Annotated in this window: 100 protein-coding genes, 1 tRNA gene and 7 pseudogenes (2 of these 108 cut by a window edge); 37 read left to right on the forward strand and 71 right to left on the reverse strand. The window is 61.5% G+C overall.

Annotated features, from left to right (window positions below; genetic code table 11):
* The 6 genes from RAD04_RS09275 to RAD04_RS09300 all read right to left on the reverse strand — a co-directional run.
* Positions 1-722, reverse strand: partial view of a peptidoglycan-binding protein gene (locus RAD04_RS09275; RefSeq protein ID WP_152102391.1) — the 5' portion only. 172 nt of this gene lie to the left of the window's left edge; 722 of the gene's 894 nt are visible here — the first part of the coding sequence; the start codon lies at positions 720-722; its stop codon lies beyond the left edge, outside the window.
* Positions 723-1,124: 402 nt separating this feature from the next.
* The gene (locus RAD04_RS09280) at positions 1,125-1,616 is read right to left on the reverse strand and encodes a DUF2852 domain-containing protein (protein ID WP_028140327.1); all 492 of its coding nucleotides are present in this window, start codon (positions 1,614-1,616) and stop codon (positions 1,125-1,127) included.
* 121 nt (positions 1,617-1,737) lie between these two features.
* Positions 1,738-2,490 carry a TetR/AcrR family transcriptional regulator gene (locus RAD04_RS09285; protein WP_461623512.1) on the reverse strand — a complete coding sequence of 251 codons (753 nt, stop codon included), beginning with the start codon at positions 2,488-2,490 and terminating at the stop codon, positions 1,738-1,740.
* 129 nt (positions 2,491-2,619) lie between these two features.
* Positions 2,620-2,985, reverse strand: a complete 366-nt coding sequence (locus RAD04_RS09290) for a YciI family protein (RefSeq protein WP_091956421.1) — start codon at positions 2,983-2,985, stop codon at positions 2,620-2,622.
* A gap of 58 nt (positions 2,986-3,043) precedes the next feature.
* On the reverse strand, positions 3,044-3,448 hold the full coding sequence (locus RAD04_RS09295) for a YciI family protein (protein ID WP_091956420.1): 405 nt from the start codon (positions 3,446-3,448) through the stop codon (positions 3,044-3,046).
* Between the two features lie 127 nt (positions 3,449-3,575).
* Positions 3,576-3,941: a nuclear transport factor 2 family protein gene (locus tag RAD04_RS09300; protein WP_461623513.1), complete on the reverse strand. Its 366-nt coding sequence runs from the start codon at positions 3,939-3,941 to the stop codon at positions 3,576-3,578.
* A 323-nt stretch (positions 3,942-4,264) separates the two neighbouring features.
* Here RAD04_RS09300 and RAD04_RS09305 point away from each other — a divergent pair, with 323 nt between their 5' ends.
* From RAD04_RS09305 to RAD04_RS09320, 4 genes are all read left to right on the forward strand, one after another.
* Positions 4,265-5,929 (forward strand): methyl-accepting chemotaxis protein, encoded by a 1,665-nt coding sequence (locus RAD04_RS09305; protein ID WP_461623514.1) that lies wholly within the window; start codon positions 4,265-4,267, stop codon positions 5,927-5,929.
* A 172-nt stretch (positions 5,930-6,101) separates the two neighbouring features.
* Positions 6,102-6,890 (forward strand): SDR family NAD(P)-dependent oxidoreductase, encoded by a 789-nt coding sequence (locus tag RAD04_RS09310; RefSeq protein WP_461623515.1) that lies wholly within the window; start codon positions 6,102-6,104, stop codon positions 6,888-6,890.
* 128 nt (positions 6,891-7,018) lie between these two features.
* The gene (locus RAD04_RS09315; protein WP_461623516.1) at positions 7,019-7,456 is read left to right on the forward strand and encodes a hypothetical protein; all 438 of its coding nucleotides are present in this window, start codon (positions 7,019-7,021) and stop codon (positions 7,454-7,456) included.
* A gap of 545 nt (positions 7,457-8,001) precedes the next feature.
* Positions 8,002-8,364: a hypothetical protein gene (locus RAD04_RS09320; RefSeq protein ID WP_461623670.1), complete on the forward strand. Its 363-nt coding sequence runs from the start codon at positions 8,002-8,004 to the stop codon at positions 8,362-8,364.
* 109 nt (positions 8,365-8,473) lie between these two features.
* Here RAD04_RS09320 and RAD04_RS09325 read toward each other — a convergent pair whose 3' ends face one another.
* The 4 genes from RAD04_RS09325 to RAD04_RS09340 all read right to left on the reverse strand — a co-directional run bounded on the left by RAD04_RS09325 (position 8,474) and on the right by RAD04_RS09340 (position 11,322).
* Positions 8,474-8,887, reverse strand: a complete 414-nt coding sequence (locus RAD04_RS09325) for a VOC family protein (protein ID WP_461623517.1) — start codon at positions 8,885-8,887, stop codon at positions 8,474-8,476.
* Between the two features lie 30 nt (positions 8,888-8,917).
* Entirely contained in the window at positions 8,918-9,457 is a 540-nt protein-coding gene (locus RAD04_RS09330; RefSeq protein WP_461623518.1) for an SRPBCC family protein, read from the reverse strand.
* 207 nt (positions 9,458-9,664) lie between these two features.
* The gene (locus tag RAD04_RS09335; RefSeq protein WP_461623519.1) at positions 9,665-10,957 is read right to left on the reverse strand and encodes an RNA polymerase sigma factor; all 1,293 of its coding nucleotides are present in this window, start codon (positions 10,955-10,957) and stop codon (positions 9,665-9,667) included.
* Entirely contained in the window at positions 10,954-11,322 is a 369-nt protein-coding gene (locus RAD04_RS09340) for a YciI family protein (protein ID WP_028140339.1), read from the reverse strand. The genes RAD04_RS09335 and RAD04_RS09340 overlap by 4 nt, the downstream gene beginning before the upstream one ends.
* A gap of 140 nt (positions 11,323-11,462) precedes the next feature.
* Here RAD04_RS09340 and RAD04_RS09345 point away from each other — a divergent pair, with 140 nt between their 5' ends.
* Both RAD04_RS09345 and RAD04_RS09350 read left to right on the forward strand, forming a co-directional pair.
* On the forward strand, positions 11,463-12,428 hold the full coding sequence (locus RAD04_RS09345) for a 2-hydroxyacid dehydrogenase (RefSeq protein ID WP_461623520.1): 966 nt from the start codon (positions 11,463-11,465) through the stop codon (positions 12,426-12,428).
* 312 nt (positions 12,429-12,740) lie between these two features.
* On the forward strand, positions 12,741-14,708 hold the full coding sequence (locus RAD04_RS09350; protein WP_461623521.1) for a methyl-accepting chemotaxis protein: 1,968 nt from the start codon (positions 12,741-12,743) through the stop codon (positions 14,706-14,708).
* Positions 14,709-14,897: 189 nt separating this feature from the next.
* On the opposite strand, the gene RAD04_RS09355 is transcribed toward RAD04_RS09350, so the two are convergent.
* A complete protein-coding gene (locus tag RAD04_RS09355) occupies positions 14,898-15,560 on the reverse strand; it encodes a TetR/AcrR family transcriptional regulator (protein ID WP_461623522.1) in 663 nt (220 codons plus the stop codon).
* A 103-nt stretch (positions 15,561-15,663) separates the two neighbouring features.
* Here RAD04_RS09355 and RAD04_RS09360 point away from each other — a divergent pair, with 103 nt between their 5' ends.
* The gene (locus RAD04_RS09360) at positions 15,664-16,308 is read left to right on the forward strand and encodes a glutathione binding-like protein (RefSeq protein ID WP_461623523.1); all 645 of its coding nucleotides are present in this window, start codon (positions 15,664-15,666) and stop codon (positions 16,306-16,308) included.
* 959 nt (positions 16,309-17,267) lie between these two features.
* Here the strand turns inward: RAD04_RS09360 and RAD04_RS09365 are convergent.
* From RAD04_RS09365 to RAD04_RS09405, 9 genes are all read right to left on the reverse strand, one after another.
* On the reverse strand, positions 17,268-18,572 hold the full coding sequence (locus RAD04_RS09365) for a TRAP transporter large permease (RefSeq protein WP_461623524.1): 1,305 nt from the start codon (positions 18,570-18,572) through the stop codon (positions 17,268-17,270).
* 31 nt (positions 18,573-18,603) lie between these two features.
* Positions 18,604-19,197, reverse strand: coding sequence for a TRAP transporter small permease subunit (locus tag RAD04_RS09370; protein WP_461623525.1), 594 nt, complete (start codon positions 19,195-19,197; stop codon positions 18,604-18,606).
* Positions 19,198-19,207: 10 nt separating this feature from the next.
* Positions 19,208-20,209: a TRAP transporter substrate-binding protein gene (locus tag RAD04_RS09375; RefSeq protein WP_461623526.1), complete on the reverse strand. Its 1,002-nt coding sequence runs from the start codon at positions 20,207-20,209 to the stop codon at positions 19,208-19,210.
* Positions 20,210-20,242: 33 nt separating this feature from the next.
* The gene (locus tag RAD04_RS09380; RefSeq protein WP_461623527.1) at positions 20,243-21,901 is read right to left on the reverse strand and encodes a hydantoinase B/oxoprolinase family protein; all 1,659 of its coding nucleotides are present in this window, start codon (positions 21,899-21,901) and stop codon (positions 20,243-20,245) included.
* Between the two features lie 2 nt (positions 21,902-21,903).
* Positions 21,904-23,988, reverse strand: a complete 2,085-nt coding sequence (locus RAD04_RS09385) for a hydantoinase/oxoprolinase family protein (RefSeq protein ID WP_461623528.1) — start codon at positions 23,986-23,988, stop codon at positions 21,904-21,906.
* 141 nt (positions 23,989-24,129) lie between these two features.
* Positions 24,130-24,951, reverse strand: coding sequence for an NAD-dependent protein deacetylase (locus tag RAD04_RS09390; protein ID WP_461623529.1), 822 nt, complete (start codon positions 24,949-24,951; stop codon positions 24,130-24,132).
* 76 nt (positions 24,952-25,027) lie between these two features.
* Positions 25,028-26,827, reverse strand: a complete 1,800-nt coding sequence (locus tag RAD04_RS09395; protein ID WP_461623530.1) for a cation:proton antiporter domain-containing protein — start codon at positions 26,825-26,827, stop codon at positions 25,028-25,030.
* A 116-nt stretch (positions 26,828-26,943) separates the two neighbouring features.
* Positions 26,944-27,780 carry an SDR family oxidoreductase gene (locus tag RAD04_RS09400; protein ID WP_461623531.1) on the reverse strand — a complete coding sequence of 279 codons (837 nt, stop codon included), beginning with the start codon at positions 27,778-27,780 and terminating at the stop codon, positions 26,944-26,946.
* A gap of 73 nt (positions 27,781-27,853) precedes the next feature.
* Entirely contained in the window at positions 27,854-29,173 is a 1,320-nt protein-coding gene (locus RAD04_RS09405) for a solute carrier family 23 protein (RefSeq protein ID WP_461623532.1), read from the reverse strand.
* A 141-nt stretch (positions 29,174-29,314) separates the two neighbouring features.
* Between RAD04_RS09405 and RAD04_RS09410 the strand changes: the two genes are divergently transcribed.
* On the forward strand, positions 29,315-30,649 hold the full coding sequence (locus RAD04_RS09410) for a dicarboxylate/amino acid:cation symporter (RefSeq protein ID WP_461623533.1): 1,335 nt from the start codon (positions 29,315-29,317) through the stop codon (positions 30,647-30,649).
* Between the two features lie 186 nt (positions 30,650-30,835).
* Here the strand turns inward: RAD04_RS09410 and RAD04_RS09415 are convergent, their stop codons facing one another.
* The 10 genes from RAD04_RS09415 to RAD04_RS09460 all read right to left on the reverse strand — a co-directional run bounded on the left by RAD04_RS09415 (position 30,836) and on the right by RAD04_RS09460 (position 40,753).
* Positions 30,836-32,449, reverse strand: a complete 1,614-nt coding sequence (locus tag RAD04_RS09415; protein ID WP_461623534.1) for an ABC-F family ATP-binding cassette domain-containing protein — start codon at positions 32,447-32,449, stop codon at positions 30,836-30,838.
* A 168-nt stretch (positions 32,450-32,617) separates the two neighbouring features.
* The gene (locus RAD04_RS09420) at positions 32,618-32,965 is read right to left on the reverse strand and encodes a RidA family protein (protein WP_461623535.1); all 348 of its coding nucleotides are present in this window, start codon (positions 32,963-32,965) and stop codon (positions 32,618-32,620) included.
* 15 nt (positions 32,966-32,980) lie between these two features.
* On the reverse strand, positions 32,981-34,102 hold the full coding sequence (locus RAD04_RS09425) for an NAD(P)/FAD-dependent oxidoreductase (RefSeq protein WP_461623536.1): 1,122 nt from the start codon (positions 34,100-34,102) through the stop codon (positions 32,981-32,983).
* Positions 34,099-35,517, reverse strand: coding sequence for an FAD/NAD(P)-dependent oxidoreductase (locus tag RAD04_RS09430; protein ID WP_461623537.1), 1,419 nt, complete (start codon positions 35,515-35,517; stop codon positions 34,099-34,101). Before RAD04_RS09430 ends, RAD04_RS09425 begins: the two co-directional genes overlap by 4 nt.
* A complete protein-coding gene (locus tag RAD04_RS09435; RefSeq protein WP_028140357.1) occupies positions 35,514-35,810 on the reverse strand; it encodes a (2Fe-2S)-binding protein in 297 nt (98 codons plus the stop codon). Before RAD04_RS09435 ends, RAD04_RS09430 begins: the two co-directional genes overlap by 4 nt.
* Before the next feature lie 18 nt (positions 35,811-35,828).
* Positions 35,829-36,965, reverse strand: coding sequence for an NAD(P)/FAD-dependent oxidoreductase (locus RAD04_RS09440; RefSeq protein WP_461623538.1), 1,137 nt, complete (start codon positions 36,963-36,965; stop codon positions 35,829-35,831).
* 8 nt (positions 36,966-36,973) lie between these two features.
* Complete coding sequence (locus RAD04_RS09445) at positions 36,974-37,783, reverse strand: ABC transporter permease (RefSeq protein WP_018317729.1); 810 nt, start codon at positions 37,781-37,783, stop codon at positions 36,974-36,976.
* Positions 37,780-38,655: an ABC transporter permease gene (locus RAD04_RS09450; protein WP_461623539.1), complete on the reverse strand. Its 876-nt coding sequence runs from the start codon at positions 38,653-38,655 to the stop codon at positions 37,780-37,782. The genes RAD04_RS09445 and RAD04_RS09450 overlap by 4 nt, the downstream gene beginning before the upstream one ends.
* The gene (locus RAD04_RS09455) at positions 38,652-39,692 is read right to left on the reverse strand and encodes an ABC transporter ATP-binding protein (RefSeq protein ID WP_461623540.1); all 1,041 of its coding nucleotides are present in this window, start codon (positions 39,690-39,692) and stop codon (positions 38,652-38,654) included. Before RAD04_RS09455 ends, RAD04_RS09450 begins: the two co-directional genes overlap by 4 nt.
* A gap of 26 nt (positions 39,693-39,718) precedes the next feature.
* Complete coding sequence (locus tag RAD04_RS09460) at positions 39,719-40,753, reverse strand: ABC transporter substrate-binding protein (RefSeq protein ID WP_461623541.1); 1,035 nt, start codon at positions 40,751-40,753, stop codon at positions 39,719-39,721.
* Between the two features lie 272 nt (positions 40,754-41,025).
* Here RAD04_RS09460 and RAD04_RS09465 point away from each other — a divergent pair, with 272 nt between their 5' ends.
* The gene (locus tag RAD04_RS09465; RefSeq protein WP_461623542.1) at positions 41,026-41,925 is read left to right on the forward strand and encodes a LysR substrate-binding domain-containing protein; all 900 of its coding nucleotides are present in this window, start codon (positions 41,026-41,028) and stop codon (positions 41,923-41,925) included.
* Positions 41,926-42,170: 245 nt separating this feature from the next.
* Here RAD04_RS09465 and RAD04_RS09470 read toward each other — a convergent pair whose 3' ends face one another.
* The 9 genes and pseudogenes from RAD04_RS09470 to RAD04_RS09510 form a co-directional block, all read right to left on the reverse strand.
* Positions 42,171-43,544 carry an amidohydrolase family protein gene (locus tag RAD04_RS09470; RefSeq protein ID WP_461623543.1) on the reverse strand — a complete coding sequence of 458 codons (1,374 nt, stop codon included), beginning with the start codon at positions 43,542-43,544 and terminating at the stop codon, positions 42,171-42,173.
* A complete protein-coding gene (locus RAD04_RS09475; RefSeq protein ID WP_461623544.1) occupies positions 43,541-45,124 on the reverse strand; it encodes an ABC transporter substrate-binding protein in 1,584 nt (527 codons plus the stop codon). Before RAD04_RS09475 ends, RAD04_RS09470 begins: the two co-directional genes overlap by 4 nt.
* A 225-nt stretch (positions 45,125-45,349) precedes the next feature.
* Positions 45,350-46,000, reverse strand: coding sequence for an aspartate/glutamate racemase family protein (locus tag RAD04_RS09480; protein ID WP_461623545.1), 651 nt, complete (start codon positions 45,998-46,000; stop codon positions 45,350-45,352).
* Between the two features lie 8 nt (positions 46,001-46,008).
* Positions 46,009-46,893 carry a polysaccharide deacetylase family protein gene (locus RAD04_RS09485; RefSeq protein WP_461623546.1) on the reverse strand — a complete coding sequence of 295 codons (885 nt, stop codon included), beginning with the start codon at positions 46,891-46,893 and terminating at the stop codon, positions 46,009-46,011.
* Entirely contained in the window at positions 46,880-47,695 is an 816-nt protein-coding gene (locus RAD04_RS09490; protein WP_461623547.1) for an ABC transporter substrate-binding protein, read from the reverse strand. Before RAD04_RS09490 ends, RAD04_RS09485 begins: the two co-directional genes overlap by 14 nt.
* Before the next feature lie 14 nt (positions 47,696-47,709).
* Complete coding sequence (locus tag RAD04_RS09495) at positions 47,710-48,474, reverse strand: amino acid ABC transporter ATP-binding protein (RefSeq protein WP_461623548.1); 765 nt, start codon at positions 48,472-48,474, stop codon at positions 47,710-47,712.
* Positions 48,471-49,333 (reverse strand): annotated as a pseudogene (locus tag RAD04_RS09500) (amino acid ABC transporter permease). Before RAD04_RS09500 ends, RAD04_RS09495 begins: the two are co-directional and overlap by 4 nt.
* A complete protein-coding gene (locus tag RAD04_RS09505) occupies positions 49,330-50,157 on the reverse strand; it encodes an ABC transporter substrate-binding protein (protein ID WP_461623549.1) in 828 nt (275 codons plus the stop codon). Before RAD04_RS09505 ends, RAD04_RS09500 begins: the two are co-directional and overlap by 4 nt.
* Before the next feature lie 40 nt (positions 50,158-50,197).
* A complete protein-coding gene (locus tag RAD04_RS09510; protein WP_461623550.1) occupies positions 50,198-51,154 on the reverse strand; it encodes an N-carbamoyl-D-amino-acid hydrolase in 957 nt (318 codons plus the stop codon).
* A 151-nt stretch (positions 51,155-51,305) separates the two neighbouring features.
* Between RAD04_RS09510 and RAD04_RS09515 the strand changes: the two genes are divergently transcribed.
* Entirely contained in the window at positions 51,306-52,232 is a 927-nt protein-coding gene (locus RAD04_RS09515; RefSeq protein ID WP_461623551.1) for a LysR family transcriptional regulator, read from the forward strand.
* Positions 52,233-52,256: 24 nt separating this feature from the next.
* Positions 52,257-52,961, forward strand: coding sequence for a type 1 glutamine amidotransferase (locus RAD04_RS09520; protein ID WP_461623552.1), 705 nt, complete (start codon positions 52,257-52,259; stop codon positions 52,959-52,961).
* Positions 52,962-53,122: 161 nt separating this feature from the next.
* Here RAD04_RS09520 and RAD04_RS09525 read toward each other — a convergent pair whose 3' ends face one another.
* From RAD04_RS09525 to RAD04_RS09535, 3 genes are all read right to left on the reverse strand, one after another.
* Entirely contained in the window at positions 53,123-53,590 is a 468-nt protein-coding gene (locus tag RAD04_RS09525; protein ID WP_461623553.1) for a nuclear transport factor 2 family protein, read from the reverse strand.
* Positions 53,591-53,683: 93 nt separating this feature from the next.
* Positions 53,684-54,097, reverse strand: a complete 414-nt coding sequence (locus tag RAD04_RS09530; RefSeq protein WP_461623671.1) for a YbgC/FadM family acyl-CoA thioesterase — start codon at positions 54,095-54,097, stop codon at positions 53,684-53,686.
* Positions 54,098-54,144: 47 nt separating this feature from the next.
* A complete protein-coding gene (locus RAD04_RS09535) occupies positions 54,145-54,585 on the reverse strand; it encodes a YbgC/FadM family acyl-CoA thioesterase (protein WP_461623554.1) in 441 nt (146 codons plus the stop codon).
* Positions 54,586-55,152: 567 nt separating this feature from the next.
* Between RAD04_RS09535 and RAD04_RS09540 the strand changes: the two genes are divergently transcribed.
* A complete protein-coding gene (locus RAD04_RS09540) occupies positions 55,153-56,412 on the forward strand; it encodes a glycosyltransferase (RefSeq protein WP_461623555.1) in 1,260 nt (419 codons plus the stop codon).
* A gap of 200 nt (positions 56,413-56,612) precedes the next feature.
* Here RAD04_RS09540 and RAD04_RS09545 read toward each other — a convergent pair whose 3' ends face one another.
* Positions 56,613-56,933, reverse strand: a complete 321-nt coding sequence (locus RAD04_RS09545; RefSeq protein WP_461623556.1) for a hypothetical protein — start codon at positions 56,931-56,933, stop codon at positions 56,613-56,615.
* Positions 56,934-56,994: 61 nt separating this feature from the next.
* Here RAD04_RS09545 and RAD04_RS09550 point away from each other — a divergent pair, with 61 nt between their 5' ends.
* Positions 56,995-57,855 (forward strand): alpha/beta fold hydrolase, encoded by an 861-nt coding sequence (locus RAD04_RS09550; protein ID WP_270162887.1) that lies wholly within the window; start codon positions 56,995-56,997, stop codon positions 57,853-57,855.
* 685 nt (positions 57,856-58,540) lie between these two features.
* Here the strand turns inward: RAD04_RS09550 and RAD04_RS09555 are convergent.
* Together RAD04_RS09555 and RAD04_RS09560 are read right to left on the reverse strand one after the other, a co-directional pair.
* Positions 58,541-58,783, reverse strand: coding sequence for a hypothetical protein (locus tag RAD04_RS09555; protein ID WP_461623557.1), 243 nt, complete (start codon positions 58,781-58,783; stop codon positions 58,541-58,543).
* 249 nt (positions 58,784-59,032) lie between these two features.
* Positions 59,033-59,356 (reverse strand): annotated as a pseudogene (locus tag RAD04_RS09560) (IS66 family transposase); the annotation flags it as partial.
* A 521-nt stretch (positions 59,357-59,877) separates the two neighbouring features.
* Between RAD04_RS09560 and RAD04_RS09565 the strand changes: the two are divergent.
* Complete coding sequence (locus RAD04_RS09565) at positions 59,878-60,063, forward strand: hypothetical protein (RefSeq protein ID WP_461623558.1); 186 nt, start codon at positions 59,878-59,880, stop codon at positions 60,061-60,063.
* An 82-nt stretch (positions 60,064-60,145) separates the two neighbouring features.
* On the opposite strand, the gene RAD04_RS09570 is transcribed toward RAD04_RS09565, so the two are convergent.
* Entirely contained in the window at positions 60,146-60,373 is a 228-nt protein-coding gene (locus RAD04_RS09570; protein WP_461623559.1) for a hypothetical protein, read from the reverse strand.
* A 772-nt stretch (positions 60,374-61,145) separates the two neighbouring features.
* Here RAD04_RS09570 and RAD04_RS09575 point away from each other — a divergent pair.
* Positions 61,146-61,499, forward strand: a complete 354-nt coding sequence (locus RAD04_RS09575) for a hypothetical protein (RefSeq protein ID WP_461623560.1) — start codon at positions 61,146-61,148, stop codon at positions 61,497-61,499.
* A 100-nt stretch (positions 61,500-61,599) separates the two neighbouring features.
* On the opposite strand, the gene ybgC is transcribed toward RAD04_RS09575, so the two are convergent.
* The 3 genes and pseudogenes from ybgC to RAD04_RS09590 form a co-directional block, all read right to left on the reverse strand.
* The gene (gene ybgC, locus RAD04_RS09580) at positions 61,600-62,043 is read right to left on the reverse strand and encodes a tol-pal system-associated acyl-CoA thioesterase (protein ID WP_375861201.1); all 444 of its coding nucleotides are present in this window, start codon (positions 62,041-62,043) and stop codon (positions 61,600-61,602) included.
* A 155-nt stretch (positions 62,044-62,198) separates the two neighbouring features.
* A pseudogene (locus tag RAD04_RS09585) lies at positions 62,199-62,340 on the reverse strand (DUF7146 domain-containing protein); the annotation flags it as partial.
* 27 nt (positions 62,341-62,367) lie between these two features.
* Positions 62,368-62,556: pseudogene (locus tag RAD04_RS09590) on the reverse strand (transposase); the annotation flags it as partial.
* A 1,145-nt stretch (positions 62,557-63,701) separates the two neighbouring features.
* Here RAD04_RS09590 and RAD04_RS09595 point away from each other — a divergent pair.
* Together RAD04_RS09595 and RAD04_RS09600 are read left to right on the forward strand one after the other, a co-directional pair.
* On the forward strand, positions 63,702-65,192 hold the full coding sequence (locus tag RAD04_RS09595; protein ID WP_461623561.1) for a Fic family protein: 1,491 nt from the start codon (positions 63,702-63,704) through the stop codon (positions 65,190-65,192).
* A 48-nt stretch (positions 65,193-65,240) separates the two neighbouring features.
* Positions 65,241-67,574 (forward strand): hypothetical protein, encoded by a 2,334-nt coding sequence (locus RAD04_RS09600; protein WP_461623562.1) that lies wholly within the window; start codon positions 65,241-65,243, stop codon positions 67,572-67,574.
* Between the two features lie 28 nt (positions 67,575-67,602).
* Here RAD04_RS09600 and RAD04_RS09605 read toward each other — a convergent pair whose 3' ends face one another.
* From RAD04_RS09605 to RAD04_RS09635, 7 genes and pseudogenes are all read right to left on the reverse strand, one after another.
* On the reverse strand, positions 67,603-67,854 hold the full coding sequence (locus tag RAD04_RS09605; protein ID WP_461623563.1) for a hypothetical protein: 252 nt from the start codon (positions 67,852-67,854) through the stop codon (positions 67,603-67,605).
* A gap of 144 nt (positions 67,855-67,998) precedes the next feature.
* Entirely contained in the window at positions 67,999-68,619 is a 621-nt protein-coding gene (locus tag RAD04_RS09610) for a matrixin family metalloprotease (protein ID WP_461623564.1), read from the reverse strand.
* 51 nt (positions 68,620-68,670) lie between these two features.
* Complete coding sequence (locus tag RAD04_RS09615) at positions 68,671-69,360, reverse strand: DUF3238 domain-containing protein (protein ID WP_461623565.1); 690 nt, start codon at positions 69,358-69,360, stop codon at positions 68,671-68,673.
* Between the two features lie 63 nt (positions 69,361-69,423).
* Complete coding sequence (locus RAD04_RS09620) at positions 69,424-75,426, reverse strand: hypothetical protein (RefSeq protein WP_461623566.1); 6,003 nt, start codon at positions 75,424-75,426, stop codon at positions 69,424-69,426.
* Positions 75,423-84,677 (reverse strand): hypothetical protein, encoded by a 9,255-nt coding sequence (locus RAD04_RS09625; RefSeq protein WP_461623567.1) that lies wholly within the window; start codon positions 84,675-84,677, stop codon positions 75,423-75,425. The genes RAD04_RS09620 and RAD04_RS09625 overlap by 4 nt, the downstream gene beginning before the upstream one ends.
* A gap of 1,364 nt (positions 84,678-86,041) precedes the next feature.
* Positions 86,042-86,386 (reverse strand): hypothetical protein, encoded by a 345-nt coding sequence (locus tag RAD04_RS09630; RefSeq protein WP_461623568.1) that lies wholly within the window; start codon positions 86,384-86,386, stop codon positions 86,042-86,044.
* Positions 86,386-87,476, reverse strand: a pseudogene (locus tag RAD04_RS09635) (IS5 family transposase). The gene RAD04_RS09630 and the pseudogene RAD04_RS09635 overlap by 1 nt, the downstream one beginning before the upstream one ends.
* 396 nt (positions 87,477-87,872) lie before the next feature.
* Here RAD04_RS09635 and RAD04_RS09640 point away from each other — a divergent pair.
* The 5 genes from RAD04_RS09640 (at position 87,873) to RAD04_RS09660 (ending at position 90,573) form a co-directional block, all read left to right on the forward strand.
* A complete protein-coding gene (locus RAD04_RS09640) occupies positions 87,873-88,265 on the forward strand; it encodes an avidin/streptavidin family protein (RefSeq protein WP_461623569.1) in 393 nt (130 codons plus the stop codon).
* Positions 88,266-88,474: 209 nt separating this feature from the next.
* Positions 88,475-88,678, forward strand: a complete 204-nt coding sequence (locus RAD04_RS09645; RefSeq protein ID WP_461623570.1) for a DUF6894 family protein — start codon at positions 88,475-88,477, stop codon at positions 88,676-88,678.
* 299 nt (positions 88,679-88,977) lie between these two features.
* Positions 88,978-89,352: a hypothetical protein gene (locus RAD04_RS09650; RefSeq protein WP_461623571.1), complete on the forward strand. Its 375-nt coding sequence runs from the start codon at positions 88,978-88,980 to the stop codon at positions 89,350-89,352.
* Positions 89,349-89,876: a hypothetical protein gene (locus tag RAD04_RS09655; protein ID WP_461623572.1), complete on the forward strand. Its 528-nt coding sequence runs from the start codon at positions 89,349-89,351 to the stop codon at positions 89,874-89,876. Before RAD04_RS09650 ends, RAD04_RS09655 begins: the two co-directional genes overlap by 4 nt.
* Positions 89,877-89,967: 91 nt before the next feature.
* On the forward strand, positions 89,968-90,573 hold the full coding sequence (locus RAD04_RS09660; RefSeq protein WP_461623573.1) for a hypothetical protein: 606 nt from the start codon (positions 89,968-89,970) through the stop codon (positions 90,571-90,573).
* Positions 90,574-91,042: 469 nt separating this feature from the next.
* On the opposite strand, the gene RAD04_RS09665 is transcribed toward RAD04_RS09660, so the two are convergent.
* Complete coding sequence (locus tag RAD04_RS09665) at positions 91,043-92,287, reverse strand: phospholipase effector Tle1 domain-containing protein (RefSeq protein ID WP_461623574.1); 1,245 nt, start codon at positions 92,285-92,287, stop codon at positions 91,043-91,045.
* Positions 92,247-93,467 carry a hypothetical protein gene (locus RAD04_RS09670; protein ID WP_461623575.1) on the reverse strand — a complete coding sequence of 407 codons (1,221 nt, stop codon included), beginning with the start codon at positions 93,465-93,467 and terminating at the stop codon, positions 92,247-92,249. The genes RAD04_RS09665 and RAD04_RS09670 overlap by 41 nt, the downstream gene beginning before the upstream one ends.
* Positions 93,468-94,528: 1,061 nt before the next feature.
* Here RAD04_RS09670 and RAD04_RS09675 point away from each other — a divergent pair.
* The 4 genes from RAD04_RS09675 to RAD04_RS09690 all read left to right on the forward strand — a co-directional run bounded on the left by RAD04_RS09675 (position 94,529) and on the right by RAD04_RS09690 (position 99,287).
* The gene (locus tag RAD04_RS09675) at positions 94,529-94,816 is read left to right on the forward strand and encodes a DUF3892 domain-containing protein (RefSeq protein ID WP_461623576.1); all 288 of its coding nucleotides are present in this window, start codon (positions 94,529-94,531) and stop codon (positions 94,814-94,816) included.
* 47 nt (positions 94,817-94,863) lie between these two features.
* Entirely contained in the window at positions 94,864-95,130 is a 267-nt protein-coding gene (locus RAD04_RS09680) for a hypothetical protein (RefSeq protein ID WP_461623577.1), read from the forward strand.
* Between the two features lie 93 nt (positions 95,131-95,223).
* Complete coding sequence (locus RAD04_RS09685) at positions 95,224-96,081, forward strand: hypothetical protein (protein WP_461623578.1); 858 nt, start codon at positions 95,224-95,226, stop codon at positions 96,079-96,081.
* A complete protein-coding gene (locus RAD04_RS09690) occupies positions 96,081-99,287 on the forward strand; it encodes a DEAD/DEAH box helicase (protein WP_461623579.1) in 3,207 nt (1,068 codons plus the stop codon). Before RAD04_RS09685 ends, RAD04_RS09690 begins: the two co-directional genes overlap by 1 nt.
* A gap of 543 nt (positions 99,288-99,830) precedes the next feature.
* Here the strand turns inward: RAD04_RS09690 and RAD04_RS09695 are convergent.
* The 5 genes from RAD04_RS09695 to RAD04_RS09715 all read right to left on the reverse strand — a co-directional run bounded on the left by RAD04_RS09695 (position 99,831) and on the right by RAD04_RS09715 (position 102,497).
* Positions 99,831-100,073, reverse strand: a complete 243-nt coding sequence (locus tag RAD04_RS09695) for a hypothetical protein (protein ID WP_461623580.1) — start codon at positions 100,071-100,073, stop codon at positions 99,831-99,833.
* A gap of 71 nt (positions 100,074-100,144) precedes the next feature.
* Entirely contained in the window at positions 100,145-100,444 is a 300-nt protein-coding gene (locus RAD04_RS09700) for a hypothetical protein (protein WP_461623581.1), read from the reverse strand.
* Between the two features lie 36 nt (positions 100,445-100,480).
* The gene (locus tag RAD04_RS09705; RefSeq protein ID WP_461623582.1) at positions 100,481-101,554 is read right to left on the reverse strand and encodes a helix-turn-helix domain-containing protein; all 1,074 of its coding nucleotides are present in this window, start codon (positions 101,552-101,554) and stop codon (positions 100,481-100,483) included.
* Positions 101,555-101,563: 9 nt separating this feature from the next.
* Positions 101,564-102,208 carry a hypothetical protein gene (locus tag RAD04_RS09710; RefSeq protein ID WP_461623583.1) on the reverse strand — a complete coding sequence of 215 codons (645 nt, stop codon included), beginning with the start codon at positions 102,206-102,208 and terminating at the stop codon, positions 101,564-101,566.
* Between the two features lies 1 nt (position 102,209).
* Complete coding sequence (locus RAD04_RS09715; RefSeq protein ID WP_461623584.1) at positions 102,210-102,497, reverse strand: hypothetical protein; 288 nt, start codon at positions 102,495-102,497, stop codon at positions 102,210-102,212.
* Between the two features lie 196 nt (positions 102,498-102,693).
* Here RAD04_RS09715 and RAD04_RS09720 point away from each other — a divergent pair, with 196 nt between their 5' ends.
* Complete coding sequence (locus tag RAD04_RS09720) at positions 102,694-103,749, forward strand: beta family protein (protein WP_461623585.1); 1,056 nt, start codon at positions 102,694-102,696, stop codon at positions 103,747-103,749.
* On the opposite strand, the gene RAD04_RS09725 is transcribed toward RAD04_RS09720, so the two are convergent.
* Positions 103,640-104,272 carry a sce7726 family protein gene (locus RAD04_RS09725; protein ID WP_461623586.1) on the reverse strand — a complete coding sequence of 211 codons (633 nt, stop codon included), beginning with the start codon at positions 104,270-104,272 and terminating at the stop codon, positions 103,640-103,642. The genes RAD04_RS09720 and RAD04_RS09725 overlap by 110 nt on opposite strands.
* Positions 104,273-104,532: 260 nt before the next feature.
* Between RAD04_RS09725 and RAD04_RS09730 the strand changes: the two genes are divergently transcribed.
* A complete protein-coding gene (locus RAD04_RS09730; RefSeq protein ID WP_461623587.1) occupies positions 104,533-104,727 on the forward strand; it encodes a ribbon-helix-helix protein, CopG family in 195 nt (64 codons plus the stop codon).
* Between the two features lie 261 nt (positions 104,728-104,988).
* Here the strand turns inward: RAD04_RS09730 and RAD04_RS09735 are convergent, their stop codons facing one another.
* The gene (locus RAD04_RS09735) at positions 104,989-105,111 is read right to left on the reverse strand and encodes a hypothetical protein (protein ID WP_461623588.1); all 123 of its coding nucleotides are present in this window, start codon (positions 105,109-105,111) and stop codon (positions 104,989-104,991) included.
* Positions 105,108-105,710 (reverse strand): recombinase family protein, encoded by a 603-nt coding sequence (locus RAD04_RS09740; RefSeq protein WP_461623589.1) that lies wholly within the window; start codon positions 105,708-105,710, stop codon positions 105,108-105,110. Before RAD04_RS09740 ends, RAD04_RS09735 begins: the two co-directional genes overlap by 4 nt.
* Before the next feature lie 367 nt (positions 105,711-106,077).
* Here RAD04_RS09740 and RAD04_RS09745 point away from each other — a divergent pair, with 367 nt between their 5' ends.
* The 3 genes and pseudogenes from RAD04_RS09745 to RAD04_RS09755 form a co-directional block, all read left to right on the forward strand.
* Positions 106,078-106,425, forward strand: a complete 348-nt coding sequence (locus RAD04_RS09745; RefSeq protein WP_461623590.1) for a DUF2441 domain-containing protein — start codon at positions 106,078-106,080, stop codon at positions 106,423-106,425.
* Positions 106,426-106,469: 44 nt separating this feature from the next.
* A tRNA-Thr gene (locus RAD04_RS09750) sits at positions 106,470-106,541 on the forward strand.
* Between the two features lie 335 nt (positions 106,542-106,876).
* A pseudogene (locus tag RAD04_RS09755) lies at positions 106,877-107,293 on the forward strand (TIR domain-containing protein); the annotation flags it as partial.
* Positions 107,294-107,327: 34 nt separating this feature from the next.
* Here RAD04_RS09755 and RAD04_RS09760 read toward each other — a convergent pair.
* Positions 107,328-107,528 (reverse strand): annotated as a pseudogene (locus tag RAD04_RS09760) (tRNA uridine-5-carboxymethylaminomethyl(34) synthesis GTPase MnmE); the annotation flags it as partial.
* A gap of 1 nt (position 107,529) precedes the next feature.
* Here RAD04_RS09760 and RAD04_RS09765 point away from each other — a divergent pair.
* Both RAD04_RS09765 and RAD04_RS09770 read left to right on the forward strand, forming a co-directional pair.
* The gene (locus RAD04_RS09765; protein WP_461623591.1) at positions 107,530-107,727 is read left to right on the forward strand and encodes a TIR domain-containing protein; all 198 of its coding nucleotides are present in this window, start codon (positions 107,530-107,532) and stop codon (positions 107,725-107,727) included.
* Between the two features lie 43 nt (positions 107,728-107,770).
* Positions 107,771-108,109, forward strand: a complete 339-nt coding sequence (locus RAD04_RS09770) for a hypothetical protein (RefSeq protein ID WP_461623592.1) — start codon at positions 107,771-107,773, stop codon at positions 108,107-108,109.
* A gap of 253 nt (positions 108,110-108,362) precedes the next feature.
* Here the strand turns inward: RAD04_RS09770 and RAD04_RS09775 are convergent, their stop codons facing one another.
* Positions 108,363-108,815, reverse strand: a complete 453-nt coding sequence (locus RAD04_RS09775; protein ID WP_461623593.1) for a hypothetical protein — start codon at positions 108,813-108,815, stop codon at positions 108,363-108,365.
* A 242-nt stretch (positions 108,816-109,057) separates the two neighbouring features.
* Positions 109,058-109,240, reverse strand: coding sequence for a hypothetical protein (locus RAD04_RS09780; protein ID WP_461623672.1), 183 nt, complete (start codon positions 109,238-109,240; stop codon positions 109,058-109,060).
* 66 nt (positions 109,241-109,306) lie between these two features.
* Here RAD04_RS09780 and RAD04_RS09785 point away from each other — a divergent pair, with 66 nt between their 5' ends.
* Positions 109,307-109,804, forward strand: a complete 498-nt coding sequence (locus tag RAD04_RS09785; protein WP_461623594.1) for a hypothetical protein — start codon at positions 109,307-109,309, stop codon at positions 109,802-109,804.
* A gap of 13 nt (positions 109,805-109,817) precedes the next feature.
* On the opposite strand, the gene ligD is transcribed toward RAD04_RS09785, so the two are convergent.
* On the reverse strand, positions 109,818-110,693 hold the full coding sequence (gene ligD / locus RAD04_RS09790; RefSeq protein ID WP_461623595.1) for a non-homologous end-joining DNA ligase: 876 nt from the start codon (positions 110,691-110,693) through the stop codon (positions 109,818-109,820).
* A gap of 349 nt (positions 110,694-111,042) precedes the next feature.
* On the opposite strand from ligD, the gene RAD04_RS09795 reads away from it, so the two are divergent.
* Together RAD04_RS09795 and RAD04_RS09800 are read left to right on the forward strand one after the other, a co-directional pair.
* Positions 111,043-111,813, forward strand: a complete 771-nt coding sequence (locus RAD04_RS09795; RefSeq protein ID WP_461623596.1) for a hypothetical protein — start codon at positions 111,043-111,045, stop codon at positions 111,811-111,813.
* A gap of 192 nt (positions 111,814-112,005) precedes the next feature.
* On the forward strand, positions 112,006-112,374 hold the full coding sequence (locus tag RAD04_RS09800) for a hypothetical protein (protein WP_461623597.1): 369 nt from the start codon (positions 112,006-112,008) through the stop codon (positions 112,372-112,374).
* Here RAD04_RS09800 and RAD04_RS09805 read toward each other — a convergent pair.
* The gene (locus tag RAD04_RS09805) at positions 112,319-113,650 is read right to left on the reverse strand and encodes a tyrosine-type recombinase/integrase (RefSeq protein ID WP_461623673.1); all 1,332 of its coding nucleotides are present in this window, start codon (positions 113,648-113,650) and stop codon (positions 112,319-112,321) included. The genes RAD04_RS09800 and RAD04_RS09805 overlap by 56 nt on opposite strands.
* Before the next feature lie 770 nt (positions 113,651-114,420).
* Here RAD04_RS09805 and RAD04_RS09810 point away from each other — a divergent pair.
* Positions 114,421-115,041, forward strand: partial view of a helix-turn-helix transcriptional regulator gene (locus RAD04_RS09810; RefSeq protein ID WP_461623598.1) — the 5' portion only. 84 nt of this gene lie beyond the right edge of the window; 621 of the gene's 705 nt are visible here — the first part of the coding sequence; it begins with the start codon at positions 114,421-114,423; the stop codon falls past the right edge of the window.

Consider the following 115,041-nt stretch of genomic DNA (forward strand, 5'->3'; position numbering starts at 1 on the left):
AGATCGTTCAGGGCCTCCTGAAGCTCGCGCGTTTCATCCGACGTGGTTGCGGCTTTCCAGGCCACCTGGTTCGCGCCGCTCTTGCCTATTGCGCTCCACACGACCTCGAAGAGCTCCGTGCGACCGCTCAGGCCGTTGTAGCCACCGTTGATGAGCCGCGTGATTGTGCGGATATCGTTCCGATCCGCATACGCGTTCAGGCCTCCCTCATTCCATTCGTGCAGCGCGGGAAGCAGAGCCGCTTCGGGTGAGACAATCAGATCCGGGTTATTGTAGAAGTCCACGCCGGCGAGCTTGCCCATGCGCAGGTAGTTGGCGCCGCCCGTCGTCTGCAACAGGCCGCCGCCGCGATATTTGTATCCGTCTCCTTGCTTGGTATTGCCGAGCTCCTTCGCCTTCTTCGGATTACCCAGTCCATAGACGCGCTCGGCCAAGGCACGATCATTGTTGAGATATTGATCGACCTCGTCGGGCCGGATGGCCGCGCTATGATGGCCGATGCCGAAAATCTCGAGAAGTCGCGCCGTGGTTTTGTATTTGAGGCTCTCGAACAGAACCGTACCGCGGCCGGTTTCATATAGCGCCTGAGCGAGGAAGTGCGCGATGCGAAGCGGAGTGTTGATCTTGAAGCGGTCGAAGATTTCGTCGCCGTCTTCAAAAGCCTTGAGGTAATTGGGATAGCAGCGAGGGGCTACTTTCCGAACGATCGTTACGATCCGCACGAAAATACTCCCTAATATTCAGCCAAATATCATCGATTGAAAAACGTCCCCAAGATTATGCACAACACCCTTTGGTTGCAAGAGGAGATTCGATTTTCCGGACAGGCCACATCGCCGCAATCTGGCGGCATTCGCAGCAACGTCCGGTCTAGTGATTATCAGTTGCTACGTCGATAAATTGCAACCTGCACCTCGCGACAGGGCTAGGCGCGGCACGACGAGCAATGCGAGCAACGATGGCGGCCGAAGCCGGCCGATGCCTGCTCTCGCGCACGCGAGAGAATCGAAGCAGATCCCAAAAACCAAACCGCCCGCCTGCGGGTTGCGCAGACGGGCGGCTCGGGGCCATCAGGACTTTGGGGGCATGGGCCTGAAGGCTTTGAGAGGTGTCAGCCTTGAAGGTCAGCCCTGCTGCTGGTCGGTCGGCGGCGGGGTCGGACGCGTCTTGTGCTGCGCCATGAACTGGTCGAACTCTTCCTTGTCCTTGGCGTGACGCAGACGGTCGAGGAAGTTCTTGAACTCGACCTGCTCCTCCTCGAGCCGCTGCAGCGTTTCAGAGCGGTACTCGTCGAAGGCGCGGTTGCCGGAGGACGGGGGGCCGAAGCCAAAGCCGAAGCCGCGGCGCTCCATGCGGCCGCGCATGCGGTCCATCTTGTACTGCATCTTTTCCATCTTGTTCTGCCAGCGATCTTGGTGGCTCCAGCACGACATTCTTCTGCTCCCGAGTGTGAAAAAGAGAAGGGCAAGTCCGATCGGCCACCAGATGATGAAGCCGAGGATGGTCACGGCGATCCAGCCGGGATGCCAGGGCGTATCGAGCATGCGGGGACGTTCGTACTGTTGATATTGGTCCGAAGGGCCGCGCCAGCGATTAACGTCAGCGGTGTAGGCCATTTCCCATCTCCATCACGGCACCAGCGCCGTTGTGAATGTAAATAACATTTACATAGCTAGACCATCCCGCGATTTTGTCAAGCTGGCCGCCAGACACGCCCGCGTGATTATCTGCGTAATTTTATTTCGGCTTGCCCCAAGGACCACTTGGAGTGCCGCCGGGCGGCACGCCTGAACCGGAGGACGCCTCCGGCGGCACCGGCGGCGGCTCGGCGCCCTTGCCTGCAGGACGGCGGTCGGTCGGGAAGCCGAGACCGCGCAGATAGATCAGCACCTCGGCCTCGAGCAGTTCGTCCGGCGACATCGGCAGTTTTCGTCGCGCGGCGTCGCCACGGGAGAAGAGCGAGGCCACGCCGTGCGCCATCGACCAGATGTGCAGCGCCATCATCATCGCCGGCGGCCGCGGCGTACCCGGCGGCGTCAGCGCCGCGAGCCGCTCGGCTGCAGCGCGAATGATGTTGAAGGCGCGTTCGCTGGCGGCCTGAAGTGCGGGATTGGCATCGACCGGCACGCCCGATTCGAACATCGCGTTGTAGAACGCGGGCTCCTCACGGGCGAAGGCGAGATAGGCTTTGCCGACGCGCTCGAACGCGGTGACCGTGTCGGGACGCCCGTCGTCCCAGGCCGCGGTCAGGCGCTGCTCGAACTGCTCGAAGCCGCGCTGGGCAATCGAGGACAACAGCTCGTCACGGTCCCGGAAATGCCGATAAGGCGCCGCTGCGCTGACGCCGGCCATGCGTGCGGCATCGGCGAAGGTGAAGCCGGCCGCGCCCTTCTCGGCGATCAGCCCGAGAGCGGCCTGCAACAGGGCTTCCTTCAGATTTCCGTGGTGATAGCCGCGCTCGGCGCGGCGCTGCTCCTTGCGCCAGCTCATGTGAACGATCTTTACATGAGCCGGCGAGGAAGGTCACTAGCAGGAATCGGGCGTGATTAACCCCGTACTTTCACGGTCGATGCCGGGCCGGAGCGACGGCATCGCACCCGGAATTGGCCTCGTCCGCAGCTACATCTGCGGTATCGGCAGCACGGGCATGACCTCGATCGCCTCGCCCGGGAAGATCGCAAAATGCGGATGGTTCTCGAACAGTTTTGCAGCTTCCTCCTGTGAGGCGGCCCGTACCACCGTGAAGCCGGTCAGCGCATTGCTGATCTCGGCAATGCCGCGTCCGTCGATCCGGCGGGTCTTGCCGAGCGGGCCGCCCATCTCGACGATGACGTCCTTGTGCTTCTCGACCCAGCCGTGCCAGGCGGCCATGCCCTCGCGCTCTTTTGCCTTCCGTTCCGCCTCCGGCATCGCATGCCAGGCCTTCATCTTTTCGCCGCTCATGCTGCCGAGATAGACGGCGAGGAATTTATGTTCGGTGCTCATCGGTTCTCTCCTTGCTGATTGAATGATGACAGACGCGATTTCATCGCGATCGCTGTGGCTACCTCTTCAGGTCGCCGAAACCGGCCGCGGCCTCCTGCACGTCGGGCGGAAAGTCGCTCATCTCCTGGACTTGCCGGATCTCGATGATCTCATTGGCCGAAGCCGGACACTTCTTCGCCCAGGCAATCGCCTCGGCGCGCGAGGCGACCTCGATCATCCAATAGCCGCCAAGGACTTCCTTGGCTTCGGTGAATGGGCCGTCGGTCACGACAGGCTCGCCGGTCGCAAACGAAACCCGCGCGCCCATCGACGGCGGATGCAGGCCATCGAGCGTAATCAGCACGCCCGCGTCCTTCAGCGCCTCGTTGTAGCGCATCATCGCCGCGACGCGCTCGGGATCGAGCTGGACGTCCGGCGGCGCGGCCTCGTAGCCGAGCGGGATCATCAACATCATGAATCGCATGGGTCCGTATCCTGGCTTCTGCGGTGGTTCCGGGATGCGCCGTGAGGCGCAGGCCCGCTCGCCTTCAAGACGAACGAACCCTCACGGAACCGACACGCCCGCGGAAATAATCTGGAGGGGCCCGGCCCTAGCGCGGCTGGGGCAGGAAACGACCGTCCTGGCGGGCTGCTCCGAAATAGACCTCGATCCGGCGAACCTTGCCCCCGGCCAGGGTGAAGAACTCGGTGTTACGGAAGCTCCTGCCGTCCGTTGCCTGGCAGCGATAGGTGACGAAGGCCTCGTCGCCACGGACGAAGATGCGCTCGATCTCGTGACGCGCGATCCAGCCGGTATCCTTCCAGCAGCGTTCGAAATAGGTCGGCTTGTCGAGTTCGTCGTCGAACGGGCTGGTGAAACGGAAATCGTCGGCGAGCGCATCGCTCACTTGTTGCCGGTCGTTGGCGAGGTAGGCGGCGAACAGGCTCCGAATCATGCGCTCATTGTCGTCAGGCATCGATCGTCTCCGTGGCGGCATCCCGATGAAAGACGGTTCGCGATTGTCCAAGCCGACAACGAACAGACCCGGCCTGCGGCAACACGCCGCGAAAATGATGCCTGCGCAGTTCCGTAAAAATACCGCCCGTCTATGAACGGCTCCGTGCACATGAAGCCAGAACGCTCGCAAGTTGAAATAGATGATCCACGCAAGCGAGAACGCCGAACCCGTCACGGTTTTCGTCAAAGTTTACAGATGCTCAAGAAGAGCATGCAACTTTTTGTCTCAGAGGGGCACGACGACCATGCTCCCGATTATCACCAGAATATTGCGGGGCTCACGTGTTCAATTTCCAAAGCAAGAAAGTCAGGCACGCCATCGCGGAGGTCGAAGCGCTCGATCGCTCGCAGGCCGTGATCGAATTCGATCTCGACGGCACCATCCTCGATGCCAATGAGAACCTGCTCAAGATGAGCGGCTACACGCTTGCCGAGATCAAGGGGAAGCACCACAGCATCTTCGTCAGCCCGGCCGAGCGCGAGAGCGCTCGCTACCGCGATTTTTGGGCCAGTCTGAACCGCGGGGAGTTCCAGACCACGCAATACCGGCGCTACGGCAAGAACGGCAAGGAGGTCTGGGTCCACGCCTCCTACGCGCCGCTGCGCGACGAGAGCGGCAAGGTGGTCAGCTTCATCAAGTTCGCCACCGACATCACGGCCTACAAGATGAGGGCCATGGAGGAGGCCGGCAAGCTCGCCGCGATCGGCCGTGCGCAGGCCGTGATCGAGTTCAACATGGACGGCACCATCGTCACCGCCAATGAGAACTTCCTCAATGCGATGGGCTACTCGCTCGACGAGATCAAGGGCAAGCACCACAGCATGTTCGTGACGCCGGAGGATCGCGCGAGCTCGGCCTATTCCGATTTCTGGGCGCGGCTGAACCGCGGCCAGTTCGAGGCGGCCGAATACAAGCGGCTCGGCAAGGGGGCTAAGGAAATCTGGATCCTCGCGACCTACAACCCGATCCTCGACGAGATGGGCAGGCCGCTCAAGGTGGTGAAGTTCGCCACCGACGTCACCGCGCAGAAGATGAAGGCGGCCGACAATGACGGCCAGCTCGCCGCGATCCAGAAGTCGCAGGCGGTGATCGAGTTCAACATGGACGGCACGATCCGCACCGCCAACGAGAATTTCCTGAAGGCGATGGGCTATGCGCTGGCCGAGATCAAGGGCCAGCACCATTCCATGTTCGTCGAGCCGAACGAGAAGAATTCGGCCGCCTACCGCCAGTTCTGGGAAGCGCTCAATCGCGGCGAATACCAGGCCGCCGAATACAAGCGCATCGCCAAGGGGGGCCGCGAGATCTGGATCCAGGCGTCCTACAACCCGATCTTCGATCTCAACGGCAAGCCGTACAAGGTGGTGAAATACGCCACCGACATCACCGCGCAGGCGATCGGCCGCAAGAAGGCCGACAACGCGCGCGGGATGATCGAGGCGGTCGCCGCCGGCAGCGAGCAGATGAGCGCATCGATCCGCGAAATCTCCGAGACCATGACGAAGTCGCGCGAGACGTCCAAGGTCGCGACCACAAGGGTCGAGTCCGCCGACGGCCAGGCCCAGAAGCTGACGGCCGCCGCACAGGCCATGAGCGGCATCGTCGAGATGATCTCGGGCATCACCAGCCAGATCAATCTGCTCGCGCTCAACGCCACGATTGAATCGGCCCGCGCCGGCGAAGCGGGACGCGGCTTTGCGGTGGTCGCGTCCGAGGTGAAGAACCTCGCGAGCCAGGCCAAGCAGGCGACCGACACGATCACGTCCGAAATCGACGCGCTGAACACCATCTCCGGCGACGTCGCGAACTCCCTGACCGCGATCAAGGCCGCGATCGCAGGCGTCAACGAGTTCATCGCCTCCACCGCAGCCGCGGTCGAGGAGCAGAGCATCGTGACCGCGGACATGTCGGCCAACATGCAGCGTGCCTCGGCGGAGCTGGCGTAAGGACGACTTCCCCGCCATGTTCGTCATCCTTCGAGGCGGCCGCCTCAGGTGACGGATTTGGCATTTTTCCAGCTGCACGCAGCCCTCGCCTGCCCCTTCCTCGTCAGCACAAAAGCGCAGTAAAAGGAGCCTGCACTCCTGCGCCCATATGCTACTCGAGGACAAATCTCCCATGCCGCAAGCCCCGCAAAAAATCGCTGTCGTCACCGGAGCCGCCCGCGGCATCGGGCTTGCGACCGCGAAGAAGTTCCTGGCCGAGGGTTGGCGCGTGGCGCTGCTCGATATCGAGGGCGAGTTGCTCGGCCGCGCCGTCACGGAGATCGGTCAGGACGAGGCGACGCTGGCGCTGACCTGCGACGTCTCGGACGCCGCCGCGGTGAGCGATGCAATGGAGGCGGTCGAGCGCCGGTTCGGCCGACTGGATGCACTGGTCAACAATGCCGGCATCGCGGTGTTCGCGCCGCTGATGGAGACGTCCGAGACCGATTGGCGCCGCGTGCTCGAGGTCAATCTCACCGGCCCGTTCCTCTGCACCAAGGCCGCGGTTCCCTTGATGCGCGAGGGCCATGGCGGCGCCATCGTCAACATCACCTCGATCTCGGCGGTGCGCGCCTCGACGCTGCGCTCGGCCTACGGCACCAGCAAGGCCGGACTCGCACACCTGACCAAGCAGCTCGCTGTCGAACTCGCCTCCCTCAACATCCGCGTCAACGCAGTCGCGCCGGGACCGGTCGACACCGCGATGGCGAAGCAGGTGCACACCAAGGAGATCCGCGCCGACTATCACGACGCCATTCCGCTCAACCGCTACGGCCTGGAGGAGGAGCTTGCGGAAGCGATCTACTTCCTGTGCTCGGCAAATGCGAGCTACATCACCGGCCAAATTTTGGCCGTGGATGGCGGCTTCGATGCTGCAGGTATCGGCCTGCCCACGCTGCGCGGCCAGCGCCGCAACGGGTAGGTCCAGAAATTGTAGCGTGGGCAAAGGCGCGCAAGCGCTGTGCCCGCCACATCTCCGGAATTTGCGGTTCCAATGGTGGGCCCGCTACGCTTTGCCCACCCTTCGGAATCGAGTTTGTGGAGTGGTTCATGCGACGCATCTCTTTGCTCAACGCCCTGATGCTAGCATTCGCGATGCTCGCCACCGCGCCCGCGTCCGCTGAAATCCGCATCATCCAGTCTCCGGGCGGACAGGTGGGGCCGTTCCTCGATTTGTTCGAGAAGGTGCGCGAGAGCGGCGAGCGCGTGGTGATCGATGGTCCCTGCCTGTCTGCCTGCACCCTGGTGCTGAGCATCGTGCCGGGCGAGCGCATCTGCGTCACCAAGCGCGCCGTGCTCGGCTTCCATGCGGCACGTTCGGTCGACCGGCGCGGGCGCTTTTATGCCGAGCCGGAAGCATCGGTCGCGGTGCTTGCCGCCTATCCCGGCCCAGTGCGCGACTGGATCAGCCGCCGTGGCGGCCTCACCTCGCGGCTGCTCTTGCTCAAGGGGCGCGATCTCGCCGCGATCTATCCGCGCTGCCGCTGACGAATGTGGCAGCCGCCACGCATGTGACGTGAATGAGTTCTGTGAACCGCGTTGCGTCACATCAAAGGCATTTGGCTTGGCCGGCCCGAGGCCACACGGCAGGTTCCCTGTGCTCGCACCCAATGTGCGCACCGGCGTCTCCACGCCATCACGCTTTGGCTGCCGTCAGTAAAGAGTCTGGATCACCGGCCCCAGCTTCATGCTGACGCAGATAAGCATCCCCCACAGGGCAAAATTGATCTGTAGCGCCGCCGCCATCGGTCGCTCCCCTTCCAAGTGACGTCCACCCCAGCTTTTTAGATTTTGTGAGTCACCAATAGCGATTCTGACGTGCAGATTACAGCCCAATATTGCGTCAATTGTTGTGCGATGCAGTCCGCATGGTTTCACGAAGCGGCCTCACTGCTCCCGCAAAGTGATGCGAATCGTGCGTTCATTCCTCGGCCACGCCGGCCAATCGTTTGCCTTAAGTTCCATTTGACTGATGCGATGCAAGTTTCCCGTGCGGAAGCTTGCGCATTTGCGCATCGAACTTTGGGTCCGGCATGATACGACGCGGCTTCATTTTGCTTACTTTCTGCACAGCGCTGCTTGGATGTGCAGTCGCATCGGCGCAGGAGCGTCGCCCGATCGCATGGGATGGCCTTGGCCAGGACCCCAACAAAGGCTCGAACCGCCCGCATGTCGCGAAACGGCGCGCGACGAACCCCGCGCCCGCGGCAAGTGATCCCAATCAGGAACGGGAACGAGTGCTCGGCACCTTGCGGCCATACTCGGAGGCGTGGTGGGCGATCCATGACGAGATCGAAGCCGAGAACGACAAGCAGCTCGGCACCAAGCTCGTGATCTGCCCTCGCTGCGTTCAGTCGCCGCAACAAAGCGAGGACGCGACCGGATCGATCCGTTGAGCGAGCTCACGACCGATCCGGGTATGACGCGATAAATCCAGGCGTCCCCTCTCCCGCGACAGTGCAGAGAGGGGATTGCGACTCAACAGATCATGCAGGCTCGCGCCTGTCACATCCCTTCGGCCGGACAGTTCACCATCCAGGGAATGCCGAACTTGTCGACGCACATGCCAAAGCCCTTGGCCCAGAACGTCTTGCTGAACGGCATGGTGACGCTGCCGCCATCGGCGAGCGCGTTGAACTTACGCTCGCCATCTGCAGGGTCCTTGACCGTGAGTGAGATCGAAAAGCCTTGCGGCTTGGCGAAATGCTCCGGCGGCGCGTCGGAAGCCATCAGCACGCTGCCGTCGGGCAATGACATCCGCGCATGCATGATCATCTTCTCGCGGCCGGGCGCGGCGGGCATGTCCGGCGGCGCCTCCGATGACCGCATCATGGCGTCGATCTTGCCGCCAAGGACCTTGGCGTAGAAGTTGAACGCAGCTTCGCAGGTGTCCTGATAGAACAGATAAGCGTTGAGCATCGTTTCTCTCCTCTTCGTTTGCAGTGAGGCTTATTGCTTCTCGGTGAGCTTCTTCAGGCTGATGAGGCCGGCATCGAAATCCTTGCCGATCATGCTGTCCATGTTGATGAACACTTGCATGATCTTGGACATGAACGGAGCCGGACCGTACATCGCCCATGTGACCAGAGTGGCATCGCCTTGCGGCACAAAGGTGAACTCGGCGGTGTTGTGACCTTCGAACGGCCGCTCGAAATCGAGCTTGATGCGAAGCTTGGACGGCCCGGTCGCCTCGAGGATCTCCATGCGGCCGGCGCCGACATTGTTGTTGCCGTCCCAGGCATAGGTCGCGCCCTTGCCTCCCTCAGATCCACCGAAGGTACGCTTCATGGCGGGATCGCGGGTCTCATAGGGGGACCAGTTGGTCCAGCGGCGGAAATCGGCGACCTGCGGATAGATCGCACCGGCCGGCGCCTTCACCGCGAGGCTCCGCTCGACGCGGAAGGTGTCAGGTTTTGTCAGGGCAAAGGCAAGGACGCCCGCAAGTCCGGCGGCGAGCAGGATGGCGATAATGGCAACGGCTTTCAGCATGAGGAGCTCCGTGGATACGGGCTTAGGACGAACGGAAACGGCGGAGGCCGACAATTGAAGACGAAATTATTCTGCCGTCATTCCGGGGCACCCGAAGGGTGAACTATGGTGCGCTATTGCGCACCTGAGAATCTCGAGATTCCCCGGTGCGCAAGTGCGCACCTGAGGTCTGGTCCTTCGGACCATCCCGGAATGACGCGTACGCCGTCACTTCACTTTCGCGCTCTGCCGCGCGCCGGACTTCGGCTGGCTGTCCCGGATCAGGCGATCGATGTGCATGCGGATGTGGGCCGCCTCTGCGGATGTGTTGGCAAGCGCGATGGCGCGGTCGAAGGCGACACGCGCCTCGTCGTTGCGGCCGAGCTGCATCAGGAAGGCGCCGCGCACGCCGTAGAAATGGAAGTAGTTGGCGAGCTTCGGCGCAAGCGGCTCGATCAGATCGAGCGCGGCTTGCGGCCCTTGCACCTTCGAGACCGCGACCGCGCGGTTGAGCGTCACCACCGGAGACGGTTGCACGAGCTCGAGTGCGCCATAGAGCAGGTCGATCTGCGCCCAGTCGGTCTCCTCCGGCGTCGGCGCGCGGGCATGCAATGCAGCGATCGCGGCCTGGATCTGATAGGGCCCGCTGCGGCGATGCCGCATCGCCTTGTCGATCAGCGCCAGCCCTTCCGCAATCATGGTGCTGTTCCAAAGCGAACGGTCCTGGTCGTCCAGCAGGATCAGCGAGCCGTCGGCGGCAAAGCGCGCGGCACTGCGTGCATGCTGCAGCAAGATGAGCGCCGTGAGCCCCATGATCTCCGGCTCGCTCGGAAACAGCCTGAGCAGCAGGCGCCCCAGCCGGATCGCCTCCTCGCAGAGTGGCTTGCGGATCTCCGCGGTGTCGCCGCTCGCCGAATAGCCCTCGTTGAAGATCAGATAGATCATCGCCGCGACACCGGCGAGCCGCTCGGAGCGCTCGATTGCGCCGGGCGCTTCGAACGGCGTTCCGGCTTCGGCGACCTTCGCCTTGGCGCGGGTGATGCGCTGCTCCATCGCCGCTTCCGAAACCAGGAAGGCGCGCGCGATCTGCTTCACGGTGAGGCCCGAGACGATGCGCAGCGCCAGCGCGATCTGCTGCGTCGCCGGCAATTGCGGATGGCAGCAGATGAACATCAACCGCAAGATGTCGTCGCGGTAGTGCGAGCCGTCCAGCCGCTCGGCCAGCGCGCCTTCGGCGTCGTCGAGATCGGAGATCGCCTGATCGTCCTCCGGCAGCGGCTGCTGCTTGCGGGTTCGGCGCACCTCGTCGATGGCGGCATTGCGGCCGACCATGATCAGCCAGGCCGCGGGATCGCGCGGCGGCCCGTTCTGCGGCCAGGACTTGAGCGCGCGCAGGGAGGCGTTCTGGAACGCCTCCTCGGCGGTGTCGAGATCGCGGAAATAACGCAGCAACGCGCCGACCGCCTGGGGTCGCGCCGAGGTCAGCGCGGTCTCGATCCAGGAGGTATCGGTCTCGCTCACGTCAGGTTTCCTCCGGGCCGGAACACGCCGACGGGACGCACCTCATATGCGCCGCCGGGATTGGCAGCGCCAAGGTCGCGGGCGACGTCGAGCGCCTCATCGAGATTCTTGCAGTCGACGATGTAGAAGCCGAGCAGCTGCTCCTTGGTCTCGGCATAAGGGCCGTCCAGCACCAGCGGCGGATCTTCCTTGCGCAAGGTCGCAGCTGCCGTGGTCGGCAGCAGCCGCGCGACCGGCCCGAGCCGGCCCTGCTGGGTGAGCTTCTCCTGCACCACGGCGAGCTTCTTCATCACGGCCTCGTCCTGCTCCTTGCTCCAGGAGCCGACGAAGTCCTCATCGTGATAGCAAAGGATGGCATAAAGCATAGGCGACACTTTCCTCGTCTGTTCTAAAGACGCGCCAATATGCCCCGCCCCGACAGGACTGCGCAAAAAATTTGCGAGAAAAATCCGGCAGATCGTGCCAAGGAGGGCCTTCGTAAGCGGAACCCGACGAGGCACTTCGAATGACCAAGGGCACACTGGCCGTCCTGATCAACAGCACGCAGCAGAACTGGTTGCCGGAGCGCTGGAAGGCCCGGTTTGATGCTGTCTGCGGCGGCCGCCGTGTGGTGCTGCTGCCGGATTCCACGCTCGATCCCGCCGAGGTGCACTATGCCACGGTGTGGAAGCCGGTGCCCGGCGATCTCGGCGCCTTCCCCAATCTGCGGGCGATCTTCAATCTCGGCGCCGGCGTCGATGCGCTGATGGCGGACAAGAGCCTGCCCGATGTGCCGCTGGTCCGGGTCGCCGTACCCGACCTGACCGGCCGCATGACTGAATATGTCGTGCTGCACGTGCTGATGCATCACCGCCAGGAGCTCTATTTGCGGGACTCGCAGCGGGCAAAACGCTGGGAGCCGAAATATCAATGGCCTGCGAGCGCGGTCACGGTTGGCGTCATGGGGCTTGGCACGTTAGGAGCGGATGCGGCCGACGTGCTGCGCCGGCTCGGCTTCCGCGTCGCCGGCTGGAGCCGCAGCCCGCGCACGATCGACGGCGTCGAATGCTTCCATGGCACCGCCGGCATGGATGCCTTCCTGCGCAAGACCGACATCCTGGTCTGCCTGCTGCCGCTGACGCCCGACACGCACGGCATCCTCAACCGCGACGTCTTCACCAAGCTCAACCGCAACAGCCCGCTCGGCGCGCCGGTGCTGATCAATGCCGGCCGCGGGGGCTTGCAGAACGAGGCCGACATCCTCGCCTGCCTCGACGACGGCACGCTGGGCGCCGCCTCGCTCGACGTCTTCGTGCAGGAGCCGCAGCCGGCGGACAGCCGGTTCTGGACCCATCCCAAGGTGGTGCTGACGCCCCACAACGCAGCCGACACCGACGCGGACGCGATCTCGGCCTATGTCGCCGAGCAGATCGCACGGTTCGAGGCCGGCGGCGCGTTGGAGAACGTGGTGGACCGGACCAGGGGGTATTGAGGCTCGGCTGTCCGGGGAGGCGCCCGCGCGCCTTATACTCGCCGTCGTCCCCGCCTAGTGCGCAATTGCGCACGGGCGCGGGGACCCATACCGCGTGATCTATCGATCGCGCACAATTGCAGTACCGAGCGACCAGTCTTCGCCAAACTTCTCCCTGTGGTTATGGGTCCCCGCGTGCGCGGGGACGACAGCTGTGCTCTTGGCCGCATCCCGCTCCCCCACAACCACAGCGCTCCGCCGGTATCCCGTTCACCCTCTCTTAGCGAGAAGTTGATAAGCGTTGTTAACCAACGCTCAAACAACGAGTCGAACATGCGCGCGAGCCTCGGCCTCAGGATGCGGATCACGGTTGCCCTCGCGGTGACGGCGGCGGCAACCGCCCTGTTTGCGGTGCTCGGGGCGATGTGGATCATCGCGGGGATCATCGACCGCGCCGACCAGCGCGAGCTGCAGAGCCATTATGATGCCCTTCAGTCGCGCATCGCCGAGGAATCGCACCGGGCCGCCGCCATGAGCACGGTCGTGGCCGCGATGCCGGCGACGCAGGATGCGATGGCCAAGCAGGACCGCAACGCCCTGATAGCCCTGTTCGGGCCGGTCTTTGCCGCGACCAAATCGGAATACGGTGTCGAGCAGTTCCAGTTCCATGTGGCGCCAGCGACCTCGTTCCTGCGCGTGCACCAGCCCGCCAAGTTCGGCGACGACCTCAGTGGATTCCGCAAGACCGTCGTCGTCGCCAACCAGGATCGCAAGGTCGTGGTCGGCCTCGAAGGCGGCGTCGCCGGGCTCGGTATCCGCGGCGTGGTGCCGATCGCGCAAGGGGCTAAGCATCTCGGCTCGGTCGAATTCGGCCTGACCTTCGGCCAGTCCTTCCTCGACGATTTCAAGACCAACCGCCATGTCGACGTCGCCTTCCACCTCGCCGACGGCTCGGGCTTCAAGCTGTTCGGCGGCACGCTGAAGGGCAAGAGCTTCTTCGACGCGGCCGATTACGGCCGCGCTACCACAGGCAGCTTCACGGTGAAGCGGGCCAAGCTCGACAACACGCCGGTGGCAGCGCTGCTCGGACCGATCAAGGATTTTTCCGGAAAGCCGCTCGGCGCCGTCGAGCTGGTGATGGACAATGCCGATTACGAGGCCTCGGCCGACCGCGCCTGGATGCTCGCGATCGCGATCGCCGCGATCGGGCTCGTACTTGCCGCCATCGTCGGCTATCTCATCGCCCGCAGCATCTCGCGTCCGATCCTCTCCATCACGTCCGTCATGCGCGAGCTCGCAGACGGCCGGACCGACGTCACCATCCCCGCCAGCAAGGCGAATGACGAGGTCGGGGCGATGGTGAAGGCGGTCGCGGTGTTCCGCGACAACGCCGTCAGCTTTGGCAAGCTTCAGGCCGAGCAGCTGGAGGCCAAGGCGCAGTCCGAAGCGGAGAAGCGGCGCGCCTTCGCTGCGCTTGCCGACAATTTCGAGGCCAGCATCCGCGACGTCGTCACCACGGTGTCCTCGGCTGCGGTCGAGATGGAGCATACGGCGCGGTCGATGTCGGCCATCGTCGAGCAGTCCCGACAGCAGACGCGCGCGGTGTCGTCGGCCTCGACACTGGCCTCGGAGAATGTGCAGACCGTCGCGGCGGCGGCGGAGGAGCTGTCCTCGTCGATGACCGAGATCAGCCGGCGCCTCGCCCACGCGACCGAAGTGGTGGGCAAGGCCGCGAGCGACGGACGGCGCTCGAACGAGCGCGTGCAGAGCCTGGCGGACGCGGCGCAAAAGATCGGTGACGTCGTCTCCTTCATCAACGGCATCGCGGGCCAGACCAACCTGCTGGCGCTGAACGCGACGATCGAAGCGGCGCGCGCGGGCGAAGCCGGCCGCGGCTTTGCCGTGGTCGCCTCCGAGGTCAAGGCACTGGCGACGCAGACGGCGAAGGCGACCGAAGAGATCGGGGCACAGGTCAACGCGGTGCAGGGCGAGACATCAGGCGCTGTGGACGGCATCCAGTCGATCTGCGCGACGATCCAGCAGGTCGACGAAATCTCCGCCGCGATCGCCGCAGCCGTCGGCCAGCAGGGCACGGCGACGCAGGAGATCGCACAGAACGTCCAGCAGGCGGCTGCCCGCACCGGCGAGGTCTCGCAGAACATCTCCGGTGTCACTGCCGGCATCGCCGCAACGGGCACGGCGGCCGAGGAGGTGCTGGGTTCGGCGATCGAGCTGTCGAAGCAGTCGCAGCGACTGCGGGACGAGGTGGATCGCTTCCTCGCGCAGATCCGCGCGGCGTAGCTGGACGCAGGATCGCGCAGCATACTCACTGTCGTCCCCGCGAAGGCGGGGACCCAAACCGCGTGATCTACCAATAGCGCGCGGTGTTCGTCTCGAAGACTCTTCAACTGCGAATCTTCGCCAAACCGCTCCCTGGGGCTATGGGTCCCGGATCTGCGCGCGCTTTGGGCGCATTGTCCGGGACGACGTCTACTGCTTGGCCCCCACCATCACATCGATCGCGCCCTTCACGATCGCCTCCAGCTCCTTGCGCGCCACGCGCGCGCGCGAGCGGATGGCGATGGTGTGGACGGTGGCTGATGCGATCTGCGCCAGCACGACCGGATCGGCGCTCTCCGGCAACTCGCCGTTCTCCTTGGCGCGGCGGAAGCAGTTTGCAAAGGCCTTGTCGAGCTCGGTCAGACCATCGAGCACCATGGCGCGGATCTCGGGATCGCCTACGGCTTCTGACGCCGCGGTCACCACCGTAAAACAGCCGCGCGGACCGGTCTCGCCGGAGAGATAGATGTTGAGCGCGGAGGCGAAGATGCGTTCCAGCCGCTGACGCACCGGCATCTCCTCGCGGAAGATCGCGGCCATGGAAGCCCGCGCGTCCTCGCGGTAGCGCTGATAGCTCTTGATGTAGAGCTCCCGCTTGTCGCCAAAGGCGCCGTAGAGGCTCGGGCGGTTCATTCCGGTCGCTTCGCTCAAATCATCGAGCGAGGTCGCGGCAAAACCCTGCCTGCGGAACAGGTCGAGCGCCTTGCCGAGTGCAACGTCGGGCTCGTAGGCGCGTGGACGGCCGCGGCGCTTGGGTTGGCCGCGGCGCTCGGGTTCACTGGCAGCAGCTGGCGGCTTCGATTTTTGTACCATTTCGCAATTTAATCCTTGACCGATCCTATATTATGCAAGATGGTACAAAAATCAATCTGGCCAGGTTGAGCGAAATCTCAGGAATTGCCCAAGGAGGCTACAGATGGATCTCTATTTCTCGCCGCTCGCCTGTTCGATGGCGACCCGCGTCGCGCTGTATGAAGCCGGTGCCGAGGCCAACTATCTCGAGGTCGACCCGCCGACCAAGACCGTGCTGAACGACGGCTCCGACTTCCGCGCCGTCAATCCGATCGGCCTGGTGCCGACGCTGCGCACCGACGAGGGCGTGGTTCTGACCGAGAACGCGGCAATCCTGCAATATGTTGCCGACCGCTTCCCGCAATCCGGGCTCGGCGCCGCGGCAGGCATCGATCGCACGCGTCTGCATCAATGGCTCTGCTTCATCGGCACCGAACTTCATAAGGGCCTCTTCATCCCGCTGCTCGACCGCAAGGCGCCGCAGGAGGCCAAGGCCTATGCCCTCGAGAAGAACCTGTCGCGGCTCGACTATCTCGACAACTACCTGAAGGGGCGCGACTACCTGCTCGACCATTTCAGCGTCGCCGACGCTTACCTGGTCACGGTCATCAACTGGACCATGGCGACGCCGCCGATCGAGCTCGCGAAATGGCCGAACGTGAAGGCCTATTACGAGCGCCTGCGCCATCGGCCGTCAGTTGCGAAGGCGGTTGCTGAAGAGTTCGAGCTGTACAAGGCCGAGCTCGCGCGCAAGAAGGCGGCGGCGTAAGCCGAACTGAACACCCCTTCGCTGCTCCTCGCGCAAGACGTCGTCCCTGCCGACAAGGCCGGGACAGCGTTTTGCGCGCCTCTCTCGTGTCCCGGACGCGCTGCAGCGTTCTCACGCTGCTGCGCAGAGCCGGGACCCAGATGGCCGCACATTCCGCTGATGCATGGGCCCCGGCTCTGCAGCGCACCACGCCGCGAAGACGCGGCGCGTTGCGCTGCGTCCGGGCACGAGACCGTTGTTTAGCGATGGACATGACTGCTTATTCTCGCGGCCTGACTTGCCCGAGCTTTGCTGATCTCTTCCGCCCTAATAATAGCAAGGGCGCAGGGAAGGCCGGGCGCCGGCTGGCACCCGAAGTCCCGCGTGTGCTAAAGAAGCGCGCACGGGGTGGACGACAGGTGTGCCGGTCGCCCGGCCTTCCCTGCGCGATGGTTTTCACGGTGTCCTTCGTGCTCTCCTCGGGGAGCGATGCACTATTGCCCCCGTCGCCTTGCGGATGTGTGATGCGCGCGCCGGTTGGCCGCCACATCACCGCAGGACTTGACGCACAGACCCCGGGCGTCAGGACCACACGACTTCTCCGTCCGCGCACATCTTCGCTGGGTTCTCCATGGCTGGCGTGCGCTCGCCGTCGAGGCCATTCGAAGACGCTGTCAGCGCCGTGTCGTACCGCGCCTGCCGCTGCTCACGGTTTCCCGCCCTGCAGCTACCACGCGCGCCGACGCCGTCGCGGCCACCGCATCCCGGCCCGCGTCCCGTGACGATCGCGAAACGCCCCTTGTGGCGGGCGGGATGTTTCGGCTTGTACGGCAAAACCGAACTTCTGTAAATTCGAATATTTTGTGTAGGGATATCGACCCAGCGCTGGCGTGTTTTGCCCGTCGGGCAACACAACGGATGGTAGGCGGGGCGGACGGCCTGGCCGGGAGCTGTCGAAAGTGCCGGCGTCGAGATGTTGACTACCCGTACAGCACCCGCGGTAGAATCGTGACGATGCCGGGCCAGAGCGTCAGCAGCAGCACGAAGCCGATCATGATCATCAGGTAGGGCATCGTGACGCGCGCGATGTAGCCGAGGCCGTCCTCGGTGAGACCCTGGATGACGAACAGGTTGAAGCCGACGGGCGGCGTAATCTGCGCCATCTCGACCGCGAGCACGAGGAAGATGCCGAACCAGATCTCGTCGAATCCCGCCCCCTTCACGATGGGCAGCACGATCGGCAAAGTCATCACGATCATCGAGAACCCGTCGAGGAAGCAGCCGAGGATCAGGTAGAAGACGACCAGCACCACGATCAGCATGAAGGGCGACAATCCCAAGCCCTTCACGAAGGCGGCGACCGCCTGCGGGATGCCGAGAAAGGCCGCGGCATTGCCGAGGATCGAGGCGCCGAGCACGATCAGCGCGATCATCGAGCAGGTCACGACCGAGCCGATCAGCACGTCGCGCATCACCTGCTGCGACATCGAGCCCTGCGCCCAGGCGACCAGCGCCGCGCCGAGCACGCCGACGGCGGCGGCTTCCGACGGCGTCGCGAGCCCGCCATACATAGAGCCGAGCACGCAGGCGATCAGGAACAGCGCCGGCGCGAGGTCCTTCAGCGCGGCGAAGCGCTCGCTCCAGGGCACCTGCGAAAGCTTCGCTTCCGTCTCCGGCACCATCGCGGGCTTGAGGCTGGTATGCAGCATCACCCAGCCCATGAAGGTTGCAGCGAGCAGCAGGCCGGGCAGCACGCCGGCGGTGAACAGCTTCAGGATCGAGACGTCGCCGAGCACGCCGTAGATGATCATGATGTTGGACGGCGGGATCAGGAAGCCGAGCGTGCCGGCGCCGGCGAGCGAGCCGATCGCGATGTCGCGCGAATAGCCGCGGCGCAGCAGCTCGTTGAGCGACATGCGGCCGATCACCTGCGTGGTCGCGGCCGACGAGCCCGAGATCGCCGCAAAGATGGTGCAGCCTATCACGTTGACATGCAGAAGGCGGCCCGGCAGAAGACCCGCCCAGGGCGCCAGCCCCTGAAACAGCGAGCGCGACAGGCGGGTGCGAAACAGCAGCTCGCCCATCAGGATGAACAGCGGCAGCGCCAACAGCTCCTGCGTGGTCAGGATGTTCCAGGCGTATTGCGGCAACAGCTTGTCGAGTGGGATCGAGCGGAACATCGCGAGCAGAAGCGTCGCGGTGAGCGCGAGAGTGAGGCCAATCCACACGCCGCAGGCCAGCAGCGCAAACAGGATCGCGAACAGGGCGACGACTTCGATGGTCATGCGATCTTGAATCCGGGTGCGGGCGTGGCGGTCATTCGACGGGAGAGGCCTTCATGCGGTGATCCTCCAGCGGCAGACCGAGCACGGCCTGGATCGCGCGTGCCAGGAATTGCAGCGTGAGCAGCAGCATGCCGAAGGTGACGACGGCCTCCGGAAACCACAGCGGCGTATCGCTGGAGGTCGAGACCTGGCCGCGCGTATACGCGGCAAAGGCGAACTTCGCCATGGCGGAGGTCAGGAACGCCATGAAGGCGAAGCCGGCGGCCGCCGAGAGAATCTCGAGCGCGCGCTGCACCGGCACTGGTGCATTCTTGAGCAGCAGCACGACGCGGATGTGGCCGCCGACGCGCAGGGTCATGGCGGCGCCGAAGGTGAAGGACGCCGCCATCAGGTAAGACGAGTACTCCCAGGCAATCGAGATCGTCGGCGGGAAGAACGACAGTAAATTCGAGAGGAAGCGAGTTGCGACCTCGCACAGCATCAGCAGCGTCAGCATCAACAGGCATCCGCCGCCGATCCAGCCGTCGAGACGGCCGAGCCGATCGATGCCATCGAGCAGGATGCGCAGCGGCGCGGGCGCCGCTGCATTGAGGCTTTGCGGTGCTTCGGGCGAAAAGCTCACCAAGATCCCGCCCTCAGCCGCGCTTCATGTCGGCGAGATAGGCCCGCACCGGTTTGTCGGCCGCCGGCACGCGCTTGAGGAAGGCATCCAGCTGCGGTGCGGTCTTGGCCCGGATATCCGTCATCATCGCGTCCGAGACCGGCACAACCTCCATGCCGCCCTCCTTGAGGCGGTTGAGGCTGTCGACGTCGGCCTTGAGCGAGTTCGCCCAGAAGCCCGGCTCCATCTTAGCGGCGATATCCGCCACGAGCTTCTGCTGATCGGCGCCGAGCGCCTTCCAGGAATCCAGATTGACGGTGAGCATCTGCGACGACCAGACGTGGTTGGTCGGGTAGACATATTTCAGGAATTCCCAGAACTTGCCGTCGACGCCCGACACCGACGAAGTGGAGACGCCGGCCACCGCGCCGGAGGCGAGCGCGGGAATCGTTTCGCCCCAGGGGATCATCACGGCGGCCATGCCGATCGCATTCAGCATATCGACCGCATTCTTGTCGGGCACGCGGATCTTGATGTTCTTCAGACCCTCGACGTCGCCGACCTTTGCCTTGAGATGCAGATACTGCGTCGGCCACGGCACGATGTAGAGGATCTTCTGGTTGTTGCGTGCGGCGATCTTCTCGTATTCGGGCCGCACATATTTGTGCAGCACCTTCAGCTCGTCCACCGAGCCGCAGAGAAACGGGATGCTCTCGACGCCCATGAAGGGCTCGTCGCCGACCTGCTGGATGTTGAGGACGTCGGCGAGCGGCACCAGGCCGTCGCGCACGGCGCGCAAATGCTCGGGTCCCTTGAAGCCGAGCTGGCCACCGGCCTTCACGGTGATCGCGACCGAGCCGCCGGTCTGCTTCTTCACCTCCTCGGCGAAGGCCATCGCATTCTGAGTGTGGAAATTGCCGTCGGGCCAGACCGTCGACATGTCCCAATTCGTCGTCGCCGCCCGGGCGCGGGTCGAGATGTGACCTGCGGCAAGCAGCGTCGCTGCGCCCGCGGTGAAATTCCTTCGCGTGATCATTGAGCCCCTCCGTTTACCAAGCGCTTCGACGCGTCACCGCGTGTACCCATAAACCTCGACCGCGTTGTCTGAAGATACGAGGCCGCTTTCGATGTCGTCCCTGACCGCCGCGCGATCGCGCGTCGTGGGGGCACCGATGCCGGCGCCGCCGGGCGTCAGCACCACCAGCCGGTCATCCGGCGGCACCTGCTGAAAGCCTTTTCCACGCAGCTTCTTCCCGGACTTGAGGCCGACATAGCCGGCCTCGCCGTTCTGGCCGCCATCGCGCCCGCGCGGCGGATGATCGATGCGGTCGAACGCCGCCAGGATGTCGAACGGCGCATCGACGCCGCTGCCGACCTCGATGATCTGCCCGAGGCCGCCGCGGGTGCGCCCTGCCCCGCCGGAATCCGGACGCAGCTCCTTGCGCCAGAAGATCAGCGGCGTCTGCGTCTCCGCGATCTCGACCGGCGTGCCGCGCACGCCGCTGGGATAGGCGGTGGCCGACAGCCCGTCCTTGCCGAAGCGCGCACCGGTGCCGCCATTGGAGGTCACCGCCATCGAGAATCCGTAATTGCCGCCGACGCCGCTTCGGGTCTGGCCGCGGACGTTGAGATTCCACAGGCAGGAGGTGCCTTCGGCCGGAACGCGCTCGGGAATGATCTGGCGCAGGCAGCCGAACACCACGTCAGGCAGCATCTGGCCGATGATGTGGCGCGAGGCGACCGGCGCGGGTTTGGGCGCATTCAGGATCGCGCCTGCGGGTGCCGACACCGTCAGCGGCGACAGCGAGCCGGCATTGTTCGGGATCTGCGACGCCACGACACAGCCGAGGCCGAACACGGTGTAGGCGGTGGTGTAGGACAAGGGCACGTTGATGCCGAACTTCGAGGCCGCGGAAGTGCCGTCGAAATCGACATGGATGCCCGCATCCGAGATCGTCAGCGTCGCCGCCAGCGTGACCGGGGCATCATAGCCGTCGACCACCATGGTGTTGCGCCAGCTGCCCTTCGGCAGCTTGGCGATCTCGGCGAGCACGGCCTCGCGCGAGCGGTCGCAGATGTAATCGCCGAGCTCATCGAGCGTGTCGATGCCGAACTCGGTCATCATCTCGACCAGCCGCTCGCAGCCGACGTCGTTGCAGCCGGCCAGCGAATAGGTGTCGCCTTCGGTATCGATCGGCAGCCGCGTGTTGGTGCGGATCATCGCCATCAGCGTCTCGTTGACGACGCCCTGATCGATCAGCTTCAGCATGGGAATGTAGAGCCCCTCCATGAACACGTCGGTGGCGTCAGGCCCGAAGCCGATGCCGCCGATGTCCATGAGATGGCTGGTGCAGGAGAACAGCGCGACGACCTTGCCGTCCTTGAAGCAGGGGGTGGTGACGACGAAGTCGTTGAGATGACCGGTGCCCATCCAGGGATCGTTGGTGATGTAGGCGTCACCTTCCTTCATCGTATCCAGTGGGAAGTGATTGATGAAATGCTTGACCGATTCCGCCATCGAATTGACGTGACCGGGCGTGCCGGTCACGGCCTGCGCCAGCATGCGCCCCTTGAGGTCGAACACGCCGGCCGAGAGGTCACCGCATTCGCGCACGATCGGGCTGAAGGCGGTGCGGAGCAGCACCTGGGCCTGCTCCTCGACCACGGCGATCAGCCGGTGCCACATGATCTGAAGGTCGATCAGGCTCGCGCCATTTGCCTTGCTCATGATCAGGCCGCCTTTCGTTCCATGACGATGCTGCCGGCACCGTCGATATGGGCGTCAAAACTGGTGGAGACGAAGGTCGAGGTTTCGTCCTCGGCGATCACGGCCGGGCCTGCGATGGTCGCGCCCGGCGCCATGTCCTCGCGGCGATAGAGCGGGATCTCGATCACCTCGCCGGCGCGGCCGTCGAAGAATTTGCGGCTACCGATAGCCTTGCCGGCAGGCTTGCGCGTGACGGCGGCAACGGCGGACGGATTGCGCGCCTCGGTGGTCGCAAGCACCGACCAGCTCAACACCTCGATGGCAGCGCCCGGAATCGGCCGCTCGAACATCGCGGAATAGTCCGCCTCGAACTTCTGGCGCAGGCCGGCGAGATCGGCCCCCGTCAGCCGCCGGTTCGGAAGCTCGACCGAGATCTCATGGCCCTGGCCGACATAGCGCATGAAAGCGGCACGTCGCTCGCGCACCGGCGCACCGGCAGCGCCAGGCTCGACCAGCGCGCGCGCCTCGGTCACCATCTCCTGCAGGAGATCCGACACAACTTCAGTGTCGAAATCATCGAGCCGGACATGTCGGCTACGCACGAGCTCATAGGCGATCGGTGCCGCGAGGAAACCGACGGCCGAGCCGACACCGGCATTGGAGGGCACGATCACGCGGGAAACGCCGATCTTCTCGGCAACGCGCGCCGCATGCAGCGGTGCCGCGCCGCCAAAGGCGATCAGCGTGTGCTGGCCGACAATCTCGCCGCGCTCGACCGCATGGACACGCGCCGCACTTGCCATGTTCTCGCAGACGACCTCGTGCACGGCATAGGCCGCAGTCTCTGCCGACATGCCGAGCGGCTCGCCGACGTCGCGCAGCAGCGCCTGCTTCGACAGCTCCGGGTCGAGCTTGATCGTCCCGGCCGCAAAAGCATCGGGATCGATCATGCCGAGCGCGACGTCAGCATCGGTCACGGCCGGACGCTGGCCGCCGCGGCCGTAACAGGCGGGGCCCGGCTCTGACGAGGCGCTCTCCGGGCCGACGGTGACGCGCTTCATCGCATCGACATGGGCGATCGAGCCGCCGCCGGCACCGATCTCGACCATCTCGATCACGGGAATGCGCACCGGCAGGCCGGAGCCTTTAAGGAAACGCGCGGCGCGATCGACCTCGAACACGCGCGAGGTCTCGGGCTGATACTTTTCGATCAGGCAAATCTTTGCCGTGGTGCCGCCCATATCGAAGGACAGCACCTTGCTCTCGCCAAGACGCGCCGCGATCTGCGCCGCGAAGATCGCGCCGCCGGCAGGCCCGGATTCGACGAGACGCACCGGAAAGCGCCGTGCCGTCTCGATCGAGGTGACGCCGCCACCGGACGTGACGAGGTAAATGGCGCCGCGGAACTGCTCGACCTGCAAGGCGTCGGCCATGCGGGCGAGATAGCCGTCGATCAGGGGTTGCACATAGGCGTTGGCGACCGCTGTCGATGTGCGCTCATACTCGCGAATCTCCGGGCAAACGGCCGAGGACACGGTCACGGAGATATCAGGCATCTCCTCGGCCAGGATCGCGGCCGCACGTCGCTCGTGCTCGGGATTGGCATAGGAGTGCAGGAAGGCGATCGCGACGCTCGCGACGCCCAGCTCGCGCAATTTCGGCGCGAGTGCCCGCACCGACGCTTCGTCGAGCGGGAGACGGACGGCGCCGTGGGCGTCGACGCGCTCGGGCACGGTGAAACGCAGGCTGCGCGGCGCCAGCGGCCTCGGCTTGTCGATTCCGAGATCATATTGATCGTAGCGGCTTTCGGTGCCGATATCGAGCACGTCGCGAAAGCCTTCGGTCGCAATCAGGGCCGTCTTGGCACCGCGGCGCTCGATGATGGCGTTGGTCGCCAGCGTGGTTCCGTGAATGAAGACGTCGATGTCGCTGATATGCGCGCGCGCATCGGCGAGAATGAGACGCATCCCGTCCAGCACGGCCTGTTCGGGACGCTGCGGCGTCGTCAGCAGCTTGCGCGTCTTGCGATCCTGCCCCACGTCCAGCACGATGTCGGTGAACGTGCCACCGATATCAACGGCAAGCCGCACCTCGGCTCCCTCAAGCATTCCAAATTCTCCGCGCTGATCGTCAAGACTGGGGTCGAAAGCGCAGCAATTTCCATGCCATGGACGACGAGGACAAAGCCGCGCCCGGCCATTCTGCTTGGCACCTATGCAATAGGCAAGACGTGTTCGGCGCCCGCGCGATCAGAGCAGGAATGCAAGCGCCGCCTCGCAGCGCTCCTCGACCTTCAGTGTCAGGAGATCGTCGGCGCGGGTGCGTCCGAGATTGACCGCCGCAATCGGAATGTTGCGCTGCGCGGCAGCCTGTACGAAGCGGAATCCGGAATAGACCATCAGCGACGAGCCGACGACGAGCATGGCGTCGGCCTGCGCCAGATGATCCTGCGCGGTGGCAACGATGTCGCGCGGGACGTTCTCGCCGAAGAACACGACGTCGGGCTTGAGGATGCCGCCGCAGGCTTCGCAAGGAGGCACCTGGAAGGACGAAAAATCCTCGTGCTCCAGATCAGCGTCGCCATCGGGTGCATCGGCCGCATCGAGCGTCAGCCACGCCGCATTCGCGCGACCAAGCGCGTGCTGAAACTCATCGCGCGGCGTCTTGCGGCCGCAGCCCATGCAGCGAACCAGGTCGAGCCGGCCGTGCAGGTCGATCACCTGGCGGTAGCCGGCCGATTGATGCAGCCGGTCGACGTTCTGGGTCAGCAGCATCCCGCACCGGCCGTTCGCCTCGAGCCGGGCCAGCGCACGATGCGCATCGTTCGGGCGAGCCTGGCCGAACCGCCGCCAGCCGATCAGGCTGCGCGCCCAATAGCGCCGCCGCGTATGCTCGTCCGAGATGAAGGATTGGAAGTTGACCGGTTGGGTCCGCTTCCAGTTGCCATTGCTGTCGCGATAATCGGGAATGCCCGAATTGGTGCTGCAGCCGGCGCCGGTCAGCACGAACAGTTTTTCGTGCCGGTCGACGAAATCCTGGAGCGGGGAGCTTGCCAATGGAGCGTTTGCCATGGCGCAGATGTAGTCTGCGCGGGCGGGTTTTGCCAGATCATCGCAGTCCGCAGCGCGTAGCGACCCGGATGGGCGGCTATCGCGGGGACCGGCGCCCCGTGAGATCGAGCGGGCGCACTTTCTCTTGTCCGGCAATGCGGGCGGCTTGCTGCAGCGTCAGTCGGAATTCATCCCGCTTCTCGTGCACCGAGGCTATCGCATTCCCGACCGCAACTCCGAGGCCGACCAGTGCCGCTTCGGAAAGCTGCAGGCTTGCCTCGATGGTTTCCGGCACCGCATCGGTTGCGCCGATCGCATAGAGGTGGCGGGCATGGTCGGCGTCCCGCGCACGTGAAACGATCAGCACATCCGGCCGCACCGCCCGGATCCGCTCGACGACAGCATCGATCGCCGGCCGCGACTGGATGGTAATGATCACACCGGTCGTCTGCATCAGGCCGCAAGCTTCGAGGAAACCGAGCTCTGTCGCGTCACCAAAATAGACCTTGTGACCGTCGCGGCGGTCGCGCGCCACGGCGACGGCCTCGTGATCGACCGCGATGTAGTTCAGGCCATGGCTGGTCAGCAGCGAACAGACGACTTTTCCAACGCGGCCGTAGCCGACCACGATGGCCTGCGCCCGGTCGCCGGGCGGCCGAACCGCCAGTTCGGGATCGGGCGAGCGCTCAGGACCCAGCTTCGCGGCCAATCGGCGTCCGAGCGCGCCCAAAAGCGGCGTCAATGCCATCGTCACGGCGGTGATGGCGACGGCAAAGCTCGAAACGCGAGGCTCGATCAGACCGCCGGCCGCCGCCATTCCGATGCTGACGAAAGCGAATTCACCGACGGGACCGAGCAGGAAGCCGATCTCGACCGCCGCCGGCCAGGAAAGCCTGAAGAGACGACCCAGGATGATGAGCACGATCGCCTTGCCGACGAGAATGCCGATGACCGCGGCCAGCAGCCAACCAGGCTCGCGCATGAACACGCGGAAGTCGATGGCCATGCCGACGGTGAAGAAGAAGATGCCCAGCAGCAGGCCCTTGAATGGCTCGACGGTGGCCTCGATAGCCTTGCCATACTCGGTCTCCGCCAGCATCAGTCCCGCAACGAATGCTCCGAGCGCCATCGACAGGCCGGCCTGGTGCGCGGCAATCCCTGCGCCGACGATGACGAACAAGGTCGCGGCAACAAACAGCTCCGTCGAGTGGGTGCCCGCAACCATCTGGAACAGCGGACGCATCAGCAGCCGTCCGAGCAGAGTGAGGACAGCGACGGCCAGCGCGGCCTTCAGGATCGCGCCGGAGATGTGCGTCAAGACGGAGTCGCCGCTGCCGGCGCCGAGCACCGAGACAAAAACCAGAATGGGAACGACTGCGAGGTCCTGGGCCAGCAGCACCGAGAAGCTGGCGCGACCGGCAGTGGTCGCAAGTCGTCTCTCGGCGGACAGAAGCTCGAGCACGATCGCCGTCGAGGACAGCGCAAGGCTCGCGCCGAGGATAACGGCCGTATCGGAGTTCTGCCCGGCGAGAAGCGCCGCGCCAAAGATCATGGCGGACGTCGCCAGCACCTGCAGGCCGCCGAGCCCGAACACCAGGCGTCGCATCGTGACGAGCCGCCTGAAAGACAGCTCCAGCCCGATCAGGAACAGCAGGAATACGATGCCGAGATTGGCGATACCCTCGACGTTCTGCGCGTCCGCGACGGTGAACCAGTACAGGAACGGAAGGTCCTTGACGAGCGAACCGAGCCCGAGCGGGCCGAGAATGGCGCCGGCGCCGAGATAACCCAGCACGGGATTGATGCCCCAATGGCGGACGATCGGCACCACGACACCGGCCGTGCCGAGGACCACCAGCGCGTCGCTGTAGGCATTGATGTTGATGCTTGTGGTCACGAGCCCTTCATGTGTCGACGCTTGCCAATAGCGGCAGCGTCGTCCACGGTCGATAGCACACGGCGCCGCAGACCCCTACCCGGCCCGACCGCCATCCTCACAGTCCCAAACTGAGGTCAGCTCGCCCAGTTCTCGCGAAACTCGGGGAATAGCGTCAGGCCTCCGCAAGCGTAGAGGGTCTGCCCCGTGATGTAGCTCGCATCATCGGAAGCGAGGAAGGCGAACACGGCGGCGATCTCCTCCGGCGTGCCGACACGCCCCATCGGAATGTGGCTGGTGACGACGCCGCGCTTCTCGGGATCGCCGGTCCAGGCCGCGTTGATCGGCGTGTCGATCGCGCCGGGACCAACCGCATTGACGCGGATGCCCCGGCCAGCGAACTCCAGCGCCAGCGTGCGCGTCAGATTGGCCATGCCGCCCTTGCTGATCGAATAAGCGAGATAGCCAGGCTTCGGGATGATCTGGTGCACGCTGGAGCAATTGATGATGCTGCCGCCTGCCCCGCGCGCGACGAAATGCGCGAGCGCCTTCTGGGCGCAGAGCACGGCACCGTTGAGATTGACGTCGATGATGCGCCGGTAAGTTTCGACGTCGAGCGCCTCGCTCGGCGATTCCTTCTGGAAGCCGGCGTTGTTGACGAGACAATCGAGACGCTTCCAGCGCGAAAGGATCGCCTCGAACATCGCAGCAATCTCTTGCCCGTCGCCGACATTGGCCTTGACGATGCGATGATCGGGCGCACCGTGGCCGCGATCGCTCGAAGCGGCCCGCGCGAGCGCGAGCGTCTCCTCCGCCCGCTCATCGTGCTCGAAATAATTGATGGCGACGGTTGCGCCTTCCTGGGCGAGCCGGATGGCGACGGCGCGACCGATGCCTTGCGAGGCGCCAGTCACCAGGGCGTATTGGCCGACGAGGCGCGAGGGAAAGGAGGTCGAGCGATCGGTTTGCGGCATGAGTTCTCTCCGGGATGTCTCATCATCGACGGACGGCGCGTTTTGTTCCATCCCTTTCGTGCATCCCTGGGATTCATTCCGCGCGCCGCGCCAGCGGCGAGGTCAGGATCTGGTAGAGGATGATGGCGCCAAAAGTTGCGGTGCCGATGCCGCCGATCGTGAACGCGCCGAATTTGAGCGTGAGGTCGCCCGCACCGGCGGTCAGCGCCACGGCGACGGTGATCAGGTTTGCAGGATTGGCGAAGTCGACCTTGTTCTCGACCCAGATCCGGCCGGCCATCGCCGCAATCAACCCGAACAGCACGATCGAGAGGCCGCCGATGACGGGCCCCGGGATCGACAGGATCAGCGCGCCGAACTTCGGCGAGAAGCCGAGCAGGATCGATACGATGGCGGCGAAGGCGAACAGCAATGTCGAATAGACCTTCGTCGCCGCCATCACGCCGATATTCTCGGCATAGGTCGTGACGCCGGTGCCGCCGCCGCAGGCCGCCACGATGGTAGCCAAGCTGTCGGCAAACAGGGCGCGGCCGAGATAGGCATCGAGACTCCGGCCCGTCATGGCGCCGACGGCCTTGATGTGACCGAGGTTCTCTGCAACGAGAATGATCGCAACCGGCGCGATCAGGAAGATCGCATCGGCCTGGAATGTCGGCGTGGTGAAGCTCGGCATGCCGAGCCACGGCGCGGCCGAAAGCTGAGTGAAGTCGATCGGCTTGCCGAAACCGAGGCCGTTGGCGAACAGCAGGTATAAAAGATATCCGCCGATCGCGCCGAGGATGATCGGCAGGCGGCGCCACAAGCCTGGCGCCGCAACGGCGACCACGCCGATGATCAGGACGGTCCCAAGCCCGATTCCCGTATCGAACGTGCCGGCGCTCACCGCCTTGACCGCCACGGGCGCGAGGTTGAGGCCGATCGCCGCGACCACGGCGCCGGTGACGGCAGGCGGCAGCAGCCGCTCGATCCAGCCGACCCCCGACCACATCACGATGAGCGCGATCACGCCATAGAGCACCCCGGCGCCAACGATGCCGCCGAGCGCAACCGACAAGTTCGGGTTCGACCCCTGCCCGGCATAGCCGGTGGCGGCGATGACGACGGCGATGAACGCGAAGCTCGAGCCGAGATAGCTCGGCACGCGCCCGGCGACGATGACGAAGAAGATCAGCGTGCCGATGCCGGAGAACAGGACGGCGACATTGGGATCGAACCCCATCAGCAGCGGCGCGATGATCGTCGAGCCCGACATTGCGACGCAATGCTGGAGACCGGAGACGATCGTCTGTCCCCATGACAGCCGCTCCTCCGGCATGATCACGCCTGAGGTCTTCAACGTCCAACGCGGGAAATAGGTTTGCTGTTGCCGGCCGGCGCCTGATGAAGTCGACATGTTCCCCCCAGTTGCGGTGCAGCGACCGATCTTTCGTGCGAACAGACAAAAATGTGATTGTCGCTTCTGCAGCGACCATCACATGATGCAAGCCATGCAAGATCGAGATCACGCAAAATCAATGCGTTCCGGGGCCACTCTATGACACAAGTCGCGATCCAGCCAGCCATCCATCGCCGGCAACAGCCCTGGTACAAGATCCTCTACGTGCAGGTGCTGATCGCGATCGCGCTCGGCGTGCTCATCGGCTATTTCTACCCCGATCTCGGCAAGGCCTTGAAGCCGCTCGGCGACAGCTTCATCGCGCTGATCAAGATGATGATCGCGCCGGTGATCTTCTGCACCGTCGTGCACGGCATCTCCTCGATGGGCGATCTCAAGCGCGTCGGCCGGGTCGGGCTGAAGTCGCTGATCTATTTCGAGACGGTCTCGACGGTCGCGCTCGCGGTCGGCCTCCTGGTCGGTGAGATCCTGCAGCCCGGGCGCGGCTTCAATATCGATCCCGCCACGATCGATCCGAACTCGGTAGCCAACTACGTCACCAAAGCCAAGGAAGAAGGCATCGTCGCCCATCTGATGGCGATCATCCCCGACAGCTATTTGGGCGCGATCGCGCGCGGCGACCTTTTGCAGGTGCTGCTGATCTCGATCCTGTCCGGCTTCGCCATCGCCTTCCTCGGCAAAGCCGGCGAGCCCATTGCGGACGCAATCGACAAGGCCGCGAAGATGTTCTTCGGCATCATCCGCATCATCGTGCGCGTCGCCCCGATCGGCGCCTTTGGCGCGATGGCGTTCACGGTCGGCGCCTACGGCCTCGGCTCGCTGATCAATCTCGCCGCCCTGATCGGCACGTTCTATCTCACCAGCATGCTGTTCGTGCTCGTGGTGTTAGGTGCGATCGCGCGGCTCGCCGGCTTCTCGATCCTCCGCTTCATCGCCTACATCAAGGACGAGCTGCTGATCGTGCTCGGCACGTCGTCCTCCGAGACGGTGCTGCCGCAGATGATCCAGAAGATGGAGCATCTCGGCGCCTCGCGGTCCGTGGTCGGCCTCGTGATTCCGACCGGCTACAGCTTCAACCTCGACGGCACCAACATCTACATGACGCTGGCGACGCTGTTTCTGGCCCAGGCGACCAACACGCATCTGACCATCTGGCAGGAGCTCGGCATTTTGGGCATCGCCATGATCACCTCGAAGGGCGCCTCTGGCGTGACCGGCGCGGGCTTCATCACGCTCGCCGCGACGCTCTCGATCGTGCCTGACATCCCGATCCAGTCGATCGCGATCCTGGTCGGCATCGACAAGTTCATGAGCGAATGCCGCGCGCTGACCAATCTGATCGGCAACGGCGTCGCCTGCGTCGTCATCAGCATCTCCGAAGGCGAGCTCGACCGCGAGGCGCTGCACGAGACCATGGCCCATCCGCTCGAGATCGGCGAAGCGATGGAGCCGGGCGGGAGTGCAGCATCGTAGGTTGCAAACCAGCCGGCTCAGCGCGATTCCGACGCGGTAGTTTCCCGGAGTGGTCAATTGCTGCGGGACGCGTCACAACAGTTGCGTTGGGATCACGGATTGATACTCATTTTTTCTACCCGACGCGCTGGGGGCAGGGCGTCGGGTTTTTGAAAATCACTGCCATATCAGGACCGCCGGGCGGGATCAGACGATCCCGCCGTGAGTGCGCAGCACCTTGGCGGCGAGGTCGAGCCGTCGCGTGACCCCGATCGCCTGCAAGAACGCTTCATCATGACTGACGACGAGCAGCGCGCCGTCATAGGCCCTCAAGCCTGCTTCGACCGCTTCGATCGACTCGATGTCGAGATGATTGGTCGGCTCATCCAGGATCAGCAGCGCCGGCGGCGATGACCCGCCCAGCACGCAGGCGAGGCCCGCGCGAAACATTTGCCCGCCGCTGAGGCTTCCGGCTGCCTGCAAGGCGGCATCGGCGCGAAACATGAACCGCGCCAACGCGGCATGGCACTCATTCGCACCCGCCCTCGGATTGAGGCGCCGAAAATTGTCCAGGATGGAGATCGCGGGATCGAGCAGGCTGACCTTCTGGTCGAACAGCGCGAAATCCGGCCTGACCCGCACGATGCCCGAGAGCGGAGGCAGCTCGCCGGCGATGAGCTTCAGCAGCGTCGTCTTGCCGGAGCCATTGGGCCCGACCAGCGCGACGCGCTCCGGACCGACGACGGCGAATGAGAGATCGCGCAAGACCGGCTGCTCCGGCCGATAGCCGGCGCTGACGCCGTCGAGCCAAAGCACCTCCCTGCCCGCCGGCAGGCCGCTCGCCGGCAGCTTGACCGAGAGTGGCTGAAGAATTTCGATGCGCCGGCGCGCCTCGTCGACGGCTTGAAACGCTTCCGCGCGCAGCCGCTCGGCGATTTGTGCGGACTTGCCGCCGGTATCCTCGCTGCGATCCTTGCGCGCCCCCGCCAGGATGCGCGGCATGTCGCCCTTGGCGCGCTTCTTCCTGCCGCCGCTGTCCTTGCGCGCTTTCTTCTCCACGGCTTCCTGCGCCTTGCCGCCGATCTCGGACAGACGCCTCTCGGCATGCGCGAGGTCGTGCCTGACGGCAGCGAGCTCGACGGCCTTCTGTTCGCGAAACCTGCTCCAGTTGCCACCGTATCGCGCGGCTCCGAGCGACGTCAGCTCGACAATCACATCCATCGTGTCGAGCAGGCGCCGATCGTGGCTGACGATGATCGCACCGCCGCGCCAGGCGGCGAGGAGATCGATCACGGCCTTGCGGCCGTCGCTGTCCAGATTGTTGGTGGGCTCGTCCAGCAGCAGGAAGTCCGACTCGGCAAAGACCAATGCGGCGAGGCGAACTCGCGTGATCTGGCCGCCGGACAGGCGTGACAGCTCGGTATCGGGAGCGAGATCAAACCCGAGACGCGCAAGCGCAGCCTGTAAGCGTGCCTCGAGAGTCCAGTCGACCTCGGCGAGGTCGTCGGCCGAGGCTTCTCCCCGCTCGGCCCGGCGAAGCAGCGCGAGCTGACGTCGCGCGTCAAACAGATCGGCCACCGTCGCACCCGCAAGGAGCTGGACATCCTGGCGCAGCAACCCCACGGTTCCGTTGACGACGACGCGCCCCGCCTGGGGAAGATGCTCCCCGGAGATCGACGCGAGCAGTGTCGTCTTCCCGACGCCATTGCGGCCGACCAGGCCGATCCGCTCGGCGCCGAACGTCAGATCGATGTTTGAGAGAAGAGGACGGCCGTCAGGCGTGGACAGCGACAGATTCGACAGGATGATTGAAGCAGGCATGGAATTCCCCGTGAGCAAGGCGGATGGGCTTTGCGGTCGGGGTAAAATCCATGGCTGCGAAGTTCCTGGCTGATGAACTCTCTAAGTAATTCCATCGAAGGCCGAGATCAAGGCGGCCGAGAGACGACAGCGCGGCCGGCTCCGACGTCCCTCCTCGGCCTGCCGCGATCAGCCCTTCAGCGCGGTGACCACCACCTCGATCAGCGCGCTGCCGCCGAGATCGGCGACGCCGACCGTGGCGCGGGTCGGCAGATTGTCACCGAAGAATTCGGTCCAGGCCGCGTCCATCTCCGTCTTCTTGGAGAGATCCGTGACGAAGATCGAGGCGCTGACGACGCGGCTCTTGTCGGTGCCGGCTTCCTTCAGATAGCCGGCGATCTTGCCGAGGATGTTGCGAGTCTGGTCACCCATCGAGACCGAGGTGTCGTCGGCAATGGTGCCGCCGAGGAAGACGAAGCCATTGGCCTCGACGGCGCGGTGCATGATGGGCGTGCGGATGCTGCGGGTGATGCTCATGATGTCCTCTTGTTGCTAGAGCGTGGTGGGATGGAAACGGTCGATGCCGAGATCGCCGATGCGGGTCTGGGTGCCGCCGTTGACGATCAGCTCCGCCATGACGGCACCGGCGCCGGGGCCGAGCTGAAAGCCGTGGAGCGAGAAGCCGAACTGGTGATAGAGGCCCCTGTGACGGCTGCTCGGCCCGAACACGGGAATATCGTCCTTCATCTTCGCTTCGATCCCGGCCCAGGCACGGACGATGGTGGCGCTGCGCATCACCGGAAACAGCTCGAACACGGTGCGGGCGCTGATGGCGAGGCTCTTCCAGTCCAGCACCGTCTCGTTGCGATCCTGATGGGGCGTCGCCAGATGGCCGCCGCCGATCAGCACGGTGCCGTTGGAGAATTGCTTGAAGGATAGTTTACGCCCACGCAGGATCACGACGGGGTCGATGAAGTGCGGCACGCGCGAGGTGATCATCAGCATCGGCGCCACGGTCTCGACCGGCACGGGCTCGCCGAGTGCGGCCGCGATCTTGCCGGCCCAGGCGCCGGCAGCGTTGACCAGCACCGGCGCGGCAAAGGTTTCAGTGCCGACGTCGACATGCCAGAGCCCATCACTGTACCGGATGTTGCTGGCGGCCACGCCTTCACGCACTGTGGCGCCGAGTCGCTCGGCCTTGCGCCGAAACGCCGTCGTCGTCTGCGCCGGATTGGCCGCGCCGTCACGGCGCGAAACCACGCCGCCGGGACACGTCTCGGCAACCGCCGGCACCAGCCGGCGCAATTCAGTCGCGTCGATCAGCTCTTCGTGGGTGAAGCCGAGCGCATTGAGTTCGGCCACACGCGCGCGGCAGACCGCGAGCTCCTCCTCGTTCTCGGCGACCAGCACCTGGCCGTGGCTCTCGAAGCTGCAATCGTCATCGAGGAGATCCTTGATCTTCTCCCAGATTCCCATCGAGCGGATCGAGAGCGGAATCTCGGGGATGTGCCGCGCGAGCTGGCGGACGCCGCCGGCATTGACGCCGGAGGCGTGGCGTCCGGCATAATCCTTCTCGATCAACACCGGTTGAAGGCCGGCGAGGCACAGATGCAACGCGGTAGAGCATCCGTGGATGCCGCCGCCGACGACGATCGCATCCACGCACCTCGTCATCCGCGCACCACCGCCTTGATATCGGCCTCGCTCTTCGGAACGGCCGCAAGCTCGGCAAGCGTGATCGGCTTCACTGGCGCGCGCAGCCGGTAATAGCCGATCTCCTGCGGAGTCTTGCCGCGCGCCTGCGCCATCAGTTCGGTGACGGTGAGGCCGCAGAGCCGGCCCTGGCACGGGCCCATGCCGGTGCGGCGATAGGCTTTCAGCTGATTGGGGCCGGTTGCACCGATGGCGACCGCGTCGAGAATGTCCTTTGCCGAGACCTCTTCGCAGCGGCAGACGATGGTGTCGCCGGAGGGAATACGGAACTGCGGCGCGGGTCGGAACAGCGTATCGAGGAAGACGCGGCCACGCTCGGCCTTGGCAAGATCAGTACGCAACGCTGCCATCGACGGCAGTTTTGCGGCAGCCGCGGGTGCCAACGCATCGACCGCTGCGCGCGCCGCAATGCGGCCACGCACCACGGCGGCATTGGCACCACCGATGCCGGCGCCATCACCGGCGATCGCAATGCCGGCGACCGACGAACTGCCGCCGGCATCCAGCACCGGCGACCAGCACAGTTGCAGATCGTCCCAGCGATGCTCGACACCTGCGGACATTGCGAGATTAACGTTGGGTACGACGCCCTGATGCAGCAGCAGCAAATCCGCGGCAATGGTCTCGCGCTTGCCGCCCGTAACATAGCTCACGCTGGCGAGCTGGCCGTCGCCGGACGCCGCTAGCTCGGTGACGCCGGAGACGACCTGCACCTTCGCCTTCACCTCGCGCATCATCGCAAGGCCCTTGGTGAAATAGGGTGAGGTCAGGAATGCGAAGGCGTGCGGCAGCGACGCGAAGTAATTGCCGCGCTCGGTGGTGTCGAGGATGCGGTCGATGCGGCCGCCGAGGCGCACGATCTGCGTGGCGAGCAGCCACAGCAGCGGCCCCTGCCCTGCGATCACTGTACGACCATCCGGCACCAGCGCCGATGATTTCAGCATCGTCTGCGCCGCGCCCGCGGTCATCACGCCCGGCAGCGTCCAGCCGGGAATCGGAAACGGCCGCTCCAGTGCGCCAGTCGCAAGGATCACACGCTGCGCCTTGACGAAGGCGGACGCGCCGCCGACCGAGACGGCGATCTCGAGGTTGCGGTCGAGGCTCCAGACTGTGGCACGATGGATGACCTCGGCGCTGGTCGCACGCAGCGTCTGCACGAGATCGGCACCGACCCAATAATCGGCGCCGAGCTGATTGCGATCGGTCACCGGTGTGGACGAAATTGCGCGGAACACCTGGCCGCCCGGGCCGATGTTCTCGTCGAGCAGCAGCGTGGACAGGCCGGCTTCGGCCGATGTCGCAGCGGCGGCAAGGCCCGCGGGTCCGGCGCCGATCACCACGACGTCATAGGCTTCGCGCTTGGGAGCCACAGTCATTTTCCGATCTCCCGCTTGCCCTTCTGAATTTCGATCTGCATGCCCTCGGCGACGGGCACGAGGCAACCCTGCCTGTTGCCGACCCCGTCGATGGTGACGAGGCAGTCGAAGCACACGCCCATCATGCAATAGGGCAGACGCGGCGCGCCGCTCACAGCGGTCGAACGCCGTGCGTCGCGGCCGGAGGCCAAGAGCGCAGCCGAGACGGTGTCACCCTGGCGCGCCGCGACGGCAACGCCGTCGACGAAGATCTCGACCTGCGGTCGCTTGTCCTGTTCGGATCGTCTAAACATGGGATGCCTCGTGGCTCCTTAAAATTCTCTAGTGTTCGCAGCGCCTGCCTCGCCGAACCTGCTGGCGGAGAACGCACCGACCAGCTCCGGCTCGAGCGCGCCAGCCGCGACCATGCGCGCGATCTCGAAGGCGTGGTTGGAGGCCAGCGTCACGCCGGAATGGCAGCAGGCGACGAACGCGCCGGGATGCGTCTTCGACTGGTCGTAGATCGGAAAGCCGTCCTGCGGCATGACGCGGATGCCGGCCCAGCTCCTGACCACATTGAGCCGCGACAGATGCGGGAACATGCGCTGGGCGCGATCGGTCATCACGGCACTGATCGAATGCTTCAGCGCGCGATCATCGAGCTCGTCTTCCTTGCTGTCGCCGATCATCACCGTGCCTTCGTCGGTCTGACGGATCGTGGTGAGGGGATGCGGCAGGAACGGCATGGTGCGCTCAGTCACCACGATCTGGCCGCGGGTCGGGCCCATCGGCGCGTAGAGGCCGACCATCGGCGCCAGCGTCTGATTGGTATTGCCGGCGGCAAGCACGATCTTGGCCGCGCGCAGCTCGCCCTTCGGCGTGGTCAGGCGGAATTCGCCGCCGCTCTTGCTGATCGCGGAGACCGGTCGCTCCGGAAAATAATCGATGCCGAACGCCTTGAAGCCGGTGTGGAAGGCGCGGAACGTGCGCAGCGAATTGACGTGGCCGTCGAGCGGGCAATAGCTGCCGCCGGAAACCTCCGGTCCGATCAGCGGCAGCGACTTCTTCACCTCGGATGCGGAGAGCATCTCCATCTTGTAGTCGGCAGCACCGGCCTGATTGTGCATGCGCTTGACCAGCTCGGTACGCTGGCCGAACTCGTCCTCGCCGAGCGTGAGGTGGAAGCCGCCATTCTGCTGGAGCGAGACATCGAGGCCGGTCTGTTGCTTCAGCTCGGAAGCAAGCCGGCCCCAAGCCTGCGACGCCTGCACCGTCCACACCGTATAGGCGGGCATGCCGAGCCCCTTGCTCTGGACCCAGACCAGCGCAAAGTTCGCACGCGAGGCGCGCTTGGTGATGTCGCCTTCGTCGAGCACGGCAACGGACTTGCCAAGCCGGCCGAGGCCCCAGGCAATCGCGGAGCCGAGCAACCCGCCGCCGACGACGGCGACGTCGTAATCCGTTCGCATAAGTTCTCCTATCGCCCCGTATCGCCGCCCTTGCCGGCGAGCACGCGGTCGAGCCCGTAGAAGCGGTCGAGCAGAATGAGGGCGGTCATGGTAACAGCGATCACGCAGGCCGAGACCGACGTCACCAGCGGATCGATGTTGTCCTGGATATAAAGGAACATGCGCACCGGCAGCGTCTCGGTGCCGGGTGCTGCAAGGAAGACGGTCATGGTGAGATCGTCGAAGGACTGGATGAAAGCGAGCGCCCAGCCGCTGATGACGCCGGGCAGGATCAACGGCAAGGTCACGCGGCGAAACAGCGTCCAACCGCCGGCGCCGAGCGAGACCGCCGCTATCTCGACGGTGCGGTCCATGCCTGTCGCGGCCGCAAGCGTCAGCCGCAGCGCGAACGGAAACACGATAATCACATGCGCGATGATCAGCGCGGCAAAACTGCCGCCGAGGCCGGCCGAGGTGAAGAAGCGCAAGAAGGCGATGCCGAGCACGACATGCGGGATCATCAGCGGCGAAAGGAACAGCGCGGCCAGCGCATCACGGCCGCGGAATCGATAGCGCGCGATCGCCAGTGCCGCCGGCACCGCGAACAGGAGCGCCACGAAGGATGACAGCGCGCCGAGGCCGAGGCTGACCCAGAAGGCATGGATGAACTCGGGATAGTTCGCGATCGTCCTGAACCAGCGCAGCGAAAAGCCGTTGGTCGGCAGCGACAGGAAGCCCTCGGGCGTGAACGCGACGAGACAGACCACCAGGATCGGCGCCACCATGACGATGACGAAGAAGGTATGGAAGATCAGCGCCAGCGGGCCGTTCCGTCTCATCGGAACACCTCCGCGTAGCGCCGCTCGATCAGCGCATTGCTGCCGACGACGATCAGCACCAGCGCGACCAGTAGCAGCGTCGCGACCGCCGCGCCTAGCGGCCAGTTCAACGTGTTGAGGAACTCGTCATAGGCGAGCGTCGCTGCGACCTTGAGCCGGCGGCCGCCGATGATCGCAGGCGTCGCAAACGCGCTGGCCGAGAGCGAAAACACGATGATCGCACCCGACAGCACGCCCGGCATGATCTGCGGCATGATGATGCGGCGAATGATGGTCGCGGGGCCGGCGCCCAGCGACATCGCGGCATTCTCGATCTGCGGATCGAGCCGCTGCAGCGCAGCCCACACCGACAGCACCATGAACGGCATCATCACATGGGCGAGCGCGATGATCATGCCCGTCTCGGTAAACATGAAGGGAATGGGGGAACGCATCACCCCGAGCGACATCAAGAGCTTGTTGACGAGGCCGTTGTTACCGCCAAACAGCAGCGCCCAGCCAAGCGTGCGAGCCACCACGGAGATCAGGAGCGGCCCGAGGATGACGAGCAGGAAGAAGCTTTTCCAACGCCCGCTCATGCGATTGAGGATGTAGGCTTCTGGCGCACCGAGCAGCGCGGTGAGCAGCGTGGTCAGGATCGCGATGCGAAAGGTGCGCCAGAACATCTCGGCGTAATAGGGATCGGTCGCGATCTCGTGCCAGTTCTTGAGGATGAAGACCGGCTCGATGCCCTTGTACTGGCCCCAATCGTGGAACGACAGCATCACCGTCATCGCCAGCGGAATCAGCAGCACGCCGACGAACAGCATCAGGGCAGGCGCCGTCAGCGCCCAGGGCGCACGCGCGCTGCGCTCCTCGGCGGCCGCGCTCATGCGACGGCCCTCGCGCGCACGCTCATGTCCTCGGCTCGCCAGGTCAGGCGAACCGTCTCGCCCTCGGCCGGCTGCGCCTTGCCGTCATTCTGGCGGATCACGATCGCCGGGCCGCATTCGCTGTCGCACTGGAACAGCCAGTGATTGCCCTGGAAGATGCGCGTGACGATTTTTGCGCTGAGGCCGGCATCGCCGAAGCCGATTCTTTCAGGGCGAATGCTGACAGTGACGGCGCCGCTGAAGCCCGCCGGAGCCGGCGCGCTCCAGGAGCCCGCCGTCACCCGCGCTGGCGTGGCGGACCAATCGACCGCCGCGGCAAAATCGTTGGTCTTGCCCAGGAACTGCGAGACGAAGGCCGAGGCCGGCTTCTCGTAGGTCTCCTGCGGCGTCCCGATCTGCTCGATCTTGCCCTGGCTCATCACCACGATGCGATCGGACAGCGACATCGCCTCGTTCTGGTCATGGGTGACGAGGATCGTGGTGGTGCCGATGGTGCGCTGGATCTGGCGCAGCTCGATCTGCATCTCCTCGCGCAGTTTTGCGTCGAGATTGGACAGCGGCTCGTCGAGCAGCAGCACGCTCGGCTTGATCACCAGCGCGCGGGCGAGTGCCACGCGCTGCTGCTGGCCGCCGGACATGCGGCGGGGATGGCGGTCCTCAAAGCCGGCAAGGCCGACCATCGCGAGCGCGGCACGAACGCGCTCGGCTCGTTCAGCGCGCGCCACGTTGCGCATCTCGAGACCGAAGGCGACATTCTCCGCCGCCGTCATGTGCGGAAACAGCGCGTAGCTCTGGAACACGATACCGAGCCCGCGCTTGGCCGGATGGATCGCGGTCAGGTCCTTGCCCTCGAGGCGGATGGCGCCGCGGGTGGGATCGAGGAAGCCCGCGATCATCTGCAGGGTCGTGGTCTTGCCGCAGCCGGAGGGGCCGAGGAAGGAGATGAACTCCCCCTTCCCCACCGACAGACTGAAGTCGTCGACCACAGTCTGCGCCCCGAATTGCTTGGCGACCCGATCGAGCTCGAGATAGGCCATACGCTGTCTCCGCTGCGACGATCAGATCAACGCTCGACCTCGCGATTCCAGCGCTTGGTCCACTCCTCGCGCTTCTCGTTGATGACGGTCCAGTCCGGATTATAGAGCTTGGCCGCACGCTCGCCGATCGGCGCCATCTTGCCGAGCTCCGGCGGGATCACCAGCGACTTCAGCACCGGGCCGTAGCCGTAATCCTTCAGCATCACGAGCTGGATCTTGGGGTCGAGCAGCATCTTGACGAAGCTTGATGCCAGCGGCGAAGCGTTGGGCTTGGTGATCGGACAGGCCGTGGTCAGCAGAGTCGCAGCGCCTTCCTTCGGATAGACGAAGTCGACGGGGAAGCCGGTGTTGGCGAAGCTCTGCACGCGACCGGTGCCCCACACTGCGATCACGGCCTGGCCCGACTGGAACAGCTCGGTCATCTTGCCCGGCGACGGCTCGTAAGCGAGCACGTTCGGATTGATCTGTTCCTTGAAGATCTTGAAGCCGGAATCGACATTGGTTTCGCCGCCGCCGTTCATCTTCGACAGCATCACCAGGGCTTCGAGACCGTAGGTGTTGTTGATCGGCGGGATCACCAGCTGTTTTGCGTATTTCGTGTCCTTCAGGTCATTCCACGAGGTCGGCGGCGCCCAGCCTTTCTCCTTGAACACCTTGGTGTTGTACATCAGCCCTGTCGCGACGATGCCGATCGCAACCGCACGATCGTCCTTGAAGCGCGCGGTGTCGTAGAGATCGGCGGGCAGGCCATCGAGCTTGCCGCAAAAGCCGAGCTGGATCGCCTGGTACATCGGGCCGTCATCGACGATGGCGACGTCGATCTGCTGGTTGCCCTTCTGCGCCTGGAGTTTTGCCAGCGTGTCGGTGGAGTTGCCGGCGACGTATTCGACCTTGACACCGTTCTCCTTCTCGAAGGCCGGTATCACCTCGTCGCGGATCGTCTTCTCGAACGAGCCGCCATAGCCGGCGACGTAGAGCGTCTTTTGCTGGGCCGAAGCGACTGAGGGGGCGGCAATGAGCGCTGCGATGCTGACCGCGGTCAGAAGGCGAAAAGTCTTCATGTGGACCGATCTCCATACCGGAATGAGGTGACGTGCCGACGAGTCTCGCTGGCTGAAGCCTCTTCCGCATTTCCTTCCGCGCAATCCCGTCTCCAAGCAGGCTCCGGCGCCCATTCGGCGGGTTTTGGCGCGATCTGGAGGCTTGAACCCCTCCAATCTGCCGAAAAAGCGGGCTGTCTCCAGTCCTGATGAAAAAGATCGCAACCTATACTTCCATCGTCCAATGAATAATGGCAACCTCTGTATGCCTAAATGTTATGGATGGGTTTGGAATGGCGCGGATCAATTCGCGGCAGGTGGAGGCCTTCCGCGCGATGATGTTGACCGGCAGCGTCACCGAGGCCGCGAAGCTGATGGTGGTGACGCAGCCTGCTGTCAGCCGGTTGCTGCGCGACCTTCAGGCGCTGTTGAAGATGGAGCTGTTCGAGCGGCGCGGCACCGGCCTCGTGCCGACCGCCGCGGCAATGGCGCTCTACACCGAGGTCGAACGGTCCTTCGTCGGTCTCGAACGCATCACGGCTGCGGCCGAAGAAATCCGTGGCCGCCGCACCGGCTCGCTGCGCATCGCCGCGCTGCCGGCGCTGGCGAACGGCTATCTGCCCCGACTTGCCGGGCATTTCCTGATGGAACGGCCCAACCTCAACCTGGCCTTCTTCGGCGTGATCTCGCCGATCGTGGTCGACTGGGTCTTGAACAATCAATGCGACATCGGCTTTGCCGAGGTGCCGATTGCCCATTCCGGCCTGCCGAGCCTGCGGCTGCCGGCGCTGGCACGCGTCGCAGTCGTGCCGACCGGACATCGCCTCGCGGAGAAGGAAGTGCTGGAGCCGCGCGATTTCGAGGGCGAGACGTTCATCTCGCTGTCGGCGGGATCGTCGAGCCGGCACCTCGTCGACCAGGTCTTTCACCGCAGCGACGTCCGCCGCGTGCTCAGGGTCGAGACCACGCTGTCGGAAATCATGTGCGGGATGGTGTCATCAGGGCTCGGCGTCTCGATCTGCGATCCCTTCACCGCACAGGAATTTGCGACGCGCGGCGTCGTCGTGCGGCGCTTCCTGCCGCGCATCGACTTCGAATTCTCGGCCGTCTTCCCGGCGCAGCGCAGTCCGTCGCCGGTGGCGCTGGATCTGGTGGAGACCATGCGCAAGAAATTGATGGAGTTCGAGGGCTAGGGCATGGGTCGGAACGATGCAGCCACAGACTCGCTGGCAACCTCTCCCGCTTGCGGGGGAGGCGTAGGCCGCCTATGGCGGCCGTCTCTTAGGAGACGCCGAGGCGAAGCCTCGGCTTTGGCGAAGCGCCGGGTGGGGGCTCTCTCCGCATCGGGAGTGTCCCCGCATGGAGAGAGCCCCCACCCCGGCCCTCCCCCGCAAGCGGGAGAGGGAGCGCACCTTTTTTGTGGCTCTGGAAGCGGCCGTCAGCCGTTGAACGCCGCCTGCGCTTCCGGCAGATCCCAGATCTTGCCGATCGCGGCGCTGCCTGCTGCGGTGATCGTGGCCTCGTCGGCGCCGAGATAGCGGCCGGCATCGATCAGCACGCGGCCATCGACGACGACCTGATCGATACTGGCGCGGTTGGCGAGCGCGATCAGCGCGCGGCGGGGATCGAACAGCGGCTGGAGATGCGGATGGGTGAGATCGACGACGGTGAGATCGGCGGTCGCGCCCGGCTCGATCCGGCCGAGATCGGGCCGCTTGATGACGTCGGCGGCGACAGTCGTGTTCGCTTCGATCAACTCGGGCGAATTGGCGACATCGGCGCGCTGCGATGTGATCTTGGAGATCAGTGACGCCGCATTGAGCTCACCGAGCAGATCCATGTTGTAGCCGTCGGTGCCGACCACGGTGCGCACGCCATGCTCGGCGAATCGGCTGAAGGCCGCGGTGACGCCGGCGCGCGCGAACACGCGCGGGCAGTTCAGAACGGTCATGCCGCGCGCGGCCATCAGCTTGAGATCGTCGTCGCTGCTGAACATGCAATGCGCGGCCATCAGGTCGGGCGCGAGCAGGCCGAGCCAGTCCAGATACTCCGCCGGCGTGCGGCCGCCATAACGCTTGCCGATGGTCTCGACCTCGGCGCGGCTCTGCGCCATATGAGTCGTGATGGGCACGCCGAGCTCGCGCGCCCGCGCGGCGCAAGCTTTCAGGAGATCGGGGCCGCAGGTGTCGGTGGCGTGCGGGCTCATGGCGAGGCCGATGCGGCCGTCGCCCCGATTGTTCCAGCGCTGGTAGAGCGCATCCCACGTCGCCATGTCGGCTGCACCGTCATCGCCGGAATAACGCACCACGCCGTCGGGGCCGGCCTTGGCGTCGGACGTCGAGAACAGATAGGGCGCGCCATAAAAGCGAATGCCCATCTCCTCGGCGGCGTCGAACATTTCAGGGATCGAATTGCGGAACGGCTCCATCACCGTGGTAGCACCACCCTTGAGAAGCTGGAGGATGCCGAGCCGTGCCACCGCCATGCGTTCTTCCGCCGACAGCAGATCGGCGCCGCGCTTGGTCAGCGGCAGCAGCACCGTGTAGACGATGCTCTGGTTGTTCTTGCGGCCGTTGCCGTCCTCGGTATGGCTGCGCGCCACCGCCTCGCTGAAGCAGTGATTGTGCAGGTTGAGCAGGCCCGGCAGCACGAAGCGGCCGGGCCGATCGTAAACCTGATCTGCACGCGGCTTATCGCGCGTGACAGCGGCAATCTTCTTGCCCTCGACCAGGACCCAATGATCGCGCAGCACGTCTTGCGCGCCGTCCTTCCGTGACAGCACAAAGCTGCCGAAGATTGCTGTGGTGCTCATGCGGGGCGTACGTTCCAGAAGACGGCGGTGCCGTCGAGAATGCCGGTGATGGCCTTGCGATAGGCGGTCGGCTGCTTGTACAGGCCGATCGGGATGTAGGGAATCTCCTCGAACGCGACCGCCTGGACCTGGCGGCAGATACGCTGCTGCTCGGCGAGCTCGGACGCGGCCAGCCACTGGCTGCGTAAGGCCCCCATCTTCTCGCTCGCATACCAGCCGGCGACCTTGCCCTCGCCGCGGATGTTGGTGTTGGCGGCCGGGTTGAGCCAGTCGATGCCCTGCCAGTTGCCGACCGCCGCGCTCCAGCCGCCCTGCCCGATTGGATCCTTCTTGAGCTGGCGCTGCAACACGACGGCGAAGTCGAGCCCGGCATATTCGACGTTCATGCCGGCCTTGCGCAAGCTATCGACCGCGATCTCGCCAAGCGGCTTCTGCGCCAGCGAATTGGTGGGCACGAGCACCACGATCTTCTCGCCATTATAGCCGGCCGCCTTCAGGTCGGCCTTGACCTTGGCGTAGTCGCGGGGCCCGCGGAACACATCGAGCCCGACCTCGCTCGCCATCGGCGTGCCGGGGGCAAAGTAGCCGATCGGCGAGACCTGGAAAGCGGGATCGACACCGGCGACCGCCGTCATGAACGCGGATTGGTCGATTGCACCGAGCAGCGCGCGGCGGATGGCGGGATTGTCGAACGGCGGCTGCAGTTGATTGAGCCGCAGCATGCAGGCATAACCTCTGGGATCGAGGATGCGCGCCTCGATGTCACCGGCGGCCTTGATCACCGGCAACAGATCGTGCGGCGTGGTCTCCTGCCAGTCCTGCTCGCCGGTCTGCAGCGCGGCGACGCCGGTGCCGGCATCGGGCGTGGTGGTCCAGACCACGCGGTCGTAGTGCACGATCTTCGGGCCCGCGGTCCAATCCGGCTTGCCGTCGGTGCGCGGCTGGTAGCGCTCGAACTTGGCATAGGCATTGCGCGCCCCCTGCACGCGCTCGTCGGCGAGGTAGCGGAATGGGCCGCTGCCGATGACTTCGGTCAGCGGCTTGAACGGATCCTGGCTCGCCAGCCGCTCCGGCATCATGAAGCAGGCATTGATCGCGGCCTTGCCGATCGCCTGCGGCAGCAGCGGGAACGGACGCTTGAGACGGAAGCGGATGGTGCGGTCGTCGGCGGCTGACAGCTCGTCGGTCGCCTCCATCAGCTCTCCGCCAAAGCCGTCGCGCGCGGCCCAGCGGCGGATGCTCGCCACGCAGTCGCGCGCGAGCACGCGCTCGCCATCGTGCCAGAACAGGCCGTCGCGCAAGCTGAGATCCCATTGCAGCCCGTCGCCGGAAATGACGTGACCCGACAGCATCTGCGGCGAGACCTGGAGCGAGGCACTCATGCCATAGAGCGTGTCGTAGACCATGAAGCCGTGGTTCCGCGACACCTGCGCGGTCGAGTAGATGGGGTCGACGAAGGCGAGATCGATGACGGGGATGAAGCGCAGCGTGGACTGGGATTCGGCGCGCACGATGCCCGGCAGCGACAGCGCCGGGACTGCTGCGGCAGCCTTGAGGAGCGAACGGCGGGAGAGAGACATTACGAGAGGCTCCTAAGTGTAGTCATAGGCTGCCGCAACGGCAGTTTGCTCCCTCTCCCGCTCGCGGGGGAGGGCTGGGGTGGGGGTGTCTCCGCAAGCGAGGACCCCCAAGAGGAAGAGCCCCCCGCCGCGCTTCGCGCGTCGACCTCCCCCGCAAGCGCGAGAGGTTGCAGGGAGCGCGTAGCCTGAGCTGTGTCAGAAAAACGGGGCTTCATCATTTGTGCTTCACGTGTTCAACAAGACCGCGCCGATCGCGGCTGCGACTGCCTGCTGCGCCGGCTCGACCACCGGCACGCCTATCGCCTCCGCAATTGCCGCACGATGCGAGGCCATGCCGGCGCAGCCCATCACCACGACGTCGGCGCGGCATTGCGTGACCAGCGCGCGGCCGGCGTCGATCAGTCGGCCGCGGATATCGGCAGCTGCGGTCTCGGCTGCGCTCGCGCCGACCGACCAGCTTCCGGCATAGCGGCCGTCGACGCCCACCACCCGCACCATCCGTTGCTGGCGCCGGATGCTCGACGGCGACAGCGCGATGATGCCGAAACGTTCGCCGAGCATCAGCGCGCGAAAAATGCCGCACTCGGCGATGCCCATCACAGGACGGCCACCGGCCGCCTCGCGCACCGCATGCAGGCCGGGATCGCTGAAGCAAGCGAGCACGAAGGCGTCGGCCTTGTCGCGCGAGACTCGGTTCACCAACGGCATGACGACGCTATCGGCATCGCGCTGCGAGCTGATGCCCGGCGGCCCCTCGGCAAGACCGACCACTTCGATGTCAGGCCCGCCGGCGATCCGCAGCGGCGCGACCGCGTCGTCAATCGCCGCCGTTACCGAAGCCGAGGAGTTCGGGTTGATGACGAGGATACGGGTCATGGCGCTCCCTAGCGGTTACCGGCCTCGTGGCACAAAAAGTTCTCCGCGATCTTCTCGCCGGTCGTGATCCAGACATCCGGACAGGATTTTGCGTAGGTCAGGAACTCGCGCAGCAGCCGCAGCCGCATCGGGCGGCCGCTGCACTGCGGATGCAGCACCGTCGTCACCATCGCGCCCCAGTCGCGGACCTCATCCAGCTCGTCCTTCCAGATCGAGAGCACGTGCTCCTTGGGGAAGATCGAGCGCGGGCTGAAGCGGGCGGAGAGGCCGTGCATCCAGTCGTCATAGCTCGCGGTGACCGGCAGCTCGATCGTGCCGGGCTTGCCGTCGGCGAGACGGTGGCGATACGGTCGCACATCGTCGCGGAACGAGGAGGTATAGACGATGCCGTGACGCACCAGCGCGACGCGCAGCTCCTCGGTGAACTCGCCATAGGGCGCGCGATAGCCGGTTGGCCTGACACCGAGCCGACGCTTCAGCGCTTCGAAGCCGCGCTCCAGCTCCTCCTCGATCCAGGGATCTCCGGGATCGGGCAGGAGATGATGATAGCCGTGATGTCCGATCTCGTGACCGGCCTTGAGGATGGACTCGGCCATCGCGGGATGCGCATCGACCGACCATCCCGTGACGAAGAAAGTCGCCTTGAGATCGAGCTGGTCGAGCAGTTCCAGCAGTTTTGGCGTGCCAACGCGCGCTTCATAACCGCCATAGCTCATGGTGATGAGCCGCTGGGCGTGCACTGCGTCCTTGCTGGTCCACGCGCTCTCGGCGTCCACGTCGAACGACAGGAACATCGCCGACTTGTGCGGCTTCGGCCAGGGATAGTCCGGCGCGGGATCTGCGGTGTTGGCCGGGACGAGCGGGATGCTCTGGAGTGCTTTACTGTCCAGCATTGATGGTCGCCTTCTCGAGTGCGTTGTCCGTCAGTTTCCACTTGGCAAGCAGCGTGCGATAGGTGCCGTCCGCGATCAGCGCGTCGACCGCCTCCAGCATCGCCTGCTGCAGTGCCTTTTCCTTGACCGGCAGCGCAATGCCGGTGAATTGCTGTGCGATCGGCTCGCCCACACTTGCATAGGTGCCGGGCTCGAGGTCCATGATGTAAGGCAGCGTCTCGTTGCCCTGGGCGGCGGCATCGATGCGGCCCTGCCTGAGCTGGGTGCGGGCGTCAGCCGAGCCGTCGGTGCCGATGAACTGAATCGGACTGCTGCCGCAATTCTTTTCGCTCCACGCCGCGATCTGCGCCGCGAACATGGTGCGGCGACTGGCGCCGACCTTCTTGCCGCAGAGCGATGCGGCGTCCTTGAACTCCGCCTTGCGCGACTGCTGCACGAAGAACTGCGGACCGCTGCGCAAATAGTCGACGAAGGACGCGATCTCGTGCCGGCTGGCATAGTCGGTGAAGCCGGACAGGATGGCGTCCACCCGCCCCGTCGAAATCGACGGCATGAACTCGGCAAAGCTGGTCTCGGTCCATTCGATCTTGACGCCAAGCTTGCGGCCGATGGCTTCGCCGAGATCGATGTCGAAGCCGGACAGCGCGTTGGTGGCGGGATCGCGGAACTCCATCGGCGGATAGTTCGGCACCAGTGCCACCTTGATGCTGCCCCGCTTGGCGATCTCTGCGGGCAGATCGATGGCCATCACCGACGCGTTCGTGACGCCGAGGAACGCCGCCGCAACCAAAAATCTCTTCATCAACACGCTCCCATTCAGATCACAGCCGAAAGAAATGCCCTGGTGCGCTCCTCGCGCGGGGCGCCCAACACGTCCGATGCACGGCCCTGTTCGACGATCGCGCCCTGGTCCATGTAGACGACGCGGTCGGCGACCTCGCGCGCGAAGCCGAGCTCGTGCGTCACCACCATCATGGTCATGCCGCTCCGCGCCAGCTCCTTCATGACCGCGAGCACCTCGCCGACAAGCTCGGGATCGAGCGCGCTGGTCGGTTCATCAAAGAGCATCAGCATCGGCTTCATCGCCAGCGCGCGGGCGATGGCGACGCGCTGCTGCTGGCCGCCGGAGAGCTGGGCGGGATACGAGTCCGCCTTCGCGGACAATCCGACACGGCGCAGAAGCTCGAGCGCTTCAGCGCGCACCTCATCGGGTTTGCGTCCCTGCACCTGGACCGGGCCTTCGGTGATGTTCTCCAGCGCCGTCTTGTGCGGAAACAGATTGAAGCGCTGGAACACCATGCCGGTCTTCAGCCGCTGCCGTCCGATCTCACGTTCGCTGAGCCGATGCAGCCGCCCGCCCTGCTCGCGCACCCCTAATAGCTCGCCGTCGAGCCAGATGCCGCCGGCATCGATCGTGGCCAGCTGGTTGATGCAGCGGAGCAGCGTGGTCTTGCCGGAGCCGGAGGCGCCGATCAGGCAGATCACCTCGCCGGGCCAGACGTCGAGCGAGACGCTTCTGAGAGCCTGGAACTCGCCAAAGTTCTTGGCGACGGAGCGGATCGCGACGAGGGGCCTTGTCATCGCGCGAGCCGCAATGTGCCGCGCGCAAAACGGCGTTCGAGCAGCATCTGGAGCGGGGTCAGAATCGAGACCACGAGTAGGTACCAGAGCCCGGCGACGATCAAGAGCTCGATCACGCGGGAATTGGCGTAGTAGATGTTTTCGGCGTTGTGCAGCAGTTCCGGATACTGGATCACACTCGCGAGCGAGGTCGCCTTCACCATGCCGATGAACTCGTTGCCGAGCGGCGGGATCACCACCCGCATCGCCTGCGGCAGCACGATCCGGCGCAGCGCGCGCAGCCGTCCCATGCCGATCGCCTGCGCCGCCTCATACTGCCCGATGTCGACCGACAACATGCCGGCACGCATCACCTCGGACGTATAGGCGCCCTGGTTGATGCCGAGCCCGAGCAGAGCGGCCAGGAACGGCGTCATGACGTCGACGGCGCGCGCGCTCCACAAGCCGGGAATGCCGATGGTCGGGAATACAAGCGCGAGGTTGAACCACAAGAGCAGTTGCAGGATCAGCGGCGTGCCGCGGAACAGCCAGGTGTAGCCGGCGGCGACCGTCTTCAGCACCGGATTGGGCGACAGCCGCATGATCGCGACGACGATGCCCAGGACAATGCCGAGCGCCATCGCCAGCACCGCCATCACTATGGTGTTGACGCGACAATGCCTTCGAGAATGACTTTTGCGGTCAGGAAGCGGCTGACATAGGACCATTCGATCTGCCCGTTCGCAAACGCGCGCGCAATGGCCGCGAGCACCAGAATGATCAGCGCGGCGCTGAGCCAGCGAAACCAGTGCGGCTCGCGCGCGATGCTCATCCCCGACAGATCAGGGAAACCTTCCGCGAGTGCCGGCGCCGGCTTCATTGCGGCGCCGCGTTCAGCATGGGCTGGGTGACCGCGTTCGCACCCAAGCCCCATTTATCGAGCACAGCCTTGTAGGCGCCGTCGGCGATCATGGCGGTGAGTTTCTCGGTCACGACCTCGCGCAAGACCACATCGTCCTTGCGAAACATGATGCCTTGGTAGCCTTTGGCGAAGGGCTCGCCGACGACGCGGTATTTGCCGGGCTCCTGCGTTTGCGCGTAAGGCAGCGTCTCGCTGCCCTGCACGGCGGCGTCGATGCGGCCTTGCTTGAGCTGGTTGCGGACGTCGATCGAGTTCTCGCCGGGGACATACTGGATGGCAGGCTTGCCGGCCAGCTCGCAGTTCTGCTTGCTCCACTTCTCGATCTCGACCGGGAAGCTGGTGCTGCGGGTGGTGCCGACTTTCTTGCCGCAGAGATCGGTCGCGTCCTTGGCTCCATTGTCCGCCATGACGAAGAATTGCGGACCGGTCTGGAGGTAATCGACGAAATCGGCAGTCTCGCGCCGCGAGGCGCGGTCCGAGATGCCGGAGATGATGAAATCGGCGCGCCTGGTCTGGAGCGAGGGGATCAGCTCGGCGAACGGCGTCTCGCTCCAGACGATCTTGAGGCCGCCAAGCCGCTTGGCGAGCTCATTCGCCAGATCGATGTCGAGCCCGACGAGCTCATTGGTCGCGGGGTCGCGATATTCCATCGGCGCGTAGGTGGAGTTGACCGTGAGCTTCAGCGCGCCCGCCTGCTTGATCTCCGCCGGAAGCTCGGCCGCCTGTGCCGACGTCGCGGCAGCCAGGGTTGCAAGGGCGAGGAAATGCGAAAGGCGTCTCATGTCAGCTCCTTTGGCTGGCGCCGCGACCGGTCGTTTGAAATCAATCCGCATCGAGAACGGCCGGCTCGATGACGCCGGCACGTTCAGTGATCACCCTGTATTGCTCCGGCCGCCGGTGGGCGGCGAAGTTGAACATCTTGTCCTTGCCCTGGCGGCAGAGATCGAGATCGATGTCGGCGAGGATCACCTCGTCAGCGAGCGTCTGTGCCTGCGCGACGATGCGCCCATTGGGATCGACGATGCAGGAGCCGCCGATCAGCCCGGAGCCGTCCTCCTCGCCCGCCTTCGCCACCGAGATCGCCCAGGTCGCGTTCATGTAGGCGTTGGCCTGCGTCACCAATGTCGAGTGAAAGGTGCGCAGGGCGCCGTCTTCGGTGGTGCCGCCATTGGGATCGTAAGCCGCCGAATTGTAGCCGATGCAGACGAGCTCGACGCCCTGCAGGCCGAGCACGCGCCAGGATTCCGGCCAGCGCCGATCGTTGCAGATCATCATGCCCATGATGGCGTGGGCCCAGGCCGAGCCGGCGCGGAAGGCGGGGAAGCCGAGATCGCCATATTCGAAATAGCGTTTCTCGAGTTGCTGGTAGCGTGCGCCCGGCCGCGGCTCCACCGAACCCGGCAAGTGAACCTTGCGATAGCGGCCCAAAATCTCGCCGTCGCGATCGACCAGGATGGCGCAATTGTAGCGGCGGCCGTCCGCGGTCTGCTCGGCATAACCGACATAGAAGCCGACGCGCAGTGCCCGCGCACGGTCGAACAGTTTTGCCACCGCAGGGTTCGGCATTCCGCGCTCGAAATAACGGTCGAGCGCCTCACCCTCGAGCAGCCAGCGCGGGAAGAAGGTGGTGAAGGCAAGCTCGGGGAACACCACGAGGCTCGCGCCGCGGCCGGCCGCCTCCTCCAGCAGCGCTAGCATCCGCGACAGCGTATGCTCGCGCGTATCGGCTTTTTGCGTCGGCCCCATTTGAGCTGCGGCGGCGCGAAGGACACGAACCAAGATTGCCTCCAATCTGTGCGCAGTGCTGCCTCAATGGGCGAATGAACCCTTTGATGCGACGTGCAAATCCGCCGCCATTACGGGCGAGCGGGGCTGCAAAATCAATTCGTTCTGCTATGATGTTTTGGCCCTGAGTATAATCGGCAGTGATATGAACCTGCGTCAGCTCGAGATCCTGCGTGCCGTCATCCGCCACCGCACCACGGTCGCGGCGGCGGACGAGCTGGCCCTCTCGCAACCCGCGGTCAGCAATGCGCTAAAGACGATGGAGGCGCAGGCGGGCTTCGCGTTGTTCGAGCGTGTCAACAACCGGCTGTTTCCAACCGCGGAAGCGATGGCGCTGTATAAGGAGAGCGAGGCGATCTTCGCGCTGCACGCAAAACTCGAGAACCGCGTGCGCGATCTGCGCGAGAACCGCTCCGGGCATCTTGCCATCGTGGCGACGCCGCCGCTGGCCTACAGCATCATTCCCTCCGCGCTCTCAGGATTCCTGCGGCGCCGCCCGGAGACGCGCGTGTTCTTCGACGTGCGCCGCTACGAGGGCATCATCGAAGGCGTGCTCAGCCGCGTCGCCGAGCTCGGCTTCGCGCTCGGGCTGACGCATCATCCCGGCATCGCGCACGAGGTGGTGCATACCGGCGAGATGGTGTGCGTGCTGCCGTCGCAGCACCCTCTGGCCGACAGGTCCGTGATCTCGGCTTCGGATCTGTCCGGCCTGCCTTTCATCGGGCTCGAACGCGGCACGCGGCTGGGTGAAGCCGTGCGCGACAGTTTTGCCCGCGCTGGCGCACCGTTCCAGCCCACCGTCGAGGTGCGCTACTGCAACACGGCCTGCGTGTTAGCTGCCGCCGGCGTCGGCGCCGCCGTGGTCGATCCCTACTCGCCGCGGCAGAACGACGGCAGCGGCCTCGTCGTCCGCCCGTTCACGCCGACGACGCACGCGGTCGCCTATATGCTATGGTCGGAGGCCGAGCCGCTGTCGCGCCTGGCCAAGGCCTTTCTCAACGAGGTCCGCAAGGAAAGTGCACTGCTGGAGCGCACAGCGTCACACCAGCAAAATCGGGCAGAAAGCGACTGAGCTTCGCAAACTTCTTGGGGGCACATGGCACGCATCACCATCATCGAGACCGGGCAGGTCCCGCAAAAATATCGGGAGCAGCACGGCTCGTTTCCGGACATGTTCGAACGCATGGTCCGCACCGAGGACCCGACGGCTATGCTGGACGTCGTCAGCATCCCGAATGGCGACGTGCTTCCCGATCCGGGCAAGCTCGAGGCCGTGCTGATCACCGGCGCGGCGGCCGGCGTCTATGACGGGCTCGACTGGATCGCGCCGCTGGAGGATTTCGTCCGCACCGCTTACGCCAACAAGACGCCGATGGTCGGCATCTGCTTCGGCCATCAGCTGATCGCGCAGGCGCTCGGCGGCACCGTGCGCAAATCCGAGAAGGGCTGGGGCATCGGCCGGCACGTCTATCAGGTGCTGCCCGAGAATGGCGTCGTCGAGGGCGAAGCGGTCGCCATCGCCGCCTCACATCAGGACCAGGTGATCGAGCCACCCAACGACGCGCTCACGATCCTATCGTCGGAGTTCACCCCGCATGCCGGCCTGCTCTACGCGAATGGCACCACGCTGACCGTGCAGCCGCACCCGGAGTTCGACGTGGCGTTTGCGCAAGTGTGCTGCGATCTGCGCGACGGCAAGGCACCGGATGACGTGGTGACGACGGCGCGCGCATCGCTGGCCGAGCCGATGGACAATGCGAAGCTCGGTGGGGCAATTACGCGGTTTCTGGCGAAGCGCTGATTTCACCTCGCCCCGCTTGCGGGGAGAGGTCGGATTGCATCGAAGATGCAATCCGGGTGAGGGGGACTCTCCGCGAGTCCAACTGTCACCGAATTTACTCAGACAGCCCCTCACCCCGACCCTCTCCCCGTAAGAACGGGGAGAGGGAGAAGAAGTGCACATCAGAACGGATCCGTTCCCAATCCCGGCACATCCGCGGGCCGCGGCCCGGGGGCAGTCCAGTGAAACCGGCGGTCCTTCTCCGCAATGGCGATGTCGTTGATCGACGCCTCGCGGCGCTTCATCAGCCCGTGCTCGTCGAACTCCCACTGCTCGTTGCCGTAGGAGCGATACCACTGGCCGCTCGCGTCGTGCCATTCGTACTGGAAGCGCACGGCGATGCGGTTCTCGTCGAAGGCCCAGAGGTCCTTGATCAGGCGATAGTCCTGCTCCTTCTCCCATTTGCGGGTGAGGAACGCGACAATGGCCTCGCGGCCCTGCAAGACCTCGGAGCGATTGCGCCAGCGGCTGTCCTCGGTATAGGCGAGCGAGACGCGCACCGGGTCGCGTGAATTCCAGGCGTCCTCGGCCATGCGGGCCTTCTGCGCGGCGGTCTCTCGGGTGAAGGGCGGAAGCGGCGGGCGCGACATGATGGCCTCATCGGTTGGTCAGGGCCGCAATCTATCCCCGCAAATTGTGGAGTCGATAGGCCATCACAAATCGGGCGATCACTTATCGGGCGATCACGAAATCAGATCGGCCTTCATCAATGCGCGGATCGATTTCGGGATCGGCTGCGCGCGGCCGCCGCTGATGAAGGCGACGCGCACCTCGGCTTTGACCAGCACGTCTTCTCCGCGCCGCACCTCCTGCGCCAGCATGATGGAGGCGCCCTTCACCGCGACAGGCCAGGTCACGACATCGAGCACGTCATCCATCCGCGCGGGCTTGAGGAAATCCAGATGCATCGAGCGCACCACGAAGGCGAAGCCCGCGCCTTCCGTCTCCACCTGATCGAACAGCGCCTGCTGCTCGGCGCCCATCAGCCGGAGGTGATTGGTGCGGCCGCGCTCCATGTAGCGCAGATAATTGGCGTGATAGACGATGCCGGAGAACTCTGGTTTGACGATATCGCAACAGGATATTAACTGGTTGATTCCGTTGGGGCGCTGGAGGGCGACAGCGTGAACAAGCGTAGATTTTTCTACGCCCCTTCCATGGCGAGCCGCAGCCCCCTCGGCATACGTTGCGCCTTTCCGCCTGAGATAAAGGCGACGCGCACGCGGGCCGTGACTAAAAGATCGTTTCCACGCCTGCATTCCTGCAGCAGGATAATCGACGCGCCCCTCACGTCTTCTGGAACCGTGACAACCTCAAGCAGGTCATCCAAGATTGCCGGCTTTAGAAAGTCGATACTCATTGAACGGACAACGAAGGCAAAGCCCGGCACATCTCTCCGCGCTTCTTTCAGGAGCTCCTGCTGATTCATTCCGAGCAAACGCAAGTAATTTGTTCTGCCGCGTTCCATGAAGCGCAAAAAATTGGCGTGATAAACAATCTGGCCGGAGTCAGTGTCTTCGAAATAAACGCGGACGCGCATTTGATGACGACCGTCGCGAATTTCGCCATCAAGAGAGCCTGTCACAGGAAGATTCCTCCTATCGCACTTTGGGAGCATGCACCTCGCTCGCGGCAGAAATCGAATGAGGTACTGCGAGTCAACAAAAACAGCTTGAATCTCACGTTGCGTTAGGTTGTAGGCTTGAAAGATGTTGACAAAAGCCACACCCCCGCAGGCGCGTCGATTGCTCATTGGCAACTCATATTTGAGTGCCACGCCACGTGAGCTCTGAGAGATACATGTCTTCGAACGCATGAAGCGCGGGCATCTTCGTGACGCTTTCAGTCAGCGTGCTTTTCGAGAGCCGCGCCACTTCGCTTGATGGCAGGCCGAAACAGATCGGAGTCAAGGCAGATCGAAGATCTCACAAAGCCAAGGGGGCTCGTAGTGGTGCGCCGTGGCGGTCAATCAGTCCGTGGAAGCGCTTGGGGCGGCCGGCCGCCCGTAACGCGGGGTCACCTATGTGGGTGAGGCGTGCGCCGCACTGGGTGGTCGCGTGGCACGTTGCGGCCCTCTTAGGTCCGCGCACGCGCGCAGCTGATCTTAGCAAGTGGCGACAGCGCCGCCTTTTGAAGAAGGAGTTGAACTTCTGTGAAGTCTTACCGTTTTCTCCTCGCCTCGTGGGGCACGTTGGGAAACCTCAGTCCGCTGCTCACCGCGGCCCGGCGGTTGCGCGGGCATGGTCACCATGTTCGGATCATTGCGGACCCCGCCATGCGTGCAGAAGTCGACGCCGCCGATTTCGAGTTCGTGTCATGGCGAAGCGCCCCAATCGGGGAGGCTGCGGATCCAACAGATGTCTCGAACCTGCGAGATCGGATGCGCAGGGTCGTCTTTGAGCCTTGCTCTGCTTACGCGACAGATATTTGGGACGAAATTGGCCGCTTACCAGCGGATGCCGTCCTTAGCCTCGATTTTCTGTTCGGAGCGGCACTTGGGGCGGAAGCGTCCGGCGTACCTTTCGCGTTTCTTTCGCCTCACGTCAGCCTTCGGATCCTGCCGGGAATGCCGCCGGCTACGTCCGGATTGGGCCAGCCGAAAACGCCAGAGGAGCACGCCGAGGTGGCAGCAGCGTGTGCCGCTCTCGATGGCGCGATGAATGCGTCTCTTCCTATCCTCAATCGGGCCCGCGTTGATTGCGGACTTCCCGTTCTTCCTGACGTTATGGATCTGTTCGACCGGGCTGACCGAGTTCTGCTCGCGACCAGTCGGGCCTTTGACTTCGAAGCCACCTCTCTTCCGGACAACTTTCGCTATATTGGACCGTTGCTCGATGTGCCGAATTGGTCCAAGTCGTGGCAGGCTCCATGGCCCGGGCAGCCTGATCGTTCTCGCGCGCTGATCGCCTGTAGCACGGGTGCGCAGAACCAGCGCGATCTGTTCCAGCGCGTCATCGACGCCGTCGGAAAGGTTGACATCGACGCTGTGTTTACAACAGGTCCGAGTCTGGACGTGGCCGACTTTCGAGCTCCGCAGAACGTGCATTTGGTGCGCGGTGCTCCCCATGACTCCATCATGAGGGACGTTTCCATGGTCATATCACAAGGCGGCCACGGCACCGTCTCCCGTTCACTGATCAACGCTTTGCCGCAACTCATTCTGCCAATGGCGCGAGACCAGTTGGCCAACGCTGCGCGGGTCGAGGCGAAGGGGGTTGGACTTCGATTGGGGCCGACGGCTTCTGAACCGGATATTGCGGCAGCCATAAACCGACTGATCACGGAACCGCAATTCAAAGTCGCGGCCCGGAGGCTTGGCGAGGCTATTAAAGCCGATATCGATACATCTGGCCTTGTCAACGAGATGGAGCTTCTCGCCGCTGTCGGACGTCAGCGACGTAGCCACTCATGAATTTGGGTCCCGTCTGCGTGGGCAACATCCTTTGCAATGCAGCGGCTATTGGATCCATGTTTGCTTATTTCACCGGCTCATCCCTGTTCTTCATCGATGCTCTGTGTCTCAAGCCGTATGAATATGGTGTGATCTTCGGAGCAAGTTCGCTGTCGGTCATGGCCGGCGCTCGGGGCAGCAGGAAACTCAGCGGTTGGGGGCTATCGCCCGCGCAAGTGATTAAGGCGGAGCTCGCACTCTCGACTATCCTGGCCACATCTCTGCTCCTGATGGGAGGCAAATCGGCTGTTGTCGTGGTGTTGGTGATGGTCGGTGTCGCATTGTGGCTTGATCTCGCCGTATGCCACGAAGGAGGCACTGCGGCGGATACCGGAAATCGCGGGGTCCATCAGTGCCGCAAGAACTTTCGTGCAAATGATCGGCGCCGCTTCGCCCAGCGCAATCGACGGGCATTCCGTATTTTCGATGGCGGTAGTGTTGTTTGCTTTCTGCTTGTTGTCGGTTGCCGCTTGCGTGGGCATCGTTCTTCCGGCCGAAGGCTGAGCCAAAGTCCACGGAAGGCAAGTCCAGTTCAGGAGGAAAGTGACCGTGATCTCTTATCACAAGTTGAGGCCCATTCTGTTGAGCCGCGACGGTGTACGTTTGGCACATGTTGAGGCCGGACCTGTAGCCGCGCAAGTCCCTCCGCTGATCCTTGTCAATGGCTGGACAGGTGACCACGGCATCTTCACGCCCCAGATCGCCCACTTCTCTCAAAGCCGTCGCGTGGTGGCCGTCAATCTTCGCGGTCACGGCTCCAGCGATGCACCCCAGCAAGACTATACCATGGCAGGATTTGCGGACGACATCGCCTGGCAATGCGCTCAACTGGAACTGCACAAGCCGGTTGTGATTGGCCACAGCATGGGAGGCCGGATCGCGCTCGAACTGTGCGGCCGCTATCCGGATCTGGCCTCAGGCATGGTGATGATCGATACGATTATCATGCCGCCCCCGATCTTGCGCGAATCTCCCGGAGTCCGAGCGCTTCTGGAGGGTATCGGCGGGCCCGACTATCTGGTGGTCTTAAAGGCGAACGCATGGGAACTTGGCTGCGATTTCGAGGATCCTGCCCGACGAAAGATGATCTACGAAACCTATGTACTTCCGCCTTGCGAGAGAACGCCACAGCATGTGGCTCATTCAATGATGCGGAACGCTATCCTGAACTATGATCCGGTCCCGGCTGCAGAGGCCTGCTGGATCCCCATGGCTTATATTTCGGCCGATGTTCCGCTGGTGAATATGGCGCGCGATCTCGATCGGCTCCAGGAGATCTGTCCACAGCTGGTCATAGCGAAGACGATGCTCGCCGGACATTACAACACGATCGAGGTTGCAGATCAGGTCAATGCCATGCTCGATCGCTTCCTAACCGTCGGCCTCCACCGGTGCAGAGACTGACGCGGAAGCCTTGAGCAGATCCGGCCATGTGAAGCGGTCTTGCCTGGCAACGGAATGACGATCCGGTCCGGTAGATGCGGTGCCCGAGACGCAAAGTTGGCGTCATACAAGTTCAAGCCGCGCCATCGAAGTTGATGTGAAGTCGAAGCCCCGGAGGTAGAGCCTGGATGTCGATGTCGCAACAGAAGTCCAACGGGTTGCTTTCATTGGGTCGCTGGACGGCTAGGCGTGAATGAGGAGCAGATTTATCTATGCCCTTGCATAGCAAGGCCGCAGCGCCTTCGGGATCACGGTGCACGCAAGTAGGGCCAGCGCGAGAGGGATGTGGCGCAGCGCGGTTAAATCGAACAGCATAGAGTTTTCTCCCCGGTCCGGTCGCACCTTTCTGTCAGCGGCCGATTGCGACGGTTTAAGGTTGCGGGACAGCCTGGACTGTCGTGGTTCTGCCTTATGTTGCACTAGGCGTATCTGCCAAACGGCTCTCTTTGTTAGCTAAGAGTCGGGAACAACAAACCTACTAAGTCTAGTAGTCGCCTCTATTCCTGAGGGCACGGGCCGCCTGCGCGATGGCACAAAGCCTACGCGAAACAAAGACGACTTCGCGACTGCATCCAGCTTCGGCTCCACAATCCGCGAGCGCAATGAATTATGATCGTTAGCGTTACTTGGTTTGCTTAGTGACAGCTCACTTGGCTGCCGGCTTGCGCGAGGTGATCGCTTCGACCTTCTTCAGCGTCTCAAGAAACTGAGATCGTAGACGTTGTTCGTGCTCAGCATCGTTTGGCTCCGAGAGGAACGCAATCTTGACGAGGAAGTGGTTCAATAGCGACGCGATCCGAAGATCGTCCGAGTATTGAGAACGCAAGGTCGTGAGTTGCCGACGCATCTCAATGAGATCGACAGTTTCGCGGTCTGATTGGCTCTTCAAATTGAACTCGCGCGAGAAGCCTACAATTAAACGAAGCCGCCGCGTCGAATATGATGGCGCAGCGGCTTCGCCACTGGGGACCCGGACTAAGGGCAATGTCCGGTGGCGAGCAAGCTATCGCGCGCCGGTTCCGATGCAATCGAAGACGCTGGTTAAGCTTGATGTCTCCGCGAAAAGTTAAATGTGGAACAGGCGCGTTGCTCTAAATCGAGCCGACGCGAAGATCAGAGCCAAACACCTTTGGCATGGGTCGGCAGCGAAGACATGGCTCCGGATTGCGTCGACCAGCGGCATCAGGGTTGCCGCTGCTGCGCCCACCCAATCTGCGAGCGTCGACACATCGAGGTCGATGCCTTCGCGCTGATAGACGTCGCTCTGACGATTGAGCGGCAGGTGCAGGCCGTACTTGGCGAACAAGACATGGGCAAGGAGCCTGGGACCGGTACGTCCACGCGCGATCGGCTGCGAGTGGGCCGGCGGTTGGGTGATCGCTTCGCAGGCCCGGCAGACGAACTTCTCGCGCACGTGCTGGATTACCTTCCACTGGCGCGGAATGAGCTCCAGCATCTCGGTCGGATGTGGAGAACCGTCGGTTTAGATCGGTTTGTATTCGGCATCAGCTACCAACGCGGCAGTTCCGCGATGGCTTGACGAAGCTTGATCTCGATGCACCGAGCGCAAATCAATTCGCCATGACCGGACGGTGGCGCAAGAACGACTAGCACTCCTGGCGAAAACTCTTCTGCGCAGTGGTCGCAGCGGATGTGTTCGGACATGCGGCACTTTGCTCACGCGCGTGCGGCGGAATTCGGTAACCAACTCGCGCGCAAATAAGAGGCCCGGCGCTGGTTTTGTTGGAGACACCGGGCCCGGTCCGATCCGCCAGCGGAGGCCTTGCAAAAACGGCGTGCCCTATTTATTCGCCAGTCTACCGCATGTTCTGTTACTAGTGAACAAATCGCGCAGACGCCTGTTAGCTCAGTATTCCCCGGTACGGCCCCACCGCCTAAAGGGCAGTCCCGGTTCGCGTTCGGGCGCCCCTCAGTTGAATTGACGCTGTAGGTTTCCTAGTTGAAACTGCAGAGAGGGGTACGATGCAGGACATGTTGGCCCGGCTTGAAAAGTTGCGCACCGACGCAGCTGAGTGCGCCCTGATCCGCGATCTTGCAACTGATCCGGCTAAGCGCGCGCTATTCGACCGGCTCGCCAGCCACCTAACGAGTCTGGCCGATCAGGTTGAGATGGCCATCATGCAGGAGCGGAAGAACGGCACCAAGTAAGGCCGCGCTTGCGCGCTGAGCATGAAGGCGCAAAACGACTGGCGTTCCGGTCTGGTCGTTATCTAGGGCAGATCGATCCTAGCTAGTCCGCCAAGCTGTAAACGGATTGAAGCCTTTTCTCAATCGCCGCCAGCCGCCGCGCGCCATCCCCTTGCATGTAGTGCCTGCTTCTAGCCTCCACGACGACACGCCAGTCAGTTCTCTTGCGACCGGAAACGATCGCAATGCCAACTGGGCTCATGCCGTCCTGTCTCAACTCTTCAAGTATAATCCAGCTCAAATCAGTTTCGGAAATAGGCTTCCTGGCCATAGGTTCTCCTCAGACCCTGCCAGAGCCTACCCAGGCGCGCTCCCGGCGCAAGCCCCGGCCGTCAGCATGGGTCAACGAACGGTTGCGGGTCGAAAAAGCCCCAAGCCTGGCTCCTCCGTCCAAAGAGGGCCCCGGCCCCAACGGAGGGGATGAGGTCGGGACCAGTCATTCCCATCTTCCATAACTCGGGTGGGCACCCGAGCACCAAAATAAGAACCCATGCCAGCGAGAGTTCCGAAAAACAGCAATGCCTTAATGCTGACAGCGATGAACGAGACGCCGTTGCCGCAGTCGTGGCAGAAGATGAGTTCTGTCCGGACCATTTGAGGATTATCTATCGTACGTCTTCCCGCCGGTGCTAAACTCATAGAGCGTACTCGATTAGGGCAAGCGAGCGATTATAGGTGGCCTCTTTTCCCACCTGACCGAGCACAGCTACGCGGCATGGCCGGTTTACACCTCCCATTTTGCGAGCACAGATTGCGTCGGGTCTATCGATGAAATTTACGTTCGTAAGCCGAGTGGTGATAATTGTTCGGCCATCAGGTATTGCGCCAACAGGTTGAATGGCAAAAATCGTAAAGAATTGCGTTGCGAAGACTGCCGCAACTGACGCGCCGGCTACCAGCAACCAGCCTTTCATGATGAGCCTCCCCAGCCCATCGCCACCATAGGCCGAGGCTTCCGACCGCAGCAAGGTGCCCTTGATCGGTCCGACCGGTGGGTTCTGATGCGAAGCGCTGGGGGAGCGTTAAATGTCAATCATAATAGGATGGCTGATGCTATCGGCCGTTGTCTCGGTCGCGGCATCATCGCGCGGTCGAAACGGCGCTTGGTGGTTTGTAATCGCAGTCATTACGTCGCCGTTGATCGCGGTTCTTTTTGTATTCGCGCTGCCAAACCTGAGGCATTGAAGAATTACTATCCAAGCTGGCCAACCAAAACATCGGCGATCGTCCCTCTCGGCAAATCATTTGGACCTGTCAGTCCGCAGCGATTGATCAATGAGTTGTCGGACGCGTGTCGTCTAGTTCACATTGCTGTTGCGCGCGCTTGCTTAGATTTGGCGCCCATGCGGAACCTCATCATGCGCGTCATCATTGTTCTTGTCATCGCTGCGATGTAAACGGTCCATTCAACACTGGTTTGACCATGTCGCAACAGAATCCTAGTGAATTGCTTTCATTGAGTCGATGGACGATCAAGGCGTGAACGAGGAGCAGATTTTATCTATGCGCTTCCATAGCAAGCCGCAGCGTCTTGGGAATGCGCTGCGCTCTTCCGCCTGCGACAAACGCCACACGCACACGCGCCATAACTAGGAGATCGCTTCCGCGCCTGCACTCCTGTAGCAAGTCAATTGACGCGCCCCTCACCTCTTGTGGGAGCGTGACGACGTCAAGGACGTCGTCCAAGACCGCCGGCTTTAGAAAATCGATTGTCATCGAACGGACGACGAAGGCAAAGCCGGGCGCATCGTTCCGAGCTTCTTCGAGCAGCGCTTGCTGATTGGTTCCGAGCAGGCGCAAGTAATTCGTTCTGCCGCGCTCCATGAACCGCAAAAAATTTGCGTGATAAACAATCTGGCCGGAATCTGTATCTTCAAAATAGACCCGGACCTGCATGTGATGGCGTCCGCCGCGAATTTCGCCGTCAAGAGTGGCTGTCACGGTGCGGTTCCTCTCCTGCGCTTCCAGAACCATTGTCTTGCACAGAGGCGCTTTTCTGAGCAAGCGGCAAAAATCTCGAGCTTGGCTCCTGCAGTCGGAAGCTCAACGCCGCCACATGAATGCCGGCATGCACTGCGCGCGGTATCGATGGCGTCGCTAAGGTCTGCCGCGGCTATCATCGCCGGCCAAGTCTCGGTCGGCGAACGCTCGTCTGGGCGGCAGTAGCAGCGGGGGATGGAAGCGGAGATTTCCGGTTCCGTGTAAAACCGTAATGCAGCGTTCTCGCAGATACGTTTGGGCGGCATCCTTCGGCTCAGGCTGGAACGACCGTCGCCATCGCAGCAGTAATGAGCGCGAAATGCCATACCGCCGCGCTGTTGCCGCGACTTGGCGCGGCGCCTGTAAGCTCTCCAGGACGATCTTGAGCTTCTCGTCTTCGGACCAGCGCCGCCGCCGGCCCGTGTCCACCACCTCAAGCCGTCGCCTATCACTGTCCGTAAGGACAGTTCTCAACAACACGCCTCATTCAGCAAGGCGGCCTTCACCGGACTTCACCGTCTTTCAATTACCCACAATTTCTGCTCCGACCATGGCGCCCAGCGCGGTATCGGTGACCTGCTGCTGGTGTCGCTGATCTTGTGGCTGATGCGCGACCGCCCTGCCGACGTCGGTCTGGCGGCCTACGGGGAGACCGCGGATCCGGTCCAGCCGGCCACGACCATCCCCGACCGGTCCGGTCGCCACCGCGTTCGGCGCGCTGCGGATCGTCGCGCATCAGGTCGGCGCTGCCGTCGCCGCGTACGGCACCGGTCTCACGCGGACCGTCGAAGACACCTACGCGCCGACTTTCCTGACGTCCGGCATGCTGTGCTTCGTGGCTGGCCTCCTGAGCCTGTTCATCGGCTGCAGCGGGCTCTCCGGAGACCAGCCGACGGCCCTCCCGTTGGCGGCGAAGGCATGATGCCGGCTTGCCGCCAGCGGCTGGCACACCGCTCGCGCACTGGGGTTTCTCGTCGACGGCGGCCTGCCCATAGCCGGAGGTCTGATTGGACGCAGTGTCGAGCTCGAATGCCGCGTCCCACCCGGCATGGCGATGTGCTGCACGTCGAGATCGTCCCGTCGCGTGCCCATCCGGGCGGCGGCACGGTCGTCGCGTGCGGCGAGACCCGCAACCAGCGCAGGAGGTCGTCCAGATCACCACGGTCGGGCTGATCGTCGCGGCACCGAAGCGAGTGCCGGGCGCGCCCGGCTAGGATGCCGGTGGGTGCTGCGGGCCGAGCAGATGCGCTACAAGAGGGTCCAGATGTGGACTTTTGAACGTTTTCCCGCGGATAGCCCTTTTTTGAACGTTTCGCCGTACGGCTGAACGTTTTTCCGCGTTCGAGGGGATTTTTCGGCCGGCCAAGGCTTCGTTGAACGATTTTCCGCGGATGGCCACGTTTTTGAACGTTTCGCCGTGCAACTGAACGTTTTTCCGCGTCTGAAGGGTTTTTCGGCCGGCCAAGGCTTGGTTGAACGATTTTCCGCAGTTAGCCCTATTTTTGAACGATTTTCCGGGAACCTGAACGATCTACCTCGAACTTGCCGTATCCTGAACGTTTCGCCATCCTGCTGAACGATATTCCGGCTGAGCGTCGGTTTTGAACGAGGAGTTCCATTTGCAGAACCACAGCCTAGGCCAACTCCGCCTCCATGAGATGCTGGAGCTCGATGTACCGAAGCCGCACGTGCGCTCGACGGCCGTCCGCGGCAACCGTCGCACCATTGAGGGACAGGACGCACTGATCGAACAGTTTCCTCCCCGGTACGTCCCGCAAGACACCGCGATCGAACATCTCAAGTTCGCGCTACGTCACGAACCGCTGGACATGGGCGTCCTGGCAGCCGCCTTCAAGGCGATGCCGAAGCAGGACATCGAGACCTGGATCAAATCCGAGCCGACCGGCGCCGTCTCTCGGCGGGCATGGTTTCTCTATGAAACGCTGACCGGCGACACGCTCGACATCGAAGACGCCGGCGCGGTGACGTACGTCGACGCACTGGATCCCGAACGGCACATCGTCGCGAACGGCGTGCGGTCCCGCAGGCACAAGGTGGCGGACAATCTCCTCGGAGTACCTGGCTTCTACCTCACCGTCCGGCGGACGGCGCAGATCCAGCAGCACATAGCGGAGAAGCTCGACGAAGTCGCGAAGGCGTACACGGAGAAGGTGCCCGCCGAGACGCTGATGCGGGCCGTGCAGTACCTGTATACGAAGGAAACGAAATCTTCCTTTGAGATCGAACACGAACGGCCGACGCCGGAGAAGGCACTGCGCTTCATCGCCGCCCTCGAACAGGGCGAGAAGTTCGACCCGACGGACGAGAAGGGTCTCATCGCGCTCCAGAACGAGATCGTCGACCCGAGATATGCCGCCTCGGACGTCCGCGACTTCCAGAACTTCGTGGGCGAAACTCTCGGCTCGCACCGGGAGAAGGTGCATTTCGTCTGCCCAAAACCGGAGGACGTGAAGCCTCTGATGTCGGACTGGATGAAGATGACCGCGCGCCTCAAGCAGGACGCCGAGCCCGTCACCGCAGCGGCGCTGATCGCCTTCACGTTCGTCTTCATCCATCCGTTCGAGGACGGAAACGGCCGCATCCACCGTTTCCTCATCCATCACGTGCTGTCGTCCCAGCACTACACGCCCCAAGGCATCATCTTTCCGGTCTCGGCGGCGATCCTGCGCAACATCAAGGAGTACGATACGGCTCTCGAAAGCTACTCGAACCCGCTTCTCGCGCACGTCAAATACAAGATGACGCCGAAGAACGAAGTCGAGGTCCTGAACGAAACCGCGCACCTCTACCGGTACTTCGACGCGACCCGTTTCGTCGAATACCTCTACGACAAGCTTGCGGAGACCATCGCCACGGACCTCAAGGAGGAAGTCGAGTTCGTCAAGAAGTTCGACCGGGCGTACACCGCGGTGACGAACCAGATCGACATGCCGAACAGACGCGCGTCGTTGTTTGTCCGCCTATGCATGCAGAACGCCGGAAAGCTTTCGAAGAAGAAACGCGAGCAGTTTCCCGAATTGACCGACGACGAGATCACAATGCTCGAGGAAGCCATCCAGGAAGCGCTGGCGGAATTCGACGAGGCTTAGACCCCCTATGGACCGGTACCGCACGGCCCCGTCCGGACGGCGTATCGAATGATCCTCGGCGGGGCCCTTACCTCTACATCGGCGTCATACCCTGTACCGGCCCGGCGCCTTCATCCGGCGCGCATACGCGGACGCAGCGTCGAGCCTGGACGCGACCGCCGCCCCGCCGCCGCCGTCGCGAGCGAACGATTCGCGGCGCGGACTGCCTACTCAGCGGGCGACGGGTTCTCGCTCGCCGACATATCCGCGCACATCATCGAGGTTTTCCTGAGCGACCGGATCGACTGGAGCGCGCATCCGCACCTCAAGCGGGGTTCGACCTGGTCGGAACCGATCGATACCGACACTATGAAGATCTATCGCGCCAAGGCTGAATTTTGCGCCGGGACGAAGGGAGAGTACGGCGACTTTCAAAGCAAACCCGCCGCCAGGCAACCAGGCGATCCTGTGGATCCTATGAAACCCACCGGTCCTAAGATTCAAGATCTGCAGAATTACAAACTCGATCATGACTATCTCTGCAATGACGGCGATCAAACGAGCTATATCGGACTGCTTTGCGCAAGCGGCGAGGCCCACGCGTGCGACAACATTGCCGCCGCTCACGACGGAGAAGGCCGCTTCTATCGATCACCGCATCGCAAGTGGGAATGGCAAACGCGGTGTTGGGACAAGAAGAACCCACTGCATGACGATGCGATATTCCCACACGTATTCATCGATCATTGCGCGAACGGATTCTCGCCTGACATGAATTTGGGGGTGCTTCTCTACACTCTCAAGACGAGGGACATTACGCGGTACGAGAATTGGCTCCGCTGGATCGACCGCAATGGCGCCACGACCCAGCTCTGCAAACTCGATGCACAGCAACAGATCATACCCGACACATGCGAAAGCCAATACTGGCCGCGGCTCTGCCCGACTGATTTTGGGTATACGTTCCCACCCAAATCTCCCGGCGTAGCGATCAACGGAAAATACGGTGGCGTTTGCGCGCTACGGCCGACTGATATTTTTGACTTTGCCGCGGTCAATAAAGCGCTCGGTGTCGCTCTTCCAAAGCGCTTCAGCGACTGGGAGACCGGAAATCGCGCAGGCTTGCTAGCGAGCAAGGAGTTTGCCAAGGCGCTTGTTCGTCCCATCCCCGGTCCGGGTCAGGTCTTTCCGATTGTCAGCGACGCCCCTCCCCTGCTCTTGCTGTCGCAAGTCGACAGCGCAGATTGGCATCTTCACCTCGATGCCGTGCGCGTTCTCATTCGCATGCTGATCCGCAATCCGTCGCTGAAGACCAGCGATATCAAACCCCTCCCGAGCGGAGCCGATCTCATCGGAATTCTACAGAATGCATCTTCGGACGGATCGGATCCCCTCACCATCGCGGCAGTTGCAGCAACTATCTATTCCAAGGCGACATGGAATCCCTTCTACAAGCTTCTTGCGGAAGGGCCGACGCCGGCTGTGCGGACGGGTATCTTGGAACGTTGTCCTGCGTCGGACAAAGATGTCATCGACAAGAACAAAGCAAACTGGCTATGGGAACTTGATTCCACGATTGAAGGCGGCGTTGCGAACAATGACAAGAGCCACAGCATGGGTTGGGACTGTGTCTTCGTCGTGAATCTTTACAACACGATGCGCGTGAGGAAGCCGATCTTTGATCAATTGATTGCGCTGTTCGGACAATATGCTGATACGGTCGGTCCCGCCCTCAATCTGGCATCGCAGGGGTTTCAACAGCAGCAAGCCGCACTCGACGCCGCGCAAAAGGCCCTAACAGATGCTCAGAATGCGTTAGATTCGGCGCAGGACTTCATTGCTAAGGCCTATGAGCAACAAAAGCAGGCGCTGGAAGCGCGTCTCAATGCGCTGAACCAGCAGCGCGCAAGTCTGCTCGAACAGGAAGCTGGACTTGAAACGAAGGTCACCGACTTGGCTACTCAAATAAGTGGTTTGGCCGATACGGTCCTCGAGGACAACATCTCTCAAACCTGCGACCGGCTAAGCCCCATCAAGATCCTCTGTCAGCCCGTGAAAACGACGATCCGAGTCGCAAACCGGGCAAAGCAGGATTTGCTCCGCCGGCAAGCGGATTTCCAGAACCAAATCACTTCCTACAAGACGCAGATCGCAGGTACGCAGCAAGGCCTTCAGCAGATCCAGCGCGGCTTGTCCGACCTCGACAAGAAGATGCAGGACGAACGCAACAAGCTGCAGAAGAAGATGTTACAGACGGCAGTCGATGTCGCGAAAGCCGACTTGGCTCTGCATAGCCATCTTGTCGATGAATTGCGTAAACGCGTAGCGGACCTGCAACGGACCAACAATCGCATCAAAGAGTATGCATGCATCTGGGAAAAAGGCTCGAAGTGCTCTTCCTAGCGCCTAGTGCAGGCAGCGACCGACGTGATCATTTTGTGAGCAAAACGCCCGGAGGCGCTGCCGAGACGAAGATCCCGTCTGTTGGGCCCAGGGCGGAGCTCCGTTCAATGTCCGAGGCAAGCATGAAGAATTCGACCCCGACAGCTTCGGGCTGTTGCACGCGATGTTGGACGTTCTTGTTGGACGAATTGCTGATGAACCGCTCCAGGAATTCGAGACAGGCGCCCGCTCGTCGGCCGATAGAATTGAGGTAGATTTCGGTGGCCGAGCCGTAGGCCATAAACTACGCTGGCACTTGGGGTCGCCATCGTTGGCAACACTCTCTGGATCACTTGCGGCGTCGACAACGCGCTCAAGGCACGGATCCCCTCTACCGCGTCCCCGCACCGCGTGTACCGTTCCCGTTCAACTCCTAACGGCAGGCTCATTTATACAGCGAATCCCTCCCGTCCTTGTCATCCTTTGCGAGAGTTCGCTTTTTCTTTCCCTCGGTGACGCCATTCATCACTGAATCGGACGTCGACAGGTCCTTCAAACCGATACAATGTCCGAACTCGTGGATCATCGCGCTCAGCAAGTCGAATGTATCGTCGGCAATCGTTACGTCCAGACCAGTACTAAACTTTACCTTGTCGGAAAGGCGGATATCGCAGTTGCGCAACTGCTTCAGGTTCTCGGGAATTGGACAAGGTGAAGTTGCCGCCGCCGCCCGGAAGAACGGATCCTTGGATGTTATGGGGCCTTTATCTATGACGTTAATCTTCTGACACTTGTTGAAATTCTCATTGGTCTCGCATTCCTTGCTCTCGTCGATACTGAATTTGATCTTGTCACCGTTGCTCCAAACAGCAGCAGCCTCGCGAATCCGCTTCCGCGCCTCTGCATCGATGCCCTTGTTACATACGAAGAATTTGACCTCTCGGGGCTTTGCGAGATACGCCCAACTGGAACCAGTCAGTTCAAACGCATGTGACGGGCAGGCCATAGTCACGCATGCGAGCACCAGGGTCGAAATCATCCTGACCTGATTCTGATTCCCGTTCATGTCGCGCTCCTCTGAATTGTTTACGTTTCGCCTGTGCCGTTGCGCAACCAATCAGTAGCTGCCCGTCAGCTCCGTATCTGGAACACGGTCAAGGTAGATCGCTGAGCCCAGATTGAATTCGAGAGCAGTTAACTGAAACAGCGTTTTCACCGGACCTCCATCGACTTGCATATAGGCCTCAAAGGACGGGAACTGACCTGTCATTGCCGTAACTCCCCAAGTCTTGTTGATCGCATTGAACGACAGAAGCAACTTGTAGTGAATATTGGGCGCCGGATTCGCTAGTCCCCACTGGAAGCAAGGGTTTGACGCCGCCCCCTCAAGCGTCATTGACGCAATCTTCTGTGCTGCGTCGAACTGAATGTTCTTGAACTGCATTCCGAGATTTTGTGCTTGCCCGCGGCAGAGGCCTCCGGTGTTGCCCGATGCACAGTCGACTTTCTGCGTCACCCCCGTAGCATGGGATTGGGTCACCGCACTGATGCCGCTCCCCGTGAGCGTAAAGTTGATGCTCGAGGTCATGCGTGCCGATGCCGCCTGACTGCTCGAGAAACCGCGGCCATCGGTGTGAAAGCACCCTACACCGAGCCCGTTGAGCATCGTTTGCCCCGAATGGCCCGGCACATTCACGATCGCGGACGGGCCACTACTGGGTATGAAGGCCTTGACCCAGAGCGAGATGGTCGCTGCATTTGCCGCAGACGGAAAAAAACACAGCGCCGCCAATATCCATGCCTTCATCGTTGCTCCCTTCCCATTGCAGTTGTCCGTAGCAAGAAGACCAGTGCCATCAGGCCAATCGATTCAGATGCCGTCTCCCTTCGGAGCGGCGCGGCGGCCGGCCCACACCGGTGGCCTATACTTGGCCTTCCTGGGCGGCCGTTTTGACGTCTCCGGAGAGGACGACTCTTTGGACCGCGTCTTGGACGTCTCCGGTTGAGGGGAGACGCCTATTCGATCGACGGTAAGGTCGACTCGGGCAAGAAACCTCGGGCCGCTCCGCGAAATTCCTTCCGGGGGCTCGTCCTGCGGAATGCGGCGAACGTCGACAGGCTCCAGCACAATCGTGTTCTCTGCATATGCGGGAGCTTCTCCCGGCTGCGTTACCTGTGGTTTCGCAGCTTCCAAGACTTGCGGCGCGGCAATCTCATCGGCCGTAGACAGGAAGTCTTCGACCTCCTCAACGAGGACCGAGTGATATTGCTGCTCGATATCGTTCGGCCGCTTCTCAATGGCAGGAACCACAAATCTGGCAAACCATACGCGAGGACCGTGCTCCATCCCGCTCGCAGGTGGAGGTGCGCGATGCTCGGCCCACACTACGGCCGGAGCGGGGTTGTCGTCTTCCGTCCGGGTGACCGCGAGCCGCTCGTTGCGCAAGGCCGCCGCCGTTGGGCTGGTCGTGACGACGCTGATGCGCATGCGCGGAAACACCGTCTCCGCCTTTCCATCCGCACCGCGTTCATTCAGGCGACCGCTGGCGGGACCGCTGACATAGACCCTGATAACAAGGTCGCGATCCTGCTTGAAGCAGTGTACGTCGACTCTCCGGAACGGAAGGACCTGCCCCCAGGACACGACTGGCGCCGAAGCCTGCAGGCCGGGCAGTGCGTTCGCCTGATATCGGACGAGCCCAAATCGAACAAAGGGTTCATAAACACGGTCCGCATTGAGCGCGACGTCGATGTACCACTTCTCGCTCTCCACATCGAAGCGCGGCTCATAGGTAATCAGGGAAGCTGTCAGTGTATCGTGGATATTTTGCTGCTCTGCGGTCGCGTCATTTGCCTTTTGATCATCCTCGGCCCGAAGGTCGACCAGGGGGATGGCAACTTTAGGCTCATAGCCGACGTCGCCGAGATCGTTTTCCGGACGCAAGTCGACGAAGGCTTCCCGGGGAACGAACGGGCCGAGTTCGCCGGTGTTGCTCCTGATGGGATCCGCGCCCCAGCGCGTCGTGAACTTTCCGCCGGGCCCGAGATCTTCGTCGAGGAAATCCGCAAGTTTCATCGCGCCGTCCGATGGCAAAGTTCCATCGTGCAGGACGGAGCGCGGAACGTTGCCCTTCGTCAGTTCGGCGATGCCTTCCTTTACCGACGCGATCTCGCGCAGTTGCGGCGGCCACACGACCAGACCAAGCCGCTCGCCCTCGCCGGACGAAAACCACGGACGGTCCAACAAGATGCGCATGCGGGGCGAGCGGCAGTAGAACCAGCTTCGTGCCATCGGCTCGAAATCACCACCTTCCAGAGGCGCCCGTCGGGTGATGGCGTAAGACGGCAATACCGCGTGGACCTGCGGCTTTGCCGGCGCCACCGTGGCAGGAATCCAGAGCGTTTTCACCTTGCCTTCGATATCCAGCTTCTGACGCTCGAACTGACCCAAGATCTTGTCGGCCGCGTCATCGTAACTCATCCTGGTGATCAGTCCGGCGTCGTCCGGCTGAGGCGGGAACATTGTCTCGGGCAAATCGTCTTTCGGCTGCAAGTGAAGGAAATGAGCGTCAAACCTGCTGGTCGCCCTGAGCGCAACGATGATCTGGCGCGCCAGGCGATCCGAGTAGCGATCCAGCGGAGCCGCGCGGATGGGGGTTTCCTTCCTCTGCGTTTTGGTATCCGACGATTTTCCGGTACGTCGCTCCAGGGTTATTTTCTGCTGTTCGACGAGATTGATCGATTCCAATGCCGCAAACGATTCGATGCCTGGCTCTTCCACGATGTCATCCATCTGGAGCAACGTGATCCATTGCTTGGGAAGATACACCCTGCCTTGGCGATCGACATCGAAGCCAAAAAGATGCTTGGCGCTTTGCGACAGGAAAAATTCTTCCGACGGATTATCACCTGCTTTCGACTGTTCGCCGTCTTTTGGCACAACACGGCCAGGCCATTCACCGAGGAGGCGCTGCAACTCCGTGCGCCCGCGGCCGGCATCGTCGAAAAGCTTGCGCGCCGGCGAAACGCAATGCGCTCGGATTTCCAGTTGCCGGCATGTATCGCGGTCCATGCCGGCAGTACCGACGAACGAAATTCCATCATCTCCGCGATTCCCCTTCGGAATCGGATCGCCCTTCTCCACCGCGTCCGACACAGCCTTCAAAGCTGTCAAACGCCCGGGATCGTCGCTCGGCGTACGCACCACCTCAAGTGCGCCGAGTTGCGGCGCACGCGGCGGCTGCGCAATGGCATGGACGGCATCGATGGTGCGGATCGCCGAAATTTCCGGTATCGGAAACTGCATCATGTGATCGTGGAGAAGCTCGGCAGCAACGGCGATCGCCGCCGGATCGGCAAGCATGTTAGCGAAACCTGCCCACGGCGACTTGTCGTCGTAACGCGCTAAACTCTTCTTCAGACCGGCAATGGCTTTCTGCTTTTTCTCTGCGGTCTCGTCCTTTGCTTTCTGTTTCGCCTTATCGTCCAGTTTGCTCTCGTCGGCCAGAGACGGGGTCAGCATATCGTAGAGCTTCTCGATCAAGGCGTTTCGGTAATCGGCCAATTTCCCTGTCGGTATCTTGCCATCTACGGAGGCCTTGACCGCAAGGGTCTCCGGCCAGTCGAAGTAGCTGCGCAATTGCTCCACCGATGGGACGAACCAGCAATCGAGATCGACCGCCTCGCCCGCATGGAGGACCAGTGTGGGCACATGCGCCATCAACTTCGCTCCGCCCCCGTCACCTTTCCAGGCATTGCCGTCGATGGCACGCTTGTCCCTCGCGTTTTCCCAAAAATCCTTCTGTGCGAGATTCTTGCCTCCAACCACGGCGCGCAGCTTCCATTCAGCCCTGATCCGGATCGCGACCGGCATGACGCCAGAGGTCACGTCAAACTGCGCACGTGCTCCCTCGAAATATCCGGTTCCCGGTCGGTTGGTGTCGGGACGAACGGCAATCACCAGCTTGGTGGCCATCGGGTCGACATAGTATTGCTCTGCAACGTGGGCGCGATCAGAGGCATTCTTGGGCTTGCCGTGCACACGAAAGATATTTTCCTTCACGGGGTCATCGTCGTCCGTCCCGCCTGCCGCCGGCTTCGGGAGGCTCGTCGGAAAGCCGCTTTTCTTCTGGGCGAGATCGGTCTGGGGAGCCGTCGTCGAACTCAGCGCGGTGTCATAGTCGATTGCGAGCAGCCCGCCAGGCGGGACTTTCCCGATTTGATCGTCCTGGTCGAACATTCCATGCCGCGTCGCTTCATCGAGCGATATCTGAGGCGGCAGGATCACGCGCCAGGTCTCGACGGTCTGACGATCCTTGTATTTTGTCAGCAGTGCGTTGTCCGCCGGCAGGTCGATTGCGAGTGTTCGCAGGATCGCCCGGATGCCGGATTGCGGCGGCAGTTCCGATTTGCCGTCGCTGACGGCTACACCTTCCGGAAGCAACAGGACGGGTGAGAGGATTGGCTCGTGCCGCAGGAAGCGGCGCCAGCTGTCGGCCTGGATGTCGCCCACCTTGAGCGCGCTCGGCAAGGTCACACCGCGAAGGTCGACGATCTCCTTGTCGTAGCGTAACGTCGCCTCGCCAAGAGACAACGATGCGCCACCAAGCCAAACCGGCCGGATGCCGAACCGGTACGCCCAGCCGTAACGCAACGGCCAAGCCTTGCGGTCGTCTTCGTCGGCCTCGCTCGGCAACGAATAGCTGCGGGAAATGCCGATGTCGCTGCCCGGTCGCACAGTGATTTCGTCACTGTGGCAATTCAGTCCTAGCGGATCACCCGTCCAGGTCGCGAGCCGTTCCTCGGCATGAATCATTTCGCCGGTCGTTTCGTCTTCCTTTTTGAAGAGACGACGGCGTGACGTCGGCATCATCGTGCCGGCGTCATAGTCACGGCGTCTTGGCGATTCGAACGACAACCCGAGCTTATCGAACCATTCGCGAAACTCGTCCTTGTTCTTGTCATGCTCGTGACCGGCGCGTCGGTAGTCGATCTCCCGTTCCATCAGGCTGCGCCATTCGGCCTGCTTCTCCCCGATCCTGATCGCCACGTCGATTCGATAACCGATGGTCAGATCGTCCGCGTCGAGCACGCGGAGCTTAAAACCAGGATCGCGGTCCGCCGACATGACTTCCCTGGCGACACTTTCGGCGCGTCGCCGATCCACGATTGCCATGCCCTGCGTTACGAGTCCCGGCTCGATCTCTTGGTAAGCACTTCGTGGGCTACCCTTGGCAAGTTCCAGCAAGGGTTCGGAAACCGACAGAGCCCCATGCCTGCGAGCATTCCGAACCGAAGCCTCCATGGCCGACACCGGATCAATCGTCACGATGTCGAAGCGGGGGCTCCGCTTCGCTTCATCAGTCTCGTCGATCCCCTGGCCGAGGTCGACGACACCATCGATCTGGCTCACGGCACCCGTCTTGCGAATGTGCGTGATTGACTTCTTATTGCAGCGCAGATCAACTTCTTCCCGTGTCGCTGGCCAGAAGCCGGTAATGCTGCCCGACTTGATCGCTGGATGAAATTGCGTCGCGAGCACATCCTGCTGGGCAAATGTGGCCTTGGCGATGCTGAAGAGCAGGTTGTCAACCGGGATAGGCTCGCCTGCACCTTCCGGCTTCTGGGCAGCAAAGCCGATAGCCAGAAACGCAAAGGCGACGCTGTCGTGGTCGGCTCCGTCCCGATTGGTCGTCTTCCTGAATGCATCGGGAAGTTCGACATCGACATCGATCACGAAGCGGAAAAGCCGCGCCAACATCGGCGAACTGCGAATCGCAGCGACAAACGTTCGGGCGACAAAGTCGGTGCTTTCGCCGACCGGCGCCGCAGGCCTGCCGCGTTCCAGGCTCGATACTTTGTCGGCCTTTTGCGCCCCCTTCGGACGATAATTGTCCGTCCCTGGATCATCAGGCAACAGCGATGCGAGATGCAGATTTTGAACCCTGCCGAGCAGTAACGCGTCATTGTCCTCCAGCAGCTTCTTGAGGGGCTGGCCGGACAACGTAACCGGCACGTCGCCGCGCGTGTAATCTAGGATCGCCTCGTCCGTTCCCTTATTTGCCTGCTCGATCGCGGTCTTAGCTCTAACAAGGTAGTCCTTACTTTCGCTCAGGAAGCCCGCTGCAGCAGTCAGGATTTTGTTGCGTTCGTGGTCCTGCGCAACTTTCAGCGCCTTATCGAGGGCCGCCCTTGCCTCCGGAGTGTCCTTTTTCCAATCGTCCTTGAGGTCTGCCGGCTGATCCTGTCCCGTTATTGTGCCGTCAAGATCGGCCTTGAACGCGTCAGTCCCCCTCGACTGGATGCGGTTGAAGAGCTGCTTGGCCCTCGCCATCAGGTGCAAGACGGCGGCGTCGGCACGACCGGTGCCAAGCACGTTCGGAATTGTCTTGCCGTTCGAATTGCTGGTATATCGCCGCGCCTGCTCGACGTTGAAGACGGCGGCAACTCCGTCCCAAAATCTCGGCAACAGCGCATCCCTCTTCTGTTCGCTAAGTTCGAACCCCTTCATGTCCTCGTGCCCACGAAGGGCATGAATGGCGACCTCCTCCCACAATTCCTGAATCTTTCCGAGATCGATTTCCGACGCGTAACTGAGGGCAACGGACTTCGCCGGGGCTGTCGGAGGTTGCTTCCGTTTCCCATCCTCGAGGGCAATCTCCGCCACCACTAGCCTCAGCCACTTGGTCTTGAACGCCGCATCCGCAATTGCCTCTTCTATCTTCCTGGTCCATTGCGGCCAGGTTTCCACATCGACATCGACGATGCCTTGCCCGGCCGGCCCCGGCATGAACGAGATCGTCAGGCGAACCTTGTCGTTCCCGACCGGTCCGGCTGCGATCACACGGCCGCTGATGGAAACCTTTGCATTCATTTCATCACCCAGGCATTGACTTTCGCTGACGCTCTAGCTGCGGCTGCGCCGCCGCTCTTCTTGCCCTTGCCCTTCGACTGAACGGGCGCAGCCAGTTTGGCCGGCTTGGCCCGTTCCGGCGGCTTTCGGACCGTGCCGGGATGGCTGAAGTAACTGCGATAGACGTCGTAATCCTCAGCCTTGCAGAACGTCGCGTTGACGAGCCGAGCACACTTCAGCGATCTACCGGGAAGCGGCGCGGCCGGTGTGCCTGCCTGCGCATACACTTCGCGGAATTCGTCGGCTGCGAGATCGATCGTCTTGCGGTCGTCCAGCGAGCCCTCGCTCTTGCTGGAACTGCCGGACTCGCGTTTGAAGACCGTCACCGAGTACTCGATGTCCTTGATGCCGATCGAGAAGCTGAATGTGAAAATCGCCTCTCCAGCCATGTCGCCATTCTGGTGACTGAGTCGGACATACAACTCCGCGCCGACCGCGAAGCAGGCAATTCGCGCCGAACCGCCGACATAGAACGTGCCGTAAAGCTCCGTCAGCCCCTCGATCTTGCGGACGAAAACCCCGACCGAAATCCGTCCCTTGCCCGTCAACGGTCCGAACGAGAATCCACCACCGCCGCCGAACTGGAACGAGGCCTCAAATCCGACGATGCCCTTCGGATTTGCGATCAACCCAAAGTGCCCGGCACCGGCATATGGCGCCACAGCGATGACAAAGGGCGCCTCAGGTCTACTCACGCTCATGATGAAGCGCGCATCGCCTTTGTCGAACGGCAGTTCGGCGGCAATGTTCAGCGACAACTGGTCGATGAACATGTTGCCGATCGTGATCGGCGAAATCGGCAGCGCGTAGCCGGCGACGATGCCGAGGCTGCCGCGGCCCTTCAGCATCCGGATAAAAAAGCCCTTCCCGCTCTTCGGCGCGGGAAGAATCGACTGAATGTCCTGCAGAAACTTGACCTTATCGCCAAGTTTCACGTCCTCGACCTTGAGCGAGACATGGAACGGCTTGCCAAGCCCGGCCGTGAACGTCGTGGGCGGGAAAGAGAACGTCACAACGTCGAACGACGGCAGCAACTGCAATGCAAACCCGGGCAGATAGCCTTCCGCATCGAAGGTTGAATTCTTCGGCTCCAGCAGATCGACAATGCCAGTGGCACGGAGCACCAACGTGAGAGGAATTCCCTTCGGGTGCTGCTTGGGTAGTCCCAGTTTCCTGGCGTTTTCTTCCTTACCTTCGAACAACACCAGCTTCCCGAGATCCTTCACCTTGATCTTGAGATCGAAGCTGCGACTGACCCGTGCAGGGACCATGGTGCGGATGGCTTGGTCGACCTGCTGACGGATCAGATTTAAGTCGACGAACTGCGCCAGGTCACCCTTCAAGACCGCCGCAAGCACCGCGCGAAGATTGTTCAACAGAACGAGCGGCGCTGCCGTGCCCTTGGTCCAATCGTCAGCAAGCGCCGCCAGGTCGGCAACATAGGAGTCGATAGCGGCATCTGTCACATCGGTACCGGCACCGAAGTCGGCCAAGCTCGCGACACGCTTGATGTCCGATTCGAGCTTGTCTTTGCCGTCGGCGCCTGGCACAGCGAAAAGATCCTGCAGCGGCTGGCCGTTCGGCGCTTTGAGGACCTTAAGGAGCTTGGCCACGATCTGCCGCAGCGTCGACTTGCTCGGGTCCTGACCCGGCGTGAGTGCCTCTATCCCGTCCCTGCGCAGGGTCGCGACATTCTTGTAGACCGTATCGTTCAGGGCAACGAAGATGGGGGCTGCGGCACGACCAATCGTTTCGATCATGGCCCTTCGCGTGCCGTCAACGGTGGTGAGCGCCTTACCGAGCAGAGATCGCAGCTGGCGGTCTACACCGTCGACAATCCTGACAACGCCGCGCGCCCGCTCGTTCGGGTCGAAGATGAACGCATAGAGCTCTTGTTCGCCTTCCTTTTTCTCGAGTTCCTTCGTCAGGCTCGACGAAATGCGCTTGTACAGTTCGTCGCTGGTTCTATCCTTGACGCCGTCAAGGACCACGATAGCGACGCGCATGGCGTCCAATGGGTCTTTGTCTTCCGCAAGTTTGATCGCAGCCTGGATTTTTTCAAGAACAGCGGGGAACGGTGCTATCTCCTTCTCGATGGTGGCGAGAGTATCCTTGGCGGCCGCGTTCGCGGCAGACATCTCCCGCACGATATTGACGACGTTTGTCCACGTTGTCCGAACCACATCGGTCGCACCAACAAAGCCAACCAGTTGCCTGATAAGATCATTCACCTCCTTCTTCGGATCGGAAGAGTTAAGCGCGGTCTTGAAGAGTTCCCAAAGGCCTTGACTGTTGAGTTCTGTCCGCTTGACCTTGTCGGTCAGGTTTTGCTCACAAAGTCTGAGCGCAGCCACCACCCATTGGCCGACGACTTGCTTCAAGGCCATCAGCTCGTTCAGTTCGCCAGCCAGTTGTACGGCGATTGCTGATTTTCCGGGAGCCACGCTACAGACATCTCGAAGACCAGCCTCCGTCAGCCGACCTCGGATCTCCTTGTAACGCTTGATGGCGTTCGCTGCGCGTTTATCGATAGCCTCGAACTGATCCTTGAGCTTGGTCGCTTCCGATGTTAAGTTGTTGTCGAGCGGGAACACGCTGACGAATTTTTTAACCGCATCCGCCAGCTTGGTGATATCGGTTCGGTCGGCGGTAGCCTTGGCCGGTATCAATACCTGATCGGCAAGCTTCGCTATGTCACTGACGAGATTGTTGCAGAGTTCGCTGGCTTTGCTCTGGATGAGCTCCGTCAGCATCGCCTTCATTGCCGCGCCGATATGATCGGCCGCAATTTCGAGGAGATCCTTGCCGTTTGCGGCCTTGATCTTCCCCACGAGACTTTCGAACTGCCTCTTGAGTTCGGGTATCAGGCCAATGGTCTCGAACAGTCCGGGATAGAGCGCGCCCTTCACACGCCGAAGAACTTGCTGCTGTGCCTCACCGGCGGCGCTGTTCGCCTCGGCGATGAAGTCCTCCGCCTGTTTTTTGTAGGCGGCAATAGCGCCCTTCAAGGCTTGACTGTTCGTCTCAAGATCGTTCTTTGCAGCTTCGATAGCCGCGACAAGCGCCGCGTCGAGCGTGTTTTTGGCAAGCGTCTCCGGCTTCATGACCGTGACGGCTAGCTTGATAACACCCACTGCGATGGCGTGATCCAGCGTTTCGGCCAGCTCTTGCTTGGCCGTATCGGAAAGACCCGAATCGACGCCTTCGGGAACCGGCAGTGACAGCACAAGCCGCGTGAAAGGCTTAATTTTCGCAATGCGCTCCTTGAGCTTGACCGCAATAGTCTCTTCGAATTTATCGACCTGGGCTGTGACGATGTCCTTCAGTGCGCCCTCGATCAGTGCCGGCAAACCGGCACCGAACTTGTTGATCTCGATGCTGATCTTGCGGAACTGACCGCGCAGATCCTCACGAAGCGGCGTGATTGGATCGGCCAGGGTCCGGCTGACTGCTGTCACGAACTTCCGGCCGCTGGTTTGCACCTCCGACATGGCGCCGACCAGGTCCAGACCAGATACTGTTTCGGCTTGCTTGACCTTGCCGATGAGGTTCTTCAGAGCCGGCGCGATATCGGGATAGATTTCGTTGATGTCGAGCCGGACGACGTCGCCGGCGGCAGCGGCCTGGCTGGACAGCTTACGCTGCGCAGTCTCCCACATCTGCTCCAACGACTTCAGGGAGCGCTCGACCTCGGGCAGCACGGTTTGCTTGAGAAATCCCGCCGTCTGTTCGGTTGCAGCATCGACCTGTTCCTTCAGCTCAGGCATCGCGCTGCCTGTGATCGTTTCGAGCAATTCACTGAAGGTCAGCAGCCCAAGCAGCTTCGCGTCGCCGCTGAAGAACGAATTCAGGTCGAACTTGGGTGGCGGCGGCGGTGGTGGAGGCTCTCCCGGCGCCGTTTCTTGTCCGCCCACGCCTGTTGCTGTTGCGGATTGCGGAGCATCAACGGTTTTCGGAACCAGCTCATCTCCCCCCGGCAACAAACCGAAGCGACGGGAGAGAAATTTGACATCCATCGCCGGGCGACCGATGCCACCGGATCGATCACCCGCCTCCCCCATGTCAAGCGGAAGGACGATTTTGACTTCGTCTTCGGGTTTCGGCGTGTCGACTTCGTCAACTATCTCCAGATAGCGCTCGGTGCCCGTGAAGCCTGCCTTGCGATAGCCCTCGTAGAATCGTACCCATTGAGGATCAAGCGGACGCCCGACGAAGCGCTCGGCCTGGCCGATCCGGATTCGGGCCCGATGGATATAGGGATAGAATGGCGGCTGGTCGCTGCCCTGCAGCAGCGGGTCGGATGCAAAATAGGCGTTTGGCCTCTTGTCCGTGTCGTTGCCGGCTCGTCCTTCGCCGCGGATCTCCCAGCTGAACGTCTCGAAGTGGCATTCACCGTCCTTGTTTTCGTCGGCGTAGCGGCGGCTGGCGCCACCCATCCGGACTGTGCGAAGCGCCAGATTGTCCCGGCCGCCCGGATTCTTTCCGATTATACCGTTGTAGTAAGCGGTGAGCGCCGCCATGGTATCCTGGTTGTTCGCCGCGCGATTGTCGACGAAGATCATCGGCATCCGCAGCGGCGTGGCGTCGTTCTCGACCCTAAATTCGAAATTGAAATTGCCCGCCTCGGACGGACGAAGCCGCGGCCAGAAGCACAGGCCGGGAAGGAAATCCGCCAGTTCCCTCGATGAGTTGTCCCTGGTGAAATCGATCGTGCCGTTGGGACGGACACGGAAGCCGAGCTTCCCGACGCCCGGGACGGCCTTGTCCGACGCCGCAATCATGTCCGCCGAGTCGAGAATGTCCGGATCGACGATATCGGGCGTTTCAAGCGTGAGCATTGTCAGTTCGTTGACCGGAAAACGATATCCCTTGTCGGCCTCGCCGACCGCGGGATATTCCTTTGTCTTCTTGCCGATCCGAATGAACTTGCGTTGGACGAGAAAGGCCGTCACCGGCCCATCACCTGCACGCATGAAGAGGCGCTCGGTCAGTTTGACCAGCGTCGCGCGCACGCCGAGCGGAAACAGGAATCCCTTGTAGACGACCTCGACCTCGATATCGCGGCCGAGCACCGTGATCTGACGCCACCGCTCGATCGTGAAGGCATCGAAGATGTTCTTCTCTTTGTCCTTCTCTTTCCCTTTGAGCAACCGAATGGCCGAGGCGGGTGGGATGAAAGTCGTATCGTGCCGCAACGAGCCGCCCAACGCGGTCAGCCGCAATTCGGTGACATTGAGCGACGACGGATTGTAGATTCCGCTGAGGTCGTCCGTCCTGCCGCCGCCAAGGGGATACTGCTTCAGCCTGTCGAGCTTGTAGGACTTGGGCGGCTCGAACTGGCTGGCGTCGATCAGATTGTTGAGTTCATTGCGCCGGCCCATCACCGGCAGCCCGTAAACCGAGCTCAGCGCAACGATTTCGTGCCGGTCATAGGCGTCGAGCGCGGTGCGGAACGGGGTTGCGCCCTCTGCTCCTTTTGCAGGCACTTCCCACGGCGCGTATGGCCCGCGCACGGGAGACGGCCCGCCATCGAGCGCGCCGGGAAGAAAATCGTCTGACCAGATCGCACGCACGACTGGTTTGGCTGCCCCGACCTGAAGGTTCGCCGTCCACAGCTCCGAGAGCTGCTCGTCGCGATCCGGCTTCGGATCGGTGTCGCGCACGACACCGGGTTCGACCACGCGGCGCGTTCGAAAGCGTCCGAACTGATCAGGCGACAACACGAGCCGGAAGGGCAGTTCAATGGCCGTCTCGTCCTGGGTCGGCGGCTGCAGGCTCGCCAGGATGTCCCGCAAGCGCCCGTCGATCGAGCGTCCGGGCTGAACGCCCTGATGCAGCAGAATTCTCTGGGGATCTAGGTCCAGCGCGCGCATGCTGGCATGCGGAACGCGACCACCGGGCTGGAGTTCGAGCGTCTCGGCGCGCCGCGCGACCGCGAGATCGAAACGTCCCCAATTGGTCAGGCCCTCGAAGGAGAAGTGGATCGAGCGAAGCTGCTCTTGGTCTTCGCCTAGGCTGCTGCGCTTGTCCCTGTCCGGGTCGTCAAAGCTGCCTCCGGCTGCATCGAAGCGGAAAACCAGACGCGATGGCCCCGACAGCCTCGCCGGTGTTATCGGCTTGAATCGCTCCTTCTCGCCGAAGGCCTCTTCCTCGTAGCTACGAACAACACTGCGGACGAATTTCGAGATCGCGTCACGATTGTCCTTCTTGGCTTTCCACGTTTTCCGGATCTCCTCGCGTCCGGAATATTGGGCCGTAAGGTCAGTTGGCCGGGGCACGTCCGTTGTTTCAGCATACATCCTGGAAACCAGGACGAAATCATTACTCCGCTTCGCTTTCTCTTTGATAATCCGGTCAGTGCGATCCGCCGGCAAGCCTTTCTTCGGATCATCCTTGCTATCCGCGACGGACAAGCGCGCTTCAATATCGTTTTCGACATCGGCTGAAAGTTCGACATCTGGAAGCCGCGCCAGCAATTCTTGAAATTTCGATTCAGCTTTCTCATCTTCGTTGCCGGGACGCGCGACGTCCGGATTCGCGGCGCGATAAGCGCGCCAGACCTGCAACAGGACCTTGCGAACATCCGGATCGATCGCGTCCGCGGAAGGACCGAGATAATACTGGCGCTGGTCGGGCGGCAGCGCGGCCCAGGTGTTCCAAAGCTTTTCGAAGTCCGCGGGCTTCAGGCCAAGCTTGCTCTGCCAATCGACTTTGTCGCCGCCGCCCTTGGTCAGAGCAACGATCTCCTCCAGGCCACGCATGGCGGCCTTCTCTTCTTCCGTCGGGGCCGGTGTTGTTGCAGCCGTTCCGTCTGGCTGCTGTCCGGTCGCTTTGGTGCGCTCGCCAACAAAAACGCCTTCGCGTTTGACGTCCTTGCCACTGCCGGGAAGCGCCTTCCTCCAATCCGCCAGACCCTCCTTGAAGTCCTGATCATCGCGAAGATGGCCGAGCACATCCGGCAGGGTCACGCCATCGTTGACCTGGCGGAAATAGGCCATTTCGGCCACATGCTGCGGCGGAAAGTTCACGATTAGCAGGGAGCGATCGTCGAACTTCCGCGCTCCGTCGACGGATTTCGCGGTCTGGCCGGTGCCACCGCCGCTGAGTTCCGCATTCGTAACAATGCGGCCACCACCCAGACCCAGTTCCAGCGCCATGCGCGCAAACTGGAATGTCAGCGCGAGATTGTCGGAGTCCCTCCTGGCGCGCAGCCGGGCGCCATCGAGCGCGATCACGACCGGGGCCGGTCGCTCACCCTTTGGCTCGGTATTCTTCGGCTCTTTCCCGGCTCCTTTTTCTTTGCCGGTTTCCTTCTCGTTCTTTGTTCCCCTTGGCTCTTCGCGCGCCTCCATCTTCGCAAGCGTGCTCAGATCCTGAAGTGGACGCGGTAACTCGCATAGCGTCACAACCCCACGCGCGCTTGGCCAGGCTCGCCGCAAGCTGAAATCCGCTGTCTTTGGATCTTCGGGCAGGTCGATGCGAAATGCGATTTCGCTGCCATCGAAATCGAGCCGGCTCCACACGGCGGATTCGCGCTTGCTCCAGCTGACCGGCGGCTTGTCCGTCTTGGGCCGAGGCACAGCGTCGGGAAGCACGACGCAGATTTGCCGAAGCAGCGCCCTGGCGTCAAAAAAGAAGATGTCGCCACCGCGCGCGCGCAGTTGAAACTGCGTCAGACCCTTTTCCGGGCGATCCGCGAAGCTGGAAGGCTGGTCGAGCTCTTGTCCGAATGCAGATTTTGGCTTGTCGGTATTGCCCGACTTTTCCGCCGGTGCGGCGGCAGGCGGCGCGGCGCCCGCGGTCTCGGTAGGCTGTTTCTGACCGGCCGCTTTCGATCCCGATCCGGGTTTGTCGCCGAAATTGTTCGACGCATCTTTCTGTTTCGGCAGGGGATCGCCTTCGACGATGAACGTCCCGTAGACGGTATCGACGGCGAAGGCCTTCTCGCGAAGCCGCCCACTGAGCGTTTCTTCGATCGCCTCGCCGGGGACATCGCCCGGCCCGGTAAGAGCCTTCGGAGCTACTCCGATGTCCTGGCGCATCAGCAACGCATCGGCCAGATGAAACACCGCCGGAGGTGGCTTGGGCTTGCCCGGTTCGAGCGGGCCAAGGATCGTGACTTTCAGCGGCACACGGAGCGCCGCGACGGTCGCACGTGCATCCCCGCCCCATTGCCGCAACGTCAGCTTGGTCGGCGGCGCATCGTGGGTGATGGCAATGACAGGCTTCTTGCGCACCGCATCCGTGTCGGCGATAAAATATTTCTCCGGCACCGGACGAAGGACCGTCTTGTCGCCGTCAGGCTCCAGCTTCACCCCCGCAGGGGGAACCGGCGGGAATCGCCAAGCCAGTTCGTTGGCCTCACCGAGCCATGCGTTCGCCTGATAAGTCTTGTTGACCTTTAGCTTCGCGAACTCCTGGGTCTCCTGAATGCGGGACCCGTCGCCCTTGTCGCCGCGCGTCTGCCTGATCAACAGCTTGTTGACCGAGACAGTGCCCTTGATCGCCCACATGCTGCTGTCCGGACGAGGCGCGAGCGAAAAGCGCAGTTGCGCTTCGCTCCACGGAGAGAGCGATCCGCGCGCCGGCGCAAGGGATGAGAGCTTCAACCCGAGTATCGCGCCCTTGCCTTTGACCTCGAGCCGTTCGCCGAACAGGTCCCACCGGAACCGTTCCGCCTGGTCAAGATCAAGCTCGAACTGAAGCTCGGCCTTACCTTGGGCGAATTCCGTGAGCTTGACGGGCTCCTTGCTGGTCGCCTGCCTTTTGCTCTTTCGAGAAAAGCTCCCGGATACCATCCACTTGTCGTTGAAAACGGCGAACGAGAGCTCCAGGCGATAGACGCCGCGATCGCGCGAGAAACGCACGTCGTCGAATGCAAACTTGTCGAGCTTGTCGAGCGCCATATTGGCGCCGGCGAAGCCTTGCGGCCGCGCCTTGGCCGCCATGTTCCTCGCGTAGAAGGCGATCGCAACGGCGTCCGGGCCCTGACCGAAATCGATCGCAACGCCAATTTCGTCGTGCTTCTCCGGATTTCTTACGAGACGAATATCAGGCGCGATTGCGCTATCGGCGGCGCCAGCGGGCTTGGTCGCCAATAGGGCGCCGGCCGCCAAGCCAACAACGACTTCCCGCCTATCCAGCGAGAATGGGGTTTCAGCCTCCGGATTGTCGAACGACGCCCCCGCGTCATCACGCCCCCTGTCGTCCATCGGGTAGTAGCGCCTTTCTGCGTTCCCACAAGAGCCCGCGCAACGATTGAAAAAAATTCCTCGAATACAGCTAACACAGCGTCCCGCTGCTCCTCCCCCAAGGGTCGAAAAGCGGAAAACTACAATGGCCCCTGAGCGGTTCGAACAGGCTCAAGCGCCGTTTCGGTCGGTGATGCTACGGGCGTGCAGCTTGGCGAGTTCAGAAACTACCGCTGCCGCGAACGGATTCAAAAATTCATCCTGTTGAGCTGCCTCCACAAAACATCGACAGAAAAGAAAATGCATTAAACGATCTAGTTCCGTCAGGATTGCATAAGCAACGAAGTGGAGCAGAAGACAATTTATCGCGAGCGTAATCTTTTCCACAACTTTTGGATGATTTGCCACTCCACAACTTTTGGATGATTCAGCGCGCTAAAGGAAGGGCGTCGTCGGCCGAGCTATCGCGAATATGAGCGGTTGCCGCCGTCTAAATCTCTTCACTATTTGCTGCACGCACTTCCGATCGAGCTCTCGTTGGCAAGCAGATCGTCTCATTCGAGAACTAGGGCCGCCTACGCGGCGACCCGGATAATTTCTTCGGCATCGCCAAGGACATCACACGGAAATAGGCCGCTCAAGTCTTTCGACTTCTTGCCCAACGCGGCCATGCTTCACCAGTTCGACCAGCATAGATGCGCGCAAGTCTATTGTGCGCGATTGGCCGAGCACATCCGGCTGAAACGCATTCGTGAAAACCTGGATCTGTCGAACCCGCACCACGCGGGCAAGAGTTGACCGCGACGCGTCATCGAATGCTGCACGCGCGCTAGGAATCATCTCTGAACCAAACTTAGCATGGGCGACATCCGCAAAATTTGCCCAAGGGTTAGACGCGCTTTTGTGCGCTTTAATAGGAATAGATGTTGGACGTTTTCTTGGAAGTGCAGAAGACAGCTCTTTTGAATTCTTCCGAGATATCAAAATGCTGAGGGGAAAGGCGCAGCGCGTAAGAAGAGTTGCTGGCGCTCCCTAGGGGCATCGAACCCCTGTTTCAGCCTTGAGAGAGTAAAGTCGATCCGCTTGATGATTATCGTGAGGAGAGTCCTGCGATGGAGACCTTACGGATGTCAGGCCCGGCTCGTTTGCATAAGCAGGCGTCACCGCACCACTTTCGCACCAGAAACGACCCGGCCGAGGCGCAACGAACGCGATCAGATTCAAACAAAAGTCAGCATATTCAACGCAGCCGGTCGCTATCCCGCCGCTCATAACGGTCTGGTTCCTGGTTCGAGTCCAGGCGGGCCCACCAACAAGAAGAAGAAGAAAGAAATCAATGTTGATGATAAGTGGCTTTGAAGTCACCTAGCAGGCTGTTGAAGAACTCAGCCGCGTTCGCAAACGAAGCCTGAGTCATCGCCGTTGTGTATATAGAAGTGGCCGACGAGCCTACCCGCAGTGCCGATCATAGCCCATCCGCGACCGCAGACGGGGTCATTCTCGTCGTGCCCTTCCCACGAGAATTCCGCGCAGGCCGAACCCTCGCGCGTGGCGTAACGGACGTCGAGAAAGCCCTTCAGCGCACCGAAGGCAATTTCACCGCCGGACCTGCCCTCGAAGGTGAGATGCGCCTCTTCGACAAGATCGAGGAAGTCACTGTCCCAAGTGTCCATCTCGACGATGCGCCAGCGACCGGCAAAGGCCTTGGCGAAGCCGGGCACTTTGGCCATCAGCCGGCCTCCGCTATCAGCTTGGGCAGCCGCACCAGATTGTAGGCGACCGCAGCGAAGGTAAAGGCCCATCCGACGCGTTCACGGCCACGGAAGCTGGTCTTTTCTTGCCCGGCGACCGTCTTGATCCAGCCGAATGCCTCCTCGATGCGCTTGCGGATGCGCTGGCTGACGGCATAGCCGCCGTGCCGGGTCGTTCGCCCGTCAATCGCAGAGCTGCGGCCGCTGGTGTTCTGCGCCACATGCGGCGTCACGTTCATCGAGCGCAGCTCGTTGACGAAGTCTTCTGCATCGTAGGCTTTGTCGGCGCCCGGCGTGATCGCGGTCGGCCGGTCGGCACGAGGTTCGATCATGTGCAGCGCGGCCACTCGTTCGGCATGCCCGTCGGCCTGCGTCAGGCAGGCGTCGACCAGCAGGCCGTGGCGGTTCTCCATCAGCCCATGCCCGATGAAGCACAGCTTCGTCTCCTTGCCTTTGCCCTTGCGGTAGAGCCTAGCGTCGGGATCGGTGGTCGAAGCATGGGTGTCATTCGAGCTTTCTGGCCATGGAAGTCCGCTTCGGCATTGCGCCCGCCGCCTTGCGCCGGCGGCTCGCCAGAGCCGTCCTTCGGCTCCACGCTCTTCATCGAGGCCCAGGCCCCGATCAGCGTGCCATCGACCGAGAAGTGATCGCTCGACAGAAGCTTCTTCACCTTGGGCTGCGCCAGCAACGCCGCGAGGAATTTGGCAGCGATGTCGCCTTCCAGCAGCCGGTCGCGGTTCTTCGAGAACACCGAATGGTTCCAGGCCGCGTTGTCGACGCCGATCCCGACGAACCAGCGGAACAGCAGGTCGTATTCCAGCCGCTCCATCAGAAGCCGCTCCGAGCGGATCGAATAAAACGCCTGCAACAGCATCGCCCGCAGCAGCTTCTCCGGCGGAATCGACGGCCGCCCAATCGGCGAATAGAGCGCCGCAAACTCGCTCTCCAGCGCCGACAGCGCCTCGTTCACGATCGTCCGGATCGCCCGCAGCGGATGATCGCGGCGCACCCGCGCCTCCAGGTCAACGTAGCTGAACAGCTCACCTGTTCGATTGTCCCCGCCGCGCACGCGCAATCTCCGAATCTCGTCGGAGCCAATGAATCACGGTCACCGGTCGGCGGCGAGCACCTTTTTCAACAGCCTGCTAGCGTCATTTCGCTGCTACCCAGCACCCGCCTCGCCGCACGACGTTCAGAGACAGTCGATGAGTCCTTAGATCCGGGCGCGCCTGATCGATCGGTGCCGCGTCGAACATCGACTTAGGAATTGCAGCGTCCTGGAAGGAACCAGGCGCTGCGGGGCTCGGCGTCCTCAGACCCGCCGCGATCCAGCGCGATTTCGCGCATATGCGCTGCATTTCATTGCCGAACGCGAAATAAGAGCAGCGAGATCCATCTGGAGATGTGTCAAGGTACATGGATCTAAGTTGCGAATTTTAAGCGGACTCTTTTTGGGGGCTTCAATATGAAGAGATTTCTGGAACTCTTGCTGGTCGCTCAATTCTTCTTCCTTTCCGCCGAGGCCATGGCGCAGGGGCTTCCTGCTCCCTCATACTGGAAGAATGAACGGGGTTCAGAACTGTTTGTTTGGTCCGCCAATAGCGGGGCAATACAAGGGACCTTCACAAACCACGCTCAAGGATTTGCGTGCCAGGGCATCCCTTATCCTGCATCGGGAGTCGCTAGTCCAACCGGCTTGTATTTTGTTGTTACTTTTGCCCAGTGCAATTCCTTCACCCGATGGGTTGGAAAACTCAACGGGTCTCAAATGCCAACATCATGGACGCTGTTCTACGTTGATAAGAACGGCAAGCCTAGCAAGTTGAAGGGCGCGGATATATTTACGCGCGTATGGTAGTTTTGAGCTTTCTTGCAACGTGGCGACCTTAAATCGGCGGCAGCAATTCATGCGAGATCGATCGTTCCAAAGCTCTCGCACCAAAACGCTTCGCTTTTAGCAAATCACTCGCAGATTTTCGGCGACACGAGGCCCTGCATCAGGGAACTTCTGCTTGATTGCCCAGTACTATCGTTACTCCTGGGGGCAACGAAGCGAGCGAACGAATAATGGCTCGTTTTTACTTTAACCTGGAAGGCAAGCAGAATGTCGACGACCCCGGCGGGTTGGCATTCGAAAACGAGCTGCAAGCCTTCCGTGCGGCAGAACGCTTAGCAAACGACCTAGCGAGTGCTCAACCTCTTCTGCGGGGTACAACCTGCGTGGTCGTTACACGCAGGGACCGAGGAGAGTCCTATTACGTAAGCGTGTGACCAGCGCTTCCAAATCAAACCTCTCGACCATTGCTGACGTGTGATCTGCCGGCGCAGCCGCCCCGAATTATGGGACCACCGATGTCGTCATGTTGAGCCGTCGCCCCTGGCTCGCACTCTTCACCCCACATTCCAGAAGGCATACTTTAAAAATTGCGCGGCTGGAAACCCAAGAAGGCCAGCGAGAGCCATGGCCGGCCTATGACGCACTGGCGCAGGTGAAGACTCTCGCCTTTCCAAACGAGTGATCAACTCATGGTAGATTGACCATTTCTGTTGATTGTGTGGATCAGTGTGCGATGTTCGCCGGACCGAAAACTGGGGGCAAAATGCTACGGGGCAATGAGCGATCTATCCTGTTTTTTGATCTGGCGATGGCGCCTCATCCATCCGATGCGCCGGCACTTCCTTCGGCTGAGTTCATTCCGTACCTGAAGAAGAGGCAGGCCAGTGATCTTTGCTTTCAGGTGATTGATAACGAACGGCGCGTCATCAGACTTTTGGCTCTGAGGGAGATTAAGCTCACGAATGGCGCGCCGGCGATTGCGCTATTATTTTTTGCCTCGGCGATCGGGACAAGGCGGATCCAGGCTTTACGAATTTCAAGACTGGAAAGGTCAGAATCCCAAAGCGTGCCGATGATGAAGCCGGTGGCCTTTCCGTCCATGCGGTGATCTCGCTGAAGCCCACCCAAAAAGGTGGTCATTTGTATCGTATGGTCTACGAGGATGTGTCTGGCTTTGGCCGCTCCCTGATCCAAGGATTCTTGCGAGCAGAGTTCAAGGTCATCTCTGAAGATCAGGAGCTCACGTTCGAGCGGGAGGGATCCAAGGAACCTTTGAAGACACGTCCTATGGTGGAGTTGAGCGGACACGCGTCTGATCGTTTGAAGGACTCGATCAAGGAAGGCCGTTTGCTGCACGTCGAGTTGATCAACTACCGTGAAAAGAACCTGGGCTTCGACGAATCCAAATTTATCAGATCCGTGCGGCGCGACCTGAGCCTATCGATTGGGAAGGGATTACCACAAGGTGAAGCGCTGAAGTTCATCGAAAAACTGCAGGAGTATGCGCGCAAAAACGACTATGAGGCGATGCGCGTCCGATGGAGGGAGCCGCAAGCAAGCAAAGCTCACAGTGCTAAAGTTGACACCGCCAGGTGTGGATGCTGGAGAAGCTTTGTTCGTCAAGTCTGCTGAGGTAACACTGCGCCAGGCGCTTCCGGACATCTCCGACATCATGAGCGACGAGCTGATATCGAAGATCAAAGACTTCGTTGGATAGAAAACCATGGGGCGGATCCTCGTCCCTTTACAGTATCTGAGGATAGCTCACCCCGAGAAGTGGAAGTTCGACTTCGGCTTACCGATTGTTCTCGCGGCGATCTTCGCTTTGCCTATCATCTCTTCCGAATTCGTGAAGGATGCTCTGGGCTCGCTGGACATCATCGGCAAGCTGAGCAGCTTCCTGGGCGTCCTGACAGGCTTTTTCATCGCTGCGCTCGCCGCGGTGGCGACTTTCGGCAAGCAGGAGATGGATGACCCCATGCCTGGCGAACCGCCTGTTCGGCTCGAACACACGGTCAACACGGAAACCTATTTCGAGAATCTAAGCCGTCGTCGCTTTCTGTCCTTCTTGTTTGGTTACATGGCGTTCCTGACGCTAGTGCTCTACGTCGTTGGTTACGTCTATCTCGTCACGGATAAATATTGGTTATCTGAAGCGGCTCCGAATTGGCGCCCAACCATCTTCCGGGTTTTCTGGTGCGTGTACGTGTTCGCGTTGGCGAACCTGCTATCGAACACGCTCCTCGGTCTTTTCTATCTGACAGATCGAATTCATCGGCCGAACCGGGTCGCTCGATGGGGTGCGTCCGATGATAGCCCGCCGGGCTGAAACCTTGAACCGGGATCGCCATTCACGAAATTTTACTCTCAGGCCGATCTCACAGCAGTCAACTTCCCGCAACCAACGGGCGAGGGCAAGGCAAGGGGCTGCATTTTCAGAACAGGAATCGCGAACGCCGGCACAGTGCGGCGACTGCGGCGCAGCCAGCCGCTCAGGCATTGCAAACACTCTGTGTTGCGGGGCTGACGTATATCTCGTCAAGTACATGAAGAGCGTACCCTTTAAGGGGCCACTCGGGATTTTCTCGACAGGTTTCGTTAGGCTTTGCGACTAGCCATATGATGACGCCGCGCGCGCAGGAACTCCGGAAAATCGCCTGAATAGCCGAAACCACGTTCAATCTTCCGCTCCTGCGCGAGTAGACCTGTTGTCGGCAACGACCGATGTCATCGCGCAGCGACTTAATCATTCGGAAGAAAAGAGAGCGAGCCTCTGATTGGAGACGGTATAAGTCCAATCAGGTCGAAACAGCACCACTTGGCGGGGCGCTGAGCTTATCCGCGGGGCCGGATTCGATCGCGTCTTCGCCTCCCCTGGCTGGGACTCCGAAGTATTTCTTCGCTTTGAGATGGTTTTGCAACGCGACAGGTCGGTAGGGCCCGAAGCTGGTGAAATTGCGTACCGATTTCATTGCCAGCCGCTCGTAGACGGTGGAGTGAAGTTGCGCCGTATCGGGCACCTGCCGAACCTTTGCCCACTTGAACGCCGTGCCGCCCATACCCACCATACATTCGTCGTGCATCATGCCGTCGGCCGACGGATATAGTCTTAGCAGGTCCTTGTCGACGATGACGCGCCCTGCCTCCGGAATCTTCTCGGTGATGAATTCCATCATCCAGGCGAGCGTAATGTCCGATAGGCGCGACTCGTTCTCGGGATAGCTTCCGCCGGTATCGGCATGATTGCCGGCGAACCAGATCTGATCGAATTGCTCCGGCTCGCCGTCTCTATCCGGCCACTTTACGGTACCGCTGCCTCCCCAGGGTACCCGCTTGAAGTCCTTTCGGCCTTCATCGATTGATTGCAGATGCCGCGCGTATTGGATGTCCGATGGGAAATGCCGATCATAAGCCCAGTCGGGAAAGAAACGTTGCCAGCCGATCGCGGCGACGGCGTCCCAAATCCCGATGAAATAGGCGGAAGCCCCTGCCGACCGCCCAACCTGTGAACGGTAGGCATCGCGAAACTGGGCTGCTCTCTTTTCCACCTCCGCGCTGGCCCTGGGCATTCCAAGCCAGTAGATGGAGGACACCGCGTCCTTGGCAACTCTCCTCAACGAGGTCGGATCGAGACTGATCGGCTGGCCATTCCGCTCCTTCGTCGGAATACCGCACAACTCGAGCACGTGTGCGAGACACCTGGCGGTGTAGGCGCCGCGGCTGAACCCGAACAGGTAGATACGGTCTTCCGGCTCCCAGACGCCGACGATTGCGACGTAACAATCGATTATCTTCCTCGTAATGCCAAATCCGAACATCTGCTGAACCGTCTCTTTCATCCCGTCCCAGCTGTTGTTGTGTCCGGGCATCGGCGTCCCAATCCCGGGAATGTAGAGCGCCAACTGCTTGTTCGGGTCGATGTTCGATTCAGGTCCGGTGCGCGTTGCCCGATAAAGTTTGTAGACATTCGTGCCGCTTTCGTCCGGCAGGAGACCTCCTTCGTTACCCGTGCCGTCGGCGAACACCAGGATGTTCTTGGCCATTTCGGTCTTCCTTTATCACATGACGAGAGGTTCGAGCGATGCATCCGGGACGACGATGCCGGTCGCATCGGTGAAGATGGCAGCGACGTCCCTGGCCTTCTGGCGGTATGCATCGTAGGTGCTTTGGCCAACGAGCGGAATCGCCTCTGCCAGACTCGTCACCTGCCCCTGCTTGGCGGCCACCGCGGCAGCCTTGAGTTTCTGCGAGACCGGAAATAGCCGTATTGAGGTCGGAAATATTGGTCGGCGTCACCAGCTTGCCGCCGATGTAGACGAGTTGGCTAAGTCCAACGATACCCAGGATCGTGTCCCGAACAACGAACGTCGAAAGCTGATTCACGCCTGCCGCAATCAAGCCTCCGATCACGACCAAGCCAAAAATGAAGCTTTGGTAGCGGTATACATCGAAGACCCCATCCGTGGAGAAGAAGTCCCGCCAGGTCGCATTTGATGGGTCGACGATCGTCTTGGCCATCGGAAGCCAATTGCGTCGCAGTAGCCATGCCCGGTTTTCAGCCGACAGCGTGTTACGTTGGCTATCAGTGCCCTTGGCTATAGTGGCGCCGATGCCGCTGATGCCCAGGAGCGTCAAGATCGATCCGGAGAGATCGACCAACATTCCTGTCTGAAGCAGCAGCAGCGAGATGAGAGCAGCAACCGCCAGGGAGAAGGCCAGCGTCTGGAACGTCGACAGGCTTCCTCGTCCGTCGAGCCCCGCCGAGACCTGTGCGGGGTTCAACGCGCGCAAGAAGGATCCCAATGTGTGATCCTTCTTGCGGAGCGCGAAGGCTATCCAGAGGTAGAGAAACAGCACCTCGGTAAGAACGGCGCCGATGCTGAACCAATACGGACCGAGGCGAACGCTTACCGACGAGACGCGCCAAGGCGACTCGCCGACCGGGCTGTCGCAGGTGTAAAGATAAAGACCGACCCTACTCCAAAACCAAGCCAGATCGTCTCCCATGTTCAATGCGACGATGGTCTGGTCGGGCTCGAGCAGATGCTTCTTGACCAGCGCGTCCGATTCCGTCGCGCGGTGCGTGACGACGTCCTGTCGCTTGAAAAGATAGGTTTCGTCGCCATAGTCAATACCCGCGAAATAACGCACGCCATCGACGAACGGTGCGCGCACGCCGACGTCAACGCGCTGGTTTGTGGGCAAGAAGTTTGTGGCCAGCACGATTGGTGCGCCTACCGGATTGCGACCAGATCGAAGTTCTATGGCGAACTCTCCGGGTTTCACGCATTGCTTCTGAGGATCGCTCGGCGTGGTCTGAACGTTCGCAGGGGCGCCGGCGCCCGTCGACTGCGCTGGCTTTTGAATCGAAGGATCGGATCGCGGCTCGCCAGATGTCGATTGCGGCACCGCAGGGTTCTGCCCGTCACCTTGCGCTGGTTAAGCCTGCTGCGCTCTCGCTGGAGAAGAGAGAAACACAATTGTTAGCGCCACGGCGCAAACGGCAAGAATGCGGGATTGGGTCATTTGATTTTCACCGGTGAGCAAGCCGACCACCATCATTTACCCGTGGTTGTTCTGGCCCTGCAAGCCAACTTCTATGATTCGCTCCGTTTCTCCCCGAGTAAAGCAATCGATCGAACTAGCAATCTGTTCGTCAAACTTTCGAGCTCGGTTCGCAATCGTGGTCTCGGAGAGGGAGGTATGAATATGAATTCGACGGCTGGAAACACCTCAGCATGGCGATCGCAGAGCATGGCGGATGTCGCGACATTGGCACCAGCCGTGGCAAACTTCGGCATGATCGGCATGTCACGAGCTTCGGATCAATGTTGCGTATCCCGATTCGATAACGATTGGCGGCGGCAACAGGGACGAATTTGCCGAAAATATGCACCATGTACGTGTTAGCGATTCAAATCCGAACAGGCAGGCCGAAGACATTCGCGACGAATGCAGCGTGCCGCCTAGGGCGGGAGCGACTTTGAATGATCTTTCAACTATCTGTTCGCGCCCGAGCTGATCGCGGGCCGTCGGACAAATCAGCATTGCGAGATTGTCGACCCCGATCTCCGTAGGAAAAGACTTTAAATGACGAAGACCAAAGACCTTCACGCGGTCTCGATACTGCTGTCACCTGAATGATAATTCGCCCGGAAGTGCTCGACGCATTGGCAGCCCCCACGCAAAGGTAAGCAATCGTACTTGCTCTGGACCGTAGCGATTCTTGTTCGCGGGACGAGCAGGATCCTCGCTCCCCCAAAACTTGAATGGAAAGTAAGACCATGGCCAGTTACCGCATTGATTGTGTTCACAAGCCGAACCGTATGAGTCGGCATGAGCACATCACGGATGTCGGTGGACCCACGCCCGAGGGAGGAAGATGGCGGGAGAAGGTGGAAGACGTTGTTCGTTTTATCGAGAACAAGCAGCACAGGTTCTATACGCAAGGCGGTAATTCGACCGCTTGGGTTGCCGTGCGAAAAAGCCCGTCGGGGCGCAAATTCATTCAGACCCATGCAGATGGGGTCTGGAATGACAATCTGCTTGCCCTCGACGAGTGCTCGACCTAGCTCAACCGCGGCGCGCCCACGAGCGGTTTCTCGTCGATGAGCGCGGGGTGAAACAATTCTCCAGCACCGAATCCACGAAGATGATCCCGCACAGACGGCCGAGGGCCGGCGCGCTCATCGTGACCAACAACGATGCTGGAGACAGAGCCTGCCAAGCACACACCGTGCCGCCCGATCGCGCCGCAGATTTTGTGAGGGATGTCGCCCATTCGTCGAGACTTCTGAAGCGATTGCACTTGATCTTGATCCAGTACGATCCGGGCAAAATCAAACTTTCTGTGGGGTACGAAAAGGTACCAATTATCGCATTTTGATCAGCTCGGCTACCGTGCTACTGGTGCTTGCATAAGCCAACTGGAACGTCGGTGCGTCCGACCACCCACTGAGGACGGCCACGCCGACGACTGATGTCAGCCACGACGAAACCCACTGCGGCAGCCTCTGCCGGCAAAACTATGCTGAACTGCGAAACAGTGCCGATCGACGGCGACTGCACAGGCGTGCGCTGGCGGGCCACTAACTCTTCGACGCTGGCTCGCTTGATCGTCATGATGGCAATGGGCCAAGCGGCATACGCGGCTCACATTCTGGCAACTCTGTCGCCAGCCGGCCCAAAAATAAACACCGCCCAACTTCGTGCTGAAGCCAAAATAAAGCTCACAGTCGAGGAACCCGCCAAGACGCCACGCGGTGGTTATCCGAGGGTGCAGCGCGACGGACTGATCTTTGAAGCCATCTCCTGGCTCGTCGCGCGCCAGACGCATCCCGCTGGATTGCTGAAAGCACCACATGTCAGCGCAACGACGCAGGGCCTGGATGGGCTGATGATCGAGTTGAATGCGAGCAAAACGGGCATCGTCCGCACCACGATCTTTGAGGACAAGTGCACCGATGACCCCCGTAGCACATTCCTGGGCAAAGTGCTGCCGGAATTCAAAAAGCGTCACAACAACGAGCGAAGCGCCGAAATCATTTCAACTGCCGTTGCCCTCATTCAGACCGCCGGACTGGATGAAGTGACGGCGACAGAGTTTGCAGCAGCGGTAACGGATCAGTCGTTGCGACATTATCGGGCCTCGTTCGCAGTTGATACTGATAGCGAAGCCGAGCGTAGAAAGCTTTTCGCTGACTACAACAGGATAGCAAATATCAAGGCCGAGCAACGCATCGGCGCGACGCTGGTCGTCCCGCCGAAGATGCGAAACTGGTTCGACGCGCTCGCAAATGAAGCATTGACCTACTTGGCCAGCCTGGATGGTGCCTGATGTTTGATGCCACAACAGCTGCGCTGCTCAGGTCTGCACCGGCAATGCCGGGACTCAATCCTGAATTCATTCCCGCGCTTTTGACCGCTCAGTACGCAAATCTCGCAGCGGCAAGGATACGAGGTGAGGACGCAACAATTACGCGTCTTGTCGCCGCTTGGAGTCTTGAACGCTTAGCCGACACGTATGAGCTTCTAACCTCGTTGACACGAGACACTGCTGTTCGCCGTCCAGCAGCTTTCGTTGCCGCCACGGCGCAACAAATACTGGCCCGCCGCCAATTGGTCGATATTGCTTCGCCGTTACCCAATATTGATCGAGACCGCGTCGATCCAGCGCTCGCAGCGGCACTTTTGTTTTTGTCAGCTGAACAATACGCAGACGCCAACGAAGCAGCGAACGCAATCCGGATCGAGATTCCGGATCAGCTGTACGAAGCGCGGATCTTGTCGGAGCACATCGCCGACCTGGCGCGTGGACGCTTAGGCGCAATTCTTACACGCTCAATCGATTGGCGCCGCCAACCGGAGTACGACGACCTCGAAACTCGCGCTCTTGCGTCATTGCTGGAGACGCTGGCCACAGGCATCGAGCTACTGGCTGCTCAAATTCTTGATCATATTCCTGCTCCATCGTCTGACCGATACGAGAGCGCGACCGCTGCGTTCAATGTGGTCCTCCAGGCCTCCGCGGTCAAGGCAAACGAGTTTTTGGAGGGTATTGAGAGCAACAGCATCCTAACATACGCGGGTCCACACCACCTGGCGTCACTCCTGCTGTCAACGGCAGACGGTCTAGTGACGGCTTCGTTGCTTGCCGTACCGCCGCCCTCGGGCGCCGACCAATCGATATGGGCTAAATGGCTCCGCTGCCGCGCGGAAGCTGCCCCCTACGTGTGGCCGAACCATCGCGAGGCGATCGCGAAGCAATTTCATGAAACCGGGACGTCCGCGGTTGTTGTGCTGCCGACGGGTGCGGGAAAGACCACCGTTTCGTCTCTGAAGATTGCTGGCGTTCTGGCGAGGGACAAGAAGGTCGTTTTCCTTGCTCCTACCCACGCACTCGTCGACCAGCTCACCGACGATCTTCAGCAAATGTTTCCCGTCGGCGTTATGGGATCGGTCGTCTCGAACGACTTCGATCTCTTACTGCTGGACAGCGCGCAGCTTCGCGACATTGAAGTCATGACGCCCGAGCGATGCCTGGCGATGCTCTCATTTGCGCCGGAGTCGTTCCACGACGTCGGATTGCTGGTGTTTGATGAGTGTCATCTTCTTAGTCCAGAGATGGGTCGCATACGGCGGGCTCTCGACGCGATGCTTTGCGTACTTGGCTTCAACCACGTCGCCCCTGACGCCGACCTTCTGTTTCTTTCTGCGATGGTAAGAAATGCCGACGATATGTCGGACTGGGTCGCCACCTTGACCGCCCGCCCCTGCGTAGCAGTCGATTTGCCCTGGAAGCCAAGCCGTCAGGCAAGAGGTGTCGTCATTTATGACAATGCGGAACTCAATCAAGCGAGGTCCGCCGCCGCCGCGGCGCAAAAAAAAGGAAATGCAAGGGCCAAGTCGAATGCGAAGACCCTTCGCACTTCAGCGCAAAAACTTCTTGCTGCAAGGCCATTTGCAATTTGGGGGCTCCAGCACAACTGGCTTGTCGGGAACAAGGCGTCCTCGCGCACTACGCCTCTGCTGAATTCACCTGTGCCGTTGGCCGGCGCGCCTTTCGGTCAGAGTGTACGCCTGACGCCCAACGTGAACACAGTGGCGGCGCACTTGACTGTCGCCGCTGCAAAATCCGGCCTGAAATGCATCGTGTTCGTCAACAAGAAAGCGGATGCGCTCAACGTCGCTAGTCAGATTTCTGCGGCCCTTCCGAGGTCGATTAAGCCTACAGAGCTGGAGCAAGCCCGATGGGACGCTCTCAAAGCCGAGTTGGGTGATTTGATGCACGCCGTGATATCAGGTCCGGCAACTGCCGTGCCTCACAACTCTTCTATGCTTCGGCTTGAAAGGGACCTTTGTGAGGGCATGTTCCGGCGTTCCGACGGTGCGCAGGCTATTGTGGCTACTCCTACTCTGGCACAGGGCCTCAACTTGCCAGCCCATCTTGCAATTCTTGCAGGTGACAAGCGGGCTGACGCAAGCGGACGCGAGGACCTGAAAGCACATGAACTTCTGAACGCAGCCGCGCGGGCCGGACGCGCGGGCCATCTCGCAAACGGCTTGGTTCTCCTTATTCCAGACCCCATTATCTACTTCGACAAGCCAAACACGCTTTCCAGCGCCACCGTGAAGAAACTGCGCTCTATTCTTCCCGAGGACGATCATTGTGTGCTCGTGTCAGACCCACTTGAAGTCGTTCTCGACAGGCTAATGGAGGGTGATCACACAGATCAGGACGTTCAATATACCGTGAATCGGTTCGCGGTCCTTCGGGAGGTTGAAGGCGGGACCGAAGAACCTACCCACTTGTTCGATCTCACGAAGTCATTCGGTTCTTACCTTGCGCATAAGCGCAGTGCGGAACAGGTGTTCACTCAGAAGGTTGCTGCGTTCAAGACAGCGATCAATGCAGCGATGCCAGGCGCACTCGACAGTGCCACCGCCGTCCTTGCGACGCAGAGCGGATTATCCGCCCAGCTGTTGATGGATTTGCGCAACCGGCTTCGCGATCAGCTCGATGCCGCTCCGACTTCCATTATCGGCTGGCTTGAATGGACTTTATCTTGGGTTGATCAGGATCAGAACGCCCGTGAGGCTCTATTTGGCGACGTGACGTCCGATATATGTGCGATGCTGGGAAAGCCCGCCAAAGAGGGCCTGAAGAGCGGAGATTTCGTCAAGCTCTTACCGGCGCTCAAGGCTTGGGTCACAGGCAGGACCATCCGCGAGATAGAAATCGCGCTAGGAGGGAACCCGGACGCTGACTCGGAAAAGCAGCGGATTTGTCCCAGGGCACGTGAGTTGTTGGGGGCGCTCATTCCTCGCGGCCTGTCCTTCACGCTCGGCTTAGTTTCCAAAGTGATGAAGGATTTGGAAACCGCAGATACTCATCCGCATGTCGACATGCACCTTATTGAGACGTTGGCCGCTTCAGTCCGGAAGGGATACGACACTCCCGAGAAACTTGCATATGCAGCCCTACACAAATCAGTCTTGAGTCGGGTACAAATGCATGCCGCGTTTGCGCAGGGTTTACTTTGAGCCATGAATTCTCACATTTTTATCTTGGGTCTCTCTAATCTGGCGTCCCGATGAACTGAAGACCGTCGGCGACTGGTCGCTCAATTTCCCAACGCTGACAATCGAGTTTTCGCGCACCTCCAGCAACAAACAACTGACGCTCGTCATCGACGAAACAAATGGCGTCCCAGTGCCACGCGGTCGATCCGAAGTGCGTTTGCCACTCTTAACGAAGCAAAAACACCGTTTGAAAAACCGTTTTGGTCCGGTCTTCTCAAACGGCCTCTCTCGCTAAGGTCTTGATTTATATGGTGGGTGCACCAGGGCTCGAACCTGGGACTCAGCAGGCCCAAGGACGGGTCGTTTGGAGCCTGCGACGGCGCGATCCGGCGCGCTGGACGCGCCAGCCTACCTAGACGGCATAATGCTCCGAGGTGAGACCGTGTCGGAAAACTTGTGGAAGCGGATGTAGCTCGCGCATGGCCCCGCGCTCCGATGGGGGTTTGTTTCCTACGGGCAGCGCTGGGACAAGCAGAGCTGTTCCTGAGACAAAACGAGAGGATGTCAGATGTATTGCTTCACATCACCCAGCCTCATCCTCAGCGCAGTCATGGCGTTAATATTTGCCGGGCCGATGGCCTCAATGCTCTCGCCATCGTCAACCGGAGCCTTCTCTTTGACTAGCTGCTTGGCCTTAGCCCAATCCAGCTCAAAGACATAGAAGATGCGTTCTAAAGACGGAGGCGTTTTGACTTTCACAAGCCAACCGCCCTGGATGTCAACGTCATCTTTTTTTGGCGCGCTCAAATCTCACCTATGCTGGGTTGAGTGGGCCGTGAAAGCTCGCGACCCGGCATTTCCGTCCGGCGCTCAGGACATTAGTCCGGGTAATCCAACGCATAACGATCGCTCGGTTCGTACAGTGTGAGGAAGTATCTATTGATGTCAGGCAGGTTTTGAAACGGACCAGACGGATCCCAACTGCGGTATTCCAATCTGATTGCGCCATCATCCGCGAAGTAAGAGCACTCAAATGCTAAGCCGCCGCTAGCAGAGCTAGTTTCTTTCTTTGAGAAGCCGTTGGCTACGGCAAAATCGATCGGCAGATCATATTGTTTCTGGGCTTCAGCTCGCTCGATGGCAGCTTTCAGCTGAGCGTATAGATCGCGCGCTCTCATCCTTTGCTCCCGTCCATCCGCAAAAACGATCAGTGGCTAGATGGCCTTTAGGCTTGGCCGCCCCTTGGCTCGCTCAGGTGGGGCAATATTCCCGGTGAGGCCAAAGACCAAATTCTCCAGCTCATCTGCCGGAAGAAATAGTTCAGCAGCCACCTGATGCTTCGAAATACGATCGCTCCAAAGCTCGGTGAAAACCTTCTTCCAGATCACCGACTCTTCTCGAGGCACGCCATTTGGCTCGGTAGTTCGGTAGCCTCGCTGGTTGATCTGTATGCAGAACGTTCGATATTGCCAATCGCTCAAGATGCCGAGTTTATGCAGGCGGTACGCAAGCGCTGATGTTGACACTCCCCAACGCTTCTTCCCAACGACAAGCTCGTCAAGCCTGCTTACGAACGGAAGGCGTGATTTAACGTCGGCCATCGGCATCAGGAAGGACGAAGCAAAGTTGTTTGCCTCCATCTCGGCATCTCGCCCCTGTCGAGGACCGCCGTGCTTGTGTAGCACTAGGTGGGCCAATTCATGGGCTGCATCCAGCCGGCTTCGCTCCGAGGATTTGAACGTGTTCAGGAAAACGTATGGAATATCATTTCGCCAACAAGAAAAGGCATCAACGTTTTTCGTGTTCTCAGCGAGCGAGAATACCCGGACCCCCTTAGCTTCCAGCAATTTGATCATGCTGCTGATCGGCTGCTCACCGAGAGCCCAGACTTGACGGAGCGTCCTGGCTGCGGCAGCCGGATCCCGTTCATGCGAAAGGTCGATAAGCTGAGGCTCAGGCAGATTGAACCGAATCGAGACATAGTCCGACAGCAAATAGGCCAGAGATCCCGATGCGAGCGCCGCATCCCGCTCGCGGGCCGTCATGGAGGTTAGACTGCGGAAGCTCGCCGACTCCTTGGCCAGATCATCTACGTCGCCACCAAAGAAGAACTCTCTCGGAAAGCCGAGTTTCTTTGCGATCAGATCGACGGTCTCTGGCTCCGGCTCATTGTTTGCCTTCTCCAGGCGAGTGACCGTAACCGGAGACATGCCGATCAGTTCAGCGAATCCTTTGCTGCTGAGCCGCCGCCGTTTTCGGGCGAGGCTCAATCTCTGCGGATTAAACATTGAAGTCAGTTAGCTCTTACGCGTGACGTTGATTTCAAAGTCCTGCGCCGGACCTTCATCGTCGTCGGCCACCTTCGGCATCATGCTGGACCATTCATCCGGCTTGATGATGTAGATGCGTTCGTTGAACCCTTTGAATTGACCATCCTCGACTCGCTTCGGGAACGAAAGCTCAGCACGCACGTCGTCGCCGTTAATATGAACAAACAGATACCAAAGTGCCGCATTCTCACGCTGGCGCTTCTCGCGATTTTCGGCCTCATACTCGGGGAAAAGATTGCCCTGACCGAGGTCGACGGCCCTACTGGCGGCCGGACCCTTGTCGGAAATCGCCTTCGGATCGCGATCATCTTCGCAGGCGCTATCGGCATTCTGGAATACGATCTTGACGCCCGTCTTAGGGTCGAAGGTGGCCTCGATGTTTCCCGTCCGATCGATCTGCCATCCCTTCGGGCGCAACGTATCGCGCAGCGCGCCAGTTCCATAGATGTAGGAGAGCTGCCCGGCGGCGTTCAGCGGCTGGTTCAGGACAAAGCTCGCCTTTGCAGCGACTGCCTGTTGGACGATCGCGATCATTTCGCTGGCCGATAGGCCAAGCCGATCTAAGCGGGACGCTACCTCATAGTCCTGAGCAACGATGCGGTCGGCGGCCAAATCAGATCTCCATGTTAATTTTCGAGACCTCATTTGTGGCAGAGAAAATTAACATGGTCAAGAGCCGCCTGGTGTTCCTTATGGTGTGGACCTCTTCCTCCGCCACACCGACAATAGCCAGCGACAAGCCTGAGAATGCCGCTTTCCAAATAGATTTCGCGCGATCATGCGCAATAGGCTCGAAATCCCTCGGGACAAGCTTTTTTAGAGAGGCCCCGTCGAGCATCCGCTGCCGGGCCTCTTTCGTTAACTCTCTGATAACAAGAAGGATTCCGCCGTCCAGCAGCATCGGTGGCGGCTGGCCCCTTATGCATAATTTTTGACTAAATCCAAAATTCCCCGACAAAATGACGGGTAGATTGACAGTTCTGCCAAAATTAATCTACATATCCTGGTAGTTAGGCGTGACAGGCTCTATTTTATCATTAAATAAGGGACCTCCGGTGTTTAATCATCGTCATTATGTGCCAATTTTGAAGTGGAAAATGGGAGAGTATCAGGCGCTCAGCCGCCTAGCGGGTCCGGCCAAGGACCGCATTACGCCTCTCCTCGAAATTCCCCCTGTCGGCTTCGACTTCGAGACGCAGCGGAACAAGGAGAGCGCCGACGACCACCTGGGCGACTTCGGCAAGCGCCTGAAATCCAAGTGGCAGGCGCGGCCCTGTTTTGTTGACCTGAAGCATCTGCCGGCAACGACCCGATGCGCCGGAGGGCGCCACTGCGTTGAGGTTCTCTTCGAAACCGCTCGCGCCGAAGGCTGCGCGGCGGTCCCGGTTGTCAGCTTCGCCAACGACGCCGCATTCCTTGCCGCCGTTGCTGCTGTTGCACGCCAGGACCGGCGCGGTGTCTGCCTCCGGCTGTCGCTCCCCGACTTCGACCGGATGAACCTCCAGTTCGACATCGAGAACATGCTGCGCTCGATGGCAGACGGCTATGGGGAATGCGACCTGGTGATCGACCTCGGCACGCCGACCTATGTGCCGATCGCGATCATGGTCACGATCATGCAGACGCTGATGGCCCGCGTGCCGATGCTCAACCAATGGCGCACCGTCACCATCGCCGGCACGGCCTATCCCAACTCGGTGGCGAACATCGCCTCCCCGTACCAGTTGCTGCCGCGCCATGAATGGCAGGCCTATCGCGCCTTCATCGCAACTCTCGGTCACGAGACGCGGATTCCGACCTTCGGGGACTACGCCGTCGCCCATCCCGACTTGGTCGAGCTCGATATGCGGATGATCAAGCCGTTCGCGAAGCTGCGCTACACCATCACCGACCACTGGCATGTCGCGCGCGGGACGCCGGTGCGGACCCACGGCTTCGGCCAGTACCAGCAGATGTGTGCGACCCTGGTCACGCTGCCCTATTTCAGCGGTCGCGCGTTTTCGGCCGGCGACGCCTATATCGCGGACTGCGCGGCAGGCACGGTTACGACGGGGAATTTGTCAACGTGGGTGTGGGTGTCAACGAATCGGCATCTGACGAAGGTGGTCGATGACCTCGCCAGCGCGCACGCGCTTTCAGTCGCTGCCGAATGAGCGGGCGCAGCTCCTGCAGATCGACGGTTTCGGCCAGGTATTTGTAGAGGACGCCGCGCGGCTTTCTGAGCAAAGCTGGCGGCGCCCCGCGCTCCTGCAGAATTTCAACGACTTCAGGTCGCCAGAGCAGTTCGGCCAGGGCGAGCGGGTCGATCATCGGATTCTGAGCAAAGGCCTGCGCGGTCGCGAAGCTGATGCCGCCGCGTGGTCCCGCCGTCACCACCTTGATGCCCCACCAGACCGGAAGCAGTGGCTTGGCCTTCTCCAGGTGGCGTTCACCGACCACCAGGGTAGCACGGTCCAGCACAAGCCCGTACGTGGCAACCTGTGACGGCAACCGCTCAAGCGTGTCTAAATCGCTTTTAATCTCGTAACCATGCAGGTAGCCGTTGACCACAGCGATATCGACCCTGCAGGTGCCGTGGCGCAAGCCCAGCTCGTCGAGCACCAAGGTGTCGACATCGCCGTGATGCTCCTTCAGCACCTTTCGGTGCAGAGCTTGCCTGACGTCTCGATCTCGCACGACTAAATCCTCAGGAGGGGCGCGGCCCTAAGATGCCGCTCTAACGCCCAACAATCCGTTGAATCTACGCTGGCGATCGACCTCATCAAATCACCATAGCGCCGAAAAAGCGTTGCTGACCACCCGATCTGCGGCCAGAGCGGGCAAAAAGCTGTGGCCGAGTCCTCTAGGCAACAGATGGCGGCAGGGCAGGGTCCCAACCATGTACGGCGTATTACGTATTTAAGCTTTCATTTAGGAATTGCCCGTATGTTTTGGGCATGACCAAGCGCGTGATTTCAGTTCGACTTTCGGACGAACGCCTCAGGCAACTGGATGAGGTGTGCAGCCGACTGGGCATGAACCGCTCGCAAGTAATAGACGCCGCATTGCGGCTGGTTCCAGAAGTGATGTCCGGGAAAGCGGAGCTGCACTATGACCCCGAACGATTCAAACGATCCGCGCAGATTGAATAAAAACCACGTCGCAGGCCTGGTGGCACTGCTGGTGATGGTGATGGTGGCCGCACACAGCGGCTATCGGCTACACATTGGCCCAACCGGAATCACGTTCGAGCAAAATGCTCAGGTTACCAGTCCGTAGGCCTACGCGATGGTTCCGGGCTGTCGAGGGTGGAAACCGCTGGCTCCCATTCAGACTGTTCTACCGGTTCTTCTGCGCCAATTCTGAAATCATAGCTATGTCGGCTTGGCCGCGGGACGAATAGGTTTCAATCCTCATTGTGCCGCCGCGCCCAATGCGCCCCATTCTCGCACGAGCGAGCACTCGCCAAACAACGTGGGATGGATGTCCAGCTCATTCGGACGAACATCTAAGCGGGTAAGGGTAATGGCGCTCATGCGATTTCCTTTTCTTCCTTCTCTTTTTGTAGGGCGCGCGACAAGGTCGATGCGCTGCACCCTAGAAGCGCGCCGATCTCCCGCAGTCCGCGCCCCTCGCCTTGCAGATCCCGCGCATGCTCGATCTGCTCCTTGCTGAGTTTGAACTTGAGCCCGAAGCTTCGGCCCAAAACTCGTGCCCTCTCCCTGCCCTCCTTGGTCCGTGCCAGGATTAATGCCCGGTCGAGCTGGGCGAACGCTGAGAGCATGGTCAGCATCGCCGCCGCCTGCGGCGTGTTGGTGTTGGCCCATGGTTCGGCAAGGGACTCAAAAGTCACGCCCTTCGCCTCAACCTCATGCACAATGTTGAGAAGGTCGCGCGCTGTGCGCGCCAGACGGTCGATGTGGGTCACTGCCAGAACATCGCCGCTGTCCAGCGCGGCAATGGCGCGGGCAAGCTGTGGCCGATCAGTTCTCACCCCGCCTATCTTTTCACTGAAGACCTTGACGGCGCCTGCGGCCTTTAGGGCGTCAACTTGGGCAGCATGGTCCTGCTCAGCGGTAGAGACGCGCGCAGACCCGTATTTCAACACTGCCAAATTTGCAACAGACTTATGCAACGGTCAAAGCCGTTGCGCAGACTGATGACTACCAATGTTGCATTTATTTTGATTTGTGCAACAGCCGCCCCCTATAGACCTAATCGTCAGTGGAGAGCGAAGACGTGGTCGAAGCAGTCGAGAACCGCAAGCTGTATCAGGTGACGGGCACGTCTCCCTACAAGAAGGCCTTTACGCTCGAGCAAATGATTGACGTTGGGAATGAACCTAATCCATTCTTCAAGTTCTACGAAACGATTCTGGGTATCCGGTCACGGACGGCGCGGCCGGCCGGCCGCATAACCTCAATGCGGTCGAGTGGCTGCACCAGGTGAGGATCGGCACTCTACAGACCGCTCCTCAAATTCTTGCGGAGATCGCGTGGAATGTGAGCCAGCATTATATGATGCTGGCTCGTGAGCTATTGATGGAGCAAATCCGGGTAGAAGACTTCAGCGGCAGTCCTCCTTCGCGCCAGCGCTGCCTCTACTTGAGCGAAACCGTTGAGGAAGCCCGCACCTGGTTGCCGCTTCTTGGCGGCAACGGTGCCGTATGCGAATTGACCTGCACAGGCGTCATTCATCGGGCGGACTCGCGACAGATGGTCATGCTGAGCGAGCCGCTCCAGGTCACACGAGAGAGGGCTCAGGCGTACTGGCAGGGTAAGGCCAGCGCCGACCCTCGGATGGAAACCTTGTTTGTCGGGAAAGCCAAAATAACGGGCATGCGGCTCTAGCCGGAGACTTGCGATCCGAGAATGGCCCCACCATATTAGGTGCTGTGTCTGTAGCTCAGCTGGATAGAGCTCCCTCTAGTAAAGGGAAGGTCGGGGGTTCGAGTCCCCCCAGAATTCGAAGGGCGCTCCCCTACCGGGTCGAGCGCCCTTTTTCGTTGTGGTATAGTTCGTCAACTGCAACCAAAGCGGAGCACATCTTTGTCCCCTCGCCGGCCGACCACCCCGCCGCCCCAGGCTCCCGTTCTGAACGCGGCGCAGGTCCGCCGCCGCATCGAGCGACTGAAGCAATGCCTCGCTGATCTTGAGGCGTTCAAGCCGGAGCAAGTGCAGAAGCGCTTCAACATCCCTGAGGTGATGACCATCGAAGCAGGCATACGGGACGCGCTGGCAGCCGCCTTTGGCCACAACACGCCGCGGTACAGGAATTTTGAAGATGCGGCCAGCCTGGACAATGGTCCTGTCACGATGCGCATGGAGCCCGCTTTTGGCCGTGGCTGGGTCGATCGATTACGACGCGAGAGACGCGCACGAGGCCCGCCAGTACTTTGCCGAAGGCAAGCAGCGTTCCATCCAGATATTGCAGGGCGCCATCAGAGCGCTAGAGACCGACCTGGCGGACCTTGACGACGATACGCAGGATTCAGGGCCGGCCGCACCTCCCCCATCCACGGTGACTGCGGCGCGGAAGGTGTTCATCGTGCATGGCCACGACGAAGGCGTGCGCGAGGCCGTTGCAAGGTTTCTGGAGAAGATCGGATTCGAGGCGGTCATCCTGCATGAAATGGCCAACCAGGGCCGAACCGTCATCGAGAAAGTGGAAGCCCACAGCGATGTAGGTTTCGCGGTGATCCTGCTGACCCCAGATGATGAGGGTTGCGTGAAGGGCGGAACGCCGGCACCGCGCGTGAGGCGGAATGTGCTCCTGGAGAAATTGCGGCGAGCAGCGTCGCCAGCACGGCACGGCCGCCATGGACGTGAAATTCGGCGACGTCCTCGCCGGTCGCGCTGGCCGGCCCCGGAAGCCACAGCACGACCGCATCGTCGATCGGCTGCCCGTCCCGCTCCCGGAGCAGCCGGCGGCCCGCCAGCCGGGGCGCGGGCAGCTTGCTGGGTTACTTCATAGGCAAGCTGGGACGCCCGCGCGTTTGCACCCTGAAGGTCGGCGACCCTGAAATTCCTTCCGACTGGCGAGGCGTCGTCGATGAATCTTTCGACAGGGGCGGCGGCAGGCGGCAAACCTTGTCGAGGGAGCTGGAGGCAGCCGGCTACGAAATCGACTGGAATACGGTCATGCGCGGTTAAAACTTGGCCGGGCTGCTGGAACCATCGAAGAGGCGACAACACTATGAGCTATTCCAAACGTGTCTTATTTGGTGATGATCCCGCCGATGATGAAGCGCGGCGGCGCATCGCTGCATCAACCGCAAACTACCTTGCGCCGTTCACTTTCAAGATTCCAACACGCCGGAAGAACCGGCTCAAGGTCGGCCCCTATTGGGACGGGGCCTGGTCCTCCATCGTCGCGGAAGCCGCCAAAGCTCTGAACATCGAAAGCGTTCAAATCAACGACCAGCGCTGTTTTAAATCACAAGTAGAGGCCGACGCGGTGGCAGCCCTTGCGGAGCAAAAACACCAGGCGAAGATGAAACGGGACGAGCAAATGTATGGTGCCCTTCGGCGTTAGTCGCCAATCACCCGGTGCTTCGGCCTCGTCCAGCTCCGCCGATTGCCTGCGTACCCCAGCAAGGCGCGGCCGCCGCTGAACACCGTTTGACCGAAGGAGGCAACGGCGTTGGTCCCGCCACAGAGAACGTACGGCTGGGATTGGTCGTGCCGATGCCGACATAGCCGCTGCTGACGATGCGCATGGCTTCGGAGTAGAGACGTTGATGCGTAAGTCAGGCGTGGAGGTAGTGCCAATGGAAGCGTAGTTACTGTTACCCCAGTAAATGTAATTGCTCGGGAGGAAAATGCCGCCGCCGACCGTTAAATTGCCCGTACTGCGCAGAGTGCCGGTAAACCAACCGTTGGTACTTGAAATCGAGCCGGTCGAACTGACTCCGATAGTGACGAGATCGTAGCTGGGATAACGAGATCGTAGCTGGGATCAAACCAGCCGGTGTGTTCACGCCGCTCTGGGTAAGCGAGACATAGCCGGTGCTAGAAATCGCCAGCATCGACGTCGTACCGCCGGTGATGCGGTCGGTGCTCGCCGCGCCGACGTTGGTGAGGCCGCTGCCGTCGCCGACAAACTTGTTTGCCATCACGCTGTCGCTGACGGTCAAATCGCCCGCCGTGATGAGGCTCGGCGTCCAGGTAAGACAACCGATGTCGCCCGGCCGCGCGTGATCACCAATGCAAAGACGATTCGTGTTGTTGCCCAGCGTCAACTGATGGCCATATTGCCCCAGTCCTACGCGACAGCACCGCTGGTCAACAAGGCCAACGGCAAACCGAGCAACACGGAGCGCATGCGTCGACAATAAATCCAAGCCGCTGAACTGTATCGCCTGCCGTCTAGTTTCGCGGCATGTGTGTGGCTCCGCTAAGCCGGATTCCGGGCTTAGCGATGCCAAGGCGTCGTCCCGCCGGCACCGTGGCCTTAAGGCGGTCGGATCGGCGCGGAAACAAATTATTGTTGGTCGTTTGCGCGCTGGATCGATTTATTGTCGGTCCTGTCCGGCGCGGTGGAATTCATGTTGGTTGAAGCCTGGCGGGCAAAACTCCATCTTACCTCCACGTTCATTTCGGAGATTTGTCGATGTCTACAACGAAGCCACGGGGTCGTCCCCGCGGGACTGACTACAAGGAAGATTCAGCCGCCCTCGCTCTGGTTGCCGAGATCATCATCGCGAAACCCGGCACGCGTGCGACCGCGGCGATGCGCCAGGTCCAGCGGGGCCGCAAATGGCGCGGCGCCTCACCTGACGCCATCATCGCCCGATGGCTGCGCAAATGGAAAGCCGAGGTATCAACCCAGCTTCATCTTGCCCGTGAACGTCGGGCCCCGCGCCCCGCCCCCAGGACCGTATACGACGTCCTGGCGAGCGTGGCGGGTATCCAGCCTATCGTAGACAGGCACGCCAAATCGGTTGAGGCGATCGCCCGGATGCAGAAGGTGCTGGATGATCCGGCCCGGCGGGCGTTGATGACGGGCACGCTCCCGGTCAGCCCGCTGACGACGACCGCGGAGTTTCTCAAGCATGCCGAGCAGATCCGAAAGGCGATGGAATCCCCCGCGGTCCAGGCGATGGCGCGGCTGGTGCAATCCCCCGCGGTCATCAAGCAGATGGAGTTCATGCAGAACTACGTACAGAAGGTGCGGATCGCGGAAGAAGAGCTGCCCAAATTGCCGAATTTCGGCCTCAAGCTGTTTTGAGGCCTGTCGCCGCCTACTTCTGCGACAGGCCCTTGAACGAACTCGCTCTGAGCAGGCCTTCGGATGTGATGTCCCGGTACTCCACGTCGGCATAGAACTTCGGCTCGACCCACGTGGCCTTCGGCTTCCTGATCGCCTTGGTGAGCTTGGCCTTCGGGCTCACCACGGTATCAAGCGCTCTGCGGATCTTGGCCGATGTCGTCCGGTCCCAGCCAGTGCCAACCTTGCCCATGTAGACAAGGTCTTTCCCTTCCTTCTTGCCGAGATACAGTGCCGCCACTCCTGACGGATCTTTCACGAAACCGACTACCGGGAATTTGCCGCGTTGGACGGTCTTGATCTTCACCCAGGCTTCGGTGCGGTCAGAGCGGTACGGCGCGTCGGTTTTCTTCGAGATAATGCCTTCGTAATTCAGCCTGGCGGCATGCTCGAACAACTCTTGCGCGTCGCCTTCGAGGTGCTCGCTGTAAAGAACCGGAGGTTCAAGCTGATGGGTATCGAACAGCTCTTTCAGCAGCGCCTTGCGCTCAGCTTGCGGCCTTTTACGCAGGTCCAGGCCATCCAGCCAAAGAAGGTCAAAGGCGTAGTAGAGGAAACGGTCCTGGTCGCCTCTGGCGAGGTCGGCCTGCAGCTCGGAGAAGTTGGTGCGGCCCTCGTGGACGACCACGACTTCCCCATCAACGATCGCCTGCCCCGGAATATCGAAGGCGCCAGCAATCACCGAGAACCGCTTGGTCCAGTCCAGGCCGGTGCGCGTGTAGGCCTTCCGCTTGTCGCCGTTGATATGAAGCTGGATGCGGTAACCGTCGTATTTGATCTCGTGGAGATAGTCGCCCTTCGGCGCCTTGGTCCGCAGCGTCGCGAGCTGGGGCTTGATGAATACCGGCATCTCCGCTGGCGCGGCTGGGGCACGGGATTTTGGACGCCTACTCACTTTCGCAAACGCAACCCAACGAACAAAACGATGATCAAAAACGCCGCGATGACGGCAGTCGTTCCTTGAGCACTGAGACTCATGATGCCGAGCGAGACTTCCAGCTTGTCCATGGCGCAGCTCTCCTTAAGGAAGGTCGATAGCTGCGTTTGGGAAGGCAAAGATTCATCGCCAAAATTACCTGATGTCGCAAGAGGAAAGTATCACCTTATAAATCATTGATGCTCCAGGTGATTTTTCCGCATTTGCAAACTCACAATGCCATTCGTTGATTGTCACCATAAATCGCGCACTGGAGGCACGAATGAAGGCCGTCGCGAAGGCAGAGGCCGGCGATGGTTGCAGCCGCAGGAGCGTCAGCATAGCGCCGCGCAGCGGGACGCGGGACCGACTGCGGCGACGAGACCGGTTAATAACGGCACCCGGCGCACGCATCAGTGATAGCGGTGCCGCAGGCAGATGCTTGAAGGAGACCGGGCTCTGCGACAACCGGCGCACGGTGCTGCGCGAGGCGATTGAGGCCATGGTTCTGAAAGGCATCGAGGAGAACCTCGCGGCGCCCGAGCTGATCGCTGAGTACGTCCGCGAGTATCACCGGATGTCACGTGAACTGCACGGCTCGACTGCCGACCGACGCCGCGATCTGGAGAAACGCCTGGGCAACGTCAACGGCGCAATCTCGAAGGCGGTGGACGCGCTGCTGGGCGAAGCCCCCAGCCGCGCCCTCCACGATCGTCTGACGGCTCTCGAAGCCCAGCGAGATGAGATCGAAGCAGCCATCGCCGAGGTCGTCCCGCCCACGGTCGAATTCCATCCCAACGCCGCGAACGCCTACCTCGACAAGATACGGAACCTGAAAAAGGCGCTGGCGGAGTCAGATGAGGACAGCCGTGTGGCTGCCCATGAGGCCATTCGGGAGATTGTCGAGAAAGTCGTCGTTCATCCACGGGGCCGGTACAAACCCGTACAGATCGACATTTACGGCCAACTCGCCGCCCTGCTCAGGATTTCCGAGAGGGCGGCCGAGCTCCTAGGGTCTAGGGAAGCAAGCGTTGGTTGCGGGGATAGTATTTGAACCTATGACCTTCAGGTTATGAGGCCGAAGGGCGGAATGAAGCAAAAAGGGCGCGTCCCGGACCAATCGAAGCTGTTCGTCCTATTGGTACGCCACAGCGACCCACAGCCATCTCTGCGCACTTGATTTCTTTCTTGTTAGAGCAGCCTACGATCTTATCGCCTCAGACCGATTATGGTTCGGGACCGAGGCATGAGCGGCATGGACGAAAAGGCTCCGATCGAGGCGTTAGGGTCGCCAAGTAGTCGGAAGATTTTACACGCCACGAAGCGCCATCGCAAGAACCGTGGCATGCCGCCGCCCGCGACCTTCGATATCGATACGCTACCGGGCAGCTCTAATTTGACGGCATTAGAGGCGGCCGCGGTCATCCGTCGGACGCCCGGCGCTCTGGAGCAGTGGCGGCGCGATCCGAACCACCCGCTGAAATGGCGCTATGTCGATGGTCGCCCCCTCTATCGTGTCGATGCGGTGCGCGACTATCTGGCCAAGTGCGATAAGACCACTAAGACGCCTCAGCCGCATAATGCTCACGGAGACGGCCGAGGAGCTCGGCCTTGATCGGGTCCAGCGGATTCGTTCGCTGCAGGCGCACGATTTTGCCGACCCGTTTCGCGCCGACCAATTCCGCAATGTAATCGTGAGCCGCCTCGAACGCCATCTTGCGAATGATCCACTGTTCGTCGTGATTGTAGACCTGATCGATTCCGCTTGGCTTTTGCCCGACACACAGCCGCTGGATCTCGTTGTCGTAGCCACAGCGTGACATGATGGTGCGCAAGCTGCGCCTTAAGTCATGCATGGTGAACTTGGCGACGCTCGCTTCCTTGACCATGCGGTTGACCAGCTTGGTGAAGCCGGACATCTGGCCGCCGGTCTTTGGTGACGGGAAGACATAGTCGGAAGTTGCCCGCTGGAAATGTTTTGCTGCCGTGAGCACCTCGTCAACCAGGTGAGTGCGGGGCACATCGTGGTGCAGCCCCATCTTGGTCCACGCCGCATCGAAGGTGATCCGGTCGACCATGATGTGCTTTCGCCACTCGATCATGGTCGGCTCGCTGCGGCGCGGGCCGCCGAGCAGGCACATGCGTGCCAGGAGACCGAAAGTCCCGAGCTTGCCGGATGCATCCCAGACCTTGTTGATTTCCTCATCGGTCAGCGCGCGGCCCTTCGTTCGGCGTCCGACCCTTTGCGCGCGGGTTTCCTTGGGCGCGCGATAGCCGGCGAGCACGTTGTGCTCGACATAGCCCTCGCCGACGCACCATTCGAGCAAGGTATGCACGTGCTTGCGCAAGTCCTTGGCTGCACCGCGCTTGCCGGTCTTGGCAATCTTGTCGACCGCAGCCATGATCTGCCGTCGCGTCAGGTCCCCCACGCCGCTCTCGGCGTGATCCTTGAGCCCGCGCCGCAGCGCCGACATTGCTGGCTTCCAGTTGACGACTTGACGTTCGGTCAAGGACGTCTGGTAGGGGCCATCTTCAACAATGAGGGTCGCGAGCGTGGTGCGCTGCTTCTCGGCTGCCTGTTGCCGCCTCGCCCCGCGCTTCGCGTCGTTCGGGTCCAAGCCCTTGACGACCTCGCCTGCGGCGATGGTGGCGGCCTTGCGCGCGGCCTTCTCATTATATTTGGGCCACGCGCCGAGGGTCTTGCGCTGGGTCCCCCTCACCCCCGGCTTGGTGAAGAGGTAGACCCAGGTCCGGCCGCCGGTGGCGCGCATGCGCAGGGCAAGGCCGGGCAGCTTATCGTCGTGGAGATAGTGCTGCGCCTTACCCGGCGGCAGCGTGGCGTTGCGGATCACTGCATCGGTGAGTGTCAGCTGGTTGGCCGGCCCCGTCATTATCCCTGCCCTTTCTTTGTGCCCCGGTGTGCCCCGCGGGAGGGTGATCAACCCCGAACAGAACCGGGTCTCAGACCTCCCCCCGTTTTTGTGCCCCAGGGGAAAATTCGCGGCGGGCACAACAGGGGCATACAAAATGCGGTATGGTCAGCTACGGCCAATTGAGGCCAGATATGGCCATAAGCCACTGCAATCGAATGGCTTATATCTATTTTACTATGGTTAGATCAGGTTGGCCATGGACTACATATTGTGGTTCACACGGGAGAGGTCCAAGGTTCGATCCCTTGTGCGCCCACCATTTAGCGCCATCAATCAATACGTTAGAGACTTTTTTCCCTCGAAGCGTGCCCCGAAAAAGTTGGGGCACAACAGCGGCACAAAGTGGCGTCGGCATAAATCGCTCCGCCGGGGCTGCCCCTCACCTGCGCCGATCAAGAGAGCGCTCAATCCGTCGCGACAATATCCCTGGCGGCATCGACTATCATGGATTTCAAGACCTGGCAGGCAAAGCAGCCGTTTCCACTGAGATTCGAGACCGGTATCCTTTGGACAGACGCAATTCCTCGATGGCTCAGACGCAGATCTTGACGAGGTCCTCGAGCCGGTCTGCGCCGCCCGCATAGCCAAAGCGGTTTCCGAAGTCGGAATGTTGGAGGGCGTTCAAGCTCGCCCGGAAAAAACCGTGAGGCTCCTTTTGTGCGCCACGCCGCGGGCATTCACACCTCGAAGGCGCGAGCTTAAACCACCAAGACACGCAGGTCGCGCAAATGCATCGCGTCTTTCAGAATTTCATTGATCTTCTGTCGACAGCAGAAGGTGTTCAGGACTTTTCCAGAGCCATGGCGGACACAGCCACCGCCCTGGATCTATCCTGCTTTGCTTACCTCGCATTGCAGCGCGCAGAGAAGGACGAGCCCCGCCTGGTCTCCACTTACCCCTCGCGATGGACAGCTCACTATTTGCGTAATCGCTATCAAACCATTGATCCCATCATCAAAGAGGCGCTCCAGACCCCCGAACCCTTTCGATGGGGAATCGATTTTCGAGCGGAATCTACTTCGATGGCGCAGCAACAACTCTTTGACGAGGCTGCACAGTTCGGAATCCGAGTTGGCTTTACTGTCCCAATTCACGACGGGCACGGTCCAGTCGCCGCACTGACGTTTGCAACTGACGAAACACGGCCGCGATTCGAACATTTCGTCGATACACATGGTAGAGTTCTTCAGCTTATGGCGATGTACTTTCACGCCCATGTCCGCCGCAAGCTAATCAACGAATTTGGCGTGCATGGAATACGCTTATCGCGGCGCGAATTCGAGTGCTTAGAATGGGCTTCACAAGGGAAAAGTACCTGGGAGATCGGGTGCATCCTGCAGATTGGCTTG

This window comes from Bradyrhizobium sp. 25ACV (assembly GCF_054863005.1).

What these genes read in the sequence shown, in the direction of transcription:
- RAD04_RS09420 (WP_461623535.1), bottom strand. Translation starts at nt 32,965, where the DNA reads ATGAGCATCACCCGCAGCATCCGCACGCCCATCATGCACCGCGCCGTC.
- RAD04_RS09465 (WP_461623542.1), top strand. Translation starts at nt 41,026, where the DNA reads ATGGCGCGGATCAATTCGCGGCAGGTGGAGGCCTTCCGCGCGATGATG.
- RAD04_RS09715 (WP_461623584.1), bottom strand. Translation starts at nt 102,497, where the DNA reads ATGCTGCTGGACGGCGGAATCCTTCTTGTTATCAGAGAGTTAACGAAA.
- RAD04_RS09785 (WP_461623594.1), top strand. Translation starts at nt 109,307, where the DNA reads ATGCGCCAGGTCCAGCGGGGCCGCAAATGGCGCGGCGCCTCACCTGAC.
- RAD04_RS09675 (WP_461623576.1), top strand. Translation starts at nt 94,529, where the DNA reads ATGGCCAGTTACCGCATTGATTGTGTTCACAAGCCGAACCGTATGAGT.
- RAD04_RS09525 (WP_461623553.1), bottom strand. Translation starts at nt 53,590, where the DNA reads ATGTCGCGCCCGCCGCTTCCGCCCTTCACCCGAGAGACCGCCGCGCAG.
- RAD04_RS09545 (WP_461623556.1), bottom strand. Translation starts at nt 56,933, where the DNA reads ATGCCCACGCAAGCGGCAACCGACAACAAGCAGAAAGCAAACAACACT.
- RAD04_RS09320 (WP_461623670.1), top strand. Translation starts at nt 8,002, where the DNA reads ATGATACGACGCGGCTTCATTTTGCTTACTTTCTGCACAGCGCTGCTT.
- RAD04_RS09295 (WP_091956420.1), bottom strand. Translation starts at nt 3,448, where the DNA reads ATGCGATTCATGATGTTGATGATCCCGCTCGGCTACGAGGCCGCGCCG.
- RAD04_RS09640 (WP_461623569.1), top strand. Translation starts at nt 87,873, where the DNA reads ATGAAGAGATTTCTGGAACTCTTGCTGGTCGCTCAATTCTTCTTCCTT.
- RAD04_RS09390 (WP_461623529.1), bottom strand. Translation starts at nt 24,951, where the DNA reads ATGGCAAACGCTCCATTGGCAAGCTCCCCGCTCCAGGATTTCGTCGAC.
- RAD04_RS09355 (WP_461623522.1), bottom strand. Translation starts at nt 15,560, where the DNA reads ATGGTACAAAAATCGAAGCCGCCAGCTGCTGCCAGTGAACCCGAGCGC.
- RAD04_RS09300 (WP_461623513.1), bottom strand. Translation starts at nt 3,941, where the DNA reads ATGCCTGACGACAATGAGCGCATGATTCGGAGCCTGTTCGCCGCCTAC.
- RAD04_RS09325 (WP_461623517.1), bottom strand. Translation starts at nt 8,887, where the DNA reads ATGCTCAACGCTTATCTGTTCTATCAGGACACCTGCGAAGCTGCGTTC.
- RAD04_RS09720 (WP_461623585.1), top strand. Translation starts at nt 102,694, where the DNA reads ATGGGAGAGTATCAGGCGCTCAGCCGCCTAGCGGGTCCGGCCAAGGAC.
- RAD04_RS09290 (WP_091956421.1), bottom strand. Translation starts at nt 2,985, where the DNA reads ATGAGCACCGAACATAAATTCCTCGCCGTCTATCTCGGCAGCATGAGC.
- RAD04_RS09410 (WP_461623533.1), top strand. Translation starts at nt 29,315, where the DNA reads ATGACACAAGTCGCGATCCAGCCAGCCATCCATCGCCGGCAACAGCCC.
- RAD04_RS09610 (WP_461623564.1), bottom strand. Translation starts at nt 68,619, where the DNA reads ATGAACGGGAATCAGAATCAGGTCAGGATGATTTCGACCCTGGTGCTC.
- RAD04_RS09480 (WP_461623545.1), bottom strand. Translation starts at nt 46,000, where the DNA reads ATGACCCGTATCCTCGTCATCAACCCGAACTCCTCGGCTTCGGTAACG.
- RAD04_RS09700 (WP_461623581.1), bottom strand. Translation starts at nt 100,444, where the DNA reads ATGAGAGCGCGCGATCTATACGCTCAGCTGAAAGCTGCCATCGAGCGA.
- RAD04_RS09310 (WP_461623515.1), top strand. Translation starts at nt 6,102, where the DNA reads ATGCCGCAAGCCCCGCAAAAAATCGCTGTCGTCACCGGAGCCGCCCGC.
- RAD04_RS09645 (WP_461623570.1), top strand. Translation starts at nt 88,475, where the DNA reads ATGGCTCGTTTTTACTTTAACCTGGAAGGCAAGCAGAATGTCGACGAC.
- RAD04_RS09600 (WP_461623562.1), top strand. Translation starts at nt 65,241, where the DNA reads ATGATCCTCGGCGGGGCCCTTACCTCTACATCGGCGTCATACCCTGTA.
- RAD04_RS09415 (WP_461623534.1), bottom strand. Translation starts at nt 32,449, where the DNA reads ATGCCTGCTTCAATCATCCTGTCGAATCTGTCGCTGTCCACGCCTGAC.
- RAD04_RS09445 (WP_018317729.1), bottom strand. Translation starts at nt 37,783, where the DNA reads ATGAGACGGAACGGCCCGCTGGCGCTGATCTTCCATACCTTCTTCGTC.
- RAD04_RS09630 (WP_461623568.1), bottom strand. Translation starts at nt 86,386, where the DNA reads ATGGCCAAAGTGCCCGGCTTCGCCAAGGCCTTTGCCGGTCGCTGGCGC.
- RAD04_RS09730 (WP_461623587.1), top strand. Translation starts at nt 104,533, where the DNA reads ATGACCAAGCGCGTGATTTCAGTTCGACTTTCGGACGAACGCCTCAGG.
- RAD04_RS09375 (WP_461623526.1), bottom strand. Translation starts at nt 20,209, where the DNA reads ATGATCACGCGAAGGAATTTCACCGCGGGCGCAGCGACGCTGCTTGCC.
- RAD04_RS09485 (WP_461623546.1), bottom strand. Translation starts at nt 46,893, where the DNA reads ATGCTGGACAGTAAAGCACTCCAGAGCATCCCGCTCGTCCCGGCCAAC.
- RAD04_RS09490 (WP_461623547.1), bottom strand. Translation starts at nt 47,695, where the DNA reads ATGAAGAGATTTTTGGTTGCGGCGGCGTTCCTCGGCGTCACGAACGCG.
- RAD04_RS09425 (WP_461623536.1), bottom strand. Translation starts at nt 34,102, where the DNA reads ATGACGAGGTGCGTGGATGCGATCGTCGTCGGCGGCGGCATCCACGGA.
- RAD04_RS09620 (WP_461623566.1), bottom strand. Translation starts at nt 75,426, where the DNA reads ATGAATGCAAAGGTTTCCATCAGCGGCCGTGTGATCGCAGCCGGACCG.
- RAD04_RS09570 (WP_461623559.1), bottom strand. Translation starts at nt 60,373, where the DNA reads ATGGCCAGGAAGCCTATTTCCGAAACTGATTTGAGCTGGATTATACTT.
- RAD04_RS09705 (WP_461623582.1), bottom strand. Translation starts at nt 101,554, where the DNA reads ATGTTTAATCCGCAGAGATTGAGCCTCGCCCGAAAACGGCGGCGGCTC.
- RAD04_RS09360 (WP_461623523.1), top strand. Translation starts at nt 15,664, where the DNA reads ATGGATCTCTATTTCTCGCCGCTCGCCTGTTCGATGGCGACCCGCGTC.
- RAD04_RS09405 (WP_461623532.1), bottom strand. Translation starts at nt 29,173, where the DNA reads ATGTCGACTTCATCAGGCGCCGGCCGGCAACAGCAAACCTATTTCCCG.
- RAD04_RS09385 (WP_461623528.1), bottom strand. Translation starts at nt 23,988, where the DNA reads ATGCTTGAGGGAGCCGAGGTGCGGCTTGCCGTTGATATCGGTGGCACG.
- RAD04_RS09350 (WP_461623521.1), top strand. Translation starts at nt 12,741, where the DNA reads ATGCGCGCGAGCCTCGGCCTCAGGATGCGGATCACGGTTGCCCTCGCG.
- RAD04_RS09280 (WP_028140327.1), bottom strand. Translation starts at nt 1,616, where the DNA reads ATGGCCTACACCGCTGACGTTAATCGCTGGCGCGGCCCTTCGGACCAA.
- RAD04_RS09475 (WP_461623544.1), bottom strand. Translation starts at nt 45,124, where the DNA reads ATGTCTCTCTCCCGCCGTTCGCTCCTCAAGGCTGCCGCAGCAGTCCCG.
- RAD04_RS09430 (WP_461623537.1), bottom strand. Translation starts at nt 35,517, where the DNA reads ATGACTGTGGCTCCCAAGCGCGAAGCCTATGACGTCGTGGTGATCGGC.
- RAD04_RS09625 (WP_461623567.1), bottom strand. Translation starts at nt 84,677, where the DNA reads ATGGACGACAGGGGGCGTGATGACGCGGGGGCGTCGTTCGACAATCCG.
- RAD04_RS09330 (WP_461623518.1), bottom strand. Translation starts at nt 9,457, where the DNA reads ATGCTGAAAGCCGTTGCCATTATCGCCATCCTGCTCGCCGCCGGACTT.
- RAD04_RS09605 (WP_461623563.1), bottom strand. Translation starts at nt 67,854, where the DNA reads ATGGCCTACGGCTCGGCCACCGAAATCTACCTCAATTCTATCGGCCGA.
- RAD04_RS09285 (WP_461623512.1), bottom strand. Translation starts at nt 2,490, where the DNA reads ATGAGCTGGCGCAAGGAGCAGCGCCGCGCCGAGCGCGGCTATCACCAC.
- RAD04_RS09515 (WP_461623551.1), top strand. Translation starts at nt 51,306, where the DNA reads ATGAACCTGCGTCAGCTCGAGATCCTGCGTGCCGTCATCCGCCACCGC.
- RAD04_RS09735 (WP_461623588.1), bottom strand. Translation starts at nt 105,111, where the DNA reads ATGAGCGCCATTACCCTTACCCGCTTAGATGTTCGTCCGAATGAGCTG.
- ligD (WP_461623595.1), bottom strand. Translation starts at nt 110,693, where the DNA reads ATGCCGGTATTCATCAAGCCCCAGCTCGCGACGCTGCGGACCAAGGCG.
- RAD04_RS09495 (WP_461623548.1), bottom strand. Translation starts at nt 48,474, where the DNA reads ATGACAAGGCCCCTCGTCGCGATCCGCTCCGTCGCCAAGAACTTTGGC.
- RAD04_RS09685 (WP_461623578.1), top strand. Translation starts at nt 95,224, where the DNA reads ATGTCAGCCACGACGAAACCCACTGCGGCAGCCTCTGCCGGCAAAACT.
- RAD04_RS09505 (WP_461623549.1), bottom strand. Translation starts at nt 50,157, where the DNA reads ATGAGACGCCTTTCGCATTTCCTCGCCCTTGCAACCCTGGCTGCCGCG.
- RAD04_RS09770 (WP_461623592.1), top strand. Translation starts at nt 107,771, where the DNA reads ATGAGCTATTCCAAACGTGTCTTATTTGGTGATGATCCCGCCGATGAT.
- RAD04_RS09345 (WP_461623520.1), top strand. Translation starts at nt 11,463, where the DNA reads ATGACCAAGGGCACACTGGCCGTCCTGATCAACAGCACGCAGCAGAAC.
- RAD04_RS09660 (WP_461623573.1), top strand. Translation starts at nt 89,968, where the DNA reads ATGGGGCGGATCCTCGTCCCTTTACAGTATCTGAGGATAGCTCACCCC.
- RAD04_RS09470 (WP_461623543.1), bottom strand. Translation starts at nt 43,544, where the DNA reads ATGAGCACCACAGCAATCTTCGGCAGCTTTGTGCTGTCACGGAAGGAC.
- RAD04_RS09805 (WP_461623673.1), bottom strand. Translation starts at nt 113,650, where the DNA reads ATGACGGGGCCGGCCAACCAGCTGACACTCACCGATGCAGTGATCCGC.
- RAD04_RS09650 (WP_461623571.1), top strand. Translation starts at nt 88,978, where the DNA reads ATGTTCGCCGGACCGAAAACTGGGGGCAAAATGCTACGGGGCAATGAG.
- RAD04_RS09800 (WP_461623597.1), top strand. Translation starts at nt 112,006, where the DNA reads ATGAGCGGCATGGACGAAAAGGCTCCGATCGAGGCGTTAGGGTCGCCA.
- RAD04_RS09460 (WP_461623541.1), bottom strand. Translation starts at nt 40,753, where the DNA reads ATGAAGACTTTTCGCCTTCTGACCGCGGTCAGCATCGCAGCGCTCATT.
- RAD04_RS09400 (WP_461623531.1), bottom strand. Translation starts at nt 27,780, where the DNA reads ATGCCGCAAACCGATCGCTCGACCTCCTTTCCCTCGCGCCTCGTCGGC.
- RAD04_RS09520 (WP_461623552.1), top strand. Translation starts at nt 52,257, where the DNA reads ATGGCACGCATCACCATCATCGAGACCGGGCAGGTCCCGCAAAAATAT.
- RAD04_RS09435 (WP_028140357.1), bottom strand. Translation starts at nt 35,810, where the DNA reads ATGTTTAGACGATCCGAACAGGACAAGCGACCGCAGGTCGAGATCTTC.
- RAD04_RS09340 (WP_028140339.1), bottom strand. Translation starts at nt 11,322, where the DNA reads ATGCTTTATGCCATCCTTTGCTATCACGATGAGGACTTCGTCGGCTCC.
- RAD04_RS09450 (WP_461623539.1), bottom strand. Translation starts at nt 38,655, where the DNA reads ATGAGCGCGGCCGCCGAGGAGCGCAGCGCGCGTGCGCCCTGGGCGCTG.
- RAD04_RS09565 (WP_461623558.1), top strand. Translation starts at nt 59,878, where the DNA reads ATGCAGGACATGTTGGCCCGGCTTGAAAAGTTGCGCACCGACGCAGCT.
- RAD04_RS09315 (WP_461623516.1), top strand. Translation starts at nt 7,019, where the DNA reads ATGCGACGCATCTCTTTGCTCAACGCCCTGATGCTAGCATTCGCGATG.
- RAD04_RS09440 (WP_461623538.1), bottom strand. Translation starts at nt 36,965, where the DNA reads ATGCGAACGGATTACGACGTCGCCGTCGTCGGCGGCGGGTTGCTCGGC.
- RAD04_RS09690 (WP_461623579.1), top strand. Translation starts at nt 96,081, where the DNA reads ATGTTTGATGCCACAACAGCTGCGCTGCTCAGGTCTGCACCGGCAATG.
- RAD04_RS09380 (WP_461623527.1), bottom strand. Translation starts at nt 21,901, where the DNA reads ATGAGCAAGGCAAATGGCGCGAGCCTGATCGACCTTCAGATCATGTGG.
- RAD04_RS09365 (WP_461623524.1), bottom strand. Translation starts at nt 18,572, where the DNA reads ATGACCATCGAAGTCGTCGCCCTGTTCGCGATCCTGTTTGCGCTGCTG.
- RAD04_RS09665 (WP_461623574.1), bottom strand. Translation starts at nt 92,287, where the DNA reads ATGGCCAAGAACATCCTGGTGTTCGCCGACGGCACGGGTAACGAAGGA.
- RAD04_RS09455 (WP_461623540.1), bottom strand. Translation starts at nt 39,692, where the DNA reads ATGGCCTATCTCGAGCTCGATCGGGTCGCCAAGCAATTCGGGGCGCAG.
- RAD04_RS09795 (WP_461623596.1), top strand. Translation starts at nt 111,043, where the DNA reads ATGAAGGCCGTCGCGAAGGCAGAGGCCGGCGATGGTTGCAGCCGCAGG.
- RAD04_RS09575 (WP_461623560.1), top strand. Translation starts at nt 61,146, where the DNA reads ATGGCTGATGCTATCGGCCGTTGTCTCGGTCGCGGCATCATCGCGCGG.
- RAD04_RS09615 (WP_461623565.1), bottom strand. Translation starts at nt 69,360, where the DNA reads ATGAAGGCATGGATATTGGCGGCGCTGTGTTTTTTTCCGTCTGCGGCA.